Origin of the sequence: Noviherbaspirillum cavernae, from assembly GCF_003590875.1 — a bacterium.
In the GTDB taxonomy this organism is placed as follows: Bacteria; Pseudomonadota; Gammaproteobacteria; order Burkholderiales; family Burkholderiaceae_D; genus Noviherbaspirillum; species Noviherbaspirillum cavernae.
Window position 1 is genome coordinate 2,237,520 of record NZ_QYUN01000002.1, and the last position, 115,343, is coordinate 2,352,862.

At 57.4% G+C, this 115,343-nt stretch carries 108 protein-coding genes, 1 tRNA gene, 1 pseudogene and 1 riboswitch (2 of these 111 cut by a window edge); of the genes and pseudogenes, 32 read left to right on the forward strand and 78 right to left on the reverse strand.

From position 1 onward, the window contains the following. The 11 genes from nuoG to D3870_RS10455 form a co-directional block, all read right to left on the reverse strand. A protein-coding gene (gene nuoG / locus D3870_RS10405; RefSeq protein ID WP_119738877.1) for an NADH-quinone oxidoreductase subunit NuoG crosses the window boundary here: on the reverse strand, positions 1 to 1,293 show its 5' portion. It extends 1,047 nt beyond the left edge of the window; 1,293 of the gene's 2,340 nt are visible here — the first part of the coding sequence; it begins with the start codon at positions 1,291 to 1,293; its stop codon lies beyond the left edge, outside the window. A gap of 84 nt (positions 1,294 to 1,377) precedes the next feature. Then, entirely contained in the window at positions 1,378 to 2,673 is a 1,296-nt protein-coding gene (nuoF, locus tag D3870_RS10410) for an NADH-quinone oxidoreductase subunit NuoF (protein ID WP_119738878.1), read from the reverse strand. Then, entirely contained in the window at positions 2,670 to 3,149 is a 480-nt protein-coding gene (gene nuoE, locus D3870_RS10415; RefSeq protein ID WP_119738880.1) for an NADH-quinone oxidoreductase subunit NuoE, read from the reverse strand. The genes nuoF and nuoE overlap by 4 nt, the downstream gene beginning before the upstream one ends. Before the next feature lie 28 nt (positions 3,150 to 3,177). Continuing rightward, positions 3,178 to 4,431, reverse strand: a complete 1,254-nt coding sequence (locus D3870_RS10420) for an NADH-quinone oxidoreductase subunit D (RefSeq protein ID WP_119738882.1) — start codon at positions 4,429 to 4,431, stop codon at positions 3,178 to 3,180. Then, a complete protein-coding gene (locus D3870_RS10425; RefSeq protein ID WP_119738884.1) occupies positions 4,431 to 5,027 on the reverse strand; it encodes an NADH-quinone oxidoreductase subunit C in 597 nt (198 codons plus the stop codon). Before D3870_RS10425 ends, D3870_RS10420 begins: the two co-directional genes overlap by 1 nt. Before the next feature lie 23 nt (positions 5,028 to 5,050). Further along, on the reverse strand, positions 5,051 to 5,527 hold the full coding sequence (locus tag D3870_RS10430; protein ID WP_119738886.1) for a NuoB/complex I 20 kDa subunit family protein: 477 nt from the start codon (positions 5,525 to 5,527) through the stop codon (positions 5,051 to 5,053). A 3-nt stretch (positions 5,528 to 5,530) separates the two neighbouring features. Then, positions 5,531 to 5,890, reverse strand: a complete 360-nt coding sequence (locus D3870_RS10435; RefSeq protein ID WP_119738888.1) for an NADH-quinone oxidoreductase subunit A — start codon at positions 5,888 to 5,890, stop codon at positions 5,531 to 5,533. Positions 5,891 to 6,008: 118 nt separating this feature from the next. Next, a tRNA-Leu gene (locus D3870_RS10440) sits at positions 6,009 to 6,093 on the reverse strand. A gap of 84 nt (positions 6,094 to 6,177) precedes the next feature. Continuing rightward, positions 6,178 to 6,570, reverse strand: a complete 393-nt coding sequence (secG, locus tag D3870_RS10445; protein WP_119738890.1) for a preprotein translocase subunit SecG — start codon at positions 6,568 to 6,570, stop codon at positions 6,178 to 6,180. 41 nt (positions 6,571 to 6,611) lie between these two features. Beyond that, positions 6,612 to 7,352, reverse strand: a complete 741-nt coding sequence (tpiA, locus tag D3870_RS10450) for a triose-phosphate isomerase (RefSeq protein WP_119738892.1) — start codon at positions 7,350 to 7,352, stop codon at positions 6,612 to 6,614. A 152-nt stretch (positions 7,353 to 7,504) separates the two neighbouring features. Beyond that, on the reverse strand, positions 7,505 to 8,485 hold the full coding sequence (locus D3870_RS10455; RefSeq protein WP_119738893.1) for an NAD(P)H-quinone oxidoreductase: 981 nt from the start codon (positions 8,483 to 8,485) through the stop codon (positions 7,505 to 7,507). A gap of 234 nt (positions 8,486 to 8,719) precedes the next feature. Here D3870_RS10455 and D3870_RS10460 point away from each other — a divergent pair, with 234 nt between their 5' ends. Further along, the gene (locus tag D3870_RS10460; protein ID WP_119738895.1) at positions 8,720 to 10,450 is read left to right on the forward strand and encodes a sensor domain-containing protein; all 1,731 of its coding nucleotides are present in this window, start codon (positions 8,720 to 8,722) and stop codon (positions 10,448 to 10,450) included. A gap of 166 nt (positions 10,451 to 10,616) precedes the next feature. Here the strand turns inward: D3870_RS10460 and pnp are convergent, their stop codons facing one another. After that, positions 10,617 to 12,749, reverse strand: a complete 2,133-nt coding sequence (gene pnp, locus D3870_RS10465) for a polyribonucleotide nucleotidyltransferase (protein ID WP_119738897.1) — start codon at positions 12,747 to 12,749, stop codon at positions 10,617 to 10,619. A 188-nt stretch (positions 12,750 to 12,937) separates the two neighbouring features. Continuing rightward, on the reverse strand, positions 12,938 to 13,207 hold the full coding sequence (rpsO, locus tag D3870_RS10470) for a 30S ribosomal protein S15 (protein WP_119738899.1): 270 nt from the start codon (positions 13,205 to 13,207) through the stop codon (positions 12,938 to 12,940). A gap of 160 nt (positions 13,208 to 13,367) precedes the next feature. Here rpsO and D3870_RS10475 point away from each other — a divergent pair, with 160 nt between their 5' ends. Beyond that, positions 13,368 to 13,880 (forward strand): outer membrane protein assembly factor BamE, encoded by a 513-nt coding sequence (locus D3870_RS10475; protein WP_119738900.1) that lies wholly within the window; start codon positions 13,368 to 13,370, stop codon positions 13,878 to 13,880. A gap of 92 nt (positions 13,881 to 13,972) precedes the next feature. Here D3870_RS10475 and D3870_RS10480 read toward each other — a convergent pair whose 3' ends face one another. The 8 genes from D3870_RS10480 to D3870_RS10515 all read right to left on the reverse strand — a co-directional run bounded on the left by D3870_RS10480 (position 13,973) and on the right by D3870_RS10515 (position 22,186). Next, a complete protein-coding gene (locus D3870_RS10480; RefSeq protein ID WP_119738902.1) occupies positions 13,973 to 15,511 on the reverse strand; it encodes a 2-isopropylmalate synthase in 1,539 nt (512 codons plus the stop codon). Between the two features lie 320 nt (positions 15,512 to 15,831). Beyond that, a complete protein-coding gene (gene lysM, locus D3870_RS10485; protein ID WP_242489930.1) occupies positions 15,832 to 16,335 on the reverse strand; it encodes a peptidoglycan-binding protein LysM in 504 nt (167 codons plus the stop codon). A gap of 90 nt (positions 16,336 to 16,425) precedes the next feature. Then, positions 16,426 to 17,304, reverse strand: a complete 879-nt coding sequence (gene pssA, locus D3870_RS10490) for a CDP-diacylglycerol--serine O-phosphatidyltransferase (protein WP_119738906.1) — start codon at positions 17,302 to 17,304, stop codon at positions 16,426 to 16,428. A 32-nt stretch (positions 17,305 to 17,336) separates the two neighbouring features. After that, positions 17,337 to 17,981, reverse strand: coding sequence for a phosphatidylserine decarboxylase (locus tag D3870_RS10495; protein ID WP_119738908.1), 645 nt, complete (start codon positions 17,979 to 17,981; stop codon positions 17,337 to 17,339). A 79-nt stretch (positions 17,982 to 18,060) separates the two neighbouring features. Beyond that, positions 18,061 to 18,819, reverse strand: coding sequence for an SIMPL domain-containing protein (locus tag D3870_RS10500; protein WP_119738909.1), 759 nt, complete (start codon positions 18,817 to 18,819; stop codon positions 18,061 to 18,063). 101 nt (positions 18,820 to 18,920) lie between these two features. Then, positions 18,921 to 19,937 carry a ketol-acid reductoisomerase gene (gene ilvC, locus D3870_RS10505; RefSeq protein WP_119738911.1) on the reverse strand — a complete coding sequence of 339 codons (1,017 nt, stop codon included), beginning with the start codon at positions 19,935 to 19,937 and terminating at the stop codon, positions 18,921 to 18,923. Between the two features lie 33 nt (positions 19,938 to 19,970). Beyond that, entirely contained in the window at positions 19,971 to 20,462 is a 492-nt protein-coding gene (gene ilvN, locus D3870_RS10510) for an acetolactate synthase small subunit (RefSeq protein WP_119738913.1), read from the reverse strand. A gap of 2 nt (positions 20,463 to 20,464) precedes the next feature. Further along, positions 20,465 to 22,186 (reverse strand): acetolactate synthase 3 catalytic subunit, encoded by a 1,722-nt coding sequence (locus D3870_RS10515; RefSeq protein ID WP_119738915.1) that lies wholly within the window; start codon positions 22,184 to 22,186, stop codon positions 20,465 to 20,467. A 498-nt stretch (positions 22,187 to 22,684) separates the two neighbouring features. Between D3870_RS10515 and D3870_RS10520 the strand changes: the two genes are divergently transcribed. The 5 genes from D3870_RS10520 to D3870_RS10540 all read left to right on the forward strand — a co-directional run bounded on the left by D3870_RS10520 (position 22,685) and on the right by D3870_RS10540 (position 26,071). Further along, positions 22,685 to 23,254, forward strand: coding sequence for an RNA polymerase sigma factor (locus D3870_RS10520; protein WP_119738917.1), 570 nt, complete (start codon positions 22,685 to 22,687; stop codon positions 23,252 to 23,254). After that, positions 23,251 to 23,655 (forward strand): DUF3619 family protein, encoded by a 405-nt coding sequence (locus tag D3870_RS10525; RefSeq protein ID WP_119738919.1) that lies wholly within the window; start codon positions 23,251 to 23,253, stop codon positions 23,653 to 23,655. The genes D3870_RS10520 and D3870_RS10525 overlap by 4 nt, the downstream gene beginning before the upstream one ends. 2 nt (positions 23,656 to 23,657) lie before the next feature. Further along, a complete protein-coding gene (locus D3870_RS10530) occupies positions 23,658 to 24,335 on the forward strand; it encodes a DUF3106 domain-containing protein (RefSeq protein WP_119738921.1) in 678 nt (225 codons plus the stop codon). 17 nt (positions 24,336 to 24,352) lie between these two features. Then, positions 24,353 to 24,868, forward strand: coding sequence for an RDD family protein (locus D3870_RS10535; RefSeq protein ID WP_422879646.1), 516 nt, complete (start codon positions 24,353 to 24,355; stop codon positions 24,866 to 24,868). Between the two features lie 243 nt (positions 24,869 to 25,111). After that, on the forward strand, positions 25,112 to 26,071 hold the full coding sequence (locus D3870_RS10540; protein WP_119738925.1) for an esterase/lipase family protein: 960 nt from the start codon (positions 25,112 to 25,114) through the stop codon (positions 26,069 to 26,071). Here D3870_RS10540 and corA read toward each other — a convergent pair. Further along, on the reverse strand, positions 26,066 to 27,031 hold the full coding sequence (gene corA, locus D3870_RS10545; protein ID WP_119738927.1) for a magnesium/cobalt transporter CorA: 966 nt from the start codon (positions 27,029 to 27,031) through the stop codon (positions 26,066 to 26,068). The genes D3870_RS10540 and corA overlap by 6 nt on opposite strands. 119 nt (positions 27,032 to 27,150) lie before the next feature. Then, positions 27,151 to 27,804, reverse strand: coding sequence for a VOC family protein (locus D3870_RS10550; protein WP_158590424.1), 654 nt, complete (start codon positions 27,802 to 27,804; stop codon positions 27,151 to 27,153). A gap of 192 nt (positions 27,805 to 27,996) precedes the next feature. Between D3870_RS10550 and D3870_RS10555 the strand changes: the two genes are divergently transcribed. The 3 genes from D3870_RS10555 to D3870_RS10565 all read left to right on the forward strand — a co-directional run bounded on the left by D3870_RS10555 (position 27,997) and on the right by D3870_RS10565 (position 30,161). Then, positions 27,997 to 28,467, forward strand: coding sequence for a fasciclin domain-containing protein (locus D3870_RS10555; RefSeq protein ID WP_119741936.1), 471 nt, complete (start codon positions 27,997 to 27,999; stop codon positions 28,465 to 28,467). Between the two features lie 325 nt (positions 28,468 to 28,792). Then, a complete protein-coding gene (locus tag D3870_RS10560; RefSeq protein ID WP_119741938.1) occupies positions 28,793 to 29,521 on the forward strand; it encodes a TetR/AcrR family transcriptional regulator in 729 nt (242 codons plus the stop codon). Between the two features lie 46 nt (positions 29,522 to 29,567). After that, positions 29,568 to 30,161, forward strand: coding sequence for an LOG family protein (locus D3870_RS10565; RefSeq protein ID WP_119741940.1), 594 nt, complete (start codon positions 29,568 to 29,570; stop codon positions 30,159 to 30,161). A 46-nt stretch (positions 30,162 to 30,207) separates the two neighbouring features. On the opposite strand, the gene D3870_RS10570 is transcribed toward D3870_RS10565, so the two are convergent. The 35 genes from D3870_RS10570 to D3870_RS10740 form a co-directional block, all read right to left on the reverse strand. Continuing rightward, positions 30,208 to 31,401, reverse strand: coding sequence for a tetratricopeptide repeat protein (locus tag D3870_RS10570; protein ID WP_119738931.1), 1,194 nt, complete (start codon positions 31,399 to 31,401; stop codon positions 30,208 to 30,210). Beyond that, complete coding sequence (locus D3870_RS10575; protein ID WP_119738933.1) at positions 31,398 to 32,297, reverse strand: ExeA family protein; 900 nt, start codon at positions 32,295 to 32,297, stop codon at positions 31,398 to 31,400. The genes D3870_RS10570 and D3870_RS10575 overlap by 4 nt, the downstream gene beginning before the upstream one ends. Positions 32,298 to 32,300: 3 nt before the next feature. After that, positions 32,301 to 34,031, reverse strand: a complete 1,731-nt coding sequence (gene mshL / locus D3870_RS10580; protein WP_119738935.1) for a pilus (MSHA type) biogenesis protein MshL — start codon at positions 34,029 to 34,031, stop codon at positions 32,301 to 32,303. 29 nt (positions 34,032 to 34,060) lie between these two features. Further along, positions 34,061 to 34,447, reverse strand: a complete 387-nt coding sequence (locus tag D3870_RS10585) for an MSHA biogenesis protein MshK (RefSeq protein WP_242489931.1) — start codon at positions 34,445 to 34,447, stop codon at positions 34,061 to 34,063. Then, positions 34,444 to 35,163, reverse strand: coding sequence for a type II secretion system protein GspM (gspM, locus tag D3870_RS10590; RefSeq protein WP_119738937.1), 720 nt, complete (start codon positions 35,161 to 35,163; stop codon positions 34,444 to 34,446). Before gspM ends, D3870_RS10585 begins: the two co-directional genes overlap by 4 nt. Further along, positions 35,160 to 35,933, reverse strand: a complete 774-nt coding sequence (locus D3870_RS10595) for a PilN domain-containing protein (RefSeq protein WP_119738939.1) — start codon at positions 35,931 to 35,933, stop codon at positions 35,160 to 35,162. Before D3870_RS10595 ends, gspM begins: the two co-directional genes overlap by 4 nt. Next, positions 35,930 to 36,841 carry a type IV pilus biogenesis protein PilM gene (locus tag D3870_RS10600; protein WP_242489932.1) on the reverse strand — a complete coding sequence of 304 codons (912 nt, stop codon included), beginning with the start codon at positions 36,839 to 36,841 and terminating at the stop codon, positions 35,930 to 35,932. The genes D3870_RS10595 and D3870_RS10600 overlap by 4 nt, the downstream gene beginning before the upstream one ends. 196 nt (positions 36,842 to 37,037) lie before the next feature. Then, complete coding sequence (locus D3870_RS10605; protein WP_242489933.1) at positions 37,038 to 38,366, reverse strand: DUF6701 domain-containing protein; 1,329 nt, start codon at positions 38,364 to 38,366, stop codon at positions 37,038 to 37,040. Between the two features lie 286 nt (positions 38,367 to 38,652). Continuing rightward, positions 38,653 to 39,117, reverse strand: coding sequence for an agglutinin biogenesis protein MshP (locus tag D3870_RS10610; protein WP_199710614.1), 465 nt, complete (start codon positions 39,115 to 39,117; stop codon positions 38,653 to 38,655). 13 nt (positions 39,118 to 39,130) lie between these two features. Continuing rightward, positions 39,131 to 40,024, reverse strand: a complete 894-nt coding sequence (locus D3870_RS10615; RefSeq protein ID WP_158590425.1) for a prepilin-type N-terminal cleavage/methylation domain-containing protein — start codon at positions 40,022 to 40,024, stop codon at positions 39,131 to 39,133. Between the two features lies 1 nt (position 40,025). Further along, positions 40,026 to 40,610 carry a prepilin-type N-terminal cleavage/methylation domain-containing protein gene (locus D3870_RS10620; RefSeq protein WP_119738946.1) on the reverse strand — a complete coding sequence of 195 codons (585 nt, stop codon included), beginning with the start codon at positions 40,608 to 40,610 and terminating at the stop codon, positions 40,026 to 40,028. Next, a complete protein-coding gene (locus D3870_RS10625; protein WP_158590426.1) occupies positions 40,597 to 41,172 on the reverse strand; it encodes a pilus assembly FimT family protein in 576 nt (191 codons plus the stop codon). The genes D3870_RS10620 and D3870_RS10625 overlap by 14 nt, the downstream gene beginning before the upstream one ends. A gap of 159 nt (positions 41,173 to 41,331) precedes the next feature. Continuing rightward, positions 41,332 to 41,844, reverse strand: coding sequence for a type II secretion system protein (locus D3870_RS23055; protein ID WP_119738949.1), 513 nt, complete (start codon positions 41,842 to 41,844; stop codon positions 41,332 to 41,334). A 333-nt stretch (positions 41,845 to 42,177) separates the two neighbouring features. Continuing rightward, complete coding sequence (locus D3870_RS23060) at positions 42,178 to 42,708, reverse strand: type II secretion system protein (RefSeq protein ID WP_119738951.1); 531 nt, start codon at positions 42,706 to 42,708, stop codon at positions 42,178 to 42,180. Positions 42,709 to 42,960: 252 nt separating this feature from the next. After that, a complete protein-coding gene (locus D3870_RS10640; RefSeq protein WP_119738953.1) occupies positions 42,961 to 44,196 on the reverse strand; it encodes a type II secretion system F family protein in 1,236 nt (411 codons plus the stop codon). A gap of 93 nt (positions 44,197 to 44,289) precedes the next feature. Then, a complete protein-coding gene (locus D3870_RS10645; protein ID WP_119738955.1) occupies positions 44,290 to 45,993 on the reverse strand; it encodes a GspE/PulE family protein in 1,704 nt (567 codons plus the stop codon). Positions 45,994 to 46,125: 132 nt separating this feature from the next. Continuing rightward, complete coding sequence (locus D3870_RS10650; RefSeq protein WP_119738957.1) at positions 46,126 to 47,844, reverse strand: tetratricopeptide repeat protein; 1,719 nt, start codon at positions 47,842 to 47,844, stop codon at positions 46,126 to 46,128. A gap of 218 nt (positions 47,845 to 48,062) precedes the next feature. Continuing rightward, the gene (locus D3870_RS10655; protein ID WP_119738959.1) at positions 48,063 to 49,304 is read right to left on the reverse strand and encodes a cystathionine gamma-synthase family protein; all 1,242 of its coding nucleotides are present in this window, start codon (positions 49,302 to 49,304) and stop codon (positions 48,063 to 48,065) included. Positions 49,305 to 49,533: 229 nt separating this feature from the next. Beyond that, positions 49,534 to 51,051: an amidophosphoribosyltransferase gene (purF, locus tag D3870_RS10660; protein WP_119738960.1), complete on the reverse strand. Its 1,518-nt coding sequence runs from the start codon at positions 51,049 to 51,051 to the stop codon at positions 49,534 to 49,536. Between the two features lie 24 nt (positions 51,052 to 51,075). Next, entirely contained in the window at positions 51,076 to 51,564 is a 489-nt protein-coding gene (locus D3870_RS10665; protein ID WP_119741943.1) for a CvpA family protein, read from the reverse strand. Between the two features lie 11 nt (positions 51,565 to 51,575). Next, positions 51,576 to 52,481 (reverse strand): SPOR domain-containing protein, encoded by a 906-nt coding sequence (locus D3870_RS10670; protein WP_119738962.1) that lies wholly within the window; start codon positions 52,479 to 52,481, stop codon positions 51,576 to 51,578. Between the two features lie 18 nt (positions 52,482 to 52,499). After that, positions 52,500 to 53,801: a bifunctional tetrahydrofolate synthase/dihydrofolate synthase gene (gene folC / locus D3870_RS10675; protein WP_119738964.1), complete on the reverse strand. Its 1,302-nt coding sequence runs from the start codon at positions 53,799 to 53,801 to the stop codon at positions 52,500 to 52,502. Between the two features lie 92 nt (positions 53,802 to 53,893). Next, entirely contained in the window at positions 53,894 to 54,763 is an 870-nt protein-coding gene (gene accD / locus D3870_RS10680) for an acetyl-CoA carboxylase, carboxyltransferase subunit beta (RefSeq protein ID WP_119738965.1), read from the reverse strand. 116 nt (positions 54,764 to 54,879) lie between these two features. Beyond that, positions 54,880 to 55,677: a tryptophan synthase subunit alpha gene (trpA, locus tag D3870_RS10685; RefSeq protein WP_119738967.1), complete on the reverse strand. Its 798-nt coding sequence runs from the start codon at positions 55,675 to 55,677 to the stop codon at positions 54,880 to 54,882. Between the two features lie 112 nt (positions 55,678 to 55,789). Continuing rightward, positions 55,790 to 57,058, reverse strand: coding sequence for a tryptophan synthase subunit beta (gene trpB / locus D3870_RS10690; protein WP_119738969.1), 1,269 nt, complete (start codon positions 57,056 to 57,058; stop codon positions 55,790 to 55,792). Between the two features lie 10 nt (positions 57,059 to 57,068). Beyond that, on the reverse strand, positions 57,069 to 57,749 hold the full coding sequence (locus D3870_RS10695; protein ID WP_119741945.1) for a phosphoribosylanthranilate isomerase: 681 nt from the start codon (positions 57,747 to 57,749) through the stop codon (positions 57,069 to 57,071). A 60-nt stretch (positions 57,750 to 57,809) separates the two neighbouring features. Continuing rightward, positions 57,810 to 58,607, reverse strand: coding sequence for a tRNA pseudouridine(38-40) synthase TruA (gene truA / locus D3870_RS10700; RefSeq protein WP_119738971.1), 798 nt, complete (start codon positions 58,605 to 58,607; stop codon positions 57,810 to 57,812). Positions 58,608 to 58,736: 129 nt separating this feature from the next. Then, positions 58,737 to 61,526 (reverse strand): motility hub landmark protein FimV, encoded by a 2,790-nt coding sequence (locus D3870_RS10705; RefSeq protein ID WP_242489934.1) that lies wholly within the window; start codon positions 61,524 to 61,526, stop codon positions 58,737 to 58,739. 282 nt (positions 61,527 to 61,808) lie between these two features. Beyond that, the gene (gene asd, locus D3870_RS10710; protein ID WP_199710753.1) at positions 61,809 to 62,948 is read right to left on the reverse strand and encodes an aspartate-semialdehyde dehydrogenase; all 1,140 of its coding nucleotides are present in this window, start codon (positions 62,946 to 62,948) and stop codon (positions 61,809 to 61,811) included. Positions 62,949 to 62,984: 36 nt separating this feature from the next. Then, positions 62,985 to 64,055 carry a 3-isopropylmalate dehydrogenase gene (gene leuB, locus D3870_RS10715; RefSeq protein WP_119738975.1) on the reverse strand — a complete coding sequence of 357 codons (1,071 nt, stop codon included), beginning with the start codon at positions 64,053 to 64,055 and terminating at the stop codon, positions 62,985 to 62,987. A 35-nt stretch (positions 64,056 to 64,090) separates the two neighbouring features. Beyond that, a complete protein-coding gene (gene leuD / locus D3870_RS10720; protein ID WP_119738977.1) occupies positions 64,091 to 64,738 on the reverse strand; it encodes a 3-isopropylmalate dehydratase small subunit in 648 nt (215 codons plus the stop codon). A gap of 60 nt (positions 64,739 to 64,798) precedes the next feature. Further along, a complete protein-coding gene (locus D3870_RS10725; RefSeq protein WP_119738979.1) occupies positions 64,799 to 64,921 on the reverse strand; it encodes an entericidin A/B family lipoprotein in 123 nt (40 codons plus the stop codon). Positions 64,922 to 64,945: 24 nt separating this feature from the next. Beyond that, on the reverse strand, positions 64,946 to 66,349 hold the full coding sequence (leuC, locus tag D3870_RS10730; RefSeq protein WP_119738981.1) for a 3-isopropylmalate dehydratase large subunit: 1,404 nt from the start codon (positions 66,347 to 66,349) through the stop codon (positions 64,946 to 64,948). Positions 66,350 to 66,500: 151 nt separating this feature from the next. Continuing rightward, positions 66,501 to 67,334 (reverse strand): M48 family metallopeptidase, encoded by an 834-nt coding sequence (locus D3870_RS10735; RefSeq protein WP_119738983.1) that lies wholly within the window; start codon positions 67,332 to 67,334, stop codon positions 66,501 to 66,503. Between the two features lie 9 nt (positions 67,335 to 67,343). Then, positions 67,344 to 67,640: an MFS transporter gene (locus D3870_RS10740; protein ID WP_242490064.1), complete on the reverse strand. Its 297-nt coding sequence runs from the start codon at positions 67,638 to 67,640 to the stop codon at positions 67,344 to 67,346. Positions 67,641 to 67,726: 86 nt separating this feature from the next. On the opposite strand from D3870_RS10740, the gene D3870_RS22305 reads away from it, so the two are divergent. Beyond that, the gene (locus D3870_RS22305; RefSeq protein WP_158590427.1) at positions 67,727 to 67,876 is read left to right on the forward strand and encodes a hypothetical protein; all 150 of its coding nucleotides are present in this window, start codon (positions 67,727 to 67,729) and stop codon (positions 67,874 to 67,876) included. Between the two features lie 216 nt (positions 67,877 to 68,092). On the opposite strand, the gene aroC is transcribed toward D3870_RS22305, so the two are convergent. Further along, on the reverse strand, positions 68,093 to 69,193 hold the full coding sequence (gene aroC, locus D3870_RS10745; protein ID WP_119738986.1) for a chorismate synthase: 1,101 nt from the start codon (positions 69,191 to 69,193) through the stop codon (positions 68,093 to 68,095). Between the two features lie 271 nt (positions 69,194 to 69,464). Here aroC and D3870_RS10750 point away from each other — a divergent pair, with 271 nt between their 5' ends. The 3 genes and pseudogenes from D3870_RS10750 to D3870_RS23235 all read left to right on the forward strand — a co-directional run bounded on the left by D3870_RS10750 (position 69,465) and on the right by D3870_RS23235 (position 75,090). Further along, complete coding sequence (locus D3870_RS10750) at positions 69,465 to 71,708, forward strand: putative bifunctional diguanylate cyclase/phosphodiesterase (protein WP_242489935.1); 2,244 nt, start codon at positions 69,465 to 69,467, stop codon at positions 71,706 to 71,708. Positions 71,709 to 72,237: 529 nt separating this feature from the next. Next, positions 72,238 to 74,160 (forward strand): annotated as a pseudogene (locus D3870_RS23230) (PAS domain S-box protein); the annotation flags it as partial. 528 nt (positions 74,161 to 74,688) lie between these two features. Then, positions 74,689 to 75,090, forward strand: a complete 402-nt coding sequence (locus D3870_RS23235; RefSeq protein ID WP_422879665.1) for a sensor histidine kinase — start codon at positions 74,689 to 74,691, stop codon at positions 75,088 to 75,090. Positions 75,091 to 75,391: 301 nt separating this feature from the next. On the opposite strand, the gene D3870_RS10765 is transcribed toward D3870_RS23235, so the two are convergent. The 3 genes from D3870_RS10765 to D3870_RS10775 are packed head-to-tail and all read right to left on the reverse strand — an operon-like array spanning position 75,392 to position 81,407. Beyond that, positions 75,392 to 76,825 carry an efflux transporter outer membrane subunit gene (locus D3870_RS10765; protein ID WP_119741951.1) on the reverse strand — a complete coding sequence of 478 codons (1,434 nt, stop codon included), beginning with the start codon at positions 76,823 to 76,825 and terminating at the stop codon, positions 75,392 to 75,394. A gap of 1 nt (position 76,826) precedes the next feature. Continuing rightward, the gene (locus D3870_RS10770) at positions 76,827 to 80,051 is read right to left on the reverse strand and encodes an efflux RND transporter permease subunit (protein WP_119738990.1); all 3,225 of its coding nucleotides are present in this window, start codon (positions 80,049 to 80,051) and stop codon (positions 76,827 to 76,829) included. 30 nt (positions 80,052 to 80,081) lie between these two features. Then, entirely contained in the window at positions 80,082 to 81,407 is a 1,326-nt protein-coding gene (locus D3870_RS10775) for an efflux RND transporter periplasmic adaptor subunit (RefSeq protein WP_119738992.1), read from the reverse strand. A 634-nt stretch (positions 81,408 to 82,041) separates the two neighbouring features. Here D3870_RS10775 and D3870_RS10780 point away from each other — a divergent pair. The 3 genes from D3870_RS10780 to D3870_RS10790 all read left to right on the forward strand — a co-directional run bounded on the left by D3870_RS10780 (position 82,042) and on the right by D3870_RS10790 (position 86,017). Then, positions 82,042 to 84,144 carry a DUF3141 domain-containing protein gene (locus tag D3870_RS10780; protein WP_158590428.1) on the forward strand — a complete coding sequence of 701 codons (2,103 nt, stop codon included), beginning with the start codon at positions 82,042 to 82,044 and terminating at the stop codon, positions 84,142 to 84,144. Positions 84,145 to 84,181: 37 nt separating this feature from the next. Further along, a complete protein-coding gene (fabI, locus tag D3870_RS10785) occupies positions 84,182 to 84,967 on the forward strand; it encodes an enoyl-ACP reductase FabI (RefSeq protein WP_119738996.1) in 786 nt (261 codons plus the stop codon). A 162-nt stretch (positions 84,968 to 85,129) separates the two neighbouring features. Then, complete coding sequence (locus D3870_RS10790; protein ID WP_119738998.1) at positions 85,130 to 86,017, forward strand: bile acid:sodium symporter family protein; 888 nt, start codon at positions 85,130 to 85,132, stop codon at positions 86,015 to 86,017. Between the two features lie 6 nt (positions 86,018 to 86,023). On the opposite strand, the gene D3870_RS10795 is transcribed toward D3870_RS10790, so the two are convergent. Both D3870_RS10795 and D3870_RS10800 read right to left on the reverse strand, forming a co-directional pair. Continuing rightward, positions 86,024 to 86,959, reverse strand: a complete 936-nt coding sequence (locus D3870_RS10795) for a DUF2279 domain-containing protein (RefSeq protein WP_158590429.1) — start codon at positions 86,957 to 86,959, stop codon at positions 86,024 to 86,026. Between the two features lie 269 nt (positions 86,960 to 87,228). Next, a complete protein-coding gene (locus D3870_RS10800) occupies positions 87,229 to 87,684 on the reverse strand; it encodes a CBS domain-containing protein (RefSeq protein WP_119739001.1) in 456 nt (151 codons plus the stop codon). A 228-nt stretch (positions 87,685 to 87,912) separates the two neighbouring features. Between D3870_RS10800 and D3870_RS10805 the strand changes: the two genes are divergently transcribed. The 3 genes from D3870_RS10805 to D3870_RS10815 all read left to right on the forward strand — a co-directional run bounded on the left by D3870_RS10805 (position 87,913) and on the right by D3870_RS10815 (position 89,438). Next, positions 87,913 to 88,344, forward strand: a complete 432-nt coding sequence (locus D3870_RS10805; RefSeq protein WP_119739003.1) for an HAD domain-containing protein — start codon at positions 87,913 to 87,915, stop codon at positions 88,342 to 88,344. A gap of 134 nt (positions 88,345 to 88,478) precedes the next feature. After that, positions 88,479 to 88,985 carry a DUF1993 domain-containing protein gene (locus tag D3870_RS10810; protein ID WP_119739005.1) on the forward strand — a complete coding sequence of 169 codons (507 nt, stop codon included), beginning with the start codon at positions 88,479 to 88,481 and terminating at the stop codon, positions 88,983 to 88,985. Positions 88,986 to 89,018: 33 nt separating this feature from the next. Then, positions 89,019 to 89,438: a quinol oxidase gene (locus D3870_RS10815; protein WP_119739007.1), complete on the forward strand. Its 420-nt coding sequence runs from the start codon at positions 89,019 to 89,021 to the stop codon at positions 89,436 to 89,438. Positions 89,439 to 89,500: 62 nt separating this feature from the next. Here D3870_RS10815 and D3870_RS10820 read toward each other — a convergent pair whose 3' ends face one another. Further along, entirely contained in the window at positions 89,501 to 90,052 is a 552-nt protein-coding gene (locus D3870_RS10820; RefSeq protein ID WP_119739008.1) for a 6,7-dimethyl-8-ribityllumazine synthase, read from the reverse strand. An 84-nt stretch (positions 90,053 to 90,136) separates the two neighbouring features. Further along, positions 90,137 to 90,287, reverse strand: a riboswitch (FMN riboswitch). Between the two features lie 249 nt (positions 90,288 to 90,536). On the opposite strand from D3870_RS10820, the gene D3870_RS10825 reads away from it, so the two are divergent. Then, positions 90,537 to 91,376, forward strand: a complete 840-nt coding sequence (locus D3870_RS10825; RefSeq protein WP_119739010.1) for a universal stress protein — start codon at positions 90,537 to 90,539, stop codon at positions 91,374 to 91,376. A gap of 85 nt (positions 91,377 to 91,461) precedes the next feature. On the opposite strand, the gene D3870_RS10830 is transcribed toward D3870_RS10825, so the two are convergent. The 3 genes from D3870_RS10830 to D3870_RS10840 form a co-directional block, all read right to left on the reverse strand. Beyond that, a complete protein-coding gene (locus D3870_RS10830) occupies positions 91,462 to 92,469 on the reverse strand; it encodes an inorganic phosphate transporter (RefSeq protein WP_119739012.1) in 1,008 nt (335 codons plus the stop codon). 134 nt (positions 92,470 to 92,603) lie between these two features. Continuing rightward, complete coding sequence (locus D3870_RS10835; protein WP_119739014.1) at positions 92,604 to 93,230, reverse strand: DUF47 domain-containing protein; 627 nt, start codon at positions 93,228 to 93,230, stop codon at positions 92,604 to 92,606. 129 nt (positions 93,231 to 93,359) lie between these two features. After that, complete coding sequence (locus D3870_RS10840; protein ID WP_119741953.1) at positions 93,360 to 94,745, reverse strand: replicative DNA helicase; 1,386 nt, start codon at positions 94,743 to 94,745, stop codon at positions 93,360 to 93,362. A 162-nt stretch (positions 94,746 to 94,907) separates the two neighbouring features. Between D3870_RS10840 and D3870_RS10845 the strand changes: the two genes are divergently transcribed. The 4 genes from D3870_RS10845 to D3870_RS10860 are packed head-to-tail and all read left to right on the forward strand — an operon-like array spanning position 94,908 to position 99,664. After that, on the forward strand, positions 94,908 to 95,351 hold the full coding sequence (locus D3870_RS10845; RefSeq protein ID WP_119739016.1) for a MarR family winged helix-turn-helix transcriptional regulator: 444 nt from the start codon (positions 94,908 to 94,910) through the stop codon (positions 95,349 to 95,351). 32 nt (positions 95,352 to 95,383) lie between these two features. Further along, positions 95,384 to 96,862 carry an efflux transporter outer membrane subunit gene (locus D3870_RS10850; RefSeq protein ID WP_158590430.1) on the forward strand — a complete coding sequence of 493 codons (1,479 nt, stop codon included), beginning with the start codon at positions 95,384 to 95,386 and terminating at the stop codon, positions 96,860 to 96,862. 21 nt (positions 96,863 to 96,883) lie between these two features. Then, positions 96,884 to 98,086 (forward strand): HlyD/EmrA/EmrK family protein, encoded by a 1,203-nt coding sequence (locus D3870_RS10855; RefSeq protein ID WP_119739020.1) that lies wholly within the window; start codon positions 96,884 to 96,886, stop codon positions 98,084 to 98,086. 9 nt (positions 98,087 to 98,095) lie between these two features. Beyond that, positions 98,096 to 99,664, forward strand: a complete 1,569-nt coding sequence (locus D3870_RS10860) for a DHA2 family efflux MFS transporter permease subunit (protein ID WP_119739022.1) — start codon at positions 98,096 to 98,098, stop codon at positions 99,662 to 99,664. Positions 99,665 to 100,143: 479 nt separating this feature from the next. On the opposite strand, the gene rplI is transcribed toward D3870_RS10860, so the two are convergent. Genes rplI through rpsF form a run of 4 tightly spaced genes read right to left on the reverse strand, consistent with a single transcriptional unit; the run spans position 100,144 to position 101,621 of the window. Further along, entirely contained in the window at positions 100,144 to 100,596 is a 453-nt protein-coding gene (rplI, locus tag D3870_RS10865) for a 50S ribosomal protein L9 (protein ID WP_119739024.1), read from the reverse strand. A gap of 25 nt (positions 100,597 to 100,621) precedes the next feature. Beyond that, on the reverse strand, positions 100,622 to 100,906 hold the full coding sequence (gene rpsR, locus D3870_RS10870; protein ID WP_119739026.1) for a 30S ribosomal protein S18: 285 nt from the start codon (positions 100,904 to 100,906) through the stop codon (positions 100,622 to 100,624). A 15-nt stretch (positions 100,907 to 100,921) separates the two neighbouring features. Further along, a complete protein-coding gene (gene priB, locus D3870_RS10875; RefSeq protein ID WP_119739027.1) occupies positions 100,922 to 101,224 on the reverse strand; it encodes a primosomal replication protein N in 303 nt (100 codons plus the stop codon). A gap of 28 nt (positions 101,225 to 101,252) precedes the next feature. Beyond that, positions 101,253 to 101,621, reverse strand: a complete 369-nt coding sequence (gene rpsF, locus D3870_RS10880) for a 30S ribosomal protein S6 (RefSeq protein ID WP_119739029.1) — start codon at positions 101,619 to 101,621, stop codon at positions 101,253 to 101,255. Between the two features lie 237 nt (positions 101,622 to 101,858). On the opposite strand from rpsF, the gene lexA reads away from it, so the two are divergent. Further along, complete coding sequence (gene lexA / locus D3870_RS10885; protein ID WP_119739031.1) at positions 101,859 to 102,521, forward strand: transcriptional repressor LexA; 663 nt, start codon at positions 101,859 to 101,861, stop codon at positions 102,519 to 102,521. 117 nt (positions 102,522 to 102,638) lie between these two features. Here the strand turns inward: lexA and D3870_RS10890 are convergent, their stop codons facing one another. Continuing rightward, positions 102,639 to 103,397 carry an RNA methyltransferase gene (locus tag D3870_RS10890; RefSeq protein ID WP_119739033.1) on the reverse strand — a complete coding sequence of 253 codons (759 nt, stop codon included), beginning with the start codon at positions 103,395 to 103,397 and terminating at the stop codon, positions 102,639 to 102,641. 130 nt (positions 103,398 to 103,527) lie between these two features. Here D3870_RS10890 and D3870_RS10895 point away from each other — a divergent pair, with 130 nt between their 5' ends. From D3870_RS10895 to D3870_RS10910, 4 genes are all read left to right on the forward strand, one after another. Further along, positions 103,528 to 104,313 carry an inositol monophosphatase family protein gene (locus D3870_RS10895; RefSeq protein ID WP_199710755.1) on the forward strand — a complete coding sequence of 262 codons (786 nt, stop codon included), beginning with the start codon at positions 103,528 to 103,530 and terminating at the stop codon, positions 104,311 to 104,313. A gap of 165 nt (positions 104,314 to 104,478) precedes the next feature. Then, the gene (locus tag D3870_RS10900) at positions 104,479 to 105,765 is read left to right on the forward strand and encodes a DEAD/DEAH box helicase (RefSeq protein WP_119739035.1); all 1,287 of its coding nucleotides are present in this window, start codon (positions 104,479 to 104,481) and stop codon (positions 105,763 to 105,765) included. Between the two features lie 282 nt (positions 105,766 to 106,047). Further along, positions 106,048 to 108,660, forward strand: a complete 2,613-nt coding sequence (gene mutS / locus D3870_RS10905) for a DNA mismatch repair protein MutS (RefSeq protein WP_119739037.1) — start codon at positions 106,048 to 106,050, stop codon at positions 108,658 to 108,660. A 1-nt stretch (position 108,661) separates the two neighbouring features. Further along, positions 108,662 to 109,609, forward strand: coding sequence for a hypothetical protein (locus D3870_RS10910; protein WP_119739039.1), 948 nt, complete (start codon positions 108,662 to 108,664; stop codon positions 109,607 to 109,609). 36 nt (positions 109,610 to 109,645) lie between these two features. Here D3870_RS10910 and D3870_RS10915 read toward each other — a convergent pair whose 3' ends face one another. Next, positions 109,646 to 110,185: an FKBP-type peptidyl-prolyl cis-trans isomerase gene (locus D3870_RS10915; RefSeq protein ID WP_119739040.1), complete on the reverse strand. Its 540-nt coding sequence runs from the start codon at positions 110,183 to 110,185 to the stop codon at positions 109,646 to 109,648. Positions 110,186 to 110,346: 161 nt separating this feature from the next. Between D3870_RS10915 and D3870_RS10920 the strand changes: the two genes are divergently transcribed. After that, positions 110,347 to 111,471, forward strand: coding sequence for a cupin domain-containing protein (locus D3870_RS10920; RefSeq protein WP_119739042.1), 1,125 nt, complete (start codon positions 110,347 to 110,349; stop codon positions 111,469 to 111,471). Positions 111,472 to 111,687: 216 nt separating this feature from the next. Next, positions 111,688 to 111,951, forward strand: a complete 264-nt coding sequence (locus D3870_RS22745; RefSeq protein ID WP_119739044.1) for a hypothetical protein — start codon at positions 111,688 to 111,690, stop codon at positions 111,949 to 111,951. Between the two features lie 136 nt (positions 111,952 to 112,087). On the opposite strand, the gene D3870_RS10930 is transcribed toward D3870_RS22745, so the two are convergent. The 4 genes from D3870_RS10930 to D3870_RS10945 form a co-directional block, all read right to left on the reverse strand. Beyond that, the gene (locus D3870_RS10930) at positions 112,088 to 112,867 is read right to left on the reverse strand and encodes an MBL fold metallo-hydrolase (RefSeq protein ID WP_119739046.1); all 780 of its coding nucleotides are present in this window, start codon (positions 112,865 to 112,867) and stop codon (positions 112,088 to 112,090) included. Positions 112,868 to 112,873: 6 nt separating this feature from the next. Further along, positions 112,874 to 114,031, reverse strand: a complete 1,158-nt coding sequence (gene bamC / locus D3870_RS10935) for an outer membrane protein assembly factor BamC (protein WP_242489937.1) — start codon at positions 114,029 to 114,031, stop codon at positions 112,874 to 112,876. Between the two features lie 53 nt (positions 114,032 to 114,084). Beyond that, positions 114,085 to 114,963 (reverse strand): 4-hydroxy-tetrahydrodipicolinate synthase, encoded by an 879-nt coding sequence (gene dapA, locus D3870_RS10940; RefSeq protein WP_119741959.1) that lies wholly within the window; start codon positions 114,961 to 114,963, stop codon positions 114,085 to 114,087. A gap of 87 nt (positions 114,964 to 115,050) precedes the next feature. Beyond that, positions 115,051 to 115,343, reverse strand: the 3' portion of a protein-coding gene (locus tag D3870_RS10945; protein WP_119739048.1) for a class I SAM-dependent methyltransferase. It continues 289 nt past the right edge of the window; only the last 293 of its 582 coding nucleotides appear in the window; its start codon lies off the right edge, out of view; the stop codon is at positions 115,051 to 115,053.

Below are 115,343 nucleotides of genomic sequence, written 5' to 3' on the forward strand. Positions count from 1 at the left end.
CGCCAGGACAGACAACCATGTGGATGGCGCTTGAATCATCTTGCCGGCAAGCGGCATCAACAAATCGTCATCTGCGCCATGCAAGACACTGACCTTGGCCCCGCGCTTCACTGCCTGTCGCAAGCGCGCAGCCAGCAATGGTTGTTCTTTGCGCAGGAAGGAGCCGATTACGAACACCTGTTTCAGCTGCGAAAACTCCCGAACCGACATGCCCAACCACGGCGTTATCTTGCCGTCGAGTGCAAAGTCGGATTGACGCAAGCGAAAATCGATATTGTCGGAACCAAGACCTCGCACCATTTTCTGCAGAAGCACAAGCTCTTCCAATGTGGAATATGGAGTGGCGAGTGCAGCAATTGCATCTGCGCCATGCTCATGGCGGATATTCTTCAAACCGTGCGCAACATATTCGAGGGCGGTCTGCCAATCGGTTTCCTGCCATTGACCGCCCTGCTTGATCATCGGCGTGGTCAAGCGAGCATCGCTGTTCAGCCCTTCGTAGGAAAACCGGTCACGATCCGACAGCCAGCACTCGTTGACCGCTTCATTCTCCAGCGGCAGTACTCGCATTACCTTGCCAGCCTTGACCTGTACAATCAAATTCGACCCAAGACTGTCATGCGGGCTTACTGATTTGCGACGCGACAATTCCCATGTCCGGGCACTGTAACGGAAGGGTTTCGATGTCAGCGCTCCTACCGGACACAGGTCGATCATATTCCCCGAAAGCTCGGAATTGACCGTCTTGTCGACGAATGTGGTGATCTCCGAATGCTCGCCGCGATTGAGCATCCCGAATTCCATGACGCCGGCAATCTCCTGGCCAAATCGGACACAACGGGTGCAATGGATGCAGCGGCTCATTTCGTTCATCGAAATGAGCGGACCAGCATCCTTGGGAGGCACAACGCGCTTTTCCTCTTCATAACGAGACGACGATGGGCCGTAACCAACAGCGAGGTCCTGTAGTTGGCATTCCCCTCCCTGGTCGCAGATCGGGCAATCGAGAGGATGGTTAATCAGCAGGAATTCCATCACCCCTTTTTGCGCCTTCACTGCCTTCTCACTATTGGAGCGCACCACCATGCCAGCTGTTACTGGTGTGGCACAAGCAGGAAGAGGTTTCGGAGCCTTCTCGACTTCAACCAGGCACATACGGCAGTTGGCCGCAATGGATAGCTTCTTGTGGTAGCAAAAATGCGGAATATAGGTGCCGAGCTTGTTGGCAGCGTCCATCACCATGCTGCCTTCCTGCACTTCGACTTTTTTGCCGTCTATTTCGATTTCAACCATGGCTTCTTGCCCAAGTATTTGTAGGGTGCGTCGGGCGCACCGTTTAAAAGCTGCTTGCAGTGCGCGCCTTGCACCGCAATTCCATCAGACGTACGCCGGCACGATACAGCGCTTGTGTTTGATGTGATGCTCAAACTCTTCACGGAAATTCTTGATCATGGCACGCACCGGCATCGCGGCAGCGTCTCCCAACGCGCAAATCGTGCGGCCCTGAATGTTGTCCGCGATCGAGTTCAGCATGTCCAGATCATCCTCGCGACCTTGCCCGTGTTCAATTCTATGAACCATCCGATACAGCCAGCCCGTGCCTTCACGGCATGGCGTGCACTGGCCACAGGATTCTTCGAAGTAGAAGTACGACAAACGCAGCAAGGATTTGACCATGCAGCGAGTTTCATCCATCACGATCACTGCACCGGATCCAAGCATTGAGCCGGCCTTTGCGATCGAGTCGTAATCCATATCGGTCGCCATCATCACATCACCGGTAAGCACCGGCATCGATGAACCGCCCGGGATCACAGCTTTGATCTTTTTACCATCGCGCATACCGCCGGCCAGTTCTAGCAGCTTGGCAAATGGAGTTCCAAGTGGAACTTCATAATTGCCAGGTTTCGCGACGTCACCCGACATCGAAAAAATCTTGGTACCACCGTTATTCGGTTTTCCAAGCGCGGCATAGGCCTCACCACCCATGCGCATCACAAAGGGAACAGCGGCGAAAGTTTCTGTGTTATTGATGGTAGTCGGCTTGCCGTACAAACCATAGCTGGCCGGGAATGGCGGTTTGAAGCGCGGCTGCCCTTTCTTTCCTTCCAGCGACTCCAGCAGTGCGGTTTCTTCACCGCAGATATACGCACCGTAACCATGGAACGCATGCAACTGGAAATTAAAGTCACTGCCCATGATCCTGTCACCAAGGAAACCAGCAGCACGAGCCTCTTCCAGCGCTTGTTCAAAGCGATCGTACTCTGCCCAGACTTCGCCGTGGATATAGTTGTACCCGACAGTGATACCCATCGCATACGCACCGATTGCCATGCCTTCGATCAGCGCGTGCGGGTTGTAGCGAATGATGTCTCGGTCCTTGAACGTGCCTGGCTCGCCTTCATCCGTATTACAGACCAGATATTTTTGACCGGGGAACTGACGCGGCATGAAACTCCATTTCAAGCCAGTCGGAAAACCCGCACCGCCACGACCACGCAAGGATGACGCCTTCAGTTCCGCGATGACTTGTTCGGGCGTGATTTTTTCATTCAGAATCCGCTTAAGCGCTTCATAGCCGCCACGCTTGACGTAGTCTGCCAAATGCCAATTGCTGCCATCAAGGTCCGCAAGAATCAGAGGATTGATGTGCCGATCATGCAGACAAGTCATTTCTTCAACTCCTCTACCAGCGCATCCACTTTTTCGTTAGACATGAAGCTGCACATTCGCTTGTTGTTGACCAACATGACCGGCGCATCACCACAGGCTCCCATGCATTCACCTTCAATCAAGGTAAATTGACCATCCGACGTGGTTTCCTTGTAATCAATTCCAAGCTTTTGCTTCAGGTAGTGAGCAGCTTTTTCCCCACCGGATAGCACGCACGGCAGATTAGTGCAAACAGAAATCTTGTACTTTCCGACCGGCTTCGTGTTGTACATGTTGTAGAAAGTCGCGACCTCTTGCACCGCAATAGCGGTCATGCCGAGATAATCTGCCACATCCTGCAATACCTCTGGAGCCAGCCAGCCCTTCTCATCCTGAGCAATGGCAAGTGCTGCCATCACGGCGGATTGCTTTTGGTCTGCGGGGAATTTCGCGAGTTCGCGATCGATCTTCTTGTAAGCCTGCTCTGATAACAGCATTGTTTATGCCTCAAATATCAACACGCACTTAGCGATCAATCTCGCCAAACACGATATCCTGCGTGCCGATGATTGTTACGGCATCAGCGATCATGTGACCTTTCGCCATTTCATCCAGCCCTTGCAAATGCGGGAAACCTGGCGCACGAATCTTCACCCGATAGGGTTTGTTGGCCCCATCCGAAATCAGATAGATGCCAAACTCGCCCTTCGGATGTTCGACTGCTGCGTAAGCTTCGCCCGGCGGCACATGGAATCCTTCGGAAAAGAGCTTGAAGTGGTGGATCAGCTCTTCCATGTTCGACTTCATGTTCACTCGTGAAGGCGGTGCGATTTTATGGTTGTCTGTCATGACAGGACCGGGATTGTTACGCAGCCATTCGATGCATTGCTTGATGATGCGGTTTGACTGACGCATTTCCTCGACTCGAACCAAATAACGGTCGTAGCAATCACCATTCACGCCAACCGGAATATCGAAGTCGAGCAAATCGTAGACTTCATATGGCTGCTTCTTGCGCAAGTCCCATTCAATCCCGGAACCACGCAGCATCGGCCCGGTAAAGCCCATTGCCTTTGCACGCTCCGGGGAAACAACTCCGATTCCGACAAGGCGCTGTTTCCAGATACGGTTATCAGTCAACAGCGTCTCATATTCATCGACATAGGTCGGGAAGCGATTGGTGAAATCTTCAATGAAGTCGAGCAACGACCCCTGCCGATTCTCATTGAGCTGCCTGATTGCCTTTTCGCTGCGCACCGATGATGCCTTGTATTGCGGCATTGAATCCGGCAAATCCCGATAAACGCCACCAGGACGGTAGTATGCTGCATGCATGCGCGCACCGGAAACCGCCTCATAGCAATCCATCAAATCTTCACGCTCACGGAATGCATAGAGAAACACCGCCATCGCACCCACGTCCAATCCATGCGCCCCGATCCACAAGAGGTGATTCAAGATACGGGTAATTTCATCGAACATCACCCGGATGTATTGAGCGCGCAGGGGCACTTCCAATCCAAGCAATTTCTCGATCGCCAATACATAGCCGTGCTCGTTGCACATCATCGACACATAGTCGAGACGGTCCATGTACGGCACGGATTGGAGATAGGTTTTTTGTTCGGCCAGCTTCTCGGTTGCACGATGCAGAAGGCCTATGTGCGGGTCGGCACGCTGGATAACTTCGCCATCAAGTTCCAAAACGAGACGCAGCACACCATGTGCAGCCGGATGCTGCGGGCCAAAGTTAAGCGTGTAGTTCTTTATCTCAGCCATTATTTCATCCCGTACTGTTCTTCACGAATCACACGTGGCGTGATTTCGCGCGGCTCGATTGTTACGGGCTGATAAATCACTCGTCTTTGCTCAGGGTCGTACCGCATCTCGACATATCCTGACACCGGAAAATCCTTGCGGAATGGATGACCGATGAAACCGTAGTCGGTCAAGATACGACGCAAGTCGTTGTGACCTTTAAACAAAATGCCAAAAAAATCGAACGCCTCACGCTCATACCAGTTAGCAGCCGGCCAGATATCCGTTACGGAAGCCACCACAGGAATCTCGTCATCCGGCGCAAAAACACGAACCCGCAGACGCCAGTTGTGCTCGATTGAAAGCAGATGAGAAACGACCGCAAAGCGCGAACCTTCCCAAGCACCATCGGCATAGGTCGAATAATCAACCCCGCACAAATCAATCAACTCTTCGAAACGAAAATCACCGTGATCGCGCAATACACGCATCGCTGAAAGGTAATCGGCCGAAGTCACCACGACAGTCACTTCGTCCAATGCGATCACCAAGCTCTGAATGTAATCGCCAAGCACATTGCGAAGTGCCGCTTCAAGGTTTGCAAGTTTTGTCGTCATATTCTCTTTACCAATCCGCCCAATCAGCGCGCGATGGTATTGGTACGCCGGATCTTGGTCTGCAATTGCATGATTCCGTACAACAGCGCCTCAGCGGTAGGCGGGCACCCCGGCACGTAGACATCAACGGGAACAATCCGATCGCAACCACGCACAACGGAATAGGAGTAGTGATAATAGCCGCCGCCATTGGCGCATGAGCCCATCGAGATCACCCAGCGAGGCTCGGCCATCTGGTCGTACACCTTGCGCAAAGCCGGAGCCATTTTATTGCACAATGTGCCGGCAACAATCATCACATCCGACTGACGCGGAGATGGGCGAAAAACGATACCGAAGCGATCCAGGTCATAACGTGCTGCGCCGGCATGCATCATCTCGACTGCGCAGCAGGCCAAACCAAACGTCATAGGCCACAGCGAACCGGTACGCGTCCAATTGATCAACTTGTCTGCCGTCGTGGTAATAAAACCTTCGTTCAATACGCCTTCAATTGACATGAATCACTCCCAATCCAGGGCACCTTTTTTCCAGATATACCAAAAACCAACAACGAACTCGGCAATGAATACCAACATCGTTATGAATCCCATCCACCCCAGATCGCGCATTGCGACGCCCCACGGGAAGAAAAAAGCCGTTTCCAGATCGAACAGGATAAATAAAATGGCGACAAGGTAGTAGCGCACGTCGAACTTCATCCGGGCATCCTCAAACGCCTCGAAACCGCACTCATACGGCGAAAGCTTTTCAACGTCCGGCTTGTGCGGAGCAAGGATGCGCCCAAGGACCTGAGGCACGACACCCACCCCTATACCGACAAGAATGAATAGAAGGATGGGGAAATAGTTTTCGAGGTTCACGGTTAAGCGCAGATATGTTGAACGGTTAGCCGCATGATTTGCAAAACAGACGCAAACCAAACGACAGCCCTCGATAAAAAGCCAGCTTAGGCAAACCCCTTGCTGGCTTTCTTCTTGTTGGTGCCGACGGCGAGACTCGAACTCGCACAGCTTTCGCCACTACCCCCTCAAGATAGCGTGTCTACCAATTTCACCACGTCGGCTGAAGATCTCTATTTTACTCTCTTTTAGTGCTTCTTTTCAACGAGCAATTTCACAAAAGAAGAGCGAAACGGAAGAAAGCACTATCACTTCGGAATCTGATTTGCCTGTCCTGCATTTTCAGCTGGCACTCCCGCAGAAGGAACTGCGGTCGAAGCACTATCAGCCGCAGGCGCACTCGTCGCAGGAAGAGCCGGAGCAGCAGGGAGACCCTCCATGACGCCACCACTGGCAGGAACATTCTTGCCCCCGACAAACGCCAGTGCCAACGTGGCACAAAAAAAGATGGCAGCCGCAATTGCCGTTGACTTCGACAAGAAGTTTGACGAACCGGTTGCCCCAAACAAGCTACCCGATGCCCCCGATCCGAATGCCGCCCCCATATCCGCACCTTTCCCATGCTGCAGAAGAACGAGGCCGATAATCGCCAGCGCAGACAGCACTTGAATCACGACGATGAGAGTGAACAAAGTATTCATTACGCAAGTTCCAATCTAAAATTAATTCAATAACCGTGCGCTCAAACCGCGCCGCCGATTGCAAGGAAGTCCGCGGCTTTGAGCGAGGCTCCGCCTATCAATCCACCATCGATGTCCGACATCGCCAACAACTCTTTTGCGTTGTCCGGCTTCATGCTGCCACCGTACAGGATTTTTACGTCTGCCACCGGGCTCGTTGTCACCAATTTTGCGCGCAGCAGAGCATGCACATCCTGCGCCATCTGCGGGGTCGCGGTCTTGCCAGTGCCGATCGCCCAGACAGGCTCGTATGCGACGACAATCTTTTCAAGATCAGTCACATTAATTGCTGCCAGCACCGCACTGATTTGACGACCGACAACGATATCCGTCTGCCCCGCCTCTCGCTCGGCCAGCGATTCGCCGACACAAACAATTGGAGTCAATCCAGCATTCAATGCCTGCAACGTTTTCTTCGCAACCAGCTCATCACTTTCAGAATGATAAGTACGACGCTCCGAGTGCCCGACGATGACATATCGACAACCAAAGTCGCGCAACATTACTCCCGAAATCTCGCCGGTATATGCACCGGACTCGTGTACCGACAAGTCTTGAGCGCCCCATGCAATGGTTGTATTTGCCAGTTCTGACTGGCATTGCGCAAGATAAGGCGATGGAGCGCAAATCGCGAGGTCACATGCAATATTCCCTGCGCCTTCCTTGATACCGCCCAATAAAACCTGGTTGCCAGCCAGGTTGCCATTCATTTTCCAATTGCCGACAATGAGTTTTCGACGCATATGAGCCCAGATTTTCTATAACCATTGATTTTAGCGCGCCGCAGCATAACCGGTCAAACTGGCAGATAGACTTTCAATGTCTGGTCGATGCAGGAAGAAGTATCGCCCCATGAAAAACTCGCACATCAAGACAATGAATGAGCGATAACGATTCAAACGACCTTGAGCACGATCTTGCCGATATGCGTACTACTTTCCATCAGTGCATGGGCCTGCACGGCATCTTCCAACGCAAACACCCTGTAGATCACCGGCTTGATCCTGCCTGATTCGATCAGTGGCCAAATACGTTCACGTAATTTTTGAGCGATCGCTGCCTTGAATGCAATTGAACGCGGGCGCAGTGTCGAACCGGTGATCGTCAGCCTTCGCCGCAATACCTGTCCGACATCGACTGCTGCCTTGGAGCCGCCCAATACGGCAATAACTGCAAGCCGACCATCATCGGCGAGACAATTGATTTCTCGCTCGACATAGCTTCCTGCAACCATGTCGAGAATGACATCGACGCCCTTGCCATTGGTGGCGGCCTTCACTGTCTCGACAAAATCTTCCGTGTGGTAGTTGATGCCCCGCTCGGCACCCAGAGCTTCGCATGCCCGACATTTTTCGTCAGATCCTGCCGTTGCAAATACACGATGCCCCATCGCGGCTGCCATTTGAATCGCGGTCACACCAATGCCCGATGAACCGCCTTGCACCAGCAAGGTTTCACCATTGGCCAATTCGGCCCGGTCAAACACATTGCTCCAAACCGTGAAGAACGTTTCCGGCAGCGCTGCGGCTTCTACAGGACTCAAACCTTTGGGGATAGGCAAACATTGTTGAATCGGCGCGCTGCAGTATTCGGCATAACCTCCGCCCTGCACCAACGCACATACCACGTCACCTATCTTGAAGTCGCTTCCAGTCAAGTCACCTTCGACAATTTCACCTGCGATTTCAAGGCCCGGCAAGTCCGATGCGCCAAGCGGGACCGGATAGTGTCCGGCACGCTGCAATATGTCGGGACGATTCACACCCGCAGCATGCACTTTGATCAGGACCTCCCCTGCCTTTGGAGTCGGGACAGGGCGATCACAAAGTTTCAATACATCCGGCGGCCCCGGCTTCGCAATCTCTATGGCTCGCATTTTCACCTTCCTTCCTCACGATGAACAAAGAGGCATTTTACGTCACCATGATTTTGGTCCCGCCTGTGTCGATCCGTTCAATTAGACACCCAGAATCAGACATTCAGAATCGTGCCAGCACGAAGACTCGTAACATTTTGATCACAGCTACATGTTCATAGTTACAAATACATGGGGAACTAATTCATGTAAGCAATTTCCAAAAGGAAATATTGTCGATCCATGTGAGACGCCATGCATTTTGCTTACCGTTCAGCACTCTCTCCAAAGCCGACCACATCTCCATCCTCTCAAACTGCTGTCAATGATGGGAATGATCATGAAAGCATGATTTTTCGTTCGGAATGCGATGGCGTAATTCAGATCTCTCAAGATGGCGAGGTCATAAGCTTCGACAAAGAATCCGAAGTTATGTTGGGCATCCGCAGCGAAGAGGTAATCGGCAAATGTTTGAGCGACATCATCGCCCTTCCCGCGAGAGGTGAATGCAACACTGGAGCCCGCATGAATTTGCCATCCAATCGATGGCTCCAGTGTCATGCAAACCGTGCGAATGGAGAGATTGTCTCCGTCGAATTGGCAATGGCCCTCCCTAGGGCCGAGAGCAGTTCCGTGCTCACGGTATTCATACGCAACGTCGCCGGAACAAAACACTGCACAGACGAAAGTGCGGATAGCACAATCCCCTATCGTCAGCTCGTCGAGTTATCCCCGGAAGCCATTCTCGTTTATCAGCACGGAAAATTCACGCTCCTGAATCAAGCCGCGTGCCGCCTCCTTGGCGCCACATGCGCGAGCGATCTGTTAGGCAGGGAAATTTTCGATTTCGTGAATGAGGATGACCACACCGCGCTTCATGCATCAACGCATGAAGATAATCCGATGCCCTCGCCTTTTATCGAGCAAATGTGGCGGCGCGATGATGGCACGCTGTTTCATGCAGAGATGGCTGCCATGCCTTTGCTGTATAACGATGCACCTGCGGTACAAGTCGTTGTGCGCGACATTACCGAGCGCAAACGCCTTGAATCCATCCAGCAGGGGCAAAATCGTATTCTGAATCTGGTAGCGACCGGCTCGCCGTTGGCCGAAATACTGACAGAGATAGCCAGTTTCGTTGAAGCCCACAGTCCGCAATGCGTGTGCTCGATACGACTACTGGATGGCAGCAGTTTCTCGCAAATCGCCGGCACCTCTGCAGACCTGCCCGACATCAGCGCTTCGCCAACTCAAATACAGCTGCGCGCATCAAACATCGTTTCTGACAGCCCCTGGTCAGCACAGCCGATCATTGGCAACGCTGCGCAGGTGCTGGGGACATTCGCATGTCGTTTCAACGAGTCCCGCAACCCGAGCACGGAAGAACTGAATCTCTACAGCATTTGCATTCGACTGGCAGCCATCGCCATCGAAAGCCGGACTTTGCAAGAGAGGATGCGTTTTCTGGCGCACCACGATGGCCTGACAAGATTGCCGAATCGTTTCCTGTTCAAGGAATACCTTGAACTCGCCCTATGCAACGCACAACGTCATTCAAGTCCGTTCGCTGTTTTCTTTCTCGATCTCGATAAATTCAAGGAAATCAATGACACGCTCGGTCACGAGGCAGGCGATCAGGTATTGCGCGAAATTGCCGGGAGACTGCGAGGATGTTTGAGGCACACCGACAAGATTGCTCGAATGGGCGGCGACGAATTCTACATACTCATCGACAACCTGACCGATGCAACCTATGCACGCGGCGTTGCGCAAAAGCTTCTCGACGAGGTATCTCGCACCATCCATGTCAATCGGCAGGAATGTCGGCTCAGTGCGAGTATTGGCATCGCCATTTATCCGGGCGATGGCATGGATAGTCAAACGCTTTTAAGGAATGCCGACAGCGCCATGTATCGTGCAAAGGAACTGGGCAAGGATCGATTTCGATTTTACTTGACCATCAACGACGAGGAGATTGCGGCATGACCACGAAAGCCATATCGCGTCCCGGCAATTGAGCGCTACAGAAGCATACTCGTGACAGCTTGAAATGCCAGCCAGTTAGCAGCGCAATCGGGGCTCCGGCAATAAAAAAACGCCCGGCGTGAATGCCGGGCGGTTTCGATTGACGCCAACAATCGCTTGATGCGTCTTACTGCTGTTGCTGTGCCTCCGCACCACCTTCTTCCGCTGCCGCAGCTTTCATCGACAACTTGAGACGGCCACGATCATCGGTTTCGAGCACTTTGACACGGACTTGCTGACCCTCTTTCAAGTAATCGGCAACGGCATTGACACGCTCGTTGGCGATTTGGCTGATATGCAACAAGCCATCTTTACCTGGAATGACCTGGACGATCGCACCGAAATCCAGCAGCTTCAGGACAATGCCATCATAGGTCTTGCCCACTTCAACAGATGCGGTCAATTCCTCGATGCGGCGCTTGGCTTCCTGTCCGGCTGCCGCGTCAACAGACGCGATCGTCACGACGCCCTCATCGCTGATGTCGATCTGGGTACCGGTTTCTTCGGTCAACGCGCGAATCACTGCGCCGCCCTTGCCGATCACATCGCGGATCTTTTCCGGATTGATCTTGATGGTGATCAGACGCGGAGCAAAATCCGACAATTCCGCCTTGCCGTGCGGCATGGCTTCCTGCATCTTGCCGAGGATATGCATGCGCCCTTCCTTGGCTTGCGCCAGCGCGACCTGCATGATTTCCTTGGTAATGCCCTGGATCTTGATGTCCATCTGCAGCGCGGTAATGCCGTTGGCAGTTCCCGCCACCTTGAAGTCCATATCGCCAAGGTGATCTTCATCGCCCAGAATGTCGGTCAGAACGGCAAACTTGCTGCCATCCTTGATCAGGCCCATCGCAATGCCTGCAACGTGTGCCTTCATCGGAACACCCGCATCCATCAATGCAAGACAGCCACCGCAAACGGATGCCATCGAGGAGGAGCCATTCGACTCGGTGATTTCGGACACGAGGCGTACGGAATAGCTGAACTCTTCCGGTGATGGCAGAGCTGCTTGCAACGCGCGCTTGGCAAGACGCCCATGACCAATTTCACGACGCTTCGGCGTGCCCACGCGGCCGGTTTCGCCGGTCGCAAACGGAGGCATGTTGTAGTGAAGCATGAAACGATCGGAATATTCGCCCATCAGCGCATCGATCTTTTGTTCGTCACGTGCAGTGCCGAGAGTTGCCACCACCAACGCCTGCGTTTCGCCGCGGGTGAACAATGCGGAACCATGCGTGCGGGGCAGAACGCTGTTGCGGATCATGATCGGACGCACGGTACGTGTATCGCGGCCATCGATGCGAGGTTCGCCATCGAGGATTTGCGAGCGAACGATCCCGGCTTCCAGATCGAACAGGATGCTGCCGACTTCCGCTGCATCCGGTGCGACTCCTCCAACCGATGCTGCTTCTGTGGCCAACGCCGCGTTCACTTCAGACGTTACGGTCTTCAACTTCGCAGTACGCGCCTGCTTGTCCTTGGTCTGATAGGCCTCGCGCAACTTCGCCTCGGCGAAATGAGCAACGCGAGCAATCAGCGCCTCATTCTTTGGTGCCGGCTTCCATTCCACCTCCGGCTTGCCGCCGTCACGCACCAGTTCGTGAATGGCATCAATCACCGCCTTCATCTGGTCATGCCCGTAAACCACGGCACCGAGCATGATCTCTTCGGACAATTGGTTGGCTTCCGATTCCACCATCAGCACAGCCTGCTCCGTACCGGCGACCACCAGATCCATTTGCGACTTTGTCAGCTGCGAAGCTGTCGGGTTGAGCACATACTCGCCATCGATGTATCCAACACGTGCAGCACCGATCGGGCCGTTGAACGGAATACCCGCGACACACAATGCCGCCGATGCACCAATCATCGAGGCGATATCAGGATCGATCTGGGGATTGACGGACAGCACATGCACGATGACCTGCACTTCATTCAGATACCCCTCCGGGAACAGCGGGCGAATCGGACGATCGATCAGACGGGAAGTCAGCGTTTCCTTTTCCGACGGACGCCCTTCGCGCTTGAAAAAGCCGCCGGGAATGCGACCGGCTGCATACGCCTTCTCAACATAATCAACGGTCAGTGGGAAAAAATCCTGACCCAGCTTGGCATCTTTGCGTGCCACAACGGTCGCCAGCACAACGGTATCTTCCATCGATACGAGCACGGCACCAGACGCCTGACGAGCAATTTCGCCGGTTTCGAGCGTGACCTGATGCTGGCCGTACTGGAAGGTTTTGATAACTTTATTGAACACGGTGTTTCCTTTCTTTTTTGCCGACAGATTTTCAGGAGCTGTCGTTCACCTCACCACGGATGGCAGATCACGCATGACCCGCCGCCTTGCGTTTTTCGATTACAAACCACCAAAAGGCAAAATGCCCGCATCAGCAAACTGACGCAGGCATTTCAACGAAAAACCCGTGCAAAAATATCTCAACGAGATTACTTGCGCAGGCCGAGTTTTTCAATCAGCGCACGATAGCGGTTGGCGTCTTTGCCCTTCAGGTAAGAGAGCAGGCTTTTGCGACGGTTAACCATCATGATCAAGCCACGACGGGAGTGGTGATCCTTGGCGTGGGCCTTGAAATGGCCGTTGAGTTCATTGATACGGGCGGTCAGCAATGCAACCTGCACTTCCGGGGAACCCGTATCGTTTGTACCGCGCGCATTTTCCGCAATAATGGCGGCCTTGTTGATATTCTCGACTGACATGAACTTACCTTTCACATGCGGTGGACAGAGTCGCGACCCCGTACACCGTGAACAATTAATAAAGAGCTTGGCCAGAACGACCAAGATGCGAAGTATATAGGAAATGCCTTGGTGATTCAAACACTTAGCTTGCTTTTTGAGTCTCGTTAAAGGAATTCACATGAAATTTTTCAGATGCGCACTGTTAATTGCCTCAATAGCAATTTTTGGCGCATGTTCAGTTTTTCAGCCGGTAACTTTTAACTCTGGCACCACCGAATCCGATGTAGTCGCCAAGCTTGGTCAACCAACCAATCGGTATCAGGATGGCAGCGGCCATTTACTGGAATACGCAAAGGGCCCGTGGGGGCAACAAACATACATGGCACGATTTGACGCCGATGGGAAACTTGTCTCCTACGAGCAGGTGTTAACCACTCAAAAATTCAGCACCATCAAAATCGGCGACGCGACAAAGGCAGATGTTTTACGCACCATCGGCGCACCAAGCGAGACATCCTATCTGACACTGAGCGATCTCGAAGTGTGGTCGTATCCGTACAAGGAAAGCGATGTCTGGGATTCAATGATGCATGTGCATTTTGACAGGGCAGGAATCGTGCAAAAAATGTTGAACGGGCCCGATCCCCGCTTCGATCCTGACAATCGCTTCCCGTTTGGCAGGATTCGATGACAAGCCGGAATTGATTATCCTGGCGGCGCAAGTAAAAAAGACGCCTGTTTGTGCAGGCGTCTTTTCGAGAATTGCTTCGGCTTTGCCAAAACTCAGAGTTGAGGGTTGAGCTTTTCCGTCTTGGAGTGCAGCTTGTTCAATGCAGACAAATAGGCTTTGGCGGAAGCCACCACGATATCCGGATCGGCCCCCACGCCATTGACGATGCGCCCGGCCTTGGACAAACGCATCGTGACCTCACCTTGCGACTGCGTTCCCGTTGTGATGGCATTGACAGAGAACAGCAGCAATTCAGAACCGCTTTTCGCTTCCGCTTCGATTGCGTTGACGGTTGCATCCACCGGGCCATTGCCCTCCCCCTTGCACATCAACTCTTTGCCATCCATGGTAAACACCACTTTCGCTGCCGGTCTCTCTCCGGTTTCGGAGTGCTGAGACAGGGACACAAAACGGTAGTACTCATTGTCGTGCGACTGCTGCTCGTCTGACACCAACGCGATGATGTCCTCATCAAAAATCTCCGCCTTGCGATCCGCGAGTTCCTTGAACCTGGCAAATGCGGCATTGACTTCCGTTTCCGATTCAAGTTCGATACCCAACTCTTCAAGACGCTGCTTGAACGCATTCCGCCCGGACAGCTTGCCCAACACGATCTTGTTTGCAGTCCAGCCAACATCTTCGGCGCGCATGATTTCATACGTGTCACGCGCCTTGAGAACGCCATCCTGGTGAATGCCCGAAGCGTGCGCGAAGGCATTGGCACCGACGACCGCCTTGTTCGGTTGCACGGCAAAGCCCGTGATCTGCGACACCAGTTTCGACGCCGCCACTATCTGGCTTGTATCGATATTCAGATCAAGCTTGAAGTGATCCTTGCGGGTCCTCATTGCCATGACCACCTCTTCAAGTGCCGTGTTGCCTGCACGTTCGCCCAGGCCGTTGATCGTGCACTCAACCTGCCGCGCGCCGCCGATGTAGACACCTGCCAGGGAATTGGCTACCGCCATTCCGAGATCGTTGTGGCAATGCACTGACCAGACTGCCTTGTCGGAATTCGGAACACGCTCCCGCAAGGTCTTGATCAGATGACCGTAGAGTTCCGGCACGCCATAGCCGACGGTGTCAGGAATGTTGATGGTCGTTGCACCTTCTGCAATAACGGCCTCGATGACCTTGCACAAAAAATCGATATCGGATCGACTGCCATCCTCGGTACTGAATTCGACATCATCGGTAAACTTGCGCGCAAAGCGCACAGCCAGTTTGGCTTGCTCAAACACCTGATCCGGCGTCATCCGCAATTTCTTTTCCATGTGCAGCGCAGAAGTGGCAATGAACGTATGAATACGCTTGCGCTCCGCTGCAGCCAGCGCTTCTGCCGCACGCGAGATGTCGCGGTCATTGGCCCTCGACAAGGAGCAGATGGTGGAGTCCTTGATAATACCCGCTATGGTTTTGATGGAATCAAAGTCTCCGGGAGACGCCGCAGCGAAGCCGGCCTCGATCACATCCACCTTCAGGCGCTCCAGCTGCTTGGCGATACGGATTTTTTCATCCTTGGTCATCGATGCACCTGGGGATTGCTCACCATCCCGCAAGGTGGTGTCGAAAATGATCAGTTTGTCGGCCATGCTGTTGCTCCTTAGGAAAATACGCTGAATGAGTCGATGAAACGGTTTTTCGCCCGCCCTTGCCAATCGCAGCCTGGGCCAGACACTACACGAATTGTGGGGGTATGGGATTTAGCGCGCGTTAACGCACTAGTAGCAGGCCTGGTAGCAGGCTGCTGGAGATGGCGAATGCAAGGAAGTGGATTGCGCGAGACATGCGAAAAACTATAAGCGGAATTATGGAAAAGCGCAACGGTTTGATAAACAAGCAGTTTTCTTCCAAAATTCCGCCGCACCGCGAGGCCGTCACGGGTTTGCGCGGCAACAGATTGAATGCGTGATCAGGGTTTTGCAGGAATCCGCAGCAATTGGCCCGGGTATATCTTGTCCGGATCTTTCAGCATCGGCTTGTTCGCGTCAAAAATGACGCCATACTGATTGGCGTTCCCGTAATACTCTTTCGAAATCTTCGAGAGCGTATCGCCCGCTTTCACGGTATACCACTGCGACTCTTCGGCGACTTGCTCGACGTTGATCTGATCATTCACGTGTGCGACGCCTTGTACATTCCCGCAGCACAAGATGATTTTTTCCCGTGTTTGCTGGTCGGGCGCGGAGCCACTCACCGTCACAGTCGCCGCACTCGAGTCGTAAAGGACCGTCAGATTTTCTATGGGCAGATTTTGTACTGCCATGTAGTCAAGAATCGCGCGTTCAAGGGCTTGTTCCTTTTCACGGATATTGACTTGCGTGGTTTGGGTAGCTGGAATTGTTGAATCCTGGTTAGAAGAACCTGTTTTCAGGAATTTTTCTCCAGCCTCTTTCAAGAAAGAAATCAGACCCACGGCACTCTCCTTCATGACATGAAAAAATCATCATGTCAGGTTCGCAGGTTGCATGCCATGGGCTGCTACATGATTCAAAACAAAGAAGCTTTACTCTTTGTCGCCAATCGACTCGGGTTCCGTCTGAATGATGCTGACCGGCTTACCCTTGAATAGTCTCCAGAAATAAATCACGTATCCCGACAATCCGTACAGCACAAATAAACCGAACAATACTTTTGGCGGATCGCTTGATATGAGAACGAATACAAGCACGATCAGGAATATCGTGATGAAAGGAACCGACTTGCGAAAATTCACCTCCTTGAAGCTGTAGAAGGGAACATTGGTCACCATTGTCAAGCCGGCATAGAGCGTAATGCACCACGCGTACCAGCTCAAATCGCGCCCGGCAAAACCGAGATCATCCATCAACCAGATAAAGCCTGTCACCAACGCGGCCGATGCGGGACTCGGAAGTCCCTGGAAGTAGCGCTTGTCGACAACACCGATATTTGCATTGAAGCGGGCCAGGCGCAGCGCGGCACCGGCGCAATACACGAACGCGGCAAGCCACCCCCACTTTCCCAAGCCTCGCAGCGACCATTCATAAACCACAAGCGCAGGTGCAGCGCCGAACGACAACATGTCCGACAAACTGTCATATTGCGCACCGAATTCGCTTTGCGTATTCGTCAAACGCGCCACACGGCCATCGACGCTATCCAATAGCATTGCGGCGAAAATGGCAATTGCCGCGTAGTCGAACTTGAGGTTCATTGCCATCACAATGGCGAAGAACCCGCAGAACAGGTTCGCAGTCGTAAACGCGTTTGGCAATAAATAAATCCCGCGCCGGCGCAATTTGGGGTGCGTCGATGCTTCATCTTCGCCGAGCTGCGCATTATGCAGCGACGGTTTGTTCAGCCGCGTCACTTTTGGAAAGAAACCCGCGCTGTTTTTTGGTTTGCGACGATTGAAGCTTGCCATGGCAATTCCGTTTCAATGCAATACAAATATGATCACAGCTCGGCCAGGATTGTTTCTGTCGCAGACACCTTGTCGCCGACCGTCACCTTGGGCGATGCCGTGAGCGGCAAATACACATCAACGCGAGATCCAAAGCGGATAAATCCGTAGCGTTGGCCGCGGGCAAGCACATCTCCGGCTTTTACATAGCAAAGAATACGTCGCGCAATCAATCCGGCAACCTGTACGCAAGTCACAACCTGTCCTGCAGTCGTGGTGATCGTCAGTGCATTTCGCTCATTTTCGATTGAAGCCTTGTCGAGGTCCGCATTCACGAACTTGCCCGGAAAGTATTGAACATTTTCAATCCTGCCATCCACCGGTGCGCGGTTCGAGTGGACATTGAATACGTTCATGAAAACGCTGATCTTGAGCGCTTCCCTGTTTGCATAGGGATCGCGTGCTTTTTCCACAACGACAATACGTCCATCTGCCGGCGACAACACTGCATTGTTCTTTTGCGGGATGGTTCGAGCCGGATCACGGAAGAACTGCAAGACGAAGACGGCGATAATCCAGAATGGGATAGACCATGCGGCAGAGAAAAAAGTCACAACGAGTGCGATGGCCACTGCGATGCCCAAAAAAGGCCAGCCCTCGCGAGCAATGATAGGGTGCGGATAATTATTCAACTTCACTCCGGTTGATGGTCATTAGTAAAAGGCGTGGCTATTCTAGACGACAGGCAATTAAATGTAACCCCCAATCAGTGCCCGATTACTTGAAACGGACTTTGCCCACAATGCGTGTTCGCAAGGTTGTCTCACCAGCTTCGAAACTGGGCTCCTCGACCTGCACGCCATCTGCCACTGCCGCACGCATTGCCTTGGCTGCATATGCATCCTGTTGCGGCGCGTAAGCACCACTCCCTTCCAAATCGACAGCTTCGAAATTCGCATCCGAAACGTTGCGCCCCATTGCTTTCGCGATCGAGGCTACACGTTCCGTCAAATTGCGATAGGATGCTTCGATACCCTGTTGGTCCAGTACTTTGCTCGTCTGCTCAGACAAACTGAATTGCAGCCCGTTAAGCGCAAGAAGGCGCTGTGCGGCGGCGACCGTTTTGGGCAATTCATTCAGATTCTTCGTCGTCACTTCGAGATACTGGCCGACTCTCCAGCTGGCTGGCTGTCCAGTCTTGCTATTCGAGCGAGAGGCAGGGCGCTGCTGGTCATCCGGATAGACCGGATAAGTGTAGTACCCGCGCGTTTTCAGTGTCGCGCCCGGATCTTCTTTCTTGACGATCTCCATGCCCTGCTTCATCTTTTGATTGACGCGTGAAGCAGCAGCTGCCTTGTCTTTATCCTGCTCCTCGACCATGAAAGTCACACGCGCTTCATCGTTTGGATGTTTGACTTCACCCATGCCGGGCACAATAACCAGCGTACCTGTATTTTGCGCAGGTGATTGCGCATGAACATTCATGATGCCCATGGCCAACACCAAAACCAGAAGCCCAATGCCTGATTTCGTCATATCTTGCCTCCAAAAAAATGGGGCGTCACTTTACGTGCGCCCCATTCATTTTACGCATTTCAAGAAATCTGACTAACTGCCCGAGTCAGATTCAATGCTGCTTAGTTCTTGGACTGATCGACCAGTTTGTTCTTCTTGATCCAAGGCATCATCGCGCGCAGTTTCTCACCTACTTGCTCGATTTCATGCTCCGCAGTGAGACGGCGACGGGAAATCAAGGTAGGAGCACCTGCCTTGTTTTCCAGAATGAAGCTCTTTGCATACTCGCCCGTCTGAATATCCTTCAGGCATTGACGCATTGCGTTCTTGGTGTCTTCGGTCACGACGCGCGGACCTGTCACATACTCGCCATACTCGGCGTTGTTCGAGATCGAGTAATTCATGTTGGCGATGCCGCCTTCATAGATTAGATCAACGATCAGCTTCAGCTCGTGCAAGCATTCGAAATACGCCATTTCCGGTGCATAGCCGGCCTCCACCAGAGTTTCGAAACCGGCCTTGATCAGTTCGACCGTGCCGCCGCACAGTACCGCCTGTTCGCCGAACAAGTCGGTTTCCGTCTCTTCACGGAAGTTGGTTTCGATGATGCCGGCGCGTCCGCCGCCGTTGGCCATTGCATAGGACAAGGCGATATCACGTGCATTGCCCGAGCGGTCCTGATAAACAGCGATCAGATGGGGCACGCCGCCGCCTTGCGTATAAGTACCGCGTACAGTGTGGCCCGGTGCCTTCGGCGCGATCATGATCACGTCAAGATCGGCGCGCGGCACAACCTGGCCATAGTGCACGTTGAAGCCGTGGGCAAACGCCAGCACGGCACCTTGCTTGGCATATGGAGCGACGTTTTCGCTATAGACCTGAGCGATGTTTTCATCCGGCAGCAGAATCATGATGACGTCAGCTGCTTTCACCGCTTCGTTGACTTCAGCCACGTTCAAGCCGGCATTCTTCGCTTTTTCCCAGGATGCGCCACCCTTGCGCAAGGCAACGGTCACCTTGCAACCGGAATCGTTCAGGTTTTGCGCATGCGCATGACCTTGCGAGCCGTAACCGATGATGGTCACATTCTTGCCCTTGATGAGAGACAGGTCGCAGTCTTTATCGTAGAAAACTTTCATTGATCTTCCTAAATGGTGTGTTGTATGGACTGATTAAACTTTGAGAATGCGTTCGCCACGCCCGATGCCGGAACCGCCGGTACGCACGGTTTCGAGAATCGCGGTGCGATCGATCGATTCGATGAATGCATCGAGCTTGCTTTTGTTACCGGTCAATTCGATCGTGTACGTCTTCTCGGTGACATCAATGATGCGGCCACGGAAAATGTCCGCGGTACGTTTCATTTCTTCGCGCTCCTTGCCCACGGCCCGCACCTTGATGAGCATCAGCTCGCGTTCGATATGCGCGCCCTCGGTGAGGTCAACGACTTTCACCACTTCGATCAAACGGTTCAGATGCTTGGTGATCTGTTCGATCACATCGTCCGAACCGCTGGTAACGATCGTCATGCGTGACAAGGTTGCATCTTCGGTCGGGGCCACTGTCAGCGTTTCAATATTGTACCCACGCGCCGAAAACAGACCGACAACACGCGACAACGCACCTGCTTCATTCTCAAGCAAAACAGAAATGATATGTCGCATGATTACAGATCCTCCGAACCCAGCAGCATTTCGGTCAAGCCTTTACCGGCTTTCACCATCGGCCAGACATTCTCGGTTTGATCCGTAATGAAATTCATGAACACCAGCCGGTCCTTCATGCCGAACGCTTCTTTCAAGGCACCTTCGACATCGCCCGGTTTTTCGATCTTCATGCCGACATGGCCGTACGACTCTGCCAGTTTGTTAAAGTCCGGCAGCGAATCCATGTACGACTCCGAATAGCGTGAACCGTAATCGATCTGCTGCCACTGGCGCACCATGCCGAGGAAACGGTTGTTCAAGAGAATGATCTTGGGTGTCAGGTGATACTGCTTGCAAGTGGCAAGTTCCTGAATGCACATCTGGATCGATGCCTCGCCGGTAATGCAGGCAACAGTCGCGTCCGGATTAGCCATTTGCACACCCATCGCATATGGCAATCCAACACCCATCGTGCCCAGTCCGCCAGAGTTGATCCAGCGGCGCGGCTTGTCGAAACCGTAGTACTGCGCCGCCCACATTTGGTGCTGGCCGACATCGGACGTAATGAATGCATCGCCCTTCGTCACTTCCCACAGTTTTTGAATCACGGCTTGCGGCTTGATCACTTCGTTCGATGTGGCGAACTTCAGGCATTCGCGCCCACGCCATTCGTTGATCTGCCTCCACCACGCAGCAAGCGCTTGTGAATTCGGCTTTGACGTTGCCTCAACGGCATCGAGCTGCGTCAACATTTCCTGCAACACATCCTTCACGTTGCCCACAATGGGGATATCGACCTTGACGCGCTTGGAAATCGATGACGGGTCGATATCGACGTGAATGATCTTGCGTGGATGCGTCGCAAAGTGCTTGGGATTGCCGATCACACGATCGTCAAAACGCGCACCGATTGCAATCAGCACGTCGCAGTGCTGCATCGCCATGTTGGCTTCATAGGTACCGTGCATGCCCGGCATGCCGACGAACTTTTCGCTGGACGCCTTGTAAGCCCCAAGACCCATCAAGGTGTTCGTGCAAGGAGCGCCGAGCTTCTCAACCAGCTTGTTCAGCTCCGGCGAAGCATTGGCAAGAATGACGCCACCACCGGTATAAATCATCGGACGCTCGGCGCTCAACAGCAATTGCACTGCCTTGCGAATCTGGCCTGAATGCCCCTTGTCAACCGGTTTGTACGAACGCATTTCGAGCTCCTTCGGATACTCGAATGTGTGCTTGTGCATCGTGATGTCTTTGGGGATATCGATCAGCACCGGTCCCGGGCGACCGGTAGTGGCGATGTAAAACGCCTTTTTCATCGCCGCGGCCAGATCCTTGATGTCCTTGACGAGAAAATTGTGTTTGACGCATGGGCGCGTAATGCCCACGGTATCGCACTCCTGAAAGGCATCCTGGCCAATTGCATGAGACGGCACCTGCCCGGAAATGATCACCATCGGGATCGAATCCATGTATGCCGTGGCCAGGCCGGTAACCGCATTGGTCACGCCGGGGCCGGACGTGACGATGGCAACGCCGACTTTCTGCGAGCTGCGCGAATATGCGTCCGCCGCATGTATCGCCGCCTGCTCATGGCGCACGAGGATATGCTGGAACTTATTCTGATTGAAGATTGCGTCGTAGATGTAGAGCACTGCGCCGCCGGGATAGCCGAATACGTGTTCCACGCCTTCTTCGGCCAGACAGCGCACGACTATTTCCGCGCCTGTTAGTTCTTGACTCATTGCCAAATTCCTTTCAAGGTCCATTGGAGATTGATCGGATGCTCTTTCCTTGCGAAACCGCGCGGAACAACAGTGACAAGGCTTTCCTTTTTTGTGCGGTCACGCCAGTTCGTTGCGCATCCGTAGATGCGATTCAAAATGACGCTCAACGCGACTCGTTCAGCCGAGGTACCTGAGGTGCCAATACGAATTTCTCGCGCTTCTGGCGCGGGTTAGAGCAAACAGCTTTCAAATGTTAAAGCGCGTCTCGTCAAGCGCGGCATTTTGGGTCGCGCGCGAAAGACAGTTCTTCGAGATTGCGAAGGGACTGATACGTTAATGCGTCGCACCATTTTGGTCAAGTCAAATCGGACCAAAGTCGTTTGAAATCAAGTATTTTGGGGAGAAATTCCGCACAATCAAAGGCTTTTTTGCTAGCATGCGCACAGTTTGAAAAAGCACGCGGAATGCACGCCTTCCTCCCGATCCCGACAGCCTAGGAACAATCCGCCGTATCGCATGGCAACCGACAAAGAACTATCCGACTTCCTGGAAAACGTAGAGCGTCGCGCCTTCAAGCAGGCGGTTTATGCGGTCCGAAAAGATGAGTCGGCACTCGACATCGTGCAGGACGCGATGGTCAAGCTGGCGGAAAAATATGGCGACAAGCCGGCAGCCGAACTTCCACTGCTGTTTCAGCGCATTCTCCAGAACGTCATCCACGATTACTTTCGCCGCGAGAAGGTGCGCAGCACGTGGATCAGTCTGTTCTCAGGCCTTGGCGCGGAGGATGACAGCAATGACAACTTTGATATTTTGGACACGTATGAGGCCGAGGAAGGCACTCAGGCGGCTGAATCGAGTGCCGACAAGGTCGAACGCGCCCAGGTGCTGGCTGTCATAGATCAAGAAATACAAAAACTCCCCACCCGTCAACGGGAAGCCTTTCTTATGCGTTATTGGCAAGATATGGACGTGGCGGAAACAGCTGCGGCAATGGGATGCTCGGAGGGGAGCGTAAAGACGCACTGCTCTCGCGCAACGCATACACTGGCTCAGGCGTTGCGAGCCAAAGGAATTAGCTTATGACCCCCAAGGAACTGAACTTCGCCTACAAAGTGCGCAATGCACTCAACGAGAATCTCGACAACCTGCCAGCGCCCACTGCCGAAAAACTCGCTTCTGCGCGAAAAATGGCCTTATCCCGCAAGAAGAACGATTCGCCGTTGCGCGCCCTGTTCACAAGACGGGCATTGGCAACGGAGTCGGGAGGCTTTTTCACGGAATCCATGTCATGGCTGCCGCGCATGGGTCTGCTGATCCTCCTGGTTGTGTTGGCAACCGGTTTGGTAAGCATTTATCAATATGAGCAGGAACAGCGCATCAGCGACACGGCAGAAATCGATGCCGGCGTCTTATCCGATGAATTGCCATTGTCAGCCTATGTGGATCATGGTTTCAATGCATTCCTCGCCACGCGAGGGGATTGAGAATGGCGCATAACGTGTTTCCTGCCGTATCTCGTCGTCTGCGCGCGGCATGCGCGTTGGGCGCCTTGTCGACTGTTGCGGCCTTGGCGTTTGCCGCTCCGGACAATTTGCCGGCCGCAACCGGCGAAGGCGGACCAGCGAAATCCATCGTGGCACCGGAAATCAATCCCGCCCCCATTCACGCAACGGCGAAGCAGCAACGCGCAAGCAAACCATTTTGGACCGATTTGACACCCGTGCAACAACAAGCGCTCATGCCTTTGGCGGGCGAATGGGACAAACTGGAACCGGCACGCAAGACCAAGTGGCTTGCGATCGGCAATAAATTCGCCTCGATGACGCCTGATGAGCAGCAACGGGTACAGGAACGCATGCGCGAATGGCTCAAACTCACGCCGGAGCAGCGCCGGATTGCGCGGGAGAGCTATTCACGTGCCAAGAAACTGAATCCCGATCAGAAATCGGCGGAGTGGGAGCAATATCAGCAGCTGTCGGACGAGCAGAAAAAAAAGCTCGCCGCAGATGCAGCAAGCAAGAAGCGCGTTACCACCCTGCCGCCACCATCTCAAGCCAAGGCCAAGACGGTCCCGCCGATCAAATCCACGCCCAAGCCGGTGCTTGAACGATCCGTCAATCCGCAAGCAGCCCGCCAGGCTGCACTGCAACCCGACACAAAATAAGTAAAGAAGCAGCTACATTGAACATCACTGCAATACCTTCATTGAAGCGCCGATTGGCGAGCATGGTATACGAAGCCATGTTGCTATTCGGTGTGTTATTCATCTCCGGATGGCTGTTTTCAACGCTTTTGCAGCAGCGTCATGCACTTTACCTGCGTGATGCATTGCAGGATTGGCTGTTCCTGGTGATTGGCTTGTATTTCGTCTGGTTCTGGACGCATAGCGGCCAGACCCTCGCGATGAAGACATGGCGCATCCGTCTGGAAACCAGGGATGGCAGTGCGGTCGGAACGAAGCGGGCCATCGGACGTTACTTGCTATCCTGGCTATGGGTTCTGCCGGGACTGGCGCTGGCTTGGGCGTTGGGTCTCAAGGGCTGGCTGCTGATACTGATTCCCTCGGTCAATATTTTGTTGTGGGCTCTTGCCGCCTATCTCGATCCGCAACGCCAGTTTCTGCATGACCGCATTGCCGGTACCCGCATCGTCAGCGTGCCCGAATCGTCGACGAAACCGGGTGCCAAACCTTCGTAAGCCGGAATTACTGTTGGTTCGGCCATTGACAGGGGTAGGGTTTAACAGCTCGTCGTAAAAAAGTCGGTGCCGACGGCTGCGCGGACCTCGCAGCGAACGTATCTCCTTTTCTCCAAAGCACCGCGGCTATGCTGTGCCGTCAATTATCGACTTGATGGGGAATTGACGGGATGGCGTTGACGAACAGCCGCATGCGATGTTGGCATTGAATTATCCGCATCCACATGACCATGAGGAAGATGCATGATTGCTCTTCTTGCAAAGATTTTGCTTGCGCTGCAATTTGCCGTCGCCTGCGGCATTGGGTTTGCGCTCATGCGGACTGGCCGGATTGATCATGCTTTCGTTGCAGTTCTGCTTGGTGGCGCGATCGTGCTGCTCTTGCGTCTATTGATAACGGCCAACAATTTTTTCCTTTCATGGCGCTTTCGTAGCGAGATGCCGGCGGCGTATCGACTCGATTGGCGACAACGATGCATATTGTTTTTCGGAGAGTTTGCGGCCACGATGACAACCTCGTCCTGGCTAATGCCTTTTCGTGCCTTTTCGAGCCGCGCTGCATCGCATCCCGTCACATTGCCGTTACTGCTCGTCCATGGATACGGATGCAACAGCGGATACTGGCATCCATTGAGCAAGCTTCTATTGCGCGTGGGAATCAGTCATCGCGCCATCGACATGGAACCGGTAACGGGCGGAATCGATGACTATGTGTCTGCGATACATCAGGCGGTGGAAATCTTGCGGCGCGAATCCGGTTGTAGCAAGGTCATCATCATCGCGCACAGCATGGGAGGCCTGGCGGCACGCGCATATTTGCGCCGTCATGGCGCACACCACATTGCCAGGATCATCACACTCGGCACGCCGCATCGAGGAACGGGCGTGGCGCAATTCGGTGTCGGTTTGAATTGCAAGCAAATGCACTGGACAAGCGGCGAAGACGAAGGGGTCTGCAGCGAATGGTTGTGCGAGTTGGCAGCGAGCGAAACTGCGGCAAGCAATGCGTTGTTCGTCTCCATCTACTCCCATCACGACAACATCATTGCACCCCAGACATCATCGTATTTACCCGGCGCGATCAATATTGCGCTTGGCGGCATCGGGCATGTTGCGCTCGGCCTCCATCCCCGGGTTCAGACGTTGATTGTCGAAGAGGTTCGCAAGGCCTCGCGCGTACAGCCCGCCGTGAGTGTTCTATAGCCAGCCCGACTTCTTGAAGCGGTAATACAGATAGCCGCAGACGACTGCCACAATACCGACCGACACCGGGTAGCCGTACTTCCATTTCAGTTCGGGCATGTTTTCGAAGTTCATGCCCCACGCGCCAAAGAATGCGGTCGCCACAGCAAAGATCGCGGCCCACGCCGCGAGCCGTTTGTTGACCTCACTCTCGTCGATGGTCACCATCGAGAGGTTTACCTGAATCGCCGTGGTTATCGTGTCGCGGATGGCGTCAATCGATGTGTTGATACGGTACAGGTGATCATACACATCGCGGAAGTATTCCTGCATGTTTGCGCACACCCTCGGCACGCGTCCGCCATACAGCTTCGACACGGCTTCCATCAAGGGCGTTACCGCGTGCTTGAGTACCGTCACCTTGCGCTTGAGCTGATACAGCCTCTCGATGTTGGCACGCTCGGAACCCTTGCTGAAAATCTGTTCCTCGACCAGTTCCAGTTCCGTTTCGATCGCATCGAGGATGGGGAAATAGCGGTCGACCACGGCATCCATCAATGCATAAAAGACGAACGCCGATCCTTGCTTGAGCAGTTCCGGCTCATGCTCGCAGCGTGCGCGCACGCCGAGGAATCCCTGCTGGCTTCGATTACGTATCGACAGGATGTAGTTCTCTTGAACGAAGATATCGAGTTCACCGACAATTAATTCACCGTCGATCATTTCGACCGTGTGCACGACGGCAAACAGCGAGTCGCCGTATTCCTCGATCTTCGGCCGCTGATGCCCGTGCTGCGCATCCTCGACCGCCAGCTCGTGCAAATCGAATTCGTCCTGCATCTGAGCCAGCTCCGCCGGTTCTGCATCCTTCAAGGCCACCCAGACAAAGCAGTCCGGCCGGCGAACATAATCGCTGATCTGCCGGATAGGTACATCGCACAGTTTCTTGCCTTCTTGGTAAGCGACGCAATTGATAAGCATGGATCGGGACTCCGGAAAACAATCTCGGCAAGGTTACGCTGACAACAGCACGCGCTTGCATGGGTTCATCAGAAACTGGTGCGCACGTTATGGCCGTTCGCTCTACGCCGTATGAGACATCAGCACAGCACGCGCACGCCATCGGGCGTGTCGATATGCGCGACCAGCCGTGGACCGGCGCCTGCTTCCGAGGGGCATATCATCAGCCGTTGCTCGGGCTCCAGGCCGATTCGCTTCCATTGTTCGGCAAGGTACTGCGGCTGAGGATGATGGACCTCCAGCCTTGTCAAACGGCAGCCGGCGTCCGGCATGGCATGCGTTGGATGCTTCGAAGCCGGCCATTGGATCAGGCTCGGCATCGCGCCGTTTTCGACCAGCCCCCCATCGTCGGGGATCGTGATGTCCCATTTCAGGTCCCCGCGACGCATCTCGACGATCGGTCCAAGCACGGGTATCGCGGCGGAAGCGATGTCCTCGGTACGGGCGGCGAAGGTCGCAAGATAAGGCCCGGAAGCAAGCCGTTGTCTTTGCTCGTTGTCGTCCATGCCGAACCACCTCGGATGCGCGATCGGAGCAGCATTGGGGTTGATCGCGATGACTTCGAGATAAATGCCTTGCCCGAGGTTGAGCAAGTAATTATGGGTGCCGGTGCGGACGTGCTCACCGCCCTTCAGCATGTGCGTACCCAGCAAGGCATTGCAATGGGCGACACCTTGTTCAAGGTCCGCGGCAACGACGACGAGGTGATCAAGAATGGAGTTGATTGAAGACACGATTGACCTTTCTTTCCGGCGTGAGTCATCCGACGAATCGGCGCGACGATATTGCGAATCCGTAATTTTGAACCTTTTTAGCCATCTGACAACTCATAGCAATAACGGGGTCTCGCCACTCTTGCGCGAGAGGACAAATTCATGTTGGCACAAATTTCCGGTTTGCAGCAATCAATGACAAAGGAGTTTCTGATGAAACGAGGTTTCAAGGCAATTGCAACCGCACTTGTACTGCTGGCCAGCGGCGTGGTTTCCGCCGGCGCAGACCTGGTAGACGCTGCGGCGGCCAATGGCGGAGCGAAGACTTTTGCAGCGGCGGCAAAGGAATCCGGCTTCAGCGAGTGGCTCAAGCGCGATGGTCCCTACACAGTGTTCGCGCCGGATGATGCTGCATTCGACAAGCTGGCGCCAGCCACCAGGGATGCACTGATGAAGGACAAGGCGAAGCTGGCACAAGTGCTCGCCTATCACGTCATTCCCGGGAAAATCATGGTCACCGACATCAAGCCCGGCCAGGTCCAGACGATCCAGGGCGGCACGGTCAAGATCAGTTCGGACAACGGCAAGGTGACGGTCAACGAGGCAAACGTGACGCAAAGCGATGTGGTGGCCGACAATGGTGTGATCCACGTGATCGATACCGTGGTGCTACCCAAGGATTGATCCGCCATTCACGGCTTCCCGGCTGATTCGAGGCGGCATGCGCGGTGTCCTGGACGCGAAGGCAATCATCCTCAAGCGCGCATGCCCGCTGCATCATCTCATGGCCGGTCCGCTGAAAATGCGGCTTTGCAGCTTCGCAAATGCGCTCCAAACATGGACGGTTGCTGCATCGATCAATGGGTAGTTCAGGCGACAGCATTCACGGTTTCGAGCGACTCTCTGGCCTGCGTTGCACGCGGCAGCGACTCTGCCACTCCATGTTTTCAAGGAACGATTTATCGGTGTTATCCTTGTGCGCAATGAAAGCAAGGAGGGGAAAAACCGCATGCAACAGAAAGCCCCACGCCGTACACGTGAACGCATTCTTGAATTGTCGCTGCGGATGTTCAACGAGTTTGGCGAACCGAACATCACGACGACAGTGATCGCCGAAGAGATGAACATCTCGCCGGGCAACCTGTATTACCACTTCCGCAACAAGGACGACATCGTCAACTCGCTGTTCGCCCAGTTCGAGACGGAAATCGGCCGCATGCTGGCAGTACCCGCCGACCGCCGGCCGAATATCGAGGACGTGTGGCTTTACCTGCATCTTTCCTTCGAGCTGGTGTGGCGTTATCGCTTCTTCTATCGCGATCTGAGCGACCTGCTGTCGCGCAACCGCAAGCTGGAACTGCACTTCAAGCAGATTTTCGCGCACAAGATCAAGGTCGCGCACCAGTTATGCGTCGGCATGCGCGGCGACAAGGCGCTGGAAGCGACCGACCTGGAAATCGATGCGCTTGCCACCAACATGGTGGTCGTGGCGACCTATTGGCTGTCGTATGAATACGTGCGCAACCCGCGCAAATATACCGAGCAGGAAGTCATGACCGAGGCATTGGGACGCGGCTGCTATCAGGTGCTGTCATTGATCGGCCCCTATCTTCGCGGCGAAACGCATCAGCGGCTCGAAAAACTGATCAAGGACTATGTAGAAAAATCAGACAAGGCGCCGCAACGCCTCCTGCCGGCAACGCAGTCCGCAAGCCGCGGCAGCAAGGCCGGCGCATGATCCGGCATTTTCGCCACCGCCCTGCAATCACCCGTCGATCAACATGATGAAATCCCTCTGCGTCTACTGCGGTTCCTCCATCGGTGGCGATGCCTTTTACGCCCAGGCCGCGCGTGAACTGGCCCGCGAAATGGTCAACGACAATATCGCGCTGGTCTATGGCGGCGGCAAAGTCGGCCTCATGGGGGTCATTGCGGATGAGATATTGCGACTGGGCGGCGAAGCCACAGGCGTGATCCCGAAAGCACTGATGGACAAGGAAGTCGGGCACGTCGGCCTGACCCGCCTGCATATCGTCAAGGACATGCATGAGCGCAAAGCCATGATGGCGGATCTGTCGGATGGATTCATTGCGATGCCGGGCGGCATCGGCACGCTGGAAGAACTCTTCGAGATATTTACCTGGTCACAGCTCGGCCTGCATGACAAGCCGATCGGCCTGCTCAATGCCAACGGCTTTTATGACGGCTTGATCGCATTTCTGAAGCATGTCGTGGATCAGGGATTTCTGAAGGAAAGCCAGGCTTCCTTGCTGATGCATGCGTCGCACCCGGATGCGTTGGTCCAATTGTTCAAATCATTTCACCCGCAGCGTCACGACAAGCTGCTTGATCCGGAATCCGCGCGAACGATTGTCTGAACCCGTTCTCGCAGAGGTTTGCTGAACGCCGCATTCCACATTGCGATCAACGCTGCAACTGCGTCAATTTGGATTCGACAAATGCGAGCAGCTCGGGCGACAGCGAATTGGATCCCTTGGCGCGGCTGAAGGCTTCTTCTGCTTCGCTCATGCGATGTTCCGCCTGCAGCGAAATTCCCAGCCCCATCCACCAGACACCGTTCTGCGGCGATTTTTGCAACGCCACCAGATAGTGCTCGACCGCTTCCTTGTGCCGCGTATCGCGTTGCAGCAACGCGGCCAGGTAGGCCTGATAGTCCGCGCGGTCGAGCGCATAACGCAGGCTGCGTTCCAGGGTATCGATAGCGGGCCGCAGTTCGCCTTTCTCCAATTGCAGGCGCGAGGCGATCATCGCCAACCCCGGCTGCGCAGGATCGATGTCCAGGCCTTCACGCGCCCTGCGGAAGGCGTCGTCCTGACGCCTGCTCTCCAACAGAATGCCGACCAGTACCTGACGAGCCGCCGCATGCTGCGCATCGAGTTGCAGCACCTGTTCCAGGCTGGCGACGGCATCGGATGTCTTGCCATGCTGGCGCAGTTGCAGCGCCTTGCGATATTCGTTGTCCGCGCGCTGCGCCGGCGATGATTCCTTGACCTGCTTGTTGAGCGCAACCGGCACGGAAGGTTCGGGCAGTTTCGCCATCCTTGGTGCCGGATGCGCCTGCTCGCGGATCGGCTCCTCTGCCGTTTCCCTTGCTTTTGCAACCGGCACCGATACTGCGGGCTTGATCGATTTCGCAGGCTTGTCCTGAACGGCAGCCTGCTTTGACGCAAGCGGTGGCTCGGATGGCGGCGTAAGGACTTGTGCTTGCACCATTTTCGCAACCGGCTTGACATCGGATGCCGGCAGCACATTGGGCGCAGTTGCCGTGTCGATTTTTTCCTGGCTGCTCGCAGTTGGAGCGACAGGAGCGACTGGTGCCACCGGCGTAGCGGATGGGGCGGGCACAGCGGCAGCCTTCACCGGCGTCGAGGGACGGTTTTCCGTGCGCGCGGTAGATGCCGCGGGCGCGGGACGCAACAGCAGCCACGCAACCACGCCGGCAAGGATGACCGCCACGGCGAGCACAATCCACCATGCGATGTGCGTGCGGCTGCCGCGTTTGCCAACAACCCGGACCTGGCTGCCATAGGTGCCCGTGCCGGGCACTTCGGAACGGCGCGCATCCAGGTCCTGCAGCATTTGATTGATGAGGCTCATCGGAAGTAGGTCCATCCCATGCTGGTGCCGGCGACCAGCAGCCCGAGCGCGCCGACCAGCGCCCAACGCCATGGCAATGCACGTTTCTGGGCTGCGCCGGTATCCTTTGCCGCCGCCGCCACATAACGCGCCGTGATCTCCTGCTTCCCTTCGCCATAGGCCAGCATCAGGGACTTGTGCGCAAGGATGTTGACCAGCCGCGGCACGCCGCCGCTGGCCTTGTAGAGTGCCTTGATCGCGCCGCGATTGAACAGCCTGCTGCCGGTGTATCCGGCGACGCTCAGGCGATGCGCGACATAAAACTCCATGTCGTCCTTGGTGAGCGGGCCGAGGTGATAGTGAAACGCGATGCGCTGGTTAAGCTGGCGAATCGATTCCTGTTGCAGCTTCCGGTCCAGCTCCGGCTGGCCGAACATGACGATCTGCAGCAGCTTGCGCTTGCCGGTTTCGAGATTGGTCAGAAGCCTCAGCGCCTCCAGCGTCTCCACCGGCATCGCCTGCGCCTCGTCCAGACACAGCAGAACACGCTTGCCTTCGCGCGCCAGCACCAGCAGACGATGGTTGATCGACTTCAGAAGCTGATGCTGATCGACGTCCTTGTCGAGCGCCAGCGACAGTTCGTCGGCCAGCGCCAGCATCAGCGTGCGCGGTTCGAGGAAGGGATTGGGGATGTAGGCGGTGACGAAGGTCTTGTCCAGCGACGCCATGAATTTTCGGCACAGCAGCGTCTTGCCGACGCCCACCTCACCCGCGATCTTGATGAAGCCTTCGCCGTTCTTGGCCGCGATCAGGAGCGTGTTCAAGGCCTCCTGATAATTGGAGCAGGCCAGAAAAAAACTGGTGTCCGGCGTAATGCCGAATGGCAGTTCACGCAAGCCGAAATGGGTCTTGTACATAACTCACTGTCCTAACATACCGCGCGGGTCCAGGCTCTGGATGCGCTCCTGACTGTCGAGAATATCCTGCGACCAGTTGCCGGTACTTTGAATCACGGTTGGCTTGAGAAGAATGACTAACTCGCGCTTTTGAGTCGCCTGGCTCGTATTCCTGAAGAGGCCGCCCACGCCGGGCAGGTTGCCCGCGCCGGGGATCTGCGAACGATCCGACACCGTAGCCTGCCGCATCAAGCCGCCGATGGCGACGATCTGTCCGTCCTGGCCGCGCACCACGCTGTCGGTTTCGGAGGTGTTGCTCGACGGCATAGGGAGGTTGATCGCGCCGCCGAGACTGCCGAGGTCGATGGATTTGTTCACCGTGCTCACCTGGCTCACGGATGGGTGCACGTGCAGAATGATGTTGTTGCGCTCGTCGATCTGCGGCGTGACGTCCAGCACCACGCCGGAGAAGAACGGCTGGAGCGTGACGCTTGGCGTCGTTGTCGTTGCCGTGCCGGTCGTCGTGGTGGAACTCACGCCGGTCACGAAGAATTCGTCGGTACCGACCTTGAGCACCGCCTTTTGATTGTTCAATGTCGCGATGCGCGGACTGGAGAGGACATGTACGGTCCCCTGCGTTTCCAGGAACGAGATCAGCGCGGCAAAGTTGCTTGTCTGAAGCGCCAGACCAAACATCGAGCCGCTAGCCCCCAATGCCGCCAGCGAGGCGCCCGGCAGGCCGGCGATCGCGGCATCGCCGCCGCTTCCCATCACGCTGCCCGCACCGGACGGCGTCAGCGGCCGCAGCGCCGTTCCGGGCGACACGAACCCGCCCGACGCACGTCCGTTGCTGCTGTTCCTGAATCCCGCCCAGTTAATGCCGGTCTGAAAACTGTCGTTCAGCTGCACTTCCAGAATCTTCGCTTCCAGCACGACCTGCCGGTCAACGGAGAGCTGGGTCGCCTTGAGATAGGCGGCGACATTGCGCAGCTCATCAGGCATCGCGCGCACGACCACCACACCCGACTGGGGGCTGATCACGATGCTGCGCCCTTCCTTGCCGGCGCCGACGATGGCGTTCAGCGCGACTCTCAGCTCGCTCCAGAAATCGCTTGTCGTGGCCGTGGTGACCTTCGAGCCTTCCAGCGCACGCGCAGTGGTACCGGGCTGGTTCTGATTGTTGTTGTTGTTATTGTTGTTGTTATTGTTGTTCCCGCCACCGCCATTGCCGCCACCGCTGTTTCCGCCGGACTGCAACTCATTGAAGGAACCCTGGATCACACGCGTATCCGATGTGCCCTTGCGGTTGCCAGTCAGGTAATTGACCTGAAAAACCTTCGTCTGGATCGTCAGCGGCTTGATGACGATGCGCGAGCCGTCCACCTTGTAATCGTAGCCATACAGTTCGCGAATGGCGTCGAGTGCCTCGAACAGCGTCACGTCCTTGAGGTTCGCCGAAATCGTGCCGGTCACTTCCGGATGCACCAGCATGTTGTAGCGCGTACCGGAAACGAGCGCCATGAAGAATTGCGCCGCCGGGACGTTGTTGAAAGTGACGCTGAAACGCTCCTCCACCGGCTGCCGCGCCTTGGGCATGTCGATTTGCAAAGGCGGGAGCAAAGCTGCGGCGACCGCATCCGGCTGCGCCGGCTTGGCAGCGGCCTGGCTCGCCTTGCGCATTTCCGCATTGATCAAGTCATAGGTCTCGGTCCTGGGCGTCGGTGCTGCACACCCGACCAGACTGACGATGACCATGACCAATATTGTTTTTTGCACTGTGTCCCTTACTTTTCTTGCCCCCGCAACGCGGGCTTGTTGCTGACGCGGCTCGATGCCGGCAGCTTTTCAATGCTTGGGAAAAGCTTCAATGTCTGTACTTCGCTGCCGTTTCGCAAAACAACTTCCGCATCGGTGATCTTGATGACGCGCGCATCGCCGAATTGTTCGCCCAGCCTGACCGTGCGTCCGCTGATGATGGCTTCGGCGCGCCCCGGTCCGATCAGCACGGATTGCAATACCGGCCCGGCATCGACAGCGCCGTACGCGCTGTCCAGTGCCCCCGGCGGACGCGTCGGATCGGCCATGATTTCGGCAAGCGCCACCGACGCCGGCAAACAACAGCACAGCAGCAGCGCGCCATGGCGCAAGCCGGTCACAATCAATTGACTCAAATGTTTAGCCATTTCTTGTCGAGACTCAGCGTAAAGAGCGTCAATGTCAGCGTCGTCTTCGGATACTCGTAGACGTTCAGCGTTGCCTTCGCCCAGAACAGATGCCAGGGCATGGCTTCCAGCTGCGCCAGATAATTCATGATGTCGAAATATCCACCCTGCACCACGATCTCCACGTCGTGCTTGTAGACGGTATCGGCAGCCAGCTTGCCGCCGGATTGGCTGCTCCCTTTGTCCTTGATCGTCGCCAGCGCGCTCTCGATCAGCTTCGCCTCGACGCTCGCCTGTTCCGCCAGCGAGAACGCGGGTTGGGTCTTGAGCGAGACGAGGCGCAGGGCGCGATTTTGCTTCAGCAGGTCTTCCAGCAGCGCCGACATTTTATCAGGAGACACCAGCCCTTTTTGCATGTCCCGCAGTGCATCCTGCATCTGCGCCGTCTGCTGTTTCAACTGCTGCAACTGCGCCTTGTTCGCCTTGTTCGGATCGGCTTCGTGCACGGCCATTTTCTGCTGGATTTGCACCTGCATGCCGGCCATCGTCGTCTGGTCCTTCTTGATGCCCTGGGTCAGCTGCTTCTGCTTCGCGTACAGGGGATCGAGCAGCGCGGTATTGATGAGCGTGATCAGGATCAGCGCCGCCATCGCGAAAATGATGGCGCGTTCGCGCAGCGACAACGCGTCCACCTTCAACTGTATCCGTTGCCAATGCTGCTTCATTTGGTCGTTGCTCCTGCAGTGCCGGACTGTTCCTTGATCGCGTTGAACGCGCGGGCGAATTCGAGATAGGCGTTCGATGTCGCATTAGCATCGGTTTTTGCCGACTGCTCGGCCAGCTGCTGCTGTTCCTTCACTGCACCGGAGGAACGCAGATTGAATTCGATATAGGCCATCGATGTGCGTGGCTCCGCAGCCGATGCCGCTTTTGCATTCTGTGGCGGCTGCGGACTTTGCATCTCCAGCGCAGCAAAGGATTTGCCCTGCAACGCCGGTTCATTCTTCAGGCGCGTGATGTAAGCCGGCACAAGGTCCGGCTGCAGCGTGCGCCCCTGCAGCGAGATGTCGCTGCCCGCGCCGCGAATGGTAAAGCCGGTCAGCCACACGCCATTGACAATTTGACGGGAGAACGCGCGCATGTATTCCGAATAACCATCGGTGTTGCCGAATTCACGCCGGCCCAGCACAGCGAATACCTGCAGCAATGATCTTGCTTCCATCTCCGCATTCCGGATGTCTTCCTCGAGCGCCTTGCTCTTTTCCTTGGGCCCGTAATCGGCATTGACCTTGTTCAATCGCGTTTGCACCGCCGCCAGCTGTCCCGCCGTCGCCTCGGCCTCCTTGCCCAGTGCGTACAGCTGGTATTTCGCATAGCCGCCCAGGCTTGCCGATCCGAGCAGGATCAGACCCAGCGCCTGCGCCATGGTGACGGCGGAAAAATACTTCTTCTGCTTCAGGAAGATCGGATTGAACAGATTGATCTGCTGGCTCATAGCGCCTTCACCTCGTGGCGCATGGCCGCGCCGATCGTCATGAAATAACGCTGCTGCGACTGCGGCGATTTCAGTTCCGGCACTCTGGAAATATCGACAACGCTTTCCAGATTCAGTGTCTCGATCGGAATGTACAAACTGGCGGCCAGATGCGCCTGCACGTCTGCCGTCATGCTGCCCGACGGCGCAAGCACGAGCCTTGCCACCGTCACGAAGTGATACTGGCGGTCGAAATGGTCCAGCGAACGCTGCAGTTCCTGCACCATCCGCTCGTACGCCGCCGCTTTCTCATTCTCGTCCGGCGCGGTCAGCTGCGACAATGCCACGTCGATGCGGCGGGACAGATAGAGTTCGCCGTCGAAGGTAATGGTCAGCAGGCCGCTGTCCTCATGGAGCGACAACATCGCGAGGCCGCGCCCTTCCGGCTCCAGCAGCGCGGACACATTCCGCTGCGCCATTTCCGGGATATCGATCACCCGGATCGGCAATCGGGCATCGTCGAACAGCGCCTGCCGGCGCTCGATCAACTGGTTGCGGGCGGCGACCGCGTACATCGCATGCGCGCGCCCACGGGAATTCTTTTCGGCGGGCACGTCCAGCACATCGATGGTCGCATCGTCGATGTGATAGTCCAGCATGTCCTTCAGACGCCAGCGGATCGCGGTCTTCAGCTCGTCGGGCGGCACGTTCGGCGCATCGACCGACAGCATCTGATATTCGCCCAGCGACAGCAGATTGGTCCAGCGGTAGCGGTCGGCGCGCAAATCCTTGGCTATCCTGCCCAGCGCTTCCGCATCCGCTCCCGCCCCTCCCGAATAAAACCCGGCATGCGCGACAGCGTACTTCGCCTGCGACGAGCGCTCGACATGCGCGACGCAGACGCCGTCAGCCTGCAGGCTGATCGCCATCCATCCACCGAGGCTACTGTTTTTCGAGAAGAAACGCATGCGCAATCTGTCTATGAGGTTTTGCCGGGGAGAGGATTGCAATCGGCTGCTGCCAGACCTTCCTTACTCTGCCCCGAATCTGCACGTTATCACCGCACCCGCCATTTACATCCGCAAAGCAAACCCGATAAAACCGCGCATTTCATCGATACCGCTGTCAATAATGCAATTCCCGCCGATAAATCACCGGCCCCGACTTGTAAATCCCGAAGGTCGCGGTTCCTGCGCCCGGGAGGTAGGGAAGTTTCGTATCGTCGACCTTGATTGTCACGACGCCCTTTCCGGCAGGTGTCTGCGTCGGTTTGCTCAACGCGATGCGCCCCGTGCCTGCACTCAAGGTACCTGTAGCGGCAATGCTGGTCTCGATGCTTTCACCCGTCCTGTCCTCCTTGATGAAATTCCCCGGCACGAGCGGTGTGCAGCCGTCATTCACGTTGGTAATGTAGGCTTTCCCGTTCCAGTACTGGGCCTGAACATTGATCGGCAGCGGGAGCCGTTCGGAACCGTGGGCATTGGCGATCTTGAGGCGGCCATAGCGCAGCTTTGTTGTCCCGACTCTGGCCCGTTCGTTGGCCCCGTTCTTGTCGGCATCCATATCCAGGACGTCCAGCGCAACGCCGTCCGCATCGCGCGGCGCGATGCCAATCTCGAGCGTTTCGTACGCGCCATCCGCCTTGTCCGCGCGGTGCAGCATCACGTTGGCCGAGAAAGTCCCTTCGCCGTTGCTCCAGACCATGGATGGCACTTCCGGGGTCATCGACACCACTACGCGAGGGCCGGCGGTGCGGTTAACCGGAGCGACATTGCTGCCGCCATCGCAAACGAAGGTCGTTTCATGCGAAGGCGCGTTGCCGGAAAACTTCGCCGTGCAGGTATCCGAGCCGACAACATAGCCGGGTGCCACCATCCACAAACCCATGCTGTCGGGATCCGCGGAATTGATCCAGGCCGCAGTGTTGACAGCCGCGTCGCCAGAAATAGGCTTGGCGAACTGAACGAAAGAACCTGCATAGTTTTTGGTCGGGACGTTGTCCTGATTCCACGCCTTGAGCTTGAACGCGATGCGGAACGGCTCTCCCATATACCCAAACGTGGACCCGGCACAGGCTGGCAGGTCGCTGCGCTGCGTGATCGATGTGTCGCTCAACGTAAAGTGATGCGGTCGCGCCCTCAATGTCGAACTGGTGCCATCCGCCGGCGACGCTTCGTCGCTCAAGCTGACGGAGAAATTGCCGACGTCCGGCGCCATGAGGCAGAACTTTGCGACGCCGTTGGCGAACGTCAAGTCCGGAATGGGTGTCGACGACGACGAAGCAACAACGCAGCTGCCCAATGGGGCCGAACACGTGCCAGCATTCGGCGCACATATCGTCGGCGCTTTCGCCCCATCCGGATGCGCTCCGACCGGGGTATGCCATCCCTTGAGTGTTTGCACGCCGGTGTACGTAGTAACGGTAACCGTGCCGTTCTTGCGGGTTGCTGTCATCAGATGCGGCCGGCCGGCTGCCAGCGGACCACTCAAGGATTCATCGGTAGAAACCGCGATCTCGAAACTCTCCGCATGAGCGCTCGCCGCCGCGTACACGGAACAAAGCAAGCACATCACAAGAACGCATCGGCGTCGAAACTGGCGCATCATCGTCTCGTCCAGAAATCACAGAACGCAGGGTTGGCAGGGTACTGCCCACGCAGGCGCATCGTGCTCATTACAGCGTGGGCATTGCCTGCCCACCCTACCGTTTCCCGACTCACATGCACAAGAATCCCCTTCCTCATCGCTGGAATGAAACCTGCACCACCCGCTCCACATAATCCGCACCACCACCCTGCCCCTTCACGCAAGGGCCGCCGACGGGCTGATTGCAAGCGATAGCCGTGAGTTGCCGCACCACGATCGCAGGATCCGCCCCCGCGTATGTCGTGTCCTGACACACGACCGTGACGGTGAAGCTGCTCAGGGTCGATGCTGATGGCGAAAACGATGCCGAGGACGCAGGACAAGCGCCTGCGGGAACATCAATCAGCCAGCGATGCAAGCCCCACTCGATCCCGGCACGCGCTGCCTGATACGCCCGCGCACCCTGCACATCCAAGGCAACGCCCGTGTGCTGCGTGGCAGACAGGTTGAGCATCGCCGCACCGAGTCCTGCCAGCACCACAAGCAGAAAGATCGCGCTCACCATGCCGAATCCCTGCTGCAGCAGGCGGCGCGGACGGAGGGATGCGTTCAGCCTCATGATTCAATCGCTCTCATGGTGTGTTATCCACATGCACCTGCTGGAACAAGCTTACCGATGTGCCATTGCCGTTTTTCGATTGCAAAGTCAGGCCCAATCCGACGAGACCGCTGCGCTGGCTGACCATGCTGCCGGCCGCGTTATCGTAGGAAAACTCGCAGGCCGTGACGCCACTAGCGAGCAATGCCTTCGACGCGCCACTGAGCGGGGACGCGGCGATGTTGTCCGGTTGCGATGCCTGGATCGTGTACCCGGAAATGCGGGTCAGCGTCCCTGCGGCCGGATTGCAGACATAGGTCACAGGCGACGGCGCAATGACATGAAAATGATTGCCCGGTGAAGTGAACTTCGGTTCCGCCTGGCTGGCAAACGGATTGCTCTTCAAGGTAATGGTGACGCCCGCGATGGAATCGAATTCGGCCCTGTTGCAGGAGCCGGCACAGTCGTAGGCGTTTGCCGGATTCAATAAGGGCCCGAGGTTATAGACGACGACGTAATCGCCGGTGGCGATTGCCTGTGCTTCGATTGGTACCGGGCCGACCAGGTCGAAGCTCGTCTTCGCGGCGTCGGTGAAGCTCAGGATATTGCCGGTCGTGGCATTGTCGTCGTCTGCGAGATAGCGTCCGCCCGTTTTCGTCGGCAGGAACTCCAGATACACGACTTGATTCCCATCCGTCGTTCTGCGGATGCTGTTCGGCAGCGCCAGCCGCACATCGCGCGCAATCCGGCGCAACGCGGTATCGGCGGTGTCCGTCAATTCTGCACGCGCTGCGGTATCCACGTAGGCCAGTACCGGCATGCGTATGAACATCGCAACCATGCCCGCGACGATACCGGCGATGGCAATGGCGACGACCATCTCCACCAGCGTGAAGCCTTTCGCGGGAGAGATATCACGTATCGGCATGCTATGGCGCATATCTTGTTCGGTAGCCTTCCAGCACGATGCTGCCGCCGTCATAAGTTACGGTCACGGCGATACGCAGTACCGCAGCGGCAACTGCAATCTGCGCCCCGGCCGGACCAAAACCAGCCTGCTGCGTGACGGTCACGGACGCTGCATAGCCTTCCGGCACAACGACGTTCGTCGCATTGGCGAGATCAAGCTGTCCGCCTGTCAGCTGAAAGCCGCTGTAGTCATTCACGTTATCGAATGGTGCAACGTCGCTGCCGCGCCCCTCCTTTTGAGACTGCTTTGAATAGGCATCTTCAGGCCCCATTGCCTCCAATTTGGCGCAGCTACCGTCGCTGGGGTCAAAACCATCGGGATCGCAGTTCGTGAACGGCATCATCTCGATCTCTTCCAGCAAGGCCTCGGCAATCGCCAACGCCTGCTTTTGAATCAGCGGATCGGCACTGTGCCGCGCATTCAGGTTCATCACCATCAGCACACCGCCCAGCGCGATGCCGACGATGACGATGAACAGCACCAGTTCGATCAGCGACAGGCCGCGTTGTCGGGCGCGAAGCGCTTGCCGGTTATTGGTGAACATAGCCCGTCTCCGGCTCGACCACGAGTTGCCGCGTATCGCCTTCCTTGCTCAAGGTGATCACAAGCGCATTGACGAATGTTGAGGTCGGCGTGGGTGGCGGATCGGTGAGATGAAACGGCTTGCCCAGCGCATTGAAGTAAAAACCTGCGCCGGCGATGGATTTGTTGAAGGCGATACCGGACGGAATGGCTTCGCACAGTGCGGTGTCGTTATCGCTGCAGTTGTCCTGCGTTCTGGCGCTGTCGCTGTTCTTTCCGGCTGGCGTGACGACATATGCTGTGCATGCTGCGTCGAAACAGGCGGCAAATCTGGCACCGTCCAGGCTCACGAACACATTCCTGTTTTGTGCAATCGCGGTTTTTTGCGCATGGCGCAGGACTGATTGCGCCTGCGCGTGAAAGCGTTCGACGTCGAATGCGTTGTTATTGAAAAAGCGCGGCACGGCGACCAGCGCGAGAATCGAGACGATGACAAGAGTGCCGGCCAACTCGACGAGCGTGAAACCGCTGCGGCCATTCCTGCATGGCGGTGACGCGTGGGTTGTGACGTCGCGAAGTGGCATTCGAGTAATTCGGGCACTGAAGAAACTCATTGCGTGTCGTACGGGACAGGCGATGTATGTGGAACGGCGATCATCAAAAAAACGGGCCAGGGTGGAGTGCACCTTGGCCCGTTTTTCCAGAGGCTGGCCGATACGACCAAGCTCTGCTGCACAAAATGCTTACTGGCAGTTGGTCGTGGTCACGCCAGTCGCATCAATCGCCGGTGCAGCGCCCGGGCCGGTGGACTGAGTAAAGATAACTGCACAGGCCGGGTGGCTCGCGTCAGGAGCAACCGTAAGAACCGTCGTCGAAGCTTGCAGATCGAAATCTGCCAGACCGCCGGCGGCAATCGCGATGCCGGAACCTGTCGTAGCCGTGCCAGCCTCAGTGACGCCGTCACCGCCGACATCAGGATAACCGTGCATGTAAGGAACATCCGCACCTTCCATCGTGATGCTTGTACCAGAGGTATTCCCCGGCGAACCCGTCACCAGCCATTGCGCGTGGAAGAGCGACGAACCTGTTTGCAGAGCAGCTTGCGCGGCCTTCATCTTCGCCATGCGGGCGTCGGTCGACATATCCGAGAAACGCGGCAATGCCGTCGCAGCCAGAATGCCCAGGATCACAATCACCACAACCAGTTCGATCAAGGTGAAACCGGATTGCTGGCCTCTCAGTTGTTTGTTGCTCATTTTTTAGTACCCCTTAGATTGACAAAAAAAACAGCGATTCCGGATTTCAGAACCACATGCCGATAAGGACAACCCGTCCCAGTATTGCGCCCTCAGTCACCATATCGGCCCCCCCTACAACTTTCTTTAGGGGATTTTAGAGAACTTGTCATTGGTGCTTATCGGGAATAGCGAGGCTTTTTCAGTGCTGTTAGCGCTTATGAGATTGCCGCATGCGAAGGCAAGGATTGCATGGAGCAAAAAAGACAAGCGGCACGCCGGGAACAATTCCATCGGTCGTGCCGCATTGACGATCAGCCTCGCGCAAGGTCGCCCGTGCGCAAGCAGCAGAATCTATTGACAGTCAGTGGTCGTCAGCCCTGTCGCGCTGATCACCGGCGCGGCCGTTGCGGTCGCCTGCAAGTAGGTCACCTGACAGTTGGGATGGGTAGCATCCGGAGTGACGACAAGTGTGTTGACTGCACTCGCGGCGACCGTGTAGTCGCTCAATCCACCGGCCGCGAGCAGGATGCCGGAGTCGACAGCAGTCGTCAGAGCATCAGCATTACCATCCGCGCCGACATCCGGGTAGCCATTGATATAGGCGATCCTCACACCCTCCATGGAAACGACGCTGTCTGTGCTGCTCGAATTGCCGGAGGTGTCGGCTGGCGATCCATTGGCCAGCCATTGCGCGTGAAAGAGCGAGGCTCCGGTTTGCAACGCTGCTTGCGCCGCCTTCATCTTGGCGATCCGTGCTTCGGTGGACATGCCGACAAAGCGCGGCATGGCAGTTGCGGCCAGGATACCGAGAACCACGATAACGGCGATCAGTTCGATCAAGGTAAAGCCGGTCTGCGCGCGGCCTGCTGGGGAGAGTCGCATTGATGTGTGCTCCTGAAATTGATTGAAAGGCGGTCAGGTCTGCGCACAGAAGCATGCGCAGAAAAAAACCAGTCGAGGCATTACGCTATCGACAAACCTATCGGCACGCCTGCGGCATTTCTGAAGAGTTCTCGGGGAAAATATTTGCGCGTGAGCCGGACGACAAGACAGCAAGCGCGCAACAGGCACTCCTTCCCTTTCGAGGGGAAAGGTGCTGCAGGGAATTCGGACGGCATGCCGTCCGCCTGCGCATCACCCTCCCTTGTGCAGCGCCGCCCTGCCCAGATCCCACACCGGCAGGAACACGCCGAGCGCCAGTATCAGCACCAGCACGGCGAGGAAGACGATGAGGATCGGCTCGATCCGTGCCGACAGGGTTCTCAGTTCGTAATCCACTTCGCGCTCGTACATTTCCGCGATTTCATCCATCAGCGTGTCGAGTTCGCCGGTTTCCTCGCCGACGGCGACCATTTGCAGCACGATGGGCGTGAAGACGCCGGCTGTCACGGCGGTGCGCAGAATACTTTCGCCGCGCTCGACGCCATCGCGCATCTGCTCGATGCGGCTCGAAATGTACGCATTGTCGGTCGTCATCGCGACTACGGTGAGGCCTTGCACGATGGGCACACCGCTCTTGCTGGACAGCGCGAAGCTGCGAGCGAAACGCGCCAGCGTCGCTTTCAGGACGATCCTGCCGGCAATCGGAATCCCGAGCTTGGCCTTGTCCCAGAGATATCTGCCTTTCGTCGTGCCTGTGTACATGCGGAAGCCGATGACGGCACTGGCGGCGACGGCCAGGATGACCGGCCAGTACTGCGTCGTGAAGTTGGACGTGCCGATCAGGATGCGCGTCATCAGCGGCAGTTCGGCCTTGAAGCTGGTGAATACCTTGGTGAATTGCGGAATCACCAGCATGTTGATCACGGCAATCGCAATGACCATCGTCGCCAGCACGAAGCCCGGATAGCGCAATGCGGTGCGCACCCGCTGGCGCATCTCGCGCTCGAATTCGAGATAGTTGAACAGGCGCAGGAACACCTCCTCCAGCCGTCCCGTCATTTCGCCGACGCGCACCATGCTGATGTAGAAGCTGGAGAACACGTCGGAATGGCGGCGCATCGCCGCCGACAGCTCGCGCCCCGCATCGAGCGCGTCGCGCAGTTCCTTCAGCACGCGCGCGAATGTCTTGTTGTCCGTCGACTCCTGCAAGCCGGCCAGTCCGCGCATGATCGGCACGCCGGCCTTGAGCAGGGTGTACATCTGCCGGCTGAACAGCTGTACATCGATCGGCAGCACGCGCCGCTCCGTCAGCCGGGTCCACCAGTTGTCGGCCGCGTCGACGGAACGCTTCGAGGTGACGACGATTTCGAGCGGGGTCATGCCGGTCTTGAACAGTTGATCGGCGACCGCGCCGCTGTCGGCCCCTTCGATGACGCCTTTCAGCAGTTCGCCGCGGGCGTTGCGGGCTTTGTAGGAAAAGACTGGCACTGGGTTTCCTGATCGTCAGACTCTCTCTGCGCTTGCGCACAAGAGAGTAAGTAAGTTCCTGATTTGCTCTTGAAGCAACCGCATGCGCGGCGGCTATTTCTCGAACTGATGACTGACACGCATCGCTTCCGCCGCCGTTGTCTTGCCGGACACGGCAAGCGACACCGCATGACGGCGCAGGGTCTGCCCGCCCATCTGCGCGGTCGCGACCTTGAGAAAGCGCGCCGGGTCCTGATGGTTGGCGGCTTCGGCCACCTCTTCCGTCATTTCCAGCATTTCGTACACGCCGGTGCGTCCGCGATAACCGGTGCCGTTGCAATGCGAGCAGCCGCGTCCGTGGAAGTAGCGGCGCTCCGTCACCGTCTCGCCCAGTTCCGCCTTCAGCCACTCCTGCTCGTTCGGCTGCAAGGTATGCGGCTCGGTGCAGCTTTCGCAAATCAGCCGCACCAGCCGTTGCGCCAGTACCGCCTGCAAGGACGAGGCGATCATGTAGCTGGGCACGCCCATGTCGAGCAAGCGGATCGGCGTGCTGGCCGCATCGTTCGTGTGCAGCGTGGATAACACCATGTGGCCGGTAAGCGCGGCGCGCATGCCGATCTGCGCGGTTTCCTGATCGCGCATTTCCCCCACCAGCACGACGTCCGGGTCCTGGCGCAACGCGGAGCGCAGCACACGCGCAAAGCTCAGCTCGATTTTTTCATTGACCTGCACCTGGTTGATGCCGGGCAGGCGGTACTCGACCGGGTCTTCGATCGTGATCAGCTTGTTTGCGGTGGCGTTCAGCTCGGCCAGCGCGCCGTACAGTGTGGTGGTCTTGCCGCTGCCGGTCGGGCCCGTCACCAGCACGAGGCCGTTGGGACGCTGGAGAATTGCGCGAAACTTCTGCACCATCGCGGGCGGCATGCCGATCGAGTCCAGATTGAGAATGCCGCCGCTCTGATTCAGCAAACGCATGACGACCGATTCGCCGAACTGGGTCGGCATGGTGGAGATACGCACATCGATCTGCTGTTGCTGCACCTGCATGGCAAAACGGCCATCCTGCGGCAGGCGCTTCTCGGAGATATCAAGGCCGGACATCAGCTTCAGGCGCAGCGCCAGCGCCTGTGCAATCTTGCTGTCCGCTTCGGTTTGCATGTGCAGGATGCCATCGATACGGAAGCGGATCTGCACGCGCGTTTCCTGCGGCTCGATATGAATGTCGGAAGCCCTTACCCGCGTCGCATCGTCGAACACCGATTGCAGGAGCTTGACGACCGGTGCCTCGTCCAGCCCGGGCGCGCCGCCAAGCGCGCCGAAATCGACGTAGGCGTCGCCCAGATCCTGTTCCAGCTCGCGCGCGAAATCGGTGATCTCGTCGGTGCGGCGATAGACGCGATCGATCGTCTGGAGCAGTTCCCCTTCGTTGACCATCGCCAGTTCGATCCGCCGCTTCACCACGCGGGAAATCTCGTCGTAGGCAAACAGGTCGGTCGGATCGGACATGCCGATCAGCAGCGCGCCATTCTTTTCTTCCAGCGCAATGGCGCGGAAGCGGCGCGCCTGTGCTTCCGGCAGCAGGCGCACGAGGTCCGGGTTGACGCTGTAAAACTTGAGGGTGATGTAGGGGATGCTTAACTGCTTGGCAAGAGCAGCGGAAACCTGCTCTTCGGTGACAAAGCCGTTCTCGATGCAGATCCGTCCCAGCTTGCGCCCGGAACGTTTCTGGTCGTCGAGGGCAAATTGCAGCTGCGCTTCAGAAAGCCATTTTTGCTGCACCAAAATCTGACCCAGACGAACCTTTTCCGGTCGTGCCATAAAGAAAATCCTTGCTTGGGAAAATTCACAAGCCTACTTTATGCCACAATTTCTTTCCTCGGAGAATCGTTTGCCGGAGGATTTCCGGCACCGCGTTGCATGAAAGCCGAGACTGCTCAAACGCGAATCATCTCAGGAGGTGCATGACGCCGGTTCGGCCAGCGACTTTTTCTCTGCCTTGCCGGCATTCTTGTCGATCAAGTCGATCCGCACCTTCGCCGTCGGAAACCCGAGCGTTGCACTGGTCGAATAAGCCAGTCTGGCGCGACCGACACAGCCGCGGCGTTCAAACGCCAGCCCACGCGCGAACTGAATTGCGCCGTCCTTCTTGTTCAGCGCGAATGCGCGGTTGAAATCGTCTTCCGCCTTCACAAATTCATTCAACCAATAGTGCACGACGCCGCGATGGTAGAAATAATGCGCCGCCGGCCGCAACGCCGCCGCGCGCGAGAAATCGTCATAGGCTTCGTTGAACTTTTTTGCCTTCAGATAGCGCAAGCCACGGTTGTAGTAGATGCGGTCTGCCCCCGGCACCGTTTCCGATTCGAGCTTGAGCGCCGCATCGTTCCATGCGGAGTACTCGGAACGGAGGCTCGCGAGGCGATCATGCGACAAGGCGAAAAAGAGCGCCAATATCGGGATCGCCCCGCCCACGATCCAGCGTCGCGGCAGCGCGCAGCCAAGCGCGACGAGCATCATGATGTAACCCGGAGCCCACAGATAGCTGCGATAGAGGACGAACGGTTCCTGAATCCGCACCGACACCAGTTCGGTGAGATACAGGAGCCAGCAGTACAGCAAGCCGCATCCGAACAGCGCCGCCAGGCCGCGCCGGCGCAGCAGGTACAGACCTGCCACGGGGCTTGCGATGAACAGGATAGCCTTCGGGAAGAGCAGCGACGAATTCCACAGACGCGTGAAGTCGATCCGCATGTCGAGGGACATCGACTGCACGGTCGGCACGATCCAGTAGCTGAAATAGTCAAAGAAGAAACCGGCCTGCAGCAGGCTGCTGACCATCCAGGGGCCGCGCGGCTGTTCGAACAGCGGGATGCCGCGAATCTGCCCGGAAATCGCATCGAAGGCCGGCTCGTACACGCTGCCGACCGTATTCCTCGCTGCGTATAACGCAATGACGGCAGCAGGAATGCACAGCAGCAGGTACAAGCCGATCCGTTTTGCACTCGAACGCAGGTCCGCGACATAGAGCGTCGTCAGCATCACCACCGCTGCCGGCAGCATGATGGCGTGTTCCTTCGAGAAAACTGCTGCGGAAAAGAACAGCGCAGCGACAACGATATCGGCAGTGCGGTTTTCGGCAAAGGCGCGGCGGTAATACCACAGGGACAACAGCGAAAACAGCGTCGCGAAGAGGATGGTGCGCTGGGCCAGGTAGCCTGCGCCGTAGACCGCCACCGGATTGAGGACGAACCAGAGCGCGCCGATGAAGGCGACTATCCGCGCCTGCATGGGCAACTGTGCGGGCGATTGTTCGGACGATTGTGTGGCTGAATACGCGGGCGCTTGCGCGGGAGACTGCAATGCCTGGCGCAGCAAGGCTTCCAGCAAGACGAACAGCATCCATGCACACAGCACATGCAGGATCAGGTTGACGATCCGGTTGGCCTCGACGCCACCGAACGCCAGTTGGATTTCGGCCAGCGTAAAGTAGGGAAAGGTGCGCGGACGGAAACTGAAAGGCGTTTGCACAAAATCCGCGAGCGCCTTTTTGGCAAAGACCACGTGATCATCGAACAGGATCACATTGTGCAGGAACGGGAGGTACAGCAGCGCCGCGAGTAGCGCGATGACCAACGCCCCCGCGCCGAGAGACAGAAGCTGCTTTTTCATGCCTGTCCCCCGCCCCGCATCCATTCTTGTTGTTGCCCGTTCTTCAACGAGGCTCTGGACCGCCACACCCCTTGCACGAAAGTCTGCGTCGGGAAACCGTTCTCCGGTCGTGCCATGCTGTGGCTCCTTGCCTCGAAAAATTCACAAGGCTCCTTTATGCCACATTTCCTTGCCACGCAGAATCGTTTTCACGCCGAACCGGTGGCTCGGCGTTGCAGTCACGCATCCAGTGCCTGCCTGAAGTCTTCCACCAAATCGACGGTATCTTCGATGCCGATGGAAACGCGAATCAAGGATTCGGCAATGCCCATGCTTGCACGACGTTCCGGCCCCATTTCGTAAAAAATGGTGTGCGCGACGGGAATGACGAGCGTACGCGTGTCGCCGAGATTGCTGGCGGGCACGGCCAGCTTCAATCTGTTCAAGTAATCGAAACAGTCGATACCCTCTTTCAGTTCGAAACTGAGCAGACTTCCATAGCCACTGAACAATTCGGCCGCAACGGCGTGCTGCGGATGGGCAGCAAGGCCTGGATAATGCACGGCAGCCACGCGCTTGTCGGCCGCCAGCATGTTCGCCACCGCGAGGGCGTTGGCGCATTCGCGCTCCATGCGCAGCGCCATGGTTTCGGCTCCTACCGCGATATGGTGGGCCGCTTCCGGTCCCAGCGATCCGCCGAAATCGCGCAAGGCCTTGGCGCGAATCTGCGTCATGCCCCATTGCGTCGGCGCAGCGCGTTTGTAGTTATCGAAGATATTCGGGAATCGTGTCCAGTCGTACATGCCGGTATCGGTGAGGCTGCCGCCCAGTGCGTTGCCGTGCCCCGCAATCGACTTGGTCAATGAGTTGATCACCAACCCGGCATCCACCGCCCTGGGGCGGAACAGATAGGGCGAGGTCATCGTGTTGTCGACAACGTACAGAATGCCCCGCTCACGACACAATTGACCGATGCGCTTGAGGTCGGCGACCTGGGTACGCGGATTGGCAATCGTCTCCACAAACACCAGCCGCGTTGCCGGCGTCAGCGCGGCTTCCACGTTGCTGACATCGGTTGCATCAACGAAGGACACATCAACGCCCTGCCCTGCCACGGTCTGCCACAGGCTGTTCGTGTTCCCGAACAGGAAAGACGAGGACACGACATGATCACCGGCACGCAACAGAGCTTGCACCACCGCACCGATGGCAGCCATCCCGGTCGAGAAGCAGATGGTGGAAAGGCCATCCTCCATCTTCGTGATCTTGTCTTCCAGTGCCGCGACGGTGGGATTGCCTTGGCGGCCATAGCGGTATCCCGGCTGCTTGCCCTGGAACACGGAGGCCAGCTCCCGCGCATCGCGGTAGCCGTATGTGACGGAGGTATGAATGGGCTTGTGCAGCGAGCCGTGTTCGATCGGCTTTTGGCGGTCGCTGTGAAGAATCGTCGTGGTGAAACCGTATTTTTGATGTTCGCTCATGATAATAAAAAACCCGTTTTGCTCGCGCTAAAACGGGTTGAGAAAATTGTCGGCCCTTTTAGCAGCATTTGTTTGGGAAACAGCTCCCCGCGCCCGCAAGCAGAAGCAAATCGGCGCGAAAGCTATCGTATCGCAAAACCTGCGTTTGACAAATTGAAAAGCGTTCCCGTGAAATGAAAAACCCGTTTCCATCATTGCCGGAAACGGGTCTTTTGATTCGGCAATTCGCTCAGTCGATTTGCGCCAGATTCAGGTTGAGTTGCGAACGGACAGCATCTTCATTCTCCGGCGTCGGATTGTTCCGCGCGAATTCGATACGATCGAGATAATCGCGCGAAATATCGCCCGTCACATAGATGCCGTCAAAGCACGATGCCTCAAAGTCTTTCAATGCCGGATTGAAATCGGAAATCGAGCGCTTCAACGCGTCGATATCCTGATACACCAGCGCATCCGCCGTGATCTCGCGGCACACCTCTTCTTCGGTGCGGCCATACGCAATCAGCTCGTTGCGAGTCGGCATGTCGATGCCGTACACGTTCGGAAATTTCACCGGCGGCGCGGCCGAGGCGAAGATCACTTTCTTCGCACCGGAATCTCTCGCCATCTGCACGATTTCGCGGCTGGTCGTGCCGCGCACGATCGAATCGTCCACCAGCAGCACGCTTTTGCCCTTGAATTCGCTGCCGATCGCATTGAGCTTTTGACGCACCGATTTCCTGCGCTGCGCCTGACCGGGCATGATGAATGTGCGGCCAATGTAACGATTCTTGATAAAGCCTTCCCGATACGACAGGTTCAGTTTCAATGCCAGCTCCATCGCAGCAGGACGCGAGGAATCGGGAATCGGCATGACCACATCGATGTCGCCCGTGGAAAATTGGCGCTTGATTTTCTCTGCCAGATACTCACCCATTTTCATGCGGGACTGATACACGGACGCGCCGTCGATGATCGAATCCGGACGTGCGAGATAGACGTATTCAAAGGCGCAGGGATTCAATACAGGATTGTCCGCACACTGCTGGTTGTAGAGCTTGCCTTCGAGGTCGATGAAAATCGCTTCGCCCGGGATCACATCACGCAGGAAGCGGAAGCCCAGACCTTCGAGCGCCACCGATTCGCTGGCGAGCATGTATTCAGTGCCATTCTCTGTTTCGTTGAACCCGATGCATAACGGACGGATGCCGAACGGATCGCGGAATGCCAGCAAGCCGTAACCGGCGATTTGCGCCACCACCGCATACGAACCGCGCACGCGCTTGTGCAACACCGACACCGCCTTGAACAAGGCCGAAGGGTCGAGCGAATAGCCGCTTGTGGCTTGCTGAACTTCATGCGCCAGCACGTTCAGCAGCACTTCGGAATCGGATGCGGTATTGATGTGGCGGCGATCGTTCTTGAACATCTCGATCTTGAGTTGTTCCCAATTCGTCAGGTTGCCGTTGTGAGCGAGAATGATGCCGAACGGCGCATTCACGTAAAACGGCTGCGCCTCTTCCGCGCTGGATGAACCGGCCGTCGGATAACGCACCTGGCCGATACCGGCATTACCAGGCAACGAGCGCATGTTGCGGGTACGGAATACATCGCGCACCAGTCCGTTCGCCTTGTACATGGAGAACGTGTTGCCATGATTGGTTGCAATACCCGCAGCGTCCTGACCGCGATGTTGCAGCAACAGCAACGCGTCATAGATCAACTGATTGACGGGACCGTGAGAGACGACGCCAACAATGCCACACATGGTGGACTCCTCAACTAAGACAATTCAAAAACGTACATGCCGCGCAAAATCGCCCGGCAGAAATGGTTTGGCAGTAAGCGCTGCAGTTTCCGCCAGCGGGCTCAACAAGGCATCCTTCCAAAAGGATTGCTGTGGAATCGCGGTCATTCCGCATATCAGAACCATGGCCAGCACGATCACCATGCCGCGCGCCAATCCGAACAATCCGCCCAAGCCGCGATCGGCTACTGTCAGCCCGCCGGCCTTGACCAGCGCATCGACCGCCATCATCAGCAACGCCATCAGAAGCCTGACTCCGATGAACAGTGCGATGAATGCAACGATCAGCCGTGTCGTGCCGCCGGGAATCATGTCTGGCAACAGCTTTGCCAGACTTTCGCTATACGCGTTGGCCACCACAAAAGAAACGACCCAGCTCAATAGTGACAATATTTCCTTCACCAAGCCGCGCAAGGTGCTGATCACGATCGAGCAGATCAGCACAAACAGCACCAGATAATCAAATATCGTCACAACGCCGGATTTCAAGCCGGCACGAGGGTGCCATTCAAGCCCAGCTTGCCGATCCTGGCTTTCACTTTGTCGGCCTCGTCCTTGTTGACGAAGGGACCGACACGAATGCGGATGCGCTCGCCGGACTCGGTCGCGATCTTCTGCGTGTAGGACTTGATCCCGGCATCTTTCAATCTGGTTTGCAATTCGTTCACTTTTTCTTTCGAGGCAAGCGCGGCAATCTGTATCACATATTTGCTCGCCTTCTTGTCGGCAGCGGCCTTCGGATCGGTTTTACCTTCCAGCAAGGCCATTGCGCGTGCCGAGTCATCGGCCTTTTCGACTTTGGGAGCCGCCTTGCTTTCGGTCTTGGTCACGGAATCCGGCGTCGTCGGCTTTTCCGTGGCGGTCGCTTTGGCTGCCTGAGCCTGAGGTGCTTTGCCGGCATCCTTTGGCTTGTCGGCAGCACTTGGCGCAACCGCGATGGCGGGATTGACAGTTGCGGGCTGTGCGGATTTTGCATTCGCAGGAGCGGCGGACGGCTCGATCACTTCCTCACTCGGATCGAGCGATTTTGACGTGGGGATGTTTGATGCAGCCGGTACGGCAGGTTGATGCGCAACGCTCGTTTGCGCAGGCTTGTCCTTCGATGGAATCCGGATCGCGATGTCATCCGCCAAAGGCTTCGGCTCGGAATCGAGGATCATTGGCAAGCCGATGATCGCCGCAAGCACCAATGCAATTGCGCCAATCAACCGGCGGCGCGCACGTTTTTTCTCCGGCAGGACGGGATCATGCTTGTCATCGCTCTGAGAACCTTGTTTGCGCTTGCTGCGGCTGCGTCTGGTGTTCGAGTCCCTATCGGCAGGCGAATGAAACGACGTATCGCCGGGGGCGGATTCCTGCTTGTTTTTGCGAAGGAACGAGAACAAGCTCATGCGATAAAAGTGAAGTCTTCAGTGATATCCGGATTTTCGCGCCTGCATGACGCCGGCGACAGTCAGGAACGATCCGAAAACCGCAATTCTATCATTCTCGCCCGCCCGGCTCAGGGCGTTTGCGAAGGCATCCGCGGGCGATGCAAAAATCTCAACAGTCTTCTCGCTACCGGCCTTGCTTTCCGGTACGACACCTGCATCGAGCAACTTTTCTTTCAGTTGTTCCGCAGTCGCGGCACGCGGCAGGGGCAGATCGGTCACGCACCAATGGTCGACGCGATCTTTCAAGTGCGCAATCACGCCATCGATGTCCTTGTCCTGCATCGCGCCAAACACTGCATACGTATAGGCGTGAAAACCCATGTTGTCGAGATTCTGCGCGAGCGTGGCGGCGGCGTGCGGATTGTGCGCGACATCAAGAACGACCGACGGCCGCCCCGGCAACACCTGGAAGCGCCCCGGCAAATCGACCATCACGAGCCCATTGCGTACTTCCTGCGCGCCCACCGGCAGGCGATGACGCAATGCTTCGAGTGAAGCCAGCGCCGCCGACGCGTTCAGCAGCTGGTTCGCGCCGCGCAGGCTCGGATAGCCCAGTGCATTACGGCGCTGCCCGCGTCCGCCGTAGTTCCATTGCAGCTTGTCGCCCGAATAGTTGAAATCGCGACCCAGCAGCCACAGGTCGGCACCAATGGCTTCCGCATGCCGAACCAGCGACTCGGGCGGTACCGGATCGCTGCATATCGCCACTTTCCCCTGCCGGAACGTTCCGGCCTTTTCGAAGCCGATCTGCTCGCGCGTCGTTCCCAGATATTCCGTGTGGTCAATATCCACACTGGTGACGATTGCGACATCGGCATCGATGACATTCACGGCATCCAGCCGGCCGCCCAGACCCACTTCAAGAATGACCGCATCCAGCCCGGCGCGCGCGAACAGCCTCAGTATGGCCAGTGTCGTGAATTCGAAATACGTCAGCGATATATCGCCACGCTGCGCCTCCACTGCGGCAAAGCTTTCGATGAGCGCCTCGTCGGATACAGCTTCTCCGCCGATCCGCGCCCGCTCGTTGAAGTCGATCAAATGCGGCGACGTGTACAAGCCGACACGGTAGCCCGCTTGCAGCAATATCGACTCCAGCATCGCGCAAGTCGACCCCTTGCCGTTTGTTCCGCCCACCGTGATGACGGGACAATCGAATGCAATGCCCATGCGTTCCTTGACCTGCATGACGCGCTCCAGACCCATGTCGATGGCCTTGGGATGCATCGTTTCAAGCATGGCCAGCCAGTCTGCCAGCGTAATGAGGGAATTTTGCATTGCTAACAATGGAAACGCGAAACAACAACGTGAGTAAAAATCAAAAAAGCCCGGACCTGCGTCAGGCCGGGCTTATCCATATATCGCTTGGCTTAAGCCAGGACTTCGGCAGCCTGATTCTGCAACAGCGCCAACAGACGCGCGATTTCTTCGCGCATTTTGCGACGGTCGACAATCATGTCCACCGCACCTTTCTGCACCAGGAACTCGGCACGCTGAAAGCCTTCCGGCAGTTTCTCGCGTACCGTATTCTCGATCACGCGCGGACCGGCAAAGCCGATCAGTGCCTTCGGTTCCGCGATGACGACGTCACCCATGAACGCGAACGACGCCGACACACCGCCCATCGTCGGATCAGTCAAGACTGAAATGAACGGCAGTTTTTTCTCGGCTAACCTGGTCAGCATTGCAGTCGTTTTCGCCATTTGCATCAGCGACAACAACCCTTCCTGCATGCGCGCACCGCCAGTCGCCGTGATGCAGATGAACGGCACCTTCTGTTCCAGCGCGATCTGCGCGCCGCGAACGAAACGCTCGCCAACGACCGAACCCATGGAACCGCCCATGAATTCGAACTCGAAACAGGCGACCACGACCGGCAATGTCATGATGGCACCGCCCATGACCACCAGCGCATCGGTTTCGCCAGTCGCGTCGATGGCATCCTTCATGCGATCCGGATATTTCTTGCTGTCCTTGAACTTGAGCGTATCGACCGGCAGCACTTCCTGACCGATCTCATAACGCCCTTCGGCATCCAGCAGCGCATCCAGCCGCTCACGCGCACGGATGCGCATGTGGTGATTGCACTTTGGGCAAACGTGAATATTGGACTCAAGGTCCGTGCGATACAGCACGGCTTCGCACGACGGGCATTTCACCCACAAGCCTTCCGGTACCGACTTGCGCGGCGAATCGGAACGCTGAATGCGTGGGGGAAGCAATTTTTCCAGCCAACTCATAGTGACCCCTTTTGAATTCTTACGTGGCGCATTGTACTCGCCGCCTTGCCCCACGCCAATGATGCGCAGGCAATACGAATGGACGCATTCCTGACGACTCTTCGTGACAATGACATTTATTCATCCAACGCTTGACGAATCCCCGCAATGAAGCCTTGCACTGCGGCGGTCGCATTTTCGCGCGGGACATTTTCCAGTTCCTGGATAATGCGGCTGCCGATGACCACGGCGTCCGACACGGATGCAATCGCCTTGGCCGTCGCGGCGTCGCGAATGCCGAAGCCGACACCGACCGGGACATTGACGTGTTTCTTGATCTGGGGAATTTTTTCCGCGACTGCCCCCAAGTCCAGATGGCCTGAGCCGGTCACGCCCTTCAACGAAACGTAGTACACATAGCCGCTGGCGACTTTTCCCACCTGCGCGATGCGCTCGTCGGTCGAAGTCGGCGCCAACAGGAAAATGGCGTCAAGGCCATTGCGTTTCATGGCCGCCGCAAAGTCCTCGCATTCCTCAGGCGGGTAGTCAACCACCAGCACGCCGTCGACGCCAGCCTCTTTAGCCTCTTGAATAAACACATTTCCGCCCATGCGTTCGATCGGATTGGCGTACCCCATCAACACGACTGGCGTGCCCTGATTCGTCGCGCGAAATTCCCGCACGAACTGCAGCACCTGCCGCAAGCCGACGCCGTGCGCCAACGCCCGCTCGGATGCGCGTTGAATCACCGGGCCATCGGCCATTGGATCGGAGAACGGGACCCCCAGTTCGATGATATCGGCTCCGCCCGCGACCAGCGCATGCATCAAGGGCACCGTCAATTCAGGTGCGGGGTCCCCGGCGGTGATGAACGGGATCAAGCCTTTTTTGTTTTGCGCTGCCAAGGCAGACAGCGTCGATTGGATTCTGGACATTATTCTGATGATCTGGTTATCGTTACGCATCTGCTGCCCAGTCAATGCGAACAAGACGGGGCGGCAGATGGGACGGCGTCGGAACGCGTCTTCTTCCTGTGTGACAGCGGATTCAGACCTTTTTCTTCATCCGTTCTGCGACCGTATGCATATCCTTGTCGCCCCGTCCCGACAGGTTGGCGAGAACGACCTTGTCCTTCGGCAGCGTGGCTGCCAACTTGGCAGCGTAAGCCAATGCATGGCTGGATTCGAGCGCAGGGATGATGCCTTCAATGCGGCAGCAATCATGAAATGCCTTGAGTGCCTCATCGTCGGTAATCGACACGTATCGCGCCCGCCCGGAATCCTTCAGCCAGGCATGCTCCGGCCCGACACCCGGATAGTCCAGCCCCGCCGACACCGAATGCGTTTCAATAATCTGACCGTTCTCGTCCTGCAGCAGGTAGGTGCGATTACCATGCAGCACGCCGGGCGACCCGGCGATCAAGGACGCTGAATGCTTGCCGGTTTCCAGTCCTTCGCCAGCGGCCTCCACCCCGATCAGTTGCACGTCCTTGTAATCGATATACGGGTAAAAAATCCCCATCGCGTTGGAGCCGCCACCGATGCACGCCACCACATAGTCAGGCTGACGGCCTGTCATCTCCGGCATTTGCTCAATGCATTCCTTGCCGATCACCGACTGGAAATCGCGCACCATCATTGGGTACGGGTGCGGGCCGGCAACCGTGCCGATGATGTAGAAAGTGTTTTCCACGTTCGTGACCCAGTCGCGCATCGCTTCATTGAGCGCATCCTTGAGCGTCCTGGAACCTGACTCGACAGGCACCACCCTGGCACCGAGCAGTTCCATCCGATAGACGTTTTGCAGCTGGCGCTTGACGTCTTCGCTACCCATGTAGATCACGCACTCCAGTCCGAAGCGGGCGCAAATCGTGGCCGTCGCCACGCCGTGCTGACCGGCGCCGGTTTCCGCAATCACGCGCGGCTTGCCCATGCGCTTGGCCAATAATGCCTGGCCGATCACATTGTTGATCTTGTGCGCGCCGGTATGGTTGAGGTCCTCGCGCTTGAAATAGATTTGCGCACCGCCCGCCATTTCCGACCAGCGTTTGGCGTGGTAGATCGGGCTTGGACGACCGACGAAATGCGTCAGTTCGTCATTGAATTCCGCAAGGAAGTCCGGATCGTTGCGGTAATGCGCATAGCTTTCCTTCAATTCGCTCAACGCGTGTGTGAGCGTTTCGGAAACGAAGGTGCCGCCATAGGGGCCGAAGTGACCTTTTGTATCCGGCAGATTGTAGCGTGCGGTCTGATACAGCGCCGCAGTCATCATCGCTTGACGCTCGGCAAGATTCTCGAGCGCATTCAGTTCTTTCATGGGGTTCTCTCTATTCGTTCAATGAAGCAGCAATCGTGTCTGCGAGGCGCACGGCTTCGATGAAAGCACGTATCCGGGCAGGATCCTTCATACCCTTGGACAGTTCGACGCCGCTGCTGACGTCAACGGCATAAGGGCGCACGCGAACGATCGCGTCAGCCGCGTTTTGCGCGCTCAAGCCACCACTTAAAACGACCCGAGGTGCGAGCTCTTTTGGAATGAGAGACCAATCGAAAACCTTTCCACCGCCGCCATAGCCATCCACGAATGCATCAAGCAGCAACCCTGCGAAAAGGCTGCTGGCAGCACGATAATCGTGCTCGTATTTTAGCAAATCCTCCTCTGTCATTCCGGGCTGCACCCGCAGAGCCCGCGTGAATGGCCTGTTGACGCGGGCCGCTATGGAGCAGCATTGTTCCAGCGTTTCATCGCCATGAAATTGAATCAAGGAAATAGGTGCGGCGGCAACAATATCGGCCACTTCGCTTTCCGATGCATTCACGAACAGCCCGACACTGGTGACATAGGGAGGAACGGCAGCGATCAATTTCCGGGCAGTATCCGGCGTCACATGACGCGGGCTCCTGGAATAGAACACCAGACCGATTGCGTCCGCACCTGCATCAACCGCGACCTGTACATCCTGAGTCCGGGACAGTCCGCAAATCTTGATTCGTGTTCGGTGATTCATATGCATGATTGACAAGAATACATCCAGCTTTTATCCATTTGCTGCCCGCGTTTGCGCTGTTCAGTTCCACGGTAGCGTTATAAAAGACTCTTGCGGCAAGTCCCATTTGACATCGTAGTCGATCTTGCCCAGATACAGCCCATCCGGCATGAAAGTCGGCGCGGCGCGACTGCGGTCGCCGTTTTCCAGCAACTCCTTCAGCCATTCGGCCGGCTGATTGCCGTTTCCCGTGAAGATGAGCGATCCGACAATATTGCGCACCATGTGATGCAGAAATGCATTTGCCTGCAGAGTGAAGACGATGATATCGCCGCGCCGTTCAATCCGAATTTCATGCATCGTCTTGACCGGCGTATTCGCCTGGCATTCCGCCGCACGAAACGCCGAAAAGTCATGCGTGCCGATCAAATAGCGCGCGGCTTCTTGCATCGGCTCGAGTTCCAAGGGACGAAAAACCCATCCAGCCTTCCCCGACAACAACGGCGAACGCACAGGATGGTTGTAGAGCATGTAGTGATACGTACGGGCCGTAGCGCTGAAACGTGCATGGAAATTGTCCGTCGGTTCATGCGGCAGCTCGCGGGCCCAGCGCACCGCAATCGACGGCGGCAGAAATGCGTTGACGCCACGAACCCACGAAAACAGATCGCGCTCCAGTTCGGTATCGAAGTGCACCACTTGTTCCAGTGCATGCACCCCCGCATCGGTACGTCCCGCACATGTTGTCGAGATCTCCGTCAAGGAGAATCTTTTCAACGCCTTCTCCAACTCATCCTGCACTGTTCCGCCACCGGGCTGGGTTTGCCACCCGCGCCAAGGCGTGCCGTCGTACTGGATACCAAGCACAATGCGTTTCAATTCGAATCCGATTCAAGAAGGAGCAGGAGCCTTGCAGGCATCACGACTACCCCGAAAAGACATGACATCTTAAAAAAGCAAAACGGGCGCAAGCTTGTCGCCGCGCCCGCTCGTTGACAAGCTTCAGGTTCAGGCAAGCTCAAGCAGCAGCGACTTTGCCTTCTGGCTTTGCTCGGGCGTACCGCCTTTGAGCACTTCGTCAAGCAACTCACGAGCCCCTTCTTTATCGCCGATCTCCTGATATGCAACAGCCAGATCGAGCTTGGTGGCCATCTCCGCATCACTGGCGGAAAAGGAATCGCCGATAGATGCCGGCGCTTCATCCGTGTCACGCACCGAAGCGGCTTTTGCATCCGAGGCGTCGGGGCCGAGTTCCAGACTGATTTCCGAAAGATCAAAATCCAGCGGATCATCTCCGACCTTCGATTCGCCCTTGGGCGCATCCGCAGCAGGCGATGCCGGCAGGGACGGCAGGTCGAAATCCAGCGGAGCGACTTCTTCCGCCGCATGATTGAGAGAAATCTCCGGCAACGCATTGTCGCCGAGCGGCAGGCTGTCTTCGATCGCCGGAACCGACGGTACTGAATCTGCCGAGCCATCAGGCTTGTCGAGGAAATCGAAGTCGATCGACGCCATTTCGGCATTCGGCACGGACGGCTCCGGACGCGGAATCGTGTTCGGCACTTCCATCGACTGGAGATTCATGTCGCCAAGATCAAAATCCAGATCATTCCTTGTTGCCTTGTCATCGGCCGGGATCGGCTCCGCAGTCGACGCATCGGATGGCAACTCGTCTTTCGATTGGAGGCCCTGTTGATCCAGCGGCGAATCCATATCGAGTGCGGTATTGCTGAAGTAAGCAGTATCCTCTCCCAGCGCTTCGATGGACTCCAGCGCCGAGTCTGCCCGTTCGGCCGATACAGGCGGAGCTGTCAGCCCGCCCGCACTGGCATCGAGCGTCCTGGATGACTTGCCCGAGGCATAGAGCGGATTGTTCGGGTCAAGCGCAATGCCCATCAATGCGGCTTGCACCCATTCATCGCCGTCGCCTTTGCTCAAGCCATACAGTTCTGTGGCCAACACCTCAAACGCACGCAGATCTTTACGGTTCGAATAGATTTCCAGCAGCTTGACCCGTACGGCATTGCGATCCGGTTGCGTGCGCAAGGCTTCCTTCAGGATCTCTTCGGCTTGCGCGTCGCGTCCGTAGGCAATATAGACGTCGGCCTCGGCGACGGGATCGACCTCATTGGAATCCAGCTGGCTCACCGATGGCGCGAAATTCGAATTGAAGACGCTATTATTGGTATCAACGCTCTGGCCGCCAGTCGAACCGAAAAGCGAATTCGCTTTCAGGCTTGAGTCGGTGATGATGCTGTCTTCGAAATGCTTCGGCTGCTTCCTGCGGCGGGCACTATAGATTCCCAGTGCACCAAGTGCAGCCAGCAACACGCCGGCACCGGGCAGCGTCAGCGGATTGTCCATCAACTCATCGAAGAAGCCTGGCTCAGGTGCCGGTGGAGGCGGCGGTGCGACGGGTTTCGGCTTTGCTGCGGCAACGGGGGGCTCGCTTGCTGCAGGCGCGGTCGGAGCGGCCGCCTTGTCGGCATTTGATTCCGCCGGCTTGTCGCCAGTATTTACGATGGGTGCCGCAGGCACTGCCGATGCAGCGGCCGCTGGCGGTTCGGCAGCAGCCGGCTTGGCATCGCCCTTGGCGACGTCTGCCTGGTTCTGCTGCTCTGCCATTCCCTTTTTTTTGACTTCCAGCATTTTCTGCAAGTCATTGACGTTCTTTTCCAGCTCCTTGACGCGCGCATTCGCTTCAGCCGCGGCCTTGTCGTTCGCGATCTTGTCTTCGGTATTTGTTGCCGCGGCATTGTTCTTGCTGGAGGCCGTACCCGGCAGGGGATTGGGTTTTGCCAGCTTCAGTTTGTCTTTCGATTCGCCATCAGGCGTTGACGGCTCCTCCACTTTTGCCGTGATCTTGCCAGCCGCACTCTGTTTGGATTCCGCCGTCTTTTGTGCCGTCGCAGCAGCAACCTGTCCGGCCAGTTTGTTACGGTAGTTGTTGAAATCCGCAGACTGGGCAAGAACGACGCTTTTCGCTTCGGCAGTCGAAATACTGCGTGCAGCCTTCGCGTCCGGCACGGAAAGAATCTGCCCGGCGCGCAGACGGTTCATGTTATTTCCGATGAACGCATCCGGATTTGCACGATATAACGCCACCAGCATCTGATCGAGAGACACGCCGCTCGCTTTCATCTGACCGGCAATGCGGCCCAATGTATCGCCGCTCCTGACCCGATATTCGGCGGACGCATCGTTCGTCGATTCACTCGCTGTGGATTGCGTGATTTTGGCTGCTGCGGACTGTCGCGGCCCGGTCGGTCTTTCAGACTGTGGCAACGGCGCGGCCGATGGATTCGGTTGTGCCGCCCTGGCACTGCCCGGCTGCGGCGCAACATTCGGTGCGACCTGCGCCGATTGTGTTGAGCGCAGATCGGCCGGATCGAGCAGGAAGGTGTATTCGCGAACCAGCCGTCCGTTCGGCCCGGTCAGCTCGAGCAGCATGTCAACGAATGGCTCATTGAGCGGCTGGGCGGAAGTCACATGAATATATTGGCGCTCGCCGCGCTGCTCCACCGAAAAACGCAGCGAAGACAAGGTCGCAGTGTAATCGACATTGGCCTGCCGGAAGGTGTCCGGCGACGCCAGTTTCGCAACCAATGTTCCAGCCTCGTCCTTCGACACAGAAGTCAGCTCGATTTCAGCCCTCAATGGCTGGCCGAGAGACGATAAAACCGTCAGTTTTCCCAAGCCAGCCGCATATGCATTGGAAAAGAGCAGCGCAGAAACCACTGCGGCACTGAGTGTCTTCAAATTGAAAGAACCGGATCCGGCACGTTCGGTTGAATGCATGTTTGGTCGCATAAAGGGCATTCCGTTTGCGTAGGAAGGGACGCACAATGACTGCGTCAATTTATCATTGTCGTAGGGAACTTTCACCATATCATCATGGACTTAGGCCTGCAAGTGTATCCAACTTGCCAGGTATGGCAAACGCACGGTTCTGTCTCTACGGCAACACTACAAGCTTCTTGTTGCTAATTGGCAACGCAATCGGGGCCTGTGGGCTATTCATCCAGAACACGAATGAATAGCCCACAGGCCCCGGCGAATTATCGCTTTGCGTCGAGTGCGTTAAGCGTCAAGCACGATACGCAGCATGCGGCGAAGCGGTTCGGCAGCACCCCACAGCAACTGGTCGCCCACCGTGAATGCGGACAGGTATTCGCCACCCATTTGCATCTTGCGCAGGCGTCCGACCGGAATGGTCATGGTGCCGGTCACTGCGGCAGGCGTCAGATCCTTCATGGACGCTTCGCGGTTGTTCGGCACGACTTTGACCCACTGGTTGTTCTCGGCGATGATGCCTTCGATCTCGTTCAGCGGCACGTCTTTCTTCAACTTGATCGTCAATGCCTGTGAATGGCAGCGCATCGCACCGATACGCACGCACAAGCCATCGACCGGGATTGCGTTCTTCGCATTGCTGCCGAAGGCTTCACCGCGCCCCAGAATCTTGTTGGTCTCCGCGCCGCCTTTCCACTCTTCGCGCGAGACGCCATTGCCCAGATCCTTGTCGATCCAGGGGATCAGGTTGCCGCCGAGCGGCACGCCAAACTGCTTCGTCTCGTCGGCTGTCAGTGAATGCTGTTTTGCCAATACCTTGCGGTCGATTTCGAGGATCGCTGACGCGGGATCATCCAGCAGCGCCTTGACTTCAGTATTGATCGAGCCGAATTGCGTCAGCAGTTCACGCATATGCTGCGCGCCGCCACCGGATGCCGCCTGATAGGTCATCGAAGTCATCCATTCGACGAGGTCCTGTTCGAACAGGCCGCCCAGGCCCATCAGCATGCAGGACACCGTGCAGTTGCCGCCGATGTAGTTCTTCACGCCGCGACTCAGCGCCGACTTGATCACGTCGAGATTGACCGGATCGAGAATGATGATGGCATCGTCGTTCATGCGCAGCGTCGAGGCCGCATCGATCCAGTAGCCGTTCCAGCCAGCAGAACGCAGTTGGGGGAAAATTTCGGTCGTGTAGTCACCGCCCTGGCAGGTAATAATGATGTCGCACTTTTTCAGCTCATCAATATTGTTGGCGTCTTTCAGCGTGGTTTCGTTTTTCGCCATTGCCGGCGCTTTGCCGCCCGCATTCGATGTCGAAAAGAACACCGGCTCGATATGAGCGAAGTCGCCCTCTTCCTGCATGCGCTGCATCAGGACCGAGCCCACCATCCCACGCCAACCTACCAGACCAACTAACTTCACGATTTTCTCCCTCGATTTCACTTCAAAAAAATTCGCTCATCACGCAAGCGCCTTCACCACCGCGTCGCCCATTTCCTTCGTGCCGACCTTGGTCGTGCCTTCCTCATAAATGTCCGGCGTACGCAGCCCTTGTGCCAACACTTTCTTCACAGCGTTTTCCACACGGTCCGCCTGCTCCGCCTTGTTCAAGGAAAAACGCAGCAGCATCGCCGCAGACAGGATGGTCGCCAGCGGGTTCGCAATGCCCTTGCCGGCAATGTCCGGTGCCGAGCCGTGCGACGGCTCATACAAACCCTTGTTGTTGGCATCCAGCGAAGCCGAAGGCAGCATGCCGATCGAGCCAGTCAGCATCGCTGCAGCATCCGACAAGATGTCGCCGAACATGTTGCCGGTGACGATCACATCAAACTTCTTCGGCGCACGTACCAATTGCATCGCCGCATTGTCGACATACATATGGTCGAGCGCAACGTCCGGGTATTCCTTGTGCACGTCGGTCACGATGTCTTTCCAGAACTGGAAGGTTTCCAGCACGTTGGCCTTGTCCACACTGGTGAGACGTTTATCGCGCTTGCGTGCAGCCTGGAACGCGACGTGCGCGATGCGGCGAATTTCGGATTCCGCATAGCGCATGGTGTCGAAACCTTCACGCTCGCCCTTGAACGCACCATCCGGTGCGGTTCGTACGCCGCGCGGTTGACCGAAGTAAATGTCGCCGGTCAGTTCTCGGATGATCAGGATATCCAGCCCGGAAACCACTTCCGGTTTGAGGGTCGATGCGCCTGCCAGTTCCGGATACAGAATCGCGGGACGCAGATTGGCGAACAGATTCAGGTTCTTGCGCAAGCCAAGGATCGCCTGTTCCGGACGCAATGCGCGCTCCAGCGTGTCGTACTTCCAGTCACCGACCGAACCGAACAGGACTGCATCGGATTCCTTGGCGAGCTTGAGCGTGCCTTCCGGTAACGGATGGCCGTGCGCTTCGTAACCGGCACCACCGACGGGCGCGGTTTCCATTTCAAATTTCTCATCCAGTGCATTCAACACGCGCACTGCTTGTTCGATGATTTCGGGGCCGATGCCATCACCGGGCAAAATTGCGATTTTCATTCTTGGATATTGTTTGTTGGACTGCGGATTAACTGTCAGATCGTGTTGGCCAGCCAGGGCTGCGATGCCAGATGCCGCTCTTCGAAGGCGCGAATCTTGTCGGATTGACGCAGCGTCAGGCCAATGTCATCCAGACCGTTAAGCAGGCAGTATTTGCGGAACGCATCGACCTCAAACGGATAGAGGATATCGCCTTGTGTTGTGGCAACCACCTGCTTATCCAGATCGACAACGAGGCGATACCCCGGGAACGCCTTGACTTCGTTGAAGAGGTGATCGACCTGCGTTTCCGACAAGACGATCGGCAACACGCCGTTCTTGAAGCAGTTATTGAAGAAGATATCGGCAAAGCTCGGCGCGATCACTGCGCGAAAGCCGTACTGCTGCAGCGCCCATGGCGCATGCTCACGCGATGAACCGCAGCCGAAATTCTTGCGGGTCAGCAGAATCGACGCCCCCTTGTAGCGCGGCTGATTCAGCACGAAATCCGGATTCAGCGCGCGCCTGGAATTATCCATCCCCGGTTCCCCGTGGTCGAGATAGCGCCACTCGTCGAACAGATTCGGGCCGAAGCCGCTGCGCTTGATCGACTTCAGGAACTGCTTGGGAATGATGGCATCGGTGTCAACATTCGCGCGATCCAGCGGTGCGACCAAGCCATCGTGTACGGTAAATTTTTCCATGTTCGTTATCTCTATCGCCATCCGGTTGCTGCTTCACGCACAGGGACGGCTTCCAACTGGTTATCTCCTGGCGGAGTTCTCAACCGACTCGCCAAGACGTTTCACGTCCTTGCCAAAACCTTGCATCGTGTTGCAGCCGGTCAGAACCAGCGAGGCGATCAATATTGAAAACAGCTTTTTCACTTTCTTCGCATCTCCTGCCAGCGATTAACGCAAGGCGCGAATATCGACGAAATGCCCGGCGATTCCGGCTGCCGCAGCCATCGCGGGCGATACCAGATGCGTCCTTCCGCCTTGCCCCTGACGGCCTTCGAAATTACGGTTGGAGGTGGACGCGCAACGTTCACCCGGCTCCAGTCGGTCGGCATTCATTGCCAGACACATCGAGCAACCCGGCTCGCGCCATTCGAAACCGGCGGCCTTGAAAATCTGGTCCAGCCCTTCGCGTTCTGCCTGCTCCTTGACCAGCCCGGAACCCGGCACAACGAGCGCCAGCTTCACATTTGACGCACGATACTTGCCGCGCACGACAGCAGCGGCCGCGCGCAAATCCTCGATGCGCGAGTTGGTGCAGGAACCGATAAAGACCTTGTCGATGCGGATGTCAGACATCGCGGTATTCGGCTTCAACGCCATGTAGACCAGCGCCTTTTCCATCGCGTCGCGCTTGACGGCATCGGTCTCTTTATCCGGATCGGGAACGCGGTCGTCGATCGGCACCACCATTTCCGGCGAGGTGCCCCATGTCACCTGCGGCTTGATTTCGGCCGCATTCAAGGTGACGACCATATCGAATCGCGCGCCTTGATCCGAATGAAGCGTGCGCCAGTATTCAACCGCGCGATCCCAGTGCGGACCGACCGGCGAGAAGGGACGGCCTTTCACGTAGTTGATCGTCGTGTCGTCGACCGCGACCATGCCGGCGCGCGCACCGGCCTCGATTGCCATGTTGCAGATCGTCATACGGCCTTCCATGGACAATCCGCGTATCGTCGAGCCGGCGAATTCGATTGCATATCCCGTACCGCCTGCCGTGCCGATCTTGCCGATGACCTCCAGCACAATATCCTTTGCAGTCACGCCGAACGGCAACGCGCCATCGACTTGCACCAGCATCGATTTGGACTTCTTGGCGAGCAGGGTTTGGGTCGCGAGAACGTGTTCGACTTCGGAGGTGCCGATGCCGTGCGCCAGGCAGCCGAATGCACCGTGCGTGGAAGTATGAGAGTCGCCGCAGACAACCGTCATGCCGGGCAGCGTCGCACCCTGCTCCGGCCCGATCACATGCACAATCCCCTGCCGCTTGTCGCGCATGCTGAAATACGTCAGCCCGTATTCCTTGGCGTTGGTATCGAGCGTCTCGACCTGCAAGCGCGATACCGGATCGGCGATGCCGTTGACGCGGTCGGTTGTGGGCACGTTGTGGTCTGCAACCGCCAGGTTGGCGGAAACACGCCAGGGTTGGCGGCCCGCCAGCTTCAGTCCTTCGAATGCCTGCGGGCTGGTCACTTCATGGACGAGATGGCGATCGATGTAAAGAATCGTGGTGCCGTCTTCCTCTGTGTGGACGACGTGCGATTCCCAGAGTTTGTCGTATAGCGTTTGAGCCATGTTTCAAAAGTGTGCAGAAGATGCATGAATCGGTGAGGACAATCTTTGATTATGCCATAGTTGTGCAATGCAAAACCTGGCTGCGCCGTCGCATGTCGCCAATGAAAATGCCGCAGTTGCCAGCGCGGATATTTTGTTAAAAATTTGATAATTAACGCCCTTTTCTGGCCTGTTCGTACAGCGGCATGACGCGCTGCGAATACGCAGTCAGGTCGTTCACGCGGTCTGCGGTCGAAGGGTGAGTGGACAGAAACTTGAGCGGCTCGCCGCTGCTTGCCTTGCCCATTTTCTGCCATAGCGAAATCGCGGCGCGTGGATCGTAGCCGGCGCGCGCCGCCAGTTCGACGCCGATTCGATCGGCTTCTGTTTCATGCTTGCGCGAATTCGGCAGGCCCAGCAAGCCCATGTAGGCGAATTCCGCGCCCTGCTGCCCGATATCGCCCAGACCGAAGAGCGCCGTGCCGACGGAAATGATCCCGCTGGCAACCATCTGTTCCGACGCCCGTTCGCGGGCATGTTCGCGCAACGCGTGCGCAATCTCATGCCCCATGACGGCGGCAAGTTCATCATCAGTGACGTTGAGCCGCTCCATCAATCCGGTATAAACCGCCATTTTTCCGCCCGGCATGCACCATGCATTCACCTCTTGCGAAGTGATGACATTGGTTTCCCATTGCCACTTCACGGCATCAGGACGGAAGTGGGCCGTCTGCGGAATGAGCCGGTTGACGATGGTGCGCACCCGCGCAACTTGTTCCGGGTTGCGGTTGAGAGTTCCTTTTTGACGTTCTCTTGCAATCAGTTCGGCATATTGTTCGCGCGCAGCCTGCTCCAAGGCTCCCGGCGCGACCGCCATCCGCTGCGTCCGGTCCACTCCGACAGCGCCGCTCTTGGTTGTCTGCACGGTCTGGCAGGCGCCCATGCTCACCACCGCCGCCACCACAAGCATGCCTTTCAATACCTGCTGCTTGACAGTCGTTTTCATTATTTCTCCTCATGATGTAGCTGCCAGCGAGAAAACTGCGGCCATCAAATAGACTGCCTGCGAGCCGGATGTATCCCACAAGCCATCCAGAATCAGTCCGCCAAACGTCGCTGCGTTCAGCGCATGTGCAATCATCAACAACACCAGCGACTCGGCACAGTAGCCGATCATCAAGAAGCGCATGACGGCCGGAATCAAGCTCGCCACCATCAACTTCTGCACATCGAAGAATCGGAAAACCGGAGCTTGATGAAAGAAAGACACAATCTCTGCGACGATGCCCAGCGACCACATCAAACCTATCACAGTGCTGCTATAGCCGATTTGCGCAAGGTAAAGCGAGTAGAAGACATGGAGCGCCGCGTGGGGCGGCAATTATCAGGAAAGTCGATATGAAAAACGCGGACACCTCGCGTCACCGCAGCGCGGCAAGCACCCACGGCGTGTCGCACGGTGGATGGAGGTTCGGTGGTTCCGGCATGCGCAGACTGGCTGCCAACACCAATGCCAGCATCAGCAATGTCAGCCAGAGCATGAGATGAATGCCTCATCGGTTCAGCACCGGCCTGGCCGGCGCAGGGCGAAAATACGCCGATAAAGCCGTAGCAAGCGAAGAAGGCAAGTGCGAAGCTGATCGACTATCCGCGCCGGAAGGGATTCGACACAGGGAGATTCTTGCCGGCGGGCGTGTTTTTATTCGGGGCGGGAAGCTGACCGAAATCTCGCAGCCTTGTTTCCGGGCTGCGATCGATCCAGAGTCATTTGATATGCGCGGGAATCTTCGGTGTTGGCACGCGTACATCGCCGCACTGCGCCCTGTGCCGCAGCGCATGATCCATCAGCACCAATGCCAGCATCGCTTCCGCAATCGGCGTCGCGCGAATTCCCACGCAGGGATCATGGCGGCCGAAGGTTTCGACCTGAATCGGCTGTCCGCTCTTGTCGATGGAGCCGCGTGGAGTACGAATGCTGGAAGTCGGCTTGATCGCGATCGATACCGTAATGTTCTGCCCGGTCGAGATGCCGCCCAGTACGCCGCCAGCGTTGTTGGACGCAAAGCCTTCCGGTGTCAGTTCATCGCCATGCTCCGTGCCTTTCTGCGCAATCGACTTGAACCCCGCGCCGATTTCCACTCCCTTGACCGCATTGATCCCCAACATGGCATAGGCGATTTCCGCGTCGAGCTTGTCGTAAATGGGTTCGCCCAGTCCGACCGGCACATTTTCAGCCACAACGTCGATGCGCGCGCCGCATGAATCGCCATCCTTGCGCAGCGCATCCATGTAGTCCTCCAGCCTGGGCAGAATGGTGGCGTTGGCGGCAAAGAAGGGGTTTTGCTGCACGTGGTCCCACGATTCGAAGGGAATGGCGATTTCGCCCAACTGGCTCATGCACCCCTTGAATGTGGTTCCGTACTGTTCCTTCAGCCATTTTTTTGCGATTGCCGCCGCACCAACCACGGGCGCAGTGAGTCGTGCCGACGAGCGCCCGCCACCGCGTGGGTCGCGGATACCGTATTTGTGCCAGTAGGTGTAATCGGCATGCCCCGGACGGAAGGTTTCGACGATGTTGCCGTAATCCTTGCTGCGCTGGTCTTCGTTGCGTATTAGCAACGCAATTGGAGTGCCGGTTGTCTTGCCCTCGTAGACGCCGGAAAGGATTTCGACCTTGTCCGGCTCCTGCCGTTGCGTGACGTGGCGCGACGTCCCGGGCCTGCGGCGATCCAGTTCCGGTTGTATGTCAGCTTCCGACAGTGTCATGCCCGGCGGGCAGCCATCGACCACGCATCCGATGGCGGGGCCGTGAGATTCGCCAAATGTAGTGACAGTGAAAATAGTGCCGAAAGTGTTGCCGGACATAGTCGCATTCAGAAGGTCTTCAAAGGAAGAATTCTAGCGCATTGACAGTTCGCCACATTCAAAACAGCCCGCGGAATGGCCGGAAATACGGATACGAAGATAGGAAATTCAGCTCCGACTGGAAATGTATAGTTACCGATACTCAATTCCATGCAGAATAAGCTATAGTCATTTACAAGCTGGTAATGTTGCATTGAAAACATGCATTGCTTTCAATAAATTCATCGGTACAGTTCGACGACAGAAGAAGGCTAGGATCTTGGAGAGGACAATGCCCCCAACAATCACGTCGCACGAGGACGATCTTGTCTTTCTGGACGAGGTGGTCACGATATCGGGCGCTGCCAAATCTTCCGTGGCAACGGATGTCTGGCGCGTGATGATTGTCGACGATGACGCCGATGTGCATGCCGCGACGGAGTTCGCGCTGGGCAATCTGGAAATGCAACACCGGCCGCTGCAGTTCCTGCATGCCTATTCCGCCACGGAGGCGCGCAAGCTGCTGTCGCAGCAGCAGGACATCGCCGTCATTCTTCTCGATGTTGTGATGGAACAGGAAGACGCCGGCCTCCAACTGGTACGGCATATACGCGAAGTGCTGAAGCTGACGGAAGTGCGGATCATCCTGCGCACCGGCCAGCCGGGCTACGCACCGGAGCTTGACGCGATCCGCGACTTCGACATCAACGACTACAAGACGAAATCCGAACTGACCCGCATCAAGCTGTACACCACGGTTACCGCTGCAATCCGCTCCTATCAACAGATCTGCGCAATCAATGCGGGACGTCGCGGATTGGATCTGATAGTTCGGATGAGCGCGGAATTGATGGCGCTCCACGACCTGCCGAATTTCGCGGCAGGCGTGATCGAACGGCTGGCAAGACTTCTGCAGAAGGATCCCGAAGGCGTGGCCGTCCGTCAGGAAAGAACGCATGGCAGGACGCGCGGCGACCTGACAGTGATCGCCGCTACCGGTCGCTACGCCGAACTGGTCGGCAAGCCATTGCATGATGCTGCGCGTATCGCCGGCGCGGCGGAACTTGCGCTGGAACAGCGCCGCCACATCTATTCCGAAAGCCACATTACGCTCTATTTCAGCAGCAGCAGCGACGGCTCAGGATTTGTCGTCCATCTGAACACTGGCGAACCAGTCAATGAAGTGCAACAACGCCTGCTGGAATTCTTTTGCAGCAACATTGCAGTGGCGCTCGATAACGTCATGCTGGTCAATCGCCTGCGCAATTTCGCTTTTCACGACCCGCTGACCAAACTGCCCAATCGCGCGCACATCAAAGAGCTGCTCGATGCAACCCTTGCCTGCGCGGACAAGCTTGAAACCACGCTGGCATTGGTCGATATCGACCACTTCGCGGAAACCAACGACGCGCTGGGACACCAGTTCGGCGACCTTCTCTTGCTCGGGGTCGCCGCGCGCCTGCAATCGCAGCTTGGCGATCAGTTGACGATAGGCCGGGTTGGCAGCGACACCTTCGGCGTCCTGGGCAATTCCGAGCGGGTGAATCCGGCCGCCCTGCTGCAACTGTTCGAGAAGCCGTTCAGCATCGACGGCCACGATGTGCAGCTATCCGCCACGATCGGTCTGGTCCGGCTGTGCGATTACGAGGATCGCGACGTCGATGCGCTCAAGGATGCGGACATTGCATTGAAGCGGGCAAAGCTGCAGCAACGCGCCGGACATTTCTATTTCTCGCGCAGCATGGGCGTGGATATCCGCGAACGGGTCCGCATGATGCACGCATTGCGTACCGCATTCGAAGCGAAGGAACTGTTTGTCGTTTACCAGCCGCAGATCGATCTGGCGACGCGCCGCCCCATCGGCGCGGAGGCACTGCTGCGCTGGAAAACCGCGGACGGCACTTTCATCTCGCCGGACCGTTTCATCCCGATCGCCGAATACTCCGGCCTGATCATCGAGATGGGCGAATGGGTGTTGCGCGAAGCATGCAAGGAACTGGTGCGGCTGCAGCAACTCGGCTTCGATGACTTCAAGATTTCCGTCAACGTCTCGCAAGTCCAGTTCCGCCATCCCCGCTTCCTCGACACACTGCGCGCGGCGCTGCAAGACACCGGGGCATCTCCCGCCCGTATCGAGCTGGAAATCACGGAGTCGATTGCGATGGACGATCCGAATGTGCTCTTCGATCTGCTGGAGCAGATCAAGGAGACTGGCGTGACCATTGCCATCGACGATTTCGGTACGGGTTTTTCATCGTTGAGCTATCTGCAACGCCTGCGTGCGGACAAGCTGAAGATCGACCGCGCCTTCGTCGCCGAAATCACGAATTCTTCGCGCGGCGGCAGCATTGCCGAAATGGTGATCCAGCTCGGGCGCAACCTGGGCATGTCGGTCATTGCGGAAGGCGTGGAAGACGAGCATCAGGCTGGCAAGCTGGCCTCGCTCGGCTGCCCGCTGACGCAGGGATATCTGTTTGCAAAGCCCATGACCGTGGACCATTTGACGGAATGGCTGACCCGGAACAGCCCGGCATGACCGGCGCTGCCTGACTGTCACCGGTACACGAAGCGCCGCAACCCGCCATGCCCCGACAAGGCGGCATTTGAAACCCTGACTTTCCATTCCACACGGAATACTCATGTCAATGATCGGACGCACTTTGACTCTGCGGCGCGCCATCGTGCTCGTCGTGGTACTCGGCCTGTTCATACCTTCCCTCCTCATCAGCGGTTTTTCATGGATCACACGCTATCAGGACGATATTCAGGCCCGGACACATGAATTGCTGCAGCAGAATGCGGACGTGCTTTCCACCGGCATGCAGGAACCACTGTGGAACATCTACCCGGAAAGCGGCATTGCCCTGATCGAAGCAATGATGTCTCGCAACGAGGATATCGTGCGCATTGAAGTGCGCGACAACGCACTCGGCATCTTTGCGTCGGGCCAACATCCGGAAAGACGCATCGGGTATACCGCCCAAACCTCCCGGCCGGTCGTGTACAGCGGCAAGACGATAGGGTCCGTCAGCATCGAGATCGGCAGCATCCGCCTGCAGCGAAGGATGATCAAGGAACTGACCGAATCGGCCATCGCCGTATTTTCCCAGGCCGTGCTGTCGATCGTCCTGATTCTGATCCTGCTGGAATATCGCCTGATCCGCCCGCTGCAGCGCCTCGGCATCGGCGCCGAGCGCCTGGCAAACCGCCAGTTGGACGTGCCATTCAAATGGCGGCAGCTTGACGAGATCGGCTTGCTGGGCCGCCGACTGGAAGACACGCGCGTCAGCCTGCGGACGCTGTTCACGGAACTGGACGAGAAGAACCGGCAATTGGAACGGGATATCGACAAGCGCAAACGCATCGAGCAGGAGCTCCATGAGCGCGAGGAGCGATACCGGGCATTGGTGGAAAAGAGTCCGATTGCCATCATCGAATGGGACGAAAGCCATCACGTCATCGAGTGGAATGACGCAGCGGAAAAAATCTTCGGCCATCTGCGCGAACAGGCGCTGGGACGGCACGCCGGATTTCTGTTTCGGCAGACAGACCATGACGCCGTCAATGCGCACTTCGTGAACCTCGCCGTCAATGGCGGCGACAGCCATGCCATCACGCAAAACCTTCGGGCCGACGACAGTGTCATTACCTGTCAATGGATGCACACGCGTATCGACGACGAAGGCGGGCGCGCCGGCCGTCTGCTCTCGATTGCGGAAGACATTACCGAACAGCGGCGGACGGAAGAGGCGCGCATCCTGTCCGAGGCAAAATTCGCCGGCGCTTTCGCCTGCAATCCGGATGCCGTGGTCATCATCAGTCTCGGCAATGACATGATCCTCGATATCAACGAAGCCGCCGAAAAGGCGACCGGCTACCGCCGCGAAGAAGTGATCGGCAAGACCACCCGCGATCTTGATATCTGGGTGGATGAGCAAGAAAAAAGCGCGTTGTTTGCGCATATTTTCCGGTCAAGGACGGTGCATGACTTTACCTGGTCCATGCGCACCAAATACGGAAATGTGCGGCAGTGCGTCACCAACGGCACGGTATTTACGGTCGGAAGCGAGGACTATCTGCTGACCGTCGTGCGCGACGTCACCGACCAGCGCCGGCTTGAACAGCAAAAGGCCGAAGCCGACCGCGCATTGCTTCGGCTCGCGCAAGGCACGCACGATATCGCAGGCGAATCGTTCTTCGAGCTCCTCATTGCGGATCTGGCTTCTGCACTGCATGTCGACTACGCACTCATTGGCGTGCGCATGCCCGGCACGCACAACAAGATTCGCAGCATCGCGGCGTACGGCAATGGCCACGCGATGGAAAACTTCGAATACTTCAGCACCGGCACACCATGCGAACTGGCGCTTGAAGGCGAAATTTGCGTCATGCCGACAGGGATACAGGCGCAGTTTCCGCACGACCGCGCCCTTGGCGAAAATGGATGGGACAGCTATGCAGGTGCGCCACTGCGCGATGCCGCCGGCAATACGATCGGCGTGCTGGCCGTTCTGGACTCGCGCCCGCTGGGCAATCCGGATCTGGTGAGATCCTTGCTGCAGGTCTTCAGCGAACGCGCTTCCGCGGAAATCGGACGCAAGCGCGCTGAAGAAGAACTTCGCAACAGCGAACAGCGATTCTCGACGATTTTCCGGAGCTCGCCTGTCGCCATGTTCGTGACACGCGTGCACCACAACCATGTCATCAAGGACGTCAACAGCGCATTCGAAAATCTGTTTCTGCGCAGCCGCGACACGGTAATCGGAAAAAACACAGTCCAACTCGAGCTCTACTGCGACGCCACCGATCGCACCGAGCTGCTCGACGAGTTGATGACGAAAGGCAGCAGCAATGCATCGGGCCGCGAGTTATGGATGCTCCAGGGCGATGGCGGCAGGATATTGGTACAGTTTTCCGGTCACACCTTCACGCTGGCAGGAGAAAAATACGGCATCTTCGCCGGCTCCGATGTCACCGACAAGCGACGCATCGAAAACGAGATCCGCGAGCTCAATGCCACGCTGGAGCAGCGCGTCATCGAGCGCACGGAAGAATTGCAAAAGGCGAATACCGATCTTGCAACCACGCTGGAAACCCTGCGCATGGCGCAGGAAGAACTGACACGCAGCGAGAAGCTTGCCGCGCTCGGCTCGCTGGTGGCCGGGGTCGCCCACGAACTCAACACGCCGATCGGCAACAGTTTGATGGTGGCGAGCACCTTTGCAGATCAGGCGCAGCAATTGGCCGGCAGCTATGCCAGCGGCAACGGTCTGAAGCGATCGACGCTCGAAAAATTCTTGGCAGATGCGGGCACCGCCAGCGACATCATGGTGCGCAATCTGCACCGCGCCGCCGACCTCGTCACCGGCTTCAAACAGGTGGCGGTCGATCAGACCAGCTCGCAGCGGCGGCGCTTCTCGCTTGCGGAAGTGGTCTCTGAAATCATGCTGACACTGTCACCAACGCTCAAGAAGACCTCGTTCACTGTGCAGCAGCATATTCCTGCCGACATGCAGATGGACAGCTATCCCGGTCCGCTCGGCCAGGTCATCACCAATCTCGTGAACAACGCGCTGGTACATGCCTTCGATGGCCGCAACACCGGCACGGTGACGATTGCTGCGCAGATCGCGGATGACGGCTGGATGGAACTGATTGTGAAGGATGACGGCGCGGGCATACCGCAGGCCAATCTGAATCGCATCTTCGATCCGTTCTTTACCACCAGGCTGGGCGCCGGCGGCTCCGGCCTCGGCCTCAATATCACTCACAGCATTGTCACCAACATTCTCGGCGGCCGCATTCGCGTGCAAAGCGAAGTCGGCCGCGGCACGACCTTCATTGTGACTGCGCCGATGCTTGCTCCACAGCGGAAGAATGAAGATGATCCGCTGAGAAACAGGTTGTCGCTTGTCTAGTGTCCTGAGTTAGAAATTCGCCACATAAAAGATGACGAGAATCACACCGATACTGCGTCAAAAATGCTCGCAAGGCCTCGGCCTTGCTGTGCTTTTTTCCTTGTCTCGGCGCGATTTCATCACTTTTATTTGCAACGAATTTCTAACTCAGGACACTAGCAGGCTGTTGAAATTCGAGCGCTGGTTCGCCACACTGACTGAAAAACAAATTTGCCGTGGAATCCATCGGTCGCCCCGTCAATTGGAGGACGACATCATGGCCGGCATCGAACGCTTTTGTCTGCGAATTTCCAACTCAGGACTAATCCGCCTTGGCCGGCACAGCCGCGCTTGCCGCCATGCGCTCGGCCTCGACTACCCAGCCGCCGCCCATTGCCTTGTACAGGTTGATCAGCGATGCATACACCGCGCCCTGCGTCTGGGATTGAGAGAGCTCGGCGGCAAACAGGCTGCGCTCCGCATCGAGCACCTCGATGAAGCTCGTGTAGCCATTGTCATAGCGCAAGCGAGCGAGAGTCACGTAATTGCGCAGCGCATCGACCTGACGGCCCTGCGCTTCCAGCTGTTCGCGTGTCTTGCGGTGCGCGACGAGTGAATCCGAGACTTCCTGAAACGCGACCTGGATCGACTTCTGGTATTGCAGCAGGGCTTGTTGCTGCTGTGCCTGCGCCTGCTGCACCTGGCCCGCGATGCCGCCGGCGGTGAAGATCGGCATGGTCACTCCCGCGCCATACGACCACGCGCGCGCCGGTCCGGTGAACAGATCCGAGAATTGCGAACTAACCGATCCCAGCAGGCCGGTAAGCGAGATTGACGGAAAATACTGGGCACGTGCCGCGCCGATCAGCGCGTTGGCGGCGATGAGATTCTGTTCGGCCTGTCGCAGATCGGGGCGCCGCACCAGCAGCTCCGACGGCAAGCCGGACGGCACGGCTGGCAAGACGAGACTCGGCAGTTCGCGGCCGCGGCGAATCGGTCCCGGATTGCGGCCGAGCAGGACCGACAGCGCATCCTCCTGCTGCGCGATCAGGCTCTCGATGCGCGGAATGGCGATCAGTGAGCCTTCGTATTCCGACTGGTTCTGCGCCAGCTCCAATTGCGATACGGTGCCGCCCTCGAAGCGCAGCTGAAATACCTTGAGCGAATTCCCGCGGCTGTCCGCCGTTGCCCTGGCGATTTCCAGTTGCCGGTCGAGGTCGCGCAGATTGATGTACGACGACGCGACCGCCGCCACCAGCGTCAGTATCGTTGCACGCCTGCCCTCTTCGCTCGCCAGCACGTTTGCGCGTGCGGCTTCCGTCTGCCGGCGCAGCTTGCCGAACACATCGATTTCCCAGCTGAGAGAAAGCGCGGCATCGTACTGATTGAAGATCGGATCGATGCCGGACGACAGCGGCGGCACGCTGGATTGCGTGGCGCGCTGGCGCTGCGCATTGAACGAGGCGCCGACTTGCGGGAACAGCAGCGAACGGGTACTGGCGAATTGTCCGAGAAACTGATCGACGCGCGCCGCCGCGATCTTCACGTCCTTGTTTTCGGCGAGCGCGATGGCGATCAGCTCGTTCATGGCCGGATCCTGGAACTGCTCCCACCATATCGTGTTGGCGACGTCCTGCGCCTCCTTGTCCTCGAAGCGGAAGGCTTCCGGCATGTCGATGTCCGGCCGCCGGTAGTCGGGACCGACCGCGCAGGCGCTCAGGGTTGCGGCGATCAGGAGCAATGCGGGGTTGCGCATGTCAGTCATCCTCGCGTCGTGCGTGCGGCGTGCCGGTCGCATGCGCGCCGGATGCCCCCGGACCGGGGTGGCCTTCCTCGCCCTCGGCCGCCCCGCCCTTTTTCGCGCCGCCGAACTTCTCGGACATTCTTTCGATCAGGAAGTAGAACATCGGGATGAAGAAAATCGCGATGACCGTCGCCGCCAGCATGCCGCCGATCACGCCGGTGCCGATCGAATGACGGCTGTTGGCGGAGGCGCCGACCGCGATCGCCAGCGGCACGCAGCCGAGGATGAAGGCAACCGAGGTCATGATGATCGGACGCAGCCGCTCGCGCGCGGCGATCATCGCCGAGTCGTAGACAGAGTGCCCCGCCTCGCGGTTCAACACCGCGAACTCGAAGATCAGGATTGCGTTCTTGGCGGCGAGCGCAACCAGCATGGTCAGTCCGATCTGGAAGTACACGTCATTGTTCAAGCCGCGCAAGAGGATCGCCAGCAGCGCACCGAAAATGGCGAACGGCACAGCCAGCAGAACGCCCACAGGTAATGACCATTTTTCGTATTGCGCGGCGAGAATCAGGAACACCATGATCATGCCGAAAGCGAACACCATCGTGGACGTGTTGCCTGCACTCTGCTGTTCGTACGCCTCGCCGCTCCATGCAATGCCCATGTCGGACGGCAGCACCTCCGCGCCGATGCGCTCGAGCGCGGCAATCGCCTGCCCGGAGCTGTAACCGGATGCCGCATTGGCGGTGAGCTTCACTGCGGGGAAGTTGTTGAAACGCGTCATCAGGTCCGGTCCGGTGACATACCTGGTATTGATGACCGACTTGAGAGGAACCATGCTGCCCTCCCGGCTGCGCACGAACAACTGTTCCAGATCTTCTGGCCGGAGGCGGTACGATGATTCCGCTTGCAGAATCACTTGCCACAGACGGCTGAACTTGTTGAACTGCGACACGTACAGCGAACCAAACATGGTCTGCATCGCGCTGTAGACTTCCTCGACCGGAACGCCGAGCGTTTCGGCCTTGTCGCGATCCACATCGACCAGCAACTGCTGCGACGATGCATTGAACGTGGAGGTGACGCCGGTCAGTTCCGGAGTGCTTCTCGCTTTCGCCACGAAATCGTTCACGATGCCGGCAAGCTGCTGCGCGTTCTTGCTGCCCTTGCTTTGTATCCACAACTCCATGCCGCCGGTCGTGCCGAGGCCGGGAATCGATGGCGGATTGATCGGCAGGACAATGCCTTGCGGTATCTTGCTCAGATTCATGTAGGCATCGGTGATGATGGCCTTCACGTTCTGGGTAGCCGCATTCTTCGCCGTGTAACGTTCGTCGAAACTCTTTAAACCGACGAAGAATGTCGCTGAATTGTTCTTCACCTGGCTGTCGAGCAGACTGAATCCGTCAACCACTGCCACGCTGCTCACCCCCGGCTGATGCATGAAATAGTCTGACACGCGCGCGCTGACCGCTCCCGTCCGATCGAGGCTGGCGGCGTCCGGCATGATCACCGCGCCGAGGATGTAGCCCTGGTCTTCCGGAGGCAGAAAGGCGGACGGTATCCTCTGGAACATAAGCACCGTCAAGCCGATCATCACGGCAAACAGCACCAATCCGATGACATACCGCTTGATCATCACGCCCACCGCGCGCGAATAGCCGTCGGTCAGACGGTCGAAGTTGCGCTCGAACCATTTGAAAAATCGGTTCTTTTCCGCATGGCCCGATTTCAACAATATCGCCGCGAGCGCCGGTGACAGCGTCAGCGCGACCAGGCCGGAGATGGCAACCGAGATCGCAATGGTGATGGCAAATTGCTTGTAGAGCTGCCCCGTGATGCCGCCGAGGAATGCCACCGGCACAAACACCGCGCACATCACCAGAACGATGGCAACCACCGGCCCCGCCACCTCGTCCATCGCGCGCCTGGCGGCCTCCTTCGCGTTCAATCGATGCACGCTCATGTTGCGCTCGACGTTTTCGACGACGACGATGGCGTCGTCCACCACAATGCCGATCGCCAGCACCATGCCGAACAGCGTCAGCATGTTGATCGAGAAACCCAGCGCCTTCATGCCGATGAAGGTGCCGATGATCGACACCGGGACCGCGATCACGGGAATCAGCGTCGCCCGGAAACTTTGCAGGAACAGATAGACCACCAGCACCACCAGCACCAGCGCCTCGTAGAACGTGTGCTCGACATCCTTGATCGAGGCCCGCGTGAAGTCGGTGTTATCCATCACGATCGCGTAGTCGATGCCTTCCGGGAACGTGCTTTTCATCTGCGCCAGCGTCGCCTTCACCTGGTCGGAAACTTCCAGCGAATTGGCGCCCGGCTGCTGGTACACCGCCATCATGGTGGCGGGCTTGCCCTGGTAGGTGCTGCGGACCGAATAGTCTTTCTGCCCGAGCTCGGCACGGCCGACGTCCTTGAGCCGCACGATGGCAGCGCCGCCGCTGGCGGCACGGATGATGATGTTGTCGAACTCGGCCGGCTCGGTCAGGCGGCCGCTGGTGGTGACGGCAAAGGATTGCTCGACCGCCGTTCCGGTCGGCGACTGGCCGAGGCGGCCGACGGCGAATTGCTGATTCTGGTTGGCGACCGCCTTCTGCACATCGGCCGCCGAGATGCCGAGCTGCGCCATGCGGTCCGGCTTGAGCCAGATGCGCATGGCGTAATCCGGCGTGCCGAAGATCGACGCCTGGTTCGCACCGGGAACGCGTTTCAGCGCATCCAGCACATAGATGTTCGCGTAGTTCGCGACGTAGACCGGTTCGTAGCGATCGTCGGTCGCGTAGACAGCGATCGCCATCATGAAGGCCGACGACCTCTTCTGCACCTGCACGCCTTGCGACTGCACCGACGATGGCAGCTGCGGCAATGCGAGATTGACGCGGTTCTGCACATCGACCTGCGCCAGCTCGGGATTGGTGCCGATCTCGAAAAAGATGTTGAGCGTCATGTTGCCGGTGGATGAGCTCGACGAGTTCATGTAGATCATGCGATCCGCGCCGTTGACCTGCTGCTCGATCGGGGCGGCGACGTTGTTCGCCACCACCTCGGCGTTGGCGCCGGGATATGTGGCGGACACGGTGATCTGCGGCGGCGTGACTTCCGGATATTGCGAGATGGGCGAGTTGAACATCGCGACCGCGCCCGCGATGACGATGACGATCGAGATCACTGACGCGAATATCGGATGGTCGATGCAGAAGCGGGAGATATTCATTGCGCGGACCAGTGATTGGTGTGAGCGACGCTATTTCGGCGCTTGCGGAGACTTGGGAGCTTCCGGAGACCTGGGCGTCTGCGAAGATTCCGCCGGCTGCGCCGACTGCGACGCCTGCCCCGCTTTCCCTGCCTGGCCGGGTTGCACCGCGGGCTGTACCGATTCTTTTGCCTCGGCGCTCACGGCAGGCAACTCCGTCACTTTCAGCGGCATGCCGGCGGCAACCCGGATCGCGCCGTCCACGACGACGCGCTCGCCGGCGCGCAAGCCGTTGCTGATGAACCAGTTGTCGCCCAACCAGTCGCCGACCTCGACCACGCGCTCCTTCGCCTTGCCGTCATTGCCTATCACCCAGACGTAGTGGCTCTTCGCTCCCTGCAACACCGCGCGCTGCGGTACCAGGATGGCATCGGGCCGTACCGCGCCCAGCAGCCTGGCCCGCACGAACTGGCCGGGGCGCAATGCGACCTTGGGATTGGGAAGCACCGTGCGCACCAGGAAGGTTCCGGTTTCCGTGCTGAACGACGGTTCCGTGAAATTGATGCGGCCGCGATCGGGCAGCACCGATCCATCGGACAGGATCACCTCGACCGTGAAATCATTATTCGGCGGAAACTTGATCTGCCCCTTGGCGCGTTGTTCGCGATACTTCAACATCTCGTTTTCGGAGATGCTGAAATTCACCCAGATCGGATCGATCTGCGACACGGAAGTGAGCAGGCTCGATTCGCCGGCGGACACATAACTGCCTTCCTGCACGCGGGCGGCACTGGACAGGCCGGTGAACGGCGAAGATATGGTGGTATATCCCAGGTTGAGGCGCGCGGTGCGGACCTCGCCCTGCGCCGCCAGCACGGCAGCCTCGGCCTGCTTATGGTTGCCGATGGCATCGTCGAGGTCTTTCTGGCTCACCGCATTTTTCTGGGCAAGCGGTCTGATGCGCGCCAGATTGGCCTTCGCCACATCAAGCCGCGCCTGCTGCTGCGCCAGTTGGCCTTGCGCGGACAGAAGCGTGGCCTCGAACGGCTTGCGGTCCATCTGGAACATCGGCTGTCCGCTGCGCACCACCGCACCTTCGGTATAAAGCCGCTTGTCGAGGAAGCCGTCGACGCGTGCGCGTATCTGCACTTCTCGCGAGCTTTGCGTCTGCGCGGTGAATTCAAAGCTGACCGGCGTATCCTTCGGCGCAATCGTGACCGCGGTGACTTCCACAGGGCCGGGCGGCGGCGGAGCGGCTTGCTTGTTGCAAGCGGGAAGCAGGGCAATGGCGGCACAGATGCATGCCAGCCGCGGCAGTATCCGCCTCGACCACAAGCGCGGCAATGCAAATGTCGGCGGGAAGGAAGGAAGCATCATGGAAGACACTCCGATGTCAAAGTCGGACTACACCATCGCCATTCATTCCGTAATGCATTCAAGTGAATTGCAGGAACGCCGTGACCGCAATCATTGATTGTTTCATGCCGGTCCCCGGCAGGTTTGAGCACGCGCAGTATTCATGCGCGAACCGCGTGCCGCAGACGTGAAACGACGATACCTGTATTCGGATTGAACGGAAAGTTGGACCTTGGTCCAATAGCCTGCGTGGATTGATCGTTCCGGTTTTCTGCATGGCATGGCTTGCAAGGGCATTTGCAGAAAGGAATTTCGCCAGCCGGCTGCAACTGCCTTGGGCAAAGAACGTCAAATGCACTTGCCGCCCGGTCGCAATTGCCGTGCTTCACCACTTCCAATCGTTTCGCCCGCGCAAATTCATCGGCACGCATGTCGAACAACCGGCGACCGCTACCCATGCCCAGGAGGAATCTCAATGAGAACATCGAAACACAAACGCTCCCATCTTTCCGTACTGCCCGGCAAGCAGAGTACGCCCGACGCTCGCCCATCGATGCAATCCACAACAGTGACCCAAACTCCGCCAACTCCGTCAGTTCCGACAAACTGGCCTAATCTTTTTCGTATCGGACAATCCGATGCTTTCAATCACGCCTTGCCGATCGATTCCCTCTTCGCCCCTCGACAGCAAGGATGGGAATACGCCACCGATTTCTGGCAGCGCGCCATCCTGTTCTGGGATGTGTTGCGTCAGCGGGGCGACGACTATATTGCGAACAACGCAGCCGGCGCACCGCCGCCGCTCGCCTTTGAATACGACATGCTGGTTGATGGCAGGACGCTCGCACGGCCGACCAATTATCGTCTGTTGAAAATCATTCCACCCGACGGCGTGCACACTGACGACGACAAGCGTCCCTATCTCATCATCGATCCTCGTGCCGGCCACGGTGCGGGGATCGGCGGTTTCAAGCAGGATTCGCAGGTCGGGGTCGCCCTGCGCGACGGTTATCCCGTCTATTTCGTCGTGTTCACTCCCGAACCGGTACCCGGACAAACGCTGCGAGACGTTGCGGCGGCTGAACTGCACTTCCTGCGCGAGATCGCACGCCGTCATCCTCGCAGCAAGAAGACCTGCATCATCGGCAACTGCCAGGCAGGCTGGGCGGTCATGGCGCTCGCTGCATGCGAGCCGGAACTGACAGGTCCACTGTTGCTCAACGGCGCACCGCTCTCCTACTGGGCCGGCACGAACGGCAAAAACCCGATGCGCTACACCGGCGGCATGGTCGGCGGATCATGGCCCGCCTATCTGATGAGCGACCTTGGCAACGGCAAGTTCGATGGTGCCGCGCTGGTGCAGAACTTCGAAAACCTCAATCCCGCGAATACATTCTGGGAAAAGTATTACCACCTGTTCACGAACATCGATACCGAAGCACCACGCTTCCTGGAATTCGAGAAATGGTGGGGCGGTTATGCGCTGCTGACGCGCGAGGAAATGCGCTCCATTGTCGACAACCTGTTCATCGGCAACAAGCTGTCCCATGGCCGGATTCAACTGGGAAACGAAATTCTTGACTTGCACAACGTCAACGCGCCCGTCGTAGTGTTCTGCTCCGACGGCGACAACATCACGCCGCCGCAACAGGCACTCAACTGGATCGCCGACATTTACAAGGACACACGCGAGATCAAGGCCGGCGGCAAGACCATTGTCTACCTCGTGCACGAAACCATCGGCCATCTCGGGATCTTCGTATCGGGCGCGGTGGCGCGCAGAGAGTACGCGGAGATCTTCGACACGCTCGAATACATCGAAGGCTTGCCGCCCGGTCTGTACGAATTGATCATCGACGAACGCGACCCGCAGGGAAAAGAACACTACAAGGTCAGATTCGAAGAGCGCGAGATCGCCGATATCCTGTCCCGTGACGACGGGCGTGAAGACGAGCACCCCTTCCGCGTGGTCAAGGGTCTGTCCGAAATCAACGGCAAGCTGTACGACCTCTACGCCGCGCCGCTGGTCCGCATGATGAGCAACGAACCCATCGCCCGCGCGCAGCGGCAACTGCAGCCGCTGCGTATGCAGCATTACCTGTGGAGTTCGCGCAATCCCTTCCTTGCGTGGCTGCCTCCAGTCGCCGATGCGGTGCGCAAGAACCGCAAACCCGTGAACGAAGACAATCCGTTGTTGAAGGTGCAAACGGATTTCTCCCATGTCGTGGAGCGCAATCTCGACAGTTATCGGGACATGCGCGATGCAGCTGTCGAGCTGACGTTCAAGGGCATCTATGGCTGGCTTGACGTGCTGGGTGTCGGCGACCGTCTCGCCGATCCCGTCCGGGAGCAGGATGACGACGTCGAACAGACCGCAGCCCTGCTGGCGCGCATCAGCGAAGGCGGGGTGAAGGAAGCCGTCGTACGAATGATGCTCCTCGTACTGCATGCAAACGGCGTGATCCGTCGCGAAGGACTCGCAAGAGCCTATCGCATCGTCGCCAATGAAGAACCGTTCGCGGCGCTGGACAAGGATGCGCTGCTGACGACGATCCGCATCCAGAGCGGTATCGTCGCCTATGCGCCGGAGCGCGCGATCGAAGCCCTGCCGCAGCTGCTGCCCGGCGAAGCCGATCGCATGCGCGCGTTGGAACTGATGAAAAGACTGCTTCCGGAAGACGGGCTCAAAGACGACCGTCGAAAAGCGATGATGACGAGATTGGAACAGACCCTCGGCATCAGCGCAGTGCAATCGTAAATGCCGCTGCTGTCAATCATCGGAAAGGGTCACGCCAATGGATCATCCTCTTCTCCAATCCGACGCCCTCAAGGGAAAATGCGGCTTGATCGTCGGCATCGCCAACGACAGCTCCATCGCCTGGGGCGTCGCCCGCGCCTGCAAGGCGCTCGGTGCCGAGCTGGCACTGACCTATCTCAACGACAAAGCCAGACCCCATGTCCAACCGCTCGCCGAGCAACTGGATGCGCGACTCTTCCTGCCGCTCGACGTGCGCGATGATGCGCAGATGCATGCCGTGTTCGACGCCATCCGCGCGCAATGGGGCAGGCTCGACTTTCTGCTGCATTCGATTGCCTTCGCGCCGAAGGACGACCTGCAATGCCACGTGCTCGACACCTCGGCGCAGGGTTTTTCGACCGCGATGGATATTTCCTGCCATTCCTTCATCCGCATGGCACGGCTGGCCGAACCGTTGATGAAGGACGGCGGCGCAATGGCGGCGATGAGCTATTACGGCGCGCAAAAGGTCGTTCCCAACTACAACATCATGGGCCCGGTCAAGGCCGCTCTGGAGGCGTCCGTACGATATCTGGCGTATGAATTGGGGCCGAAGAAGATCCGTGTCCACGCCGTCTCGCCCGGCCCGCTCAGTACGCGTGCCGCGTCCGGAATCAAGGATTTCGACCAGTTGTTGAGCGATGCTGCCACGCGCGCTCCGGCGCATGAACTGGTGGACATCGACGACGTCGGTGTCGCAACCGCTTTTCTGATGAGCGATTTTGCGCGACTGATCACCGGCGGCACCATCTACATCGACGGCGGCTACAACATCGTCGCTTGATCAATCGATGGCAGGGGATTCCATGACTGTTAGACCAAGGTCCAATACGCGATCCTGTCTGGTCCAACTATCATCCCGGTAAACCGAGTCGCCATTGCCGACACCGGCGATCGCTCCGTTTCCGTACCGGTCAACCAGGTGTGCTGCCGGAAAGGCATCCTCATGGAATCTGCGCAACATCTGATCATGCTTGCATTGCAAGCAAGCATCTTCCTCATCGTGCTGGTCATCGGCCTCGGCGCGACGATGAACGATGCGACATATGTGTTGAAGCGTCCGGGCCTGCTGATCCGGTCGGTTCTTTCCATCAATGTCATCGTGCCGCTGTTTGCGGTGTTGCTCGCCTTGGCATTGCCGTTGTCACACGTGGCGAAGGCCGGGATCTTGCTGATGGCGATTTCACCTTTCCCGCCGTTCATCCCTGCATCGGAACTGAAGGCCGGCGGAAGGCAATCCTATGTCTATGGATTGCTGGTGGCGATTTCACTGCTGGCGATCGTGATCGTCCCTCTCACTGTTGCACTGCTGAACGTGATTGTTCCGGCCGCCATTTCGATATCACCCGCCGCAGTCGCCAAACTGGTGTTCACGTCACTGTTCTTGCCCATGGGCATAGGGATGGCGATACACAGATTCGCCCCGGCATTCTCCGAACGTGCGGCACCGATCATCTCAAAGATCGCCAACATCATCCTGATCGTCGCCATCATTCCGGTACTGATTGCCGTTTGGCCGGAAATGCACAAACTCATCGGCAACGGCACGGTCCTCGCGATTGCCGCCGTCAACCTGGTGGGTCTGCTGGCAGGCCATCTGCTCGGCGGCCCGGATCCCAGGGACCGGACAGTCCTCGCGATATCCAGCGCCTCCCGGCATCCGGTCATCGCACTGACAATCGCAACGGCAATCAACGCGGAACCGCAGGTCAAGGCCGCAATCCTGCTGTTCGTGATTGTGGGATTGCTGGTCTCCGCCCCCTATCAAAAATGGCGCAAGCGCGCCCATCCGGATTCGCCTGCGAATGCAAACGCTCCGGTGAAAGCGGAATGAGTTTGTTCAGTCGAACGATGATGAGAGGTAACCAGCCGCGTTGATTCGGGAATTCCGCTGCAAGGCTTCAATTGGAAGAAAGTTTATGCTTTGAAAGCACGGTGGTGCCTGGCAGTTGCACGAACTCCAGGAAAGTATTGGTGACACGTTGCGTCCGGCTTTGCCCGCCCGAGCCCTTGAATACGGTTGCGTCGAGCAGTTCGGATAGGTTGAGCGAGATACCCACATATACATTGCGCGCCCGATCCGGATTGGTGTTCGCAATAAAAGGATCGCCGGAAAATCCACGTGTGCCATATCCGACGGCAAATTCGAGATAGCGCAGAACGGAATGCTGCCGCAATGAAGGAAGCCGCTTGCCTTAAGAACCAGCAGATAGGTTTGCCCGGAATAATCGCTGACCGGGTCGAAGCTGCCGTTCGAGGGTCTATAGAGAAGACGGAAATCAAGCACCTGGTCAAGCGTGGGATTCTTTTCCATCAGGATCGCCGCACCTGTCCCGATGACGTTCATGATGGCATCTTCCTTGCTGAAGTACCAATTCCTTGAATATCCATCCAACACTTCAATTGCGGTATAGATCCCCAGATTCGTCCATGCCGCCAGCGCGAGCGCGCGCTCCCGGCTGTTCCCTGCCCACTCGAATGCACGGGCGAACAGGCGCGTGCCGGCATAGTTCGCGTAGACATGGCCAAGCTTGTCGGCGCCGCCGCTATAGGTATTCTGGCCAAACCAGCCTTCCGTCTGTCTAGTGAACTTGCCGTTGAACCCCTGAACCCACCATTGATTTCTTCCGTATAAGCCAATAGCCAATGCGCTGCCGGCGGTGATGGCGAAATTGCGACGCGATAACTGTCTATCGTCAAGTTGATGAAATCGATCATGTTCGCTGATTCGCGTTACCGATTCCGCCGAAGTCTGTGCAACAACGGTCTGAGACAATGCTTGGTCCGACGGCAGTTCCACCGCATCCGCGAAGGAAACGAAAAGCGACGCCCCAAAGAAAATGCTCCAACATGCATTTGACCTGCCTGGAGCCGGAAGGAATGATCTGCGAACTGACCTCATGCGCCACTCACGGTCAAGTGAGCAAGGCGCTGATTGAAAAGCTTACTCCATGCCAATGGAGAAATATTTTGTTGAGTGTGATCACGATCATGGGCATCTCAAGAGTGCTTGAAGTTTCATCGTTTTCCGCCGGCGGCGACGCCTTACGGCGACTTTCGCAACTGCCCTTCCCTTATCGGCTGTTCGACAATCGCGCCCGTCATTAGCGACAGCTCCATCACCAGCAGGTTGATGACGTCGTCTGCAGTGACGATCCCGTACAGCGTGCCGGCATCCGTCACCACCGGCATCCGGCGTATCTTGTGCTGCCGCATGAGGCGCAAGGTTTCGATGAAGCCCTCACCCTCGCGCACGGTGATGATCGGCGTGCTCATGATGTCCCCGGCGGTAAAGACGTTCGTGTCCAGTTGCAGCGCGGTAGTCTCGATCACGATATCGCGGTCGGTCACGATGCCGAGCGGCACGCGATCGCCGTTCCTGTTTTCGACGACGATCACATCGCCCACGTGGTACTTTCGCATCAGCGCGGCCACTTCCGGGATGGTGGCATCCACCCCGCAGCAGACGACGCCGATGTTGCTGCATTCACTGATCGACATGATGATTCTCCTGACAGGTGATGCATCTTCAGCTGCGCGAAAGCGCGCGGGAATTCGTGCATTGAACCTTGCCCTGCACCAGGCAGCAGCGCTCCCTGAACAACGCACTAAAATCATTTTAGGCAGGCAAGGACACGCAAGGCTGATATGTGTCAATTACTCAAGTCTTGCAGGTGCCTGCGCGATAGTGCCGAGGCAACTACTCCCCATTGAATACGGTCCACCTCGATGATTCTCTTCCTCGATTTCGACGGCGTATTGCATCCATTCAACCGCGCCACCGGCCCTTTGGTGCTGATCCCCCAATTTGAAAAATTCCTGCGCGACTTTCCCGGTACAGACATCGTGATCTCAAGCGCATGGCGCGAAGCCTACAGCTTGCGCGGACTGCGCTCCTTCTTTTCTCCGGACATTGCCAGGCGCATCATCGACGTCACCCCGCAATTCGATATGTTCGCGGAAGAGTTCGTCAGGGAAGCCGAGATCCGCGCATGGCTGCACGCCGCCGGCCGCGAAGAAGAACCCTGGCTGGCGATGGACGACATGCCCTCGCTCTTCTCGCCGGATTGCTGCAATCTCGTGCTGGTGGATCCCGATACCGGATTCGATCACGTCACGGAGCAGGAATTGCGCAAGCGCCTTCTCGAATCGGCCCGATGAGCACCACCGGTCATTTTTCTGCCTCAAGTCCGACTGCAAGCGCGCCATGGCCACCCTTTGGCCTGCGATTCAATACAATGAAACAAACTCTCGCCAAAACTCTCGCCATTCACTCACATTGAGGAGATTTCAGCATGTCCCTATCCATGTACACGGCATCCGTCCCCATCCTCGTCCGCATGTTGGACAACCTCGATGGCATTCTCGACAAGGCGGTCGCCCATGCGGAGGCGAACAAGATCGATCCGGCAGTCCTGATCAACAGCCGTCTCTATCCCGACATGCTGCCGCTGGCGAGCCAGATCCGCATCGCGTCCGATACCGCCAAGGGATGCGCGGCCCGTCTTGCAGACATGAAGCCGCCACGCTACGAAGATAACGAAGCGAGCTTTCCGGAACTCAAGGAACGCATCCGCAAGACCATCGACTATCTCAACACCTTCCGTCCGGAACAGATCGACGGATCCGAGCAACGGACGATCACCTTGCAGCTTCGGGGAAATGCCGTATCGATGCCCGGCCAGCAATACCTGCACAACTTCGTCTATGCCAACTTCTATTTTCATGTGGCCACGGCTTACGCGATTCTTCGACACAACGGGGTAGAGCTCGGCAAGAACGATTTTCTGGGCGCCTTGTAAGCCCTTCCAGACAGCCTTCGCCGAGCCGCGACAATGAAAAAGTCCTTGCCGATTCTCGCCATCAGCCTGTACGCAGGCCTGTGCGGGTCCTTGCGCGCCGACGCCGATGCACTGCCGGAAATGATCGAGGCTCGCGTGGACAGCGATGGCGTGCAGCGCGTGCGCATCGTCGGCGGCGAATATTTTTTCAAGCCGCAACACGTGATCGTCAAGTCAGGCATCCCCGTGGAACTTTTTGTCGCAAAGAGTCCGGGCATCGTCCCGCACACATTTGTGATCGATGCGCCGCAAGCCGGCATCGCGGTCGATGAGGAACTGGGCGGCGAGCCCCGCAGGATCGCCTTCACGCCCACCACCGCCGGCAACTATCCCTACTACTGCCGAAGCCGCCTGCTGCTGTTCAAGAACCACCGGGAAAGAGGAATGGAAGGCGTGCTGCAGGTGGTCCCGTAGCGCGATGCGAAAGCGGCGGCAATCGGCGCGGTCGTCTGCGCTACGGGCATCGCATTCCCGGCCTAAACCAGGACCGGCCTCGCCTCCGCATTCGCGGCAGGCTCAACGGCGTTGACGGCATCGCCTCGCGCAGGATTTCCGGCCATGCGTTTCAACTGCCGCACCTTTGCCAGCGTATCGGCGCACGCTGTTGCGGCTTCCGCGCCCTTCACCACGAAATGCTCAAGGAAGAATTGCTGATGCTCCGCATGGGAATGAAAATGATGCGGCGTGAGCACGGCCGAAATCACCGGCACCTCCGTTTCCAGTTGCACCTGCATGAGCGCCGTGATGACGGCTTGCGCGACGAATTCATGGCGATAGATGCCGCCATCCACTACCAGTCCTGCGGCGACAACGGCAGCATACTTTCCCGTCTTCGCCAACAGCTTCGCGTGCAGCGGAATTTCGAAAGCGCCCGTCACTTCGAAGAAGTCGATATCCGCCTCCGAAAAGCCGCGCTTCCCCATTTCGGCCAGAAATGAAAGGCGGCACCGATCGACGATCTCGCGATGCCAGCCCGACTGGACGAAGGCAATGCGCGCCGGCGAGATACCTGTTTGAGAGTAAGTCATTCTTGTTGCTCCTATTTGTCGAAAAGATAAATAGGGCGCACGGGACTGCGATGGCACACGTCTGGCGTGGCCATGCAAAGGGAATCCCGTCCTCTTTCATCCGGACTATACCGTCGGCCCCGGGATCGCACCGGGTCTGCTGACCTTGCCGTTGTGAACAGCAAGCGCTCGCGGGCTATGCGCCTTTCACGCAATTACCGCCGGTGGGGAGTTTCACCCCGCCCTGAGAACGTTGCGGCCAAGATAGCTGCCGCGGCTGTCATCTTACCGGAGGATGCGAAAAATCGCCGGTGACGAAATGCCGAGTCGCGATGCATCGCCTTGATTGCCGCGAATCAAATCCTGACAACTGTTTCAGATCACACATCTTGCATATCGCTGGATAAAGCGGGTGCGGCTGTCTATCCTGATAGTGTGCAGTGACTGGATGCTGTTGAATGCGACTGTTTCTTCGTGATGTTGATTCCGCGAGAGGAGCGACAACATGTCTTACAAAACCATTCTCGTGCAGGTGGATGAATCCAGGCATGCCGATGCGCGCATCGAGATTGCGTCGGCCATCGCGGCAGCCGAAAATGCGCATCTCATCGGCGCAGCGATGACAGGCGTGTCGAAGTTTATCTACGAAACCATGGCGACCAGTCCGACCGACCCCGGCATCACGCCATTCATCGAGACCTTGCGGCAGCGTGCGGAAGCGACACTGGAAAAGTTCGAGCGCATCGCACAGCGCTCCAATGTCATGTCCGTCGAAAAGCGGCTGATCGATGACGAAGCGGTCGGCGGCATCAGCATGCAGGCACGCTATTGCGACCTGCTCGTCCTGGGGCAGCCGGATCGTGAAGAGCCGGCCGCGATTGCACCGTCCGACCTGCCGGAATCCGTGGTGATGCATTCAGGCTGTCCGGCACTGGTGGTCCCCTACGCGACACCGGCCCGGGCCGTGGGCAACAAGGTGCTGATCGCGTGGAATGCGAGCGCGGAATCGAGGCGGGCAGTCGTGTGCGCATTGCCATTCCTCAAGCGCGCTGCGGTCGTCCACGCGGCGATATTCAATGCCGAATCCCAACTGCAAGGCCTGGACGAACAGCCCGGAAGCAGCCTGTCGCATTTTCTCGGACGTCACGGCGTGGACGTCGAGGTGAAGGTAGAGACGACCAAGACCGACATCGGCAATGCGCTGCTGTCGCTTGCCGCCACGCTCGATTCGGATTTGATGGTGATGGGGTGCTACGGCCACTCGCGCTTCAGGGAAGTGCTGGTGGGTGGTGCCACGCGCACCATCCTTGAATCGATGACACTGCCGATTCTGATGGCGCATTGAATTGCCGAAGGCAAGTCGCCAAAAGACAAGGCGCGCAGTTGAACTTCATCAACTGCGCGCCTTTTTCATGTTCGCTGTCTGGCAGCTACAGGATTTTCGTGCCGATCCACCATGCAATCGCGGCGACGAATGCCGATGCCGGGATGGTCAGCACCCATGCCCACACAATGTTGCCCGCAATGCCCCAACGCACCGCCGACATCTTCCGCGACGAGCCGACGCCGACGATCGCGCCGGTGATCGTGTGCGTGGTGGAAACCGGGATGCCGAGCGCGGTCGCGAGGAACAGCGTGATCGCGCCGCCCGTCTCCGCGCAGAAGCCGCCAACCGGCTTGAGCTTGGTGATCTTCTGCCCCATCGTCTTGACGATGCGCCAGCCGCCGAACAAGGTGCCCAGCCCGATCGCCGCATAGCAACTGATGATGACCCACCACGGCAGATGCTCTTCCGCCGTCGAATGACCCGCCGCAATCAGCAGCATCCAGATGATGCCCATCGTCTTCTGCGCATCGTTGCCGCCGTGTCCGAGGCTGTACATCGAGGCAGACACCAGCTGCATGCGGCGGAACCACTTGTCGACCCGCCGCGGCGTGGAGCGGATGAATATCCACGACACCAATACCATCATGATGGAGCCGAACACGAACCCGAGCAGCGGTGACAGAATGATGAACGAGATGGTCTTGATCAGGCCGCTGGAAATCAGCGATCCGGTACCTGCCTTGGCAACCGCGGCCCCGACCAGGCCGCCGATCAGCGCGTGCGACGAGGAGGATGGAATACCGTAATACCAGGTCACCACGTTCCAGAAAATTGCGCCGACCAATGCGCCGAACACCACATAGTGATCGACCACCGAGGGTTCGATGGTGCCTTTGCCGACGGTTGTGGCGACTTTCAGCTGGAAGAAGAAAATCGCGACGACGTTGAAGAAGGCCGCCATCGCCACCGCCGTCTGGGGCCGCAGCACGCCGGTCGATACCACGGTCGCAATCGCATTCGCGGCGTCATGGAAGCCGTTCATGAAATCGAACAGCAGGGCCAGCGCAATCAGGAGCGCAAGGACATAAATGCTTATCTGCAGGGTTTGCATGAGTGTTATTGGTTTGGTATCAATTCAAGATACGGCAAGAAATGCGCACACTACGCGAATCGCGCAGCCGGCCTGTCGACGATTCATGCGAACAGGCTGCCGCTGCTGCCGGGAGTCAGGTGCGTTGTCCGGCCTTATGCATTTTCCACGATGATGCCTTCGATGATGTTGGCCACATCCTCGCAGCGGTCAGTCACCGTTTCCAGAATTTCGTAGATCGCCTTCAGCTTGATCAGGTTGCGCACGTCCGGCTCGTCGCGGAACAGCTTGGACATGGCCGCGCGCATGACGTGATCCGCGTCCGATTCCAGACGGTCGATTTCCTCGCAGATCGCGAGGATCTGGCTTGAATTGTCCATGTTGTGCAGCAAGCCGACCGCCGCCCTCACCTTCTCCGTGCATCCAAGGCACAACTCCGCCAACCGCTTGGCTTCCGGCGTGATCGCCTTGATGTCGTACAGCGAAATGGTCTGCGCCGCATCTTCGAGCAGATCGAGGATGTCATCCATGCGCGTGATCAGCTGGTGGATATCATCGCGGTCGAGCGGCGTGATGAACGTCTTGTGCAGCATATCCAGCGTGTTATACGTCACCTTGTCAGCCTGCTTTTCGATGCTTTCGATCGCATGCACGCGATTTTCCAGATCATCGAAATTCGTCATCAGTGCGACCATCTCCTTTGCGCCCTTGACGCACAGATCGCCGTGCTGAATGAACAGCTCAAAAAACTTGCCCTCGGTGGGCATCAATCGTCCAAACATGATTGGTCTCTCTCAAAGTTAATGCTTCAAATTCCGTTGAATTCCGTTAACGCACAGCAGCCCCGCGCACAAAGCATCATGCACCGCACTGGCAAACATCATGTCTCCCGATGGCGGGTGGCGAAGGCCTTACTCGCCGCCGAAGATCGCCTGGCCACCGGTGAAGTTGTCGAACTTCGTGTATTCGCCGAGGAAGGTCAGGCGCACGGAACCGATCGGGCCGTTACGCTGCTTGCCAATGATGATTTCGGCCGTGCCCTTGTCCGGCGAATCCGGGTTGTACACCTGGTCACGGTAGATGAACAGAATAACGTCGGCATCCTGTTCGATCGCACCCGATTCGCGCAAGTCCGACATGACCGGGCGCTTGTTGGGACGCTGTTCCAGCGAACGGTTCAGCTGCGACAGCGCGATCACGGGGCAATGCAATTCCTTCGCCAGGCCTTTCAGGTTCCGCGAAATTTCCGAGATTTCGGTCGCGCGGTTTTCACCCGAACCATTGCCCGACATCAGCTGCAAGTAGTCGATGATGATGAGGCCCAGTTTGCCGCACTGGCGCGACAGCCGGCGCGCACGGGCGCGCAGTTCGATCGGGCTCAAGGCCGGCGTTTCATCGATGTAGAGTTGTGCCTCGTTCATCTTCTGAATCGCATGCGTCAGGCGCGGCCAGTCTTCATCGTTCAGCTTGCCTACGCGCAGACGGCTTTGATCAAGGCGTCCGACGGAGCCCAGCATACGCATCGCGAGCTGCGTGCCGCCCATTTCCATCGAGAAGACTGCAACCGGCAAGCCGCTCTCGATCGCGACGTTCTCGCCGATATTCAATGAGAAAGCGGTTTTACCCATCGACGGCCGGCCCGCGACGATGACCAGGTCGCCCGGCTGCAAACCGGATGTCATGCGATCGAGGTCGATGAAGCCGGTCGGCACACCGGTGATGTCGTTCTGGTTGTCGCGGCTGTACAGCTCGTCGATGCGTTCGACGACTTGCGTCAGCAGGGGCTGGATCGCCTGGAAGCCTTGCGCGCCACGCGCGCCATCTTCCGCGATGGCGAAGATTTTCGATTCGGCTTCGTCCAGCAGCTGCTTGACTTCCTTGCCCTGCGGATTGAAGGCCTGTCCTGAAATCTCGTCCGAGACCGTGATCAGCTTCCGCAACACGCCGCGGTCGCGCACGATCTCGGCATAGCGGCGGATGTTCGCGGCGGATGGCGTGTTTTGCGCCAGCGCATTCAGATAGGACAAACCGCCCACCTCTTCCGCCTTGCCGGTGCTGGACAGCGCTTCAAACACGGTGATGACGTCGGCCGGCCTGGTGTTGTTGATCAGCTTGACGATGTGCTGAAAGATCACGCGGTGATCGTACCGATAGAAATCGTCTTCGGTGACGAAGTCGGCAATGCGGTCCCAAGCCGCATTGTCCAGCAGCAAGCCCCCCAGTACGGATTGCTCCGCTTCAATCGAGTGAGGCGGGATGCGAAGTGCGTCCAGTTGCGGATCGGTGCGGTTGTTCATGGCGCGCATTATAACCTGCTCACCCAATGCAACAGAATTGGACGGCCGGGAATATTCAGAATGGGTTTTTGGGGTTTTTCTATCCCGCAATTGTATATCACTGACTTGACAATTACTGACTAGACAGTTAAATTTTAAATAATTCCTAGAGACAACACAATCATGTCCGAACCCTACACTTTGAAGAATTATTCGCCTGAACAAAGCATCGGCTTTCTGCTGAAACGTGTCGGCAACCAGCTCATCAGCATGATCGACCGCGCCTTGGCCGAATACGACATGACGCATGCGCAACTCGGCATTTTCCTGAAGCTGCTGCACGGCCCGGCCAATACGGCGGCCGACCTGGCGCGCGAACTGATGGCCGATACCGGTGCCATTACCCGCACGCTAGACCGGCTCGAGGAAAAAGGCTTCGTGCAACGCACCCGCAGCTCCGCCGACCGGCGCGTCGTGCAAGTCGAACTGACAGCAAAAGGCAAGCATCGGGCCGACCAGATGACGCAGGTCGCCATCAATGCGCTGAACCACCATTTGCGCGGATTCTCGCCGGAGGAAATCGCCCAGTTCAAGGGCTTCCTGCTGCGCATGATCGCCAACGCCTGAGCATGCCATTCAATAAAACAATACAGAGAACCATGAGCTCATTCGTCACCAAATGCATGCGCCGCACGGCGTGCTCGCTGCCGACGACCGCTGTCGCGGTGCTGCTTGCAGGATGCGCAAGTTTTCAAGGCATTGTCCCCGCCGCGATACCATCCGCCCCTGTCGCGCTTTCAACGCCAGGCGGCCTCGACCGGACACAGGATGCGTGGCCGCGAGAAGACTGGTGGAGCGTCTATGGCGACCCGCAACTGGACGCGCTGATTCGGCACGCGATCGAGAACAGCCCCAGCCTCGCCACCGCGCGCACCCGCATCGCACGCGCACAGGCCGCGGTTTCCCTGAACCAGGCGGCGACCGCGCCGCAATTGAATGCCACCGCCGAAGCCACGTACGGACGCCAGTCGGAAAACCATATGGTTCCCAGGCCGCCTCTCGGCACCGGCGGCGAATGGGTGAGCCAGGGGCTGGCGGCACTGAACTTCGGCTACGACCTGGATTTCTGGGGCAAGAACGACGCCCTGATCCGCACCGCCGAAGCGCAGGTGAAGGCCGCCGGTTTCGACCGCGATGCGGCGCAACTCGCGCTCGCCACCTCGATTGCCCGCGCCTATGTTCAACTGGCGGCGCATTTCGAACTGCAGGACGTGCTGCTGGCAACGCAGAAACAGCGCGAAGCCATTCGCAAGCTGACCACTCAGCGCGTCGCCAACGGGCTCGATACCCGCGTGGAACTCAAACAGAACGAAACGAATGAAGCCGCGTTGCGGGCGGATCTGACGCAGATCGCAATGCAAATCGACATCACGCGCCTGCAACTCGCGGCGCTGGCGGGTGACATGCCGAATGCTGCGCAACAGATCGGCCGTCCGGCGCTTGGCAGCGCGCCATTCTTCGTCCCGAAGAATCTGCAACTGGACCTGCTGGCGCGCCGCCCGGAACTGGCTGCGCAACGCGCCCGCATTGCCGCCGCGACGGGCGACGCCGATGCCGCCAAGGCGCAGTTTTACCCGAACATCAGCCTGAACGCGCTGGCCGGATTCCAGTCCGTCGGCCTCGACAAGCTGCTGTCGGCGGGCAGCCTGATGAGCAGTTTCGGCCCGGCGATCCATTTGCCGGTATTCGACGGCGGGCGCTTGCGCGCCAACTATGCGATCAAGACGGCGGACCTCGATGGCGCGATCACGCAATATAACCAGTCCATCGTCACGGCAGCACAGGAAGTGGCAGAACAACTGACGCGGGCGGCCTCGCTATCGCGCGAAGAGGATGCGGTGCGCGACGCGCTGGCGTCTGCCGAGGAAGCCCACCGGCTTGCCATGCTGCGCTATCGCGCCGGGCTCTCGCCCTACCTCACCGTGCTGACAGTGGAGACCCAGCTGCTGCTTCAGCGCCGCGCGGCGGTCGATATCAAAGCCAAGCGTCACGACGTGCAAGTCGCACTGGTGCGCACACTCGGCGGCGGCTTCAATGACGCACAGCCTGCGCACACAAGCGGCAAGACACAACACTAAACCCGGATTCATGGAGAAATCATGGCCACAATGACCAATGCCGCTGCCAATACGCACGCCAGCGCCCCGACCCCGATCAAGTCCGCCTCCGGATCGCCGCAACGCAAGAAGATTCTGCTCACGATCGCAGCGCTCTTCATTCTCGCCGGCATCGCATATGGTGTGTACTGGACCGTCGTCGCGCGCTTTTCGGAAGAAACCGAGAACGCCTATGTGCAAGGCAACGTGATCCAGGTAACACCGCAAGTCACCGGCACGGTCGCGAAAATCCATGTCGACGACACGGACGTGGTGAAGGCCGGCCAACGCCTGATCAGCCTCGACATGGCGGATGCCGATGTGGCAGTCGCACAGGCAGAAGCGCAATTGGCGCAAACAGTGCGTGAAGTGCGCACGCTGTACGCTTCGCAGGCGCAAGCCGGTGCCAATCTCGCATTGCGCGAGACGGAACTGGTGCGCGCGCAGGACGACCTCTCCCGGCGCAAAACCCTGATCGGCTCCGGTGCCGTCTCGGGCGAAGAAATCCGCCATGCCGAGATTGCCGTCACGGCAGCCAAAGCCGCCGTCGCCGCCGCGACCGAACAATTGGCATCGGGTCGCGCATTGACCGAAGGCACCACCGTCGCCAGGCATCCCAACGTCCAGCGCGCCGCCGCCCGTCTGCAGGAAGTGATACTGACGCAATCGCGCTCCACCCTCTACGCACCGGTTGGCGGCGAGATCGCCAAGCGCAGCGTGCAGGTCGGACAGCGCATCAATCCCGGCGCACCTCTCATGGCCATCGTGCCGCTCGACCAGGTGTGGGTCGATGCCAACTTCAAGGAATCGCAGTTGCGCGACATGCGCATCGGCCAGCCTGTGACCCTGGTTTCCGATCTGTACGGCAGCAAGGTCGAGTACCACGGCAAGGTCATCGGTCTGGCCGCAGGCACCGGTTCCGCGTTCGCGCTGCTGCCGGCGCAAAACGCCACCGGCAACTGGATCAAGGTCGTGCAGCGCGTACCGGTGCGGATCGCGCTCAATCCCAAGCAACTTGCGGAGCATCCGCTGCGCGTCGGCCTGTCGATGACCGCCAGGGTGGATATGCACGACCAGACTGGTGCCCCCGTCGGCGCTGGTGGAAGCCACGCCGCGACGCTGGCGGCGCACTCTGCCGCCGCCGACGAAAACGATGCAAAGGCAAAGATGCGCATCGACGCCATCATCGCCGCCAACCTGAAATAAGAGATCCGGATGCAAGCCCAAGCCGCAAACGACAGCCACCCGGCGGTGGCGCCGCAAACGCCGGCACCGCTCAAGGGCCCCGCGCTGTTCCTGCTTACCGTCGCGGCGGCCTTGTCGACCTTCATGGAGATCCTGGATATCACGATCGCCAACGTGTCGATACCCACCATCGCAGGCTCGCTCGGCGTCTCGACCAGCCAGGGCACCTGGATCATCAGCGCCTATTCGGTTGCCGCCGCCATCGCGGTGCCGCTGACCGGATGGCTTGCGCGGCGGGTCGGCGAAGTGAAGCTGTTCGTGGTATCGGTGCTCGCGTTCACGCTGATGTCGGCGCTGGCCGCATTCTCGGTCAACCTGCCGATGCTGGTGATATGTCGCCTGCTGCAAGGCCTGGTGTCGGGGCCGATGGTGCCTCTATCGCAGACACTGTTGGTGCGCAATTTTCCGCCCGAGAAGCGCGGCGCGGCTCTGGGTCTATGGGCGATGACCGTCATCCTCGCGCCGATCTGCGGCCCGCTCCTGGGCGGCTATATCAGTGACAACTATCATTGGTCCTGGATTTTCCTGATCAATATCCCGATCGGCTTGTTCGGTGCCATCACGATCTGGACACTGATGCGCAAGCGCGATTCCGTCACCGAAAAGATTCCGCTCGACATCACCGGCCTCGCGCTGATGGTGGTCGGCATCGGCAGCCTGCAATTGATGCTGGAAATCGGCAAGGATCATGACTGGTTCGCCTCACCTTTGATCGTTTCGCTGGGCGTGATCGCCGCAGTCGCGCTCACCTTTTTCATCGCCTGGGTCTTGACCTCGCGCCAGCCCGTCGTCGATCTGCAACTCTTCAAGGACATCAATTTCCGCTATGGCGTGATCCTGCTGTCGGTCGGCTTCATGACATATTTCGGCTCGGTCGTGATCTTCCCCTTGTGGCTGCAAGCGGTGATGGGATACACGTCGGCACAGGCTGGCATGGCGATGGCGCCGGTCGGCATCTTCACGCTGATACTCTCACCGCTGATCGGCAGGAATATCGCCAGCCTGAACCTGCGTGCGCTGGCAACCTTCTCATTCATCGTGATGGGCGGCGTGTCATTGTGGAACAGCCTGCTTTCACTGGAAGTCGGCTTCTGGGATATCGTCAATCCGCGTCTGGTGCAAGGGATAGGAATGGCCTGCTTCTTCATGCCGGTGCAATCCTTGATGCTGTCCAACATCACGCCGGATCGGATGGCAGCAGCATCCGGACTGTCCAATTTTCTGCGCACCCTGGGAGCCGCGATGGGTACCGCAATCAGCATCACCGCGTGGGAACATCTCGCCACCAGTCACCATGCACGCCTTGCCGAAAACATCACGCAGTACTCACCGGCCAGCAACGATTACCTCAATACCCTCCGCGCCAGCGGCCTGTCGATGCAACAGACTTACGCAGTCGTCGAGCGCATGCTCAATGCACAGAGTTACATGCTCGCCACCAACGAATTTTTCGTCTACTGCGGCTTTGCGTTCTTTGCGCTGACGGGACTGGTCTGGCTGACCAAACCGAAGAAAGGTGCGGCTGCATCCGGACATTAGAGCAAGTCCGTTTGCATGAATGGAATAGTCACAGCTTGCACGCGCATTCCGAACGCAAGCGGGATAGTGAATGCAGGCGGCGCGGAAAGAGCCATAAGTTTCGCATGGCATCGCCGCGCAGCTCCTTAACGGTGCGTCCTTGCAGAATGCACCGTAGCTCGCAAATCGGACAGAACTCAGTAAACGAATGAAGCATTGCCATGCAAGGCAATCCTGTCCCGCAGACGCGGCGCATGCCTCGCGAAGCCCCTGCCCCATGCCGTCCGAATCCCCGCCAATTTTTGCAAGCGCACACGTGCCCGCACCGGACGAGCCTGCAACGTTAGCGCCAACTCCCCTGCTGGAGAAACCCTCCCATGCAGGACTCGCCTCGGCTTGCGTGCCGAGCGCCCACTTCACCACGAATGCGAACTTTCGCACGCGCATGAAAAAAGCCGGGCGAACCCGGCTTTTTTCATGCAACTGATTATTACTACTTGTTACGCCTGCTCGCCGAACACCGCAACCGTGACATCCACCACGACGTCCGTATGCAGAGCAACGGAAACAGCGTGATCGCCAACAATCTTCAACGGGCCTTGCGGCATGCGGACCTGGGCCTTCTCAACCGGGAAGCCTTGCTTGGTCAGCGCAACAGCGATATCGAAGTTCGTGACAGAACCGAACAGACGGCCGTCAACACCAGCTTTTTGACCGATCTTCACAGTCTGGCCGCTCAGTTTTTCGCCTTGAGCCTGTGCCGCACCCAGCTTCTCGGCCGCAGCCTTTTCGAGTTCTGCGCGCTTCGCTTCGAATTCGGCCACAGCCGCTGCGGTAGCGCGGCGCGCCTTGCGTTGCGGGATCAGGAAGTTACGGGCGTAACCATCCTTGACCTTCACGACTTCACCAAGATTGCCGAGATTAACGACTTTTTCCAACAGAATGACTTGCATGTTTTTCTCCTATTTCCGCCGTCAATTACGCGTTGTGCAGATCGGTGTACGGCAGCAACGCGAGGTAGCGTGCGCGCTTGATCGCGGTGTCGACTTGACGCTGATAGATTGCCTTGGTGCCGGTCAGGCGTGCCGGCATGATCTTGCCATTTTCCTGAACGAAGTCCTTCAGGGTGTCGATGTCCTTGTAGTCAACCTGCGCAACGTGTGCTGCGGTGAAGCGGCAGAATTTCTTGCGCTTGAACAGCGGATTTTGCTGTTGACGTCTTTGCTTGAGTTTGCTCTTGTCGAATTTTTTACCGAATGCCATTTTTGGCTCCTGTATCTAGTGATCTGGTGAATATGCCTCGAAATCCGTAACGTGGAACACGAGGCTTTTGCTGTTGCGATTCTTGCGTGCCAGGAATCCTGTGAACCAGCATGTCGAACCCAATTCAGCCTGATTGAATCTTCCTGAAATTTCGCCTGCGGCAACCGCAGCGACTTCAAATTCAACCAACCGGGACACACCTGCTTCCACTTGCTCCGAACTGTGCAGCAACTTTGCCGACACGATCGGGATGCCTGCCGGGGTGTAGCGCAACGCGTCGCGCTCGGCAATGCAGGCAACAAACTTCAGCTGATTCACGCTCCTTCGTCGCTAATGCGTCGCAAAATTACGCGGCAGCTGCCTCGGTACGCTGACTCTTGGCGGCATCTTCCTTCTGCACAGCCTTCATCATCGGCGACGGCGCTGTTTCCGCCTTCTTCATCTTCACGGTGAGATGGCGCAAAACGGCATCATTGAACTTGAAGCCGGTTTCGATTTCGGCGAGAGTTTCGCTGTCGCATTCGATATTCAGGCACACATAGTGCGCCTTGGCCAGTTTCTGGATCATGTAAGCCATCTGGCGACGACCCCAGTCTTCGACACGGTGCATATTGCCACCGCGCGCGGTGACGATGCCCTTGTAACGCTCGATCATCGCCGGAACTTGCTCGCTCTGGTCGGGATGCACGATAAACACGATTTCATAATGACGCATGTAATCTCCTTATGGACGGATAACAAATTGCCCACCTCGGCGTCAAGACGAGTGTGGGAAGAGGAAAGCCGAAAATGATAACCTGAAAACAGCGAAAATTCAATTGTTTCAAAGCCTTACCCGACATGCATATCACCGCGCAGTATTTGCTGCCAGCCGCTTGCAATAATACGAATACTGTATAAAAATACAGACTGTCTTTATGACCAGCCATTCTTGCCCATCAAACAAGCAGCCATGATCAAACTCACAGCCCGCCAGGAACAAATTCTCCGCCTAATCAGGGAAGCAATCGATAACACCGGTTTCCCCCCAACCCGAGCCGAAATCGCTGCCGAACTCGGCTTCCGGTCGGCAAACGCAGCGGAGGAACATTTGCAGGCATTGGCAAGAAAAGGAGCGATCGAGATTTCCCCAGGTACTTCGCGCGGGATCCGATTGCGAGACATGGCATCGGGGGATGTACCGAGCCGGGTTGGCACGCAGATGGCCCTCCCCCATCCGCATCTGATGCAGTTGAGTCTGCCGCTGGTTGGCCGTGTGGCTGCGGGCTCGCCGATCCTCGCTCAGGAGCATATCGAAACGACATACAACGTTGATCCCTCCCTGTTTTCGGCCAAGCCGGATTACCTGCTCAAGGTGCGTGGATTGTCGATGCGAGATGTCGGCATCCTTGATGGAGATTTGCTTGCAGTCAAGAAAATCGATTCGGCAAAGAACGGGCAAATCGTTGTCGCACGCATTGGCGATGACGTCACGGTAAAGCGATTCAAGAAAACGGGATCGCTCATTGAACTTTTACCGGAAAATCCGGACTTCGAGCCCATTCGCGTGGAAGAGGAACGTGACGGTTTTGCACTGGAAGGATTGGCGGTTGGTTTGTTGCGCGCCTGGGGCTGATGCACGGAAGGACGCACGTGACAACTTCTCGTGCGTTGTCGGACCACATTTGACGAACGATCAAAACAATGTCCGGACGGAATATCATCCAATCCAATTGCGGGCACTAGCAACTGGCTATCGATGGCATTTGCGCAATATCTGCGTTGCAATCCCTCTCAGGATATTCACTTCCTCGGTTTCCAATTGCGTTCGTGAGAACAGCCGTTTAAGTCTAGGCATCAATTTTTTCGGATTCGCAGGATCCAAAAATTCAATCACCACCAGCGCCTGCTCCACATGCGCATACATGCCGTCGATCTGTGCCATTTCTGCCATCTCTCCTTGAAATCCGATTGGCGACACCGGCACGACGTCGCCCGCGGCAGCCACCCGGCATTCATACGCCAGCACTTGAACCGCTTGTGCAAGATTGAGCGATGAATAGTCGGGATTCGCGGGGATGTTGATCAGGACATTACATTTTTCAACGACGTCATTGGCCAAGCCGTAACGTTCATTTCCGAAAATCAAGGCTGCATTCAGGTTCGGTGCAGCGGCAAGTTGCATCGCCAAGGCGCGCGGTGCCAGTACCGGCGGCGAGAATTCGCGCAGTCTTGCCGTCAAGGCTGCCGCATAGTTGCACCCGGCGAGCGCATCGTCGACAGATCCAACGATGCGTGCCGAATTCAAGATATCTTGTGCACCGCTCGCAAAGGCAATCGCTTCGGCATGTCCCAACACATCTGGAAAGCGCGGATTGACCAGTACGAGTTCGGAAAACCCCATGGTTTTCATCGCACGCGCGACCGCGCCAATGTTGCCCGGATGGCTTGTTTCAATCAGCACGAAACGCAGGCGTTTGAAAAGAGAAATACTGGATTGCGACTGGTTCATTTAAAATAGCGTCATTGCGCGGCAAACTGACTGTTCGGCCAGACCTGCCGCATCGCTCATTAATTCATCTCATGTGGTTCCGTGCGGTACGCAACGGTGCCGCGATTTTAACGGAATTTTCATGCATCCCATGCTCAACACGGCGGTGAAGGCAGCTCGTCGCGCCGCCTCGATCATCAATCGTGCTTCGTTCGACATCGAACGCGTGAAGGTCACCCAGAAGCGCCATAACGATTTTGTCACCGAAGTCGATCAGGCCGCCGAAATGGCCATCATCGAGATTCTGAAAAACGCCTATCCCGATCATGCAATCCTGGCCGAGGAATCGGGCCCATCCGCCAACCTGCATGATGAAAACGAAAACGTCTGGATCATCGATCCGCTCGACGGCACGACCAATTTCATCCACGGATTTCCACAATACTGCGTATCGATCGCACTGCAGCAGCGCGGCCAGATCACACAAGCGGTCGTGTACGACCCCACCCGCAATGACTTGTTCACCGCTACCAAGGGGGCCGGTGCATACCTGAATGATAAGCGCATTCGGGTAGGACGCCGCGACAAGGTGGCAGATGCGCTCGTCGGCACCGGCTTTCCGTTTCGCGACATGGAAGGGCTGGAGGAATACCTGCAAATGTTCCGCGTCATGACGGAGAGAACCGCAGGCCTGCGCCGTCCGGGTGCTGCAGCACTTGATCTCGCCTACGTCGCCGCCGGTCGCCTGGACGGTTTCTTCGAAAAAGGTCTGCAACCGTGGGACATGGCGGCAGGCTCGCTTCTCATCACCGAAGCCGGCGGCATCATGGGAACCTTCGCCGGCGAATCGGACTATCTGTACAAGGGCGATGTCATCGCGGGATCGCCGAAAATCTTTGCCCAGATGGTGGCGCTGCTTGCGCCATTTGCAAAATAAGCAACGACACGTATTGCGTAGCAACGTGCAATGCCGTCATTGCACGCGCGACTTTACACACCAACCTCTCAACCGCACCTTTCGGTAATTTTCCGAGTGCACATTCGCCTGCCCGCGGCTCACGCCCTCGATAACGGCGGGCGAATATTTTTCGATTGATTATTCATGCCTTTTAACAGCCTCGGCCTTGCCGAAGAAATCGTTCGCGCTGTTCGCGAACAGGGATACACCACTCCCACCCCGATTCAAACCCAAGCCATTCCTGCAGTATTGGCGGGCGGCGATCTGCTCGCCGGAGCGCAAACCGGTACCGGCAAGACCGCCGGCTTCACCCTCCCGATTCTGCATCGACTTGCAGCGCGCACTGCCGCCACGGCAGGAGCAAGCCGGCCGATACGTGCACTCATCCTGACCCCGACGCGCGAACTAGCCGCCCAGGTCGAAGAAAGTGTGCGCGTTTATGGCAAGTACCTGAAACTGACCTCCGCAGTTGTCTTCGGCGGCGTCGGCTTCAATCCGCAGATCAAGCTGCTGAAGCACGGCGTCGATATTCTGGTCGCCACCCCGGGCCGCCTGCTCGATCACATGCAGCAAGGCACCGTCGATCTCACCAGAATTGAAATCCTGGTTCTCGACGAAGCAGATCGCATGCTCGACATGGGCTTCATCAGGGATATTCGCCGCGTCCTCGCCGTATTGCCGCCGAAGCGGCAAAACCTGCTGTTCTCCGCAACGTTCTCCGATGACATCAAGGCCTTGGCGGAAAGTTTGCTTGATGCTCCTGCCGTGATCGAGGTAGCGCGCCGCAATTCCACCGTCGAAGTGATCACGCAAAAAGTGCATCCGGTGGACCGCAATCGCAAGCATTCGCTCCTCAGTCACCTGATCAAGGAGCGTCAGTGGCCGCAAGTGCTCGTCTTCACCCGCACCAAGCATGGCGCCAACAAACTGGTCGAACAACTCGGCAAGGAAACCATTTCGGCGCTCGCCATTCACGGCAACAAGAGTCAGGCGGCACGTACGCGGGCACTTTCCGAATTCAAGGATGGTAGCTTGCAGGTGCTGGTTGCGACCGACATTGCGGCACGCGGAATCGACATCGACTTGCTGCCGCATGTCGTCAACTACGACTTGCCGAACGTGCCGGAAGATTATGTCCATCGTATCGGCCGCACCGGCCGTGCCGGCGCGACAGGCGAAGCGGTCTCGCTGGTGTGCGTCGATGAGCATGACCTGTTGAAAGACATCGAGAAACTGATCAAGCGCACATTGCCGCGCGAGGTCATCGTCGGATTCGAACCGGATCCCGACGCCCGCCCTCAACCGATCCAGCTCCGCAGCGGCAACCATCCGCATACGAACGGCCGCCCCCCCAGGTCAAAAACCCAGCAAACAAGCCGGCCTGCCGGCAAACCCGCTGCGCCGCATCGCTCGGGCGGACGAGGCAGATAGTTTTCTTGCTTGTCGCCTGTGCCAGCGCACATCTGGCGTCTGGCACACGAAGAGGTGGAGCCTGTCCTTTGACTGACAGATTGCTCCACCGCCGGCGAATACGGCGCATCGTGCCGGGTATAAAATATTTCGCTGCATCGGCGTTGCCTGAAATCCTCCTCATCAAAGTCAACGCGATGCATCCAATCTAGAAGGGCTGGGATGGCTTTGAAACCTGCGTTGAAACCGGAAACCGGCGAGGGGCTGCCTCGCGCTCACGCATCATTGGAGAAACATACTCCGATGATGCAGCAATACCTTCGCATCAAGGCAGACTATCCGACCACACTGGTGTTCTACCGGATGGGCGATTTCTACGAACTGTTTTTCGACGACGCCGAGAAAGCCGCACGGCTCATCGGCATCACGCTGACGCAGCGCGGTAATTCCAACGGCTCGCCAATCAAGATGGCTGGTGTGCCCTTCCATTCGCTCGAACAATACCTCGCCAAGCTGATCAAGCTCGGCGAATCGGTCGCCATTTGCGAACAGATCGGCGACCCGGCGACCAGCAAAGGGCCGGTAGAACGGAAAGTATCAAGGGTCGTCACACCTGGCACCCTCACCGACTCCGACCTGCTTCCCGAAAAATCCGAACGCCCCTTGCTCGCGCTTTGTACCGTCGCGCAGCGCAAGACCGTGACCGTCGGATTGGCGTGGCTTTCCATGGCCAGTGGTGCCTTGAAGCTGATGGAATTCTCCGGCGATGCGAAAACGCTCGATGCTCGATTGAAGCAGGAGCTCGAACGCATCGCCCCCGCGGAAACCCTTGCCGCGGAGAGTGAACAGGGCATGCTTGCCGGGACTGCCGCCAGCAGGATAACGTCGGTGCCCGATTGGCATTTCGATATTGCCAGCGGCAAACAGGCGCTGCTGGATCAATTGTCCGCCGCGATGCTGACAGGCTTTGGCGCGGAAGGATTGACTGCGGCGGTTGGTGCGACGGGCGCATTGTTGCGCTATGCGCAAGCGACGCAAGGAAAGGGATTACAGCATGTGCGCACGCTGGCTGTCGAAACGGAAAACGAATTCATTGGACTGGATGCCGCGACGCGTCGCAATCTGGAGCTGACCGAAACCATTCGCGGCCAGGAAGGCTCGTCCGCATCACCTACGCTCTTCTCGCAGCTGGATCATTGCCGCACCTCGATGGGATCGCGCCTGTTGCGCCATTGGCTGCATCATGCCAGGCGCGACCAGCACGTCGCCAAGGCGCGCCACGTGGCCATCAATGCGCTGATGCGTGCCGATGCCGCCTCGGGGTTGTCCGCCACGCTGGCCGCGGTGCCGGATATCGAGCGCATCACCACGCGCATTGCGCTGCTGTCGGCGCGCCCGCGCGACTTGGCGGGCTTGCGCGGCGGATTGCAGCAACTGCCGTCGCTGCGGGCATATGTCGATATGTGCAACAAGGATGCCGATGCGCCATTGCTGAAAGAGATTCATGATGCGTTATCGACCCCGGCCGAATGTCTTGATCTCATCGAACGTTCGATCGCGTTGGAACCGGCGGCAATGGTGCGCGATGGCGGCGTGATTGCGCGTGGTTTCGATGCCGAACTGGACGAATTGCGCGCGCTTTCGGAAAATGCAGGGCAGTTCCTCGTCGATCTGGAAACCCGCGAACGAGCACGCACCGGCATCGCCAATCTCCGCGTCGAGTACAACAAGGTACACGGCTTCTACATTGAAGTCACACACGGCCAGACCGACAAAGTACCCGACGATTATCGCCGCCGCCAGACCTTGAAGAATGCCGAACGCTACATTACCCCCGAACTGAAGGCATTTGAAGACAAGGCGCTTTCCGCACAAGAGCGCGCCTTGACGCGCGAAAAACATCTGTATGAAAGCGTACTGAATGAGCTCGCGCCGCACATCGGCATACTCCAGACAATCGCGCATGCGATGGCGCAACTGGATGTGCTGGTAGCACTGGCCGACCATGCCGTACGCTACAACTGGCGCGCCCCTCAACTGGTCACAGAGCCGGCGATCCTGATCGAACAGGGCCGCCATCCGGTGGTTGAAAACCAGATTGAACGATTCATTGCCAACGATTGCGAACTGTCCAGCGAACGCAAACTGCTACTGATCACCGGACCGAACATGGGCGGCAAGTCGACATTCATGCGGCAGACCGCCTTGATCACATTGCTGGCATACGTCGGCAGCTTTGTGCCGGCCGACAACGCCGCTATCGGACCGATCGACCGCATCTTCACCCGCATCGGCGCAGCCGACGATCTGGCGGGCGGACGTTCGACGTTCATGGTGGAGATGACGGAATCGGCGGCGATCCTGAATGGCGCGACCGAGCATTCACTGGTCCTGATGGATGAGGTCGGGCGCGGCACATCGACCTTCGATGGCCTGGCGCTCGCGTGGGCGATCGCGCGACATCTGATCGAAACCACCCGCAGCTTCACGCTGTTCGCGACACACTATTTTGAATTGACCCAACTGCCTGACACATACAAGGCGGCGGCCAACGTGCATCTTTCCGCTGTCGAGCACAAGGACAGCATCGTGTTTCTGCACGCCGTGCAATCCGGTCCGGCCTCCCAAAGCTACGGTTTGCAAGTTGCGCAATTGGCGGGGGTACCGCAGCCGGTTATCCGCGCAGCCCGCAAGCACCTCGCGGCCCTGGAAGCGCATTCCGTCCAGGCGACGCCGCAATTCGACCTGTTCGCCAGCAGCATGCCGGCACCGGAACCGGAGTCCGATGAACCCCAAATTGGCGATGCCGCCACAGAAGTGGCCAATGCGCTATCGGCAATCGATCCCGATGCATTGTCGCCGCGTGAAGCACTCGATGCGCTCTATCGTCTGAAGAGCCTGGCCAATCAGCAATAAGATGAAGAACCCATTCCTGCGATACCTGCTTGCGTTCGGTGTTGCACTCGCCGCATTGCCGGCATGTGCTGATTCCAAGGACTTCAGCTTCGCCGTGATTGCGCCGTCGTCCAAGGAAGATTCCGACGAGACGGTGCTGCGCGAAGCACTCAATGACACCGACGAATTGAACCTCGCTTTTGTCGTTTCAAACGGTATCAAGGCCGCATCCGAACCTTGCAGCGACCGGATATATAACCGTCGCAAGTCACTGCTGGATGGGGCCAGGAATGGTCTGATTGTTTCGCTTGCCGCGAGCGACTGGACCGAATGCAAGAACGCGAACGGCAAATCATCTGCAATGGAAAGATTGAACCGGCTGCGAGAGATATTCTTCAGCGATGAGTTTTCCATGGGGGGCAGCCGGATTCCGCTGCTGCGTCAATCAACGATCGCAAAGTTCCGCAGCTATGGGGAAAACGCTCGATGGGAATTCGGCAATGCGATGTTCGCGACAGTAAATCTTCCCGGCAACAATAACCATTATTCATCGGAGGCAGGTCGCAACAGCGAATTCGAAGATCGACTTGTTGCGAATAAAGACTGGCTGCAACGCGTCTTCAACTATGCGTCGCGCAGAAAATTGAATGGCATTGTCTTGTTTTGTGATGGGGACCCGCTATCCAAGCCGGTTCGTCCGAATGGCAAACGTGATGGATTCGCCGAAACAAGAAAACAAATCACAGCACTTGCAGCAAAATTCGCTGGACAGGTGCTGATTATCCACAATCAAGCCATCGCCGCCCCACATGAGTCGGCGAAAATTCTGTGGACAGGGAATCTGGGCACGCTCGAACTCGGCAATTCGTGGCTGAAATTCAATGTCAGCCCATCCTCTCCAAGCTTGTTTTCCCTGGCGGACGATTCTGCCGAAACGAAGCATGGCATTCAATCACCCGCATTACGGTAGCGTCGGTACCAAGACCGTCGCTACCGCACCTGCGAATCAGTGAATCGGATGGCTTCGAAAGTGGTCACCCGCATCATCATCCAAATCATCGTGATGGTGACCGTGCGGACCATGCACATGCTCATGTGCAATCTCTTCATCCGTCGCCGTACGTACATCAGCCACATTCAAGTTGAAGCGTAATGCCATGCCTGCCAATGGATGATTGCCATCGAGTACGACCTTATCGTCTGCAATTTCAGTGACAGTGAAGATCAGCGACTCTTCGCCTTCGTCTCCGCCATCCGGCGTGCCCTCGAATTGCATGCCCACTTCAAGCGGCTCCGGCAAGCGATTGCGCGGCTCGATCTTCACAAGACTTGCATCATATTCACCGAACGCATCTTCCGGCTCAACCTGGATCGTTGTTTCGTAGCCAGTATCCTTGCCCTCCAGCGCCTCTTCAATCTTCGGCAGCGTATTTTCGTAGCCACCGTGCAGATAGACCATCGGTTCACGGCTTTCTTCGATCAGATTGCCCTGAGCATCCGACAATTTGTAATGCAATGTCACTACCGTATTTTTGGCAATCTTCATGGTGCTTCCTTTCCTAGGTTGTCAATCGAATTATACCTGCCAGCACCTGCATTCAACCTCACCACACATTGACGCAGCGTACTTCGAAAATGATCTGCAATGAATCTCGGGCGATCGTTTTTGGATGTTTATGACAAGGCACGAACTTATATAATGTCGCAATGAAAAAACTCACTCTCCTCGGCAATATCTCACCGCAGCAATTTCTGCACGACTATTGGCATAAAAAGCCGCTTTTGATACGCGGCGCATTTCCGGAATTCAAACCCCTCTTGCCGCGCGACGCATTATTTCAACTGGCGGCAAATGATGAAGTGGAGTCCCGACTCGTCACGCATTTCAATCAACACTGGCAAATGCAAAACGGCCCCTTCGAAAAACTTCCATCAGTCAAGAAAGATGCATGGACCTTGCTGGTGCAAGGCGTCAATTTGCATGACGATGCAATCAGTGCATTGATGCAGCAGTTCCGCTTCATTCCGGATGCACGACTCGACGACCTGATGATCAGCTATGCGACCGATGCTGGCGGCGTCGGCCCCCATTTTGACTCGTACGATGTGTTTTTGTTACAGGCGCACGGACAACGTCGTTGGCGTATCAGCGCGCAAAAGGATTTATCGCTGATTGAAGGCATGCCGCTGAAGATACTGAAAAATTTCGAACCAGAGCAGGAATTCCTGCTGGAACCTGGCGACATGCTCTATCTTCCGCCGCATTATGCGCACGATGGCATCGCCATCGGCGAATGCATGACCTACTCCATCGGATTTCGCGCCCCGGCCTATCAGGAACTCGGTGAGGCGTTTTTGCAATTCATGGTTGATTCGATCGATTTACCCGGGCGTTACGCCGACCCGGAATTGAAATTGAACAAGCGCCCGGCCGAGATCAGTCGCGCAATGCTGGCACAGATTACGTTTGAACTATCGAAAGTAAAATTCACCGACGAAGACATGACGATATTTCTCGGCGAATATTTGTCGGAACCGAAAATCAATGTATTTTTCAATCCGCCAGAAAAGCCCCTTACCTTCAAGCGCTTCGAACAGCTCGCAACCAAACGCGGCATTGCATTGTCGCGCCGCACCCGTATGCTGTACCGAGGCAAACATGTATTCATCAACGGAGAATCATTTGCAGTCGGCCGACAGGACAAGACGACGCTGTCGACGCTGGCGGACCAGCGACAGCTTGATGGAGAGGCAGTACGTGCAGCCTCAATCGACGTGATCGAAGCCATGCATACGTGGTATCAAGACGGATGGCTCGACTTGCAAAAATAAAAAGAAACATGTTGCAAGCTTACAAAGTCCTTACTCCGAAGAAAATTCCTCCTGCTTTGTGGCAAAAAAGTCGCTATAATCGTGAGTTAGGAACTTTTCCATGTGCAACATCGCAGCATTTGCGAATGCGTAACATCAGCGAAAATGCCCTATTGAGCGATAATTACCGGTAATTATTCATCGCAAAATTTTGATAGAAACCTTTGAAGGAAAATCATGAAAAAAACACTGTTGATCGCTTCCCTTTTGGCTGTTGCTTTGGCTGCTTGCGGCAAAAAAGAAGAAGCTGCTCCGGCAGCAGCACCTGCTGCAGCACCGGTTGAAGCCGCTCCGGCAGCAGCTCCTGCTGCAGCACCGGCCGACACTGCAGCTGCCGCTCCGGCTGCTGCCGCTCCGGCTGACGCTGCTGCTGCACCGGCTGCTTCGGCACCGGCTGACGCTGCTGCACCGGCTGCTGCAGGCGCATCCGCTTCCAAGTAATCGATAGATTATTGGATTAAAAGCCGGCCGATGGCCGGCTTTTTTATTTGCTGATTATTAGCCATCATGATTAGCCGATCATGAACAAGCAGGCGACCTTGCCCATCTTGAATAATCCCTGCTGATGCAGCAGCGGTCATCCTGCAATTTTGACCCAATCGAATCCCTCCTCCTGGCAGGCAATCACGATTTCAATCGAGGTCGAATCAACCGCCCGCGAAAGCGCCTCATGAGCAAGCTCAGGCGTATTGTTTTGCTGGCTCAAATGGGCACCAATGACGATCTCCAGACGAGACTTGTCTACAGCGGAAAGAATTTCCGAAGTCGCGTCGTTCGATAAATGCCCATACGCACCGCCGATACGCTGGCGCAGCGAAGGCGGATAAGCTGACTTTGCAAGCATTTCGCGATCATGGTTGCATTCGAGCATCAAGGCATTGCAGTCGCCCAATGCCTTGATCAAGTGCGGAGTCGATTGCCCCGCATCCGTCAACACACCCAGCTTGAAACGCCCATCACTTGCCACATACTGGACGGGCTCTCGCGCATCGTGAGGCACTGTGTAGGGGAAGAGCTCAAGATCGCCGATGACCAAGCGGTCACCGTCGCGGCAAAAATGCAAAGTTACGCCATCGCACTGTTTGCGTACCGCACTGTAAGTACCATGACTGAGCCACACAGGAATGCGATGGCGGCGCGCAAATTTGAAGACGCCACCGACATGATCCTGGTGTTCGTGTGTGACAACGATGCCCGTCACATCCGTTGGTGCCACTCCCAAGCGCTCCAGTCGGCGTTCGGTTTCACGGACAGCGAATCCGCAATCGAGCATGACGGTCGTATGGGTTGCTCCGGAGACGGTGGAGATCAGCAGCGCATTTCCATCGCTGCCGCTCCCAAGACTGGCAAACTTCAAGTACGGCTATTTGAGCTGATCGTTCAGGAGCGAAAGTATCTTGTCCGCAGTCGAGGACGATTCCGGACGACCTTCATTGTTTAGAACTGCAACTTGGCTGACCGCGCCAGCACCCTTGACAGCGACTTGATAACGCTGCGCAGATATGGCCTTGTCACTACCGGATCCGAAGGAGAACAGTTTCGAGAAAAACCCCTTGTCCGTAGCCGCCTTGTTTTGCGCATCCCGTCCTTGATCTACATAGCGCACAAAGTACAGACCTTGCGTGCGATCGCGGTCTTCTACTGTAAACCCTACACGATCCAAGGCTAGTCCCACACGACGCCACGCGCGATCAAAGCTTTCGTCAACCTCGACGTACCCGCCATTACTGCCCTTCACTACCTTGGCGCGTGTCGGCTGGCTGACAACGCTCGCTGCCGCAGTCTTGGCACGGGTATCTTCAACGCCAAGGCGCGCCATCAAGCGGGACAGAAATTCGGCCTCAAGCTCTGGATCTGCCGGACGCGGCGTCCATACAGTGCCCTCCTTTTGCTGACCCACCAGCACTTCTTGCGCGCCACGATGGCTGATATAGATTTCGGTGCTTCCATCCGCAGCGCGTTCCAAGCGTGTGCGGAACTTGTCGCGTTCACCTGTTGAATACAGACTATCCAGTGCCTTGCCGATTGTGTTACGGATGAAATCCTGCGGAATCTTTGCGCGATTTTCCGCCCAGTCGGTTTCCATCAAGCCGGATTGGGGCGACTCAAAATTAATCAGGAAACCGGAATCCTGCCAAAAATCCTTGATCTGCGGCCACAGTGTTTCAGGCGCTTGCTTGACCACCAGCCAGCGCTGATTGCCACTACGCTCCATATGCATGTCTGCAGTGGCTTTGGGAGCGACTACCGCAGTAGAGGTCGGGCGCACATTCTGCTGGAGGCCATACCCCGAAGCAGTGGCCGTGCCGCGGTTTGCCTCGGGAATTGCGTAGCGATTTTCGCGTTGCAGCTGGGTCAGGTCCGGCGGTACTTCGAGGGTCGGTGCCTTGCCCGCGCTCTTATAGTCGACACGATCCGGTTCCAGCATCGAGCTGAGGGAGCTGCAGCCCGTCAGACCGGTCAGCGCCAACGCGTAAATAAGTCCATGTTTTGCCATGCAAGAGGTCGTGCTTTTAATCATGTCGATGCCAAGAATAAGTTCAGTGTATGGACCAAGTCGCCATTTTCCGGCGCTTATTGTAATACACCCGACTCGCGCAATGCCGCGCGCACTGTCTCATGGAAATTCGCACCCAGTGGTGCCAATGGGAGCCTGATGCCTGCCGGGATCAAATCCATTTCAACCATCGCCCACTTGACCGGAACTGGATTGGGTTCGACGAAGAGATTGTTATGCAGCGGCAACAACTTGTTGTTGATCTCGATTGCTTCGGCAACCTTTCCATTCATGGCTGCCACGCAGAGGTCGTGCATGCCGCGCGGCGCGACATTGGCGGTAACGGAGATGTTTCCTTTTGCGCCGCAGAACATTAATGCCATGGCAGTCGCATCGTCGCCCGAATAAACAGCGAATGTTTTCGGTGCAAGGCGCAACAAATCACTGCCGCGCGCGATATTGCCGGTCGCATCCTTGACGCCGACGATGCCTGATACTTGAGCGAGGCGCAGGATCGTTTCATTGGACATGTCTGCTACTGTGCGTCCCGGCACGTTGTAGAGGATGACAGGAAGATCGACTGCTTCGGCAATCTTCTTGAAGTGCTGATACATACCTTCCTGCGTCGGACGGTTGTAGTAAGGTACCACTTGGAGTGAAGCGTCCGCGCCAACATTCTTTGCATACTGCGTCAACTCAATGGCTTCGGCCGTCGAATTGCCACCAGTGCCAGCGATGATCGGGATGCGTTTGGCCGCATGTTCGACCGCGACCTTGATCAATTCGCAGTGCTCCTCCACCGACACTGTCGGCGATTCACCCGTGGTGCCAACGATGACGATTCCGTCCGTGCCCTCGGCAATATGCCAGTCAATCAGTTTGCGTAATCCCGGCAGGTCGAGACTGCCGTCCGCATGCATGGGAGTGACGATTGCGACTATGCTGCCCTGAATCATGATGGTGTTTGTCTTGCGCAAAGATGTAAAAGATTGATTGTAGCGGATCACTTGCGTCCGTGGGGCTGTCTTGACTGGAATGCATTCTCAGTTCAGATGCAGACTTGAAGGATTTTCATCGCCTTCGCCCCTCCCCTTTAACACGCAGATTCGCTGCACCATCGCGGGCTTGGGAAAATCAACGTAACCGTCCTCGAATGCAATGATGCGCAACGACGGAACACATTGAATTTCTGTCAACCTCAGCAACTCGCCATGCGTCAGCAGGAAGTCCGGATTGGACGGTTTGCCATACCGCTCGTTCCCGCAGGTGAAGGTTTCATAGATGAGGATGCCTCCGGGCGCAAGGCTGTAGAGAATTCTGGGCAGTAGCGGGCGGT

Coding starts and splice junctions, on each gene's coding strand:
- nuoF (WP_119738878.1), bottom strand. CDS start 2,673: ATGACTTGTCTGCATGATCGGCACATCAATCCTCTGATTCTTGCGGAC.
- nuoE (WP_119738880.1), bottom strand. CDS start 3,149: ATGCTGTTATCAGAGCAGGCTTACAAGAAGATCGATCGCGAACTCGCG.
- D3870_RS10420 (WP_119738882.1), bottom strand. CDS start 4,431: ATGGCTGAGATAAAGAACTACACGCTTAACTTTGGCCCGCAGCATCCG.
- D3870_RS10425 (WP_119738884.1), bottom strand. CDS start 5,027: ATGACGACAAAACTTGCAAACCTTGAAGCGGCACTTCGCAATGTGCTT.
- D3870_RS10430 (WP_119738886.1), bottom strand. CDS start 5,527: ATGTCAATTGAAGGCGTATTGAACGAAGGTTTTATTACCACGACGGCA.
- secG (WP_119738890.1), bottom strand. CDS start 6,570: ATGAATACTTTGTTCACTCTCATCGTCGTGATTCAAGTGCTGTCTGCG.
- tpiA (WP_119738892.1), bottom strand. CDS start 7,352: ATGCGTCGAAAACTCATTGTCGGCAATTGGAAAATGAATGGCAACCTG.
- D3870_RS10455 (WP_119738893.1), bottom strand. CDS start 8,485: ATGCGAGCCATAGAGATTGCGAAGCCGGGGCCGCCGGATGTATTGAAA.
- D3870_RS10460 (WP_119738895.1), top strand. CDS start 8,720: ATGCATTTTGCTTACCGTTCAGCACTCTCTCCAAAGCCGACCACATCT.
- rpsO (WP_119738899.1), bottom strand. CDS start 13,207: ATGTCAGTCGAGAATATCAACAAGGCCGCCATTATTGCGGAAAATGCG.
- D3870_RS10475 (WP_119738900.1), top strand. CDS start 13,368: ATGAAATTTTTCAGATGCGCACTGTTAATTGCCTCAATAGCAATTTTT.
- D3870_RS10480 (WP_119738902.1), bottom strand. CDS start 15,511: ATGGCCGACAAACTGATCATTTTCGACACCACCTTGCGGGATGGTGAG.
- pssA (WP_119738906.1), bottom strand. CDS start 17,304: ATGGCAAGCTTCAATCGTCGCAAACCAAAAAACAGCGCGGGTTTCTTT.
- D3870_RS10500 (WP_119738909.1), bottom strand. CDS start 18,819: ATGACGAAATCAGGCATTGGGCTTCTGGTTTTGGTGTTGGCCATGGGC.
- ilvC (WP_119738911.1), bottom strand. CDS start 19,937: ATGAAAGTTTTCTACGATAAAGACTGCGACCTGTCTCTCATCAAGGGC.
- ilvN (WP_119738913.1), bottom strand. CDS start 20,462: ATGCGACATATCATTTCTGTTTTGCTTGAGAATGAAGCAGGTGCGTTG.
- D3870_RS10515 (WP_119738915.1), bottom strand. CDS start 22,186: ATGAGTCAAGAACTAACAGGCGCGGAAATAGTCGTGCGCTGTCTGGCC.
- D3870_RS10520 (WP_119738917.1), top strand. CDS start 22,685: ATGGCAACCGACAAAGAACTATCCGACTTCCTGGAAAACGTAGAGCGT.
- D3870_RS10525 (WP_119738919.1), top strand. CDS start 23,251: ATGACCCCCAAGGAACTGAACTTCGCCTACAAAGTGCGCAATGCACTC.
- D3870_RS10530 (WP_119738921.1), top strand. CDS start 23,658: ATGGCGCATAACGTGTTTCCTGCCGTATCTCGTCGTCTGCGCGCGGCA.
- D3870_RS10540 (WP_119738925.1), top strand. CDS start 25,112: ATGATTGCTCTTCTTGCAAAGATTTTGCTTGCGCTGCAATTTGCCGTC.
- corA (WP_119738927.1), bottom strand. CDS start 27,031: ATGCTTATCAATTGCGTCGCTTACCAAGAAGGCAAGAAACTGTGCGAT.
- D3870_RS10555 (WP_119741936.1), top strand. CDS start 27,997: ATGAAACGAGGTTTCAAGGCAATTGCAACCGCACTTGTACTGCTGGCC.
- D3870_RS10560 (WP_119741938.1), top strand. CDS start 28,793: ATGCAACAGAAAGCCCCACGCCGTACACGTGAACGCATTCTTGAATTG.
- D3870_RS10565 (WP_119741940.1), top strand. CDS start 29,568: ATGAAATCCCTCTGCGTCTACTGCGGTTCCTCCATCGGTGGCGATGCC.
- D3870_RS10570 (WP_119738931.1), bottom strand. CDS start 31,401: ATGAGCCTCATCAATCAAATGCTGCAGGACCTGGATGCGCGCCGTTCC.
- D3870_RS10575 (WP_119738933.1), bottom strand. CDS start 32,297: ATGTACAAGACCCATTTCGGCTTGCGTGAACTGCCATTCGGCATTACG.
- mshL (WP_119738935.1), bottom strand. CDS start 34,031: ATGGTCATCGTCAGTCTGGTCGGGTGTGCAGCACCGACGCCCAGGACC.
- gspM (WP_119738937.1), bottom strand. CDS start 35,163: ATGAAGCAGCATTGGCAACGGATACAGTTGAAGGTGGACGCGTTGTCG.
- D3870_RS10595 (WP_119738939.1), bottom strand. CDS start 35,933: ATGAGCCAGCAGATCAATCTGTTCAATCCGATCTTCCTGAAGCAGAAG.
- D3870_RS10600 (WP_242489932.1), bottom strand. CDS start 36,841: ATGGCGATCAGCCTGCAGGCTGACGGCGTCTGCGTCGCGCATGTCGAG.
- D3870_RS10605 (WP_242489933.1), bottom strand. CDS start 38,366: ATGACAGCAACCCGCAAGAACGGCACGGTTACCGTTACTACGTACACC.
- D3870_RS10610 (WP_199710614.1), bottom strand. CDS start 39,117: ATGAGGCTGAACGCATCCCTCCGTCCGCGCCGCCTGCTGCAGCAGGGA.
- D3870_RS10615 (WP_158590425.1), bottom strand. CDS start 40,024: ATGCCGATACGTGATATCTCTCCCGCGAAAGGCTTCACGCTGGTGGAG.
- D3870_RS10620 (WP_119738946.1), bottom strand. CDS start 40,610: ATGTTCACCAATAACCGGCAAGCGCTTCGCGCCCGACAACGCGGCCTG.
- D3870_RS10625 (WP_158590426.1), bottom strand. CDS start 41,172: ATGCCACTTCGCGACGTCACAACCCACGCGTCACCGCCATGCAGGAAT.
- D3870_RS23055 (WP_119738949.1), bottom strand. CDS start 41,844: ATGAGCAACAAACAACTGAGAGGCCAGCAATCCGGTTTCACCTTGATC.
- D3870_RS23060 (WP_119738951.1), bottom strand. CDS start 42,708: ATGCGACTCTCCCCAGCAGGCCGCGCGCAGACCGGCTTTACCTTGATC.
- D3870_RS10645 (WP_119738955.1), bottom strand. CDS start 45,993: ATGGCACGACCGGAAAAGGTTCGTCTGGGTCAGATTTTGGTGCAGCAA.
- D3870_RS10650 (WP_119738957.1), bottom strand. CDS start 47,844: ATGAAAAAGCAGCTTCTGTCTCTCGGCGCGGGGGCGTTGGTCATCGCG.
- D3870_RS10655 (WP_119738959.1), bottom strand. CDS start 49,304: ATGAGCGAACATCAAAAATACGGTTTCACCACGACGATTCTTCACAGC.
- purF (WP_119738960.1), bottom strand. CDS start 51,051: ATGTGTGGCATTGTTGGCGTCGTCTCTCACGGTCCCGTCAATCAGTTG.
- D3870_RS10670 (WP_119738962.1), bottom strand. CDS start 52,481: ATGAGCTTGTTCTCGTTCCTTCGCAAAAACAAGCAGGAATCCGCCCCC.
- folC (WP_119738964.1), bottom strand. CDS start 53,801: ATGCAAAATTCCCTCATTACGCTGGCAGACTGGCTGGCCATGCTTGAA.
- accD (WP_119738965.1), bottom strand. CDS start 54,763: ATGAGTTGGCTGGAAAAATTGCTTCCCCCACGCATTCAGCGTTCCGAT.
- trpA (WP_119738967.1), bottom strand. CDS start 55,677: ATGTCCAGAATCCAATCGACGCTGTCTGCCTTGGCAGCGCAAAACAAA.
- trpB (WP_119738969.1), bottom strand. CDS start 57,058: ATGAAAGAACTGAATGCGCTCGAGAATCTTGCCGAGCGTCAAGCGATG.
- D3870_RS10695 (WP_119741945.1), bottom strand. CDS start 57,749: ATGAATCACCGAACACGAATCAAGATTTGCGGACTGTCCCGGACTCAG.
- D3870_RS10705 (WP_242489934.1), bottom strand. CDS start 61,526: ATGCATTCAACCGAACGTGCCGGATCCGGTTCTTTCAATTTGAAGACA.
- leuB (WP_119738975.1), bottom strand. CDS start 64,055: ATGAAAATCGCAATTTTGCCCGGTGATGGCATCGGCCCCGAAATCATC.
- leuD (WP_119738977.1), bottom strand. CDS start 64,738: ATGGAAAAATTTACCGTACACGATGGCTTGGTCGCACCGCTGGATCGC.
- leuC (WP_119738981.1), bottom strand. CDS start 66,349: ATGGCTCAAACGCTATACGACAAACTCTGGGAATCGCACGTCGTCCAC.
- D3870_RS10735 (WP_119738983.1), bottom strand. CDS start 67,334: ATGAAAACGACTGTCAAGCAGCAGGTATTGAAAGGCATGCTTGTGGTG.
- D3870_RS22305 (WP_158590427.1), top strand. CDS start 67,727: ATGAAAAACGCGGACACCTCGCGTCACCGCAGCGCGGCAAGCACCCAC.
- aroC (WP_119738986.1), bottom strand. CDS start 69,193: ATGTCCGGCAACACTTTCGGCACTATTTTCACTGTCACTACATTTGGC.
- D3870_RS10750 (WP_242489935.1), top strand. CDS start 69,465: ATGCCCCCAACAATCACGTCGCACGAGGACGATCTTGTCTTTCTGGAC.
- D3870_RS23235 (WP_422879665.1), top strand. CDS start 74,689: ATGGACAGCTATCCCGGTCCGCTCGGCCAGGTCATCACCAATCTCGTG.
- D3870_RS10765 (WP_119741951.1), bottom strand. CDS start 76,825: ATGCGCAACCCCGCATTGCTCCTGATCGCCGCAACCCTGAGCGCCTGC.
- D3870_RS10770 (WP_119738990.1), bottom strand. CDS start 80,051: ATGAATATCTCCCGCTTCTGCATCGACCATCCGATATTCGCGTCAGTG.
- D3870_RS10775 (WP_119738992.1), bottom strand. CDS start 81,407: ATGATGCTTCCTTCCTTCCCGCCGACATTTGCATTGCCGCGCTTGTGG.
- fabI (WP_119738996.1), top strand. CDS start 84,182: ATGGATCATCCTCTTCTCCAATCCGACGCCCTCAAGGGAAAATGCGGC.
- D3870_RS10790 (WP_119738998.1), top strand. CDS start 85,130: ATGGAATCTGCGCAACATCTGATCATGCTTGCATTGCAAGCAAGCATC.
- D3870_RS10800 (WP_119739001.1), bottom strand. CDS start 87,684: ATGTCGATCAGTGAATGCAGCAACATCGGCGTCGTCTGCTGCGGGGTG.
- D3870_RS10805 (WP_119739003.1), top strand. CDS start 87,913: ATGATTCTCTTCCTCGATTTCGACGGCGTATTGCATCCATTCAACCGC.
- D3870_RS10810 (WP_119739005.1), top strand. CDS start 88,479: ATGTCCCTATCCATGTACACGGCATCCGTCCCCATCCTCGTCCGCATG.
- D3870_RS10815 (WP_119739007.1), top strand. CDS start 89,019: ATGAAAAAGTCCTTGCCGATTCTCGCCATCAGCCTGTACGCAGGCCTG.
- D3870_RS10820 (WP_119739008.1), bottom strand. CDS start 90,052: ATGACTTACTCTCAAACAGGTATCTCGCCGGCGCGCATTGCCTTCGTC.
- D3870_RS10825 (WP_119739010.1), top strand. CDS start 90,537: ATGTCTTACAAAACCATTCTCGTGCAGGTGGATGAATCCAGGCATGCC.
- D3870_RS10830 (WP_119739012.1), bottom strand. CDS start 92,469: ATGCAAACCCTGCAGATAAGCATTTATGTCCTTGCGCTCCTGATTGCG.
- D3870_RS10835 (WP_119739014.1), bottom strand. CDS start 93,230: ATGTTTGGACGATTGATGCCCACCGAGGGCAAGTTTTTTGAGCTGTTC.
- D3870_RS10840 (WP_119741953.1), bottom strand. CDS start 94,745: ATGAACAACCGCACCGATCCGCAACTGGACGCACTTCGCATCCCGCCT.
- D3870_RS10845 (WP_119739016.1), top strand. CDS start 94,908: ATGTCCGAACCCTACACTTTGAAGAATTATTCGCCTGAACAAAGCATC.
- D3870_RS10850 (WP_158590430.1), top strand. CDS start 95,384: ATGAGCTCATTCGTCACCAAATGCATGCGCCGCACGGCGTGCTCGCTG.
- D3870_RS10855 (WP_119739020.1), top strand. CDS start 96,884: ATGGCCACAATGACCAATGCCGCTGCCAATACGCACGCCAGCGCCCCG.
- D3870_RS10860 (WP_119739022.1), top strand. CDS start 98,096: ATGCAAGCCCAAGCCGCAAACGACAGCCACCCGGCGGTGGCGCCGCAA.
- rplI (WP_119739024.1), bottom strand. CDS start 100,596: ATGCAAGTCATTCTGTTGGAAAAAGTCGTTAATCTCGGCAATCTTGGT.
- rpsR (WP_119739026.1), bottom strand. CDS start 100,906: ATGGCATTCGGTAAAAAATTCGACAAGAGCAAACTCAAGCAAAGACGT.
- rpsF (WP_119739029.1), bottom strand. CDS start 101,621: ATGCGTCATTATGAAATCGTGTTTATCGTGCATCCCGACCAGAGCGAG.
- lexA (WP_119739031.1), top strand. CDS start 101,859: ATGATCAAACTCACAGCCCGCCAGGAACAAATTCTCCGCCTAATCAGG.
- D3870_RS10890 (WP_119739033.1), bottom strand. CDS start 103,397: ATGAACCAGTCGCAATCCAGTATTTCTCTTTTCAAACGCCTGCGTTTC.
- D3870_RS10895 (WP_199710755.1), top strand. CDS start 103,528: ATGCTCAACACGGCGGTGAAGGCAGCTCGTCGCGCCGCCTCGATCATC.
- D3870_RS10900 (WP_119739035.1), top strand. CDS start 104,479: ATGCCTTTTAACAGCCTCGGCCTTGCCGAAGAAATCGTTCGCGCTGTT.
- mutS (WP_119739037.1), top strand. CDS start 106,048: ATGATGCAGCAATACCTTCGCATCAAGGCAGACTATCCGACCACACTG.
- D3870_RS10910 (WP_119739039.1), top strand. CDS start 108,662: ATGAAGAACCCATTCCTGCGATACCTGCTTGCGTTCGGTGTTGCACTC.
- D3870_RS10915 (WP_119739040.1), bottom strand. CDS start 110,185: ATGAAGATTGCCAAAAATACGGTAGTGACATTGCATTACAAATTGTCG.
- D3870_RS10920 (WP_119739042.1), top strand. CDS start 110,347: ATGAAAAAACTCACTCTCCTCGGCAATATCTCACCGCAGCAATTTCTG.
- D3870_RS22745 (WP_119739044.1), top strand. CDS start 111,688: ATGAAAAAAACACTGTTGATCGCTTCCCTTTTGGCTGTTGCTTTGGCT.
- bamC (WP_242489937.1), bottom strand. CDS start 114,031: ATGATTAAAAGCACGACCTCTTGCATGGCAAAACATGGACTTATTTAC.
- dapA (WP_119741959.1), bottom strand. CDS start 114,963: ATGATTCAGGGCAGCATAGTCGCAATCGTCACTCCCATGCATGCGGAC.